This is a genomic window from Streptomyces sp. NPDC002403, assembly GCF_053593015.1.
Genome location: NZ_JBSFBQ010000023.1, coordinates 1 through 113,317, shown reverse-complemented (window position 1 = coordinate 113,317; position 113,317 = coordinate 1). Strand labels below are relative to the sequence as shown.

Here is a 113,317-nt window from a genome sequence, read left to right as displayed (position 1 = left end):
GGACCGCGGGACCTCGGGGTGTCGGTTTTCGCCGTCCCGTATGAACGGCTGCTGCCAATTCTGCCAGGCTGGCAGGGTCCGGCATGACCACGTCCAAGGCCCCTGGCCGCGTCCCGGGCCGCTCAGCCGTTCAGATCCACCAGCAGCGGCGGCGCGTGCTCGCCCCGCACGGTCGTCAGGGACAGTACCGCGTGTCCGGCGGGCACCCGGTGGGCCAGTTCGGAGGCCGACCAGCGCTCCCGCTCGACCTGGCGCACGGTCACCGCGTCCGTGGTGACCGCCTTGCCGGTGACGAGCTTGCGCAGGGCGTGCACGGCGCGGGTCAGCGGCTGGTCGGCGAAGACCGTGTGCTTGGCGATCTCGGTGGTCTCCACCCATTCGGTGCCCCACGCCTGCGCGAAGAGCCGCCCGTCCCAGGTCGTGACGCCCGAGAAGGCCATGTGGCAGCCGACCGAACCGAGCAGGGCCGTGTGCAGGCTCTCCGGCACGTCGTCCAGCCCGCGCAGGGTGAGCAGGACTCCGGCGTTGCAGTTCCGCAGCCGCTGCACGGCCCTTACGGACTCGGCGGTGACGGTGTGCGTGGCGTCGTCCAGGGCGAGGAAGGCGAACAGCGAGCGGTCCGTGCGGGCGGCCGCCCCGGCGGTGAACTGGGCGAGCACCAGCCGGGCGATCAGCCGGGCGGCCTCGGGGTGGGCGCGTTCCGGCAGGTCGATGCGGACCCGCAGCGGGTGTTCGAGGGTGCGCAGCGAGAAGGGCCGGGTCGTGCCGGTGGTGTCGAAGAAGCCGGCGAAGGCGGGCCGGTCCAGGGCGGCGAGCCGGTCGGCGAGCCGGACCGCCGGGTCGCCGGGGGTGCCCGACTGCCGTGCCCGGGTGTCGAGTTCACGGAGGTAGGAGCGGTGCGCCTCGCTGTCGAGCCGCGCGCGGAGCTCGGCGAGGGCGCCGGGAGAGCCGTCGAGCAGCTCGCGCAGCACCGGGACGGACGGGAAGCGGTCGTGGACCGCCCGGTACGGGCCCAGCAGCTGGGCGAGGGCGGTGGTGGCCCGCCTCGCGTCGACGTCGGGGAGGTCGCCCGCGATCGCCTCGGCGAGCAGGGCTGCGGCCTCGTCGGCGTCGTCGGTCCCGCTGTACAGGTCGAGGTCGTGGGCGCAGGACGGGTCGCCCGGCCTGATCACCACGTCGTAGCCCCCGTCGGGGCCGAGCGGGGTGCCCGTCGCGCAGACGGCCACGACGACGGCCTTCCCGGCGAGGGCCTGGAGTGCGAGCGACTCCACGACCGGCCGCACCAGGTGCCGGGTCCTGCCCGATCCGAAGGGCCCGACGGCCAGCAGCGAGGAGCCCAGGGAAGCCGGGTCGACGGCGGCCCCCGCACCCCGCCGGGCCGCCGGGTTGCGCTCGGAGTCGGTGTACCGGCCGAGCCGCACCTGCGAGGTGAGCAGGTCGTGGGTGGCGGCACGGGCCGGCAGGTCCCGGTCGCCCGAGGGGTGCGGACAGGCCCCCGCGCCCTGGCCGAGCACGGCGTCGGTGAACGGCCCGATCCGCGAGGGGTCGGCCTCCACGGAGAGCCAGGCACGCCGGATCCGTACGCAGTCCACGTCGTTCATCCGCCCGGCCCGCTCGTCCGCAACCAGCCGGTCGGCGGCCGTGTGCCGGCCCGCGGCGCGCAGCTGGGGCCAGTCGGCAGGGCTCTCACCGGGTGCCTTCTCCGGCTCCGGCCCGGGCTTCGCACGGCCGCGCAGCTCCCGTACGAGGGTGAGCCAGCCGCCGGCCCGACCGACCGGCAGGAGGATCGCGGCCGCGCCCACCAGGTGGTACACGGTCTTGAAGGTCTCCACGCGATCCAGGGTCTCCTCGGCCGTGCCGCCGTACAGCCAGGAGTAGGGGGTCAGGCCCAGCACCAGGTCGTCGAAGGGCAGCAGCTCGTCGGCGTTGACGAAGCACCAGACCAGGACGGCCCCGGCCAGCGCGGTGCCCAGCGCCCGGCGCGGCTGGGGGTGGTCGGCGGCGTACCGGTGGAACACCTCGCGCCAGTTGCCCAGCCGTCCGAAGCCCCAGATCACCAGGGCGGCGACCAGGCTGTTGTAGACGGCGAGGGCGGTGAGGGCCGCCGCGGGGCGTTCGAGCCCCCACCAGTCCGACGGTGTGACCACTTCGAGGAGGATCCGGCTGTGCGGCACGTATCCGTTGCGCCACAGGGACCACACCAGCATGGCGGCGAGCAGCGCCACCACCGCGCCGCCGATCAGCGCCCGGTCGGGCACCCGGTCGGGGTCGGACTCGGGCCTGGGCCTGTGGCCGAACCGCCACAGGCCGGGCTCGGCCGCCGCGCGCGGCGTGCGCAGCCAGACCCCCAGCGGAGGACCGGAGGCGGGGGCGTGTCCCGGCCTCGGCGGCAGCTCGGGTGGTGGCGGGCCCGCCGGGCGCGGCACCGGGCTACCGGAGCGGGTGTCGCGCGAGCCGTACGTGCCCTCGGTGTCCATCTGCTGTCCCTCGTCCCCTGACCAGCGCCGACCGGTAACTCCGGGCGCGGGCGCCCGAAGCCATCAATCTAGTGCCCCGTATCACCCTGTCGGACGCGGTCCGGCGGGATGTCTTCGCCCGTCCCCCGGGGCCGCGCGCCCTCTCGCTATGTCCGTGACGGACAACGGCGCGCGGGCACCACTCCCGAACGGAACATGCCGTACCCCGGGCCCCGCCCATAGCCTGCACGAAGAAGCGTCCGAAACACCCCCCAGGAGCCCCTCATGACCGCAATCCCGCAGGAGCGCCGCGTCGTCACTGCCATTCCCGGCCCGAAGTCGGTGGAGCTGCAGGCCCGCCGTCTGGAGACGGTGGCCGCAGGTGTGGGCTCCACCCTGCCGGTGTTCACCGCCCGCGCCGGTGGCGGGATCATCGAGGACGTGGACGGCAACCGTCTGATCGACCTCGGCTCCGGCATCGCCGTGACGTCGGTCGGCGCCTCCGCCGAGGCCGTCGTGCGCCGCGCCTCCGCGCAGCTCGCCGACTTCACCCACACCTGTTTCATGGTCACGCCGTACGAGGGGTACGTCGAGGTCTGTGAGCAGCTCGCGGAGCTGACGCCGGGCGACCACCCGAAGAAGTCCGCGCTGTTCAACTCGGGCGCCGAGGCCGTCGAGAACGCGGTGAAGATCGCCCGCATCCACACCAAGCGCACCGCGGTCGTCGTCTTCGACCACGGCTACCACGGCCGCACCAACCTCACGATGGCGCTGACCGCCAAGAACATGCCGTACAAGCAGGGCTTCGGCCCGTTCGCGCCCGAGGTCTACCGGGTGCCGGTGGCGTACGGCTACCGCTGGCCGACCGGTGCCGAGAACGCCGGCGCCGAGGCGTCCGCGCAGGCCATCGACCAGATCAACAAGCAGATCGGCGCGGAGAACGTCGCCGCGATCATCATCGAGCCGGTGCTCGGCGAGGGCGGCTTCATCGAGCCGGCCAAGGGCTTCCTCCCGGCGATCGCCCAGTTCGCGAAGGACAACGGCATCGTCTTCGTCGCCGACGAGATCCAGTCCGGTTTCTGCCGCACCGGCCAGTGGTTCGCCTGTGAGGACGAGGGCATCGTCCCGGACCTGATCACCACCGCCAAGGGCATCGCGGGCGGCCTGCCGCTCTCCGCCGTGACCGGCCGCGCCGAGATCATGGACTCCGCCCACTCCGGCGGCCTGGGCGGCACCTACGGCGGCAACCCGGTCGCCTGCGCGGGTGCGCTCGGCGCCATCGAGACGATGCGCGAGCTGGACCTGAACGGGAAGGCGAAGCGCATCGAGGAGGTCATGAAGGGCCGCCTCGTCGAGATGCAGTCGAAGCTCGACAACGGCGACATCATCGGTGACATCCGCGGCCGCGGCGCGATGATCGCGATCGAGCTGGTGAAGTCCGGCACGAAGGACCCGAACCCGGAGGCCGCCGCGAAGCTCGCCAAGGCCTGCCACGCGGAGGGCGTGCTGGTCCTCACCTGCGGCACCTACGGCAACGTCCTGCGCTTCCTCCCGCCGCTGGTGATCGGCGAGGACCTGCTGAACGAGGCGCTCGACGTCATCGAGCAGGCTTTCGGCCGGATCTGACCTGTGCGAACCCCGGCGGCTTCGGAACGCGCTTTCGCAGGGGTTACGAGGGGCCCGCGTGAGGGCCTGTGAAGAACGTGTGGGGGGCCGATGGCGGGATCTGTTTCCCGCTGTCGGTCCCCCGTCGGCTGCCGTACGGTTTCTGCAGATGAGAGAAACACCCCGCCCGCAGGGGACTGCGGGCGATGCCGGGCCGGAGCTTCCCCAGCGCCGTCCTGGCCGTGCCTTCGAGCACACCGCTGGAGCCTCCGGCTCCGGAACTCCTCACCGATCGGATGGCCGCTCGCCCCAGACCCCCCGGGGCGTGCGGCAAACCGGTCCGACCGGCCGCCCCGGAACCACCCCCCCTGTTCCCGGGCGGCCGGCCCTTTTCCTTTTTCCGGTCCTGGCCCTCCCGGCACTGTTCGCGCTCACCGCCTGGCAGGTCGCGGCCGGCGGCCCGTTGCGCGCGCTCGACGAGCGGACCGGCCGGGCGGTCGTGGGAGACGGACCCGCCCGGCTGACCGAACTCCTCGCCGATCTGGGCAATACGCAGGTCGCGCTCCCGGTGCTGGGCTGCGCGATCGTCCTCGCCCTGGTGCGCGGCGCGCGCCGCCGGGCGCTGTACGCGGCGCTCACCATGGGCGCGGTGCCCGCACTCGTCGTTCCGCTGAAGGCCTGGATCGCCCGTCCCGGACCGCTGACGGACGCCACCGGCTACTTCCCGTCCGGCCATGCCGCGACGGCCGCGGTGGCGTACGGGGCGGCGGCGCTGCTGATCGCGCCGCACCTGCGGCGGCCGTGGTCGTGGATGATGCCCGTCGCCGCTGTCCTGCTGACCACGGCGACGGGCATCGGTCTGGTGCTGCGCGGCTACCACTGGCCGCTGGATGTGCTGGGCAGCTGGTTCCTGTGCGGGACGCTGCTCCTGCCGCTGGGACTCAGCCGCCGAAGTAGACGTCGAAGTTCTTCGAGAACTCCCCGTTGTTGAACCGGTCCCAGTTGATCGACCACGTCATCAGCCCGCGCAGCGCGGGCCACGTCCCGTGGGTGGCGTAGGAGCCGCAGTCGGTCTTCTTCGTCAGGCAGTTCAGCGTCTTGGTGACCTCGGCGGGCGAGGTGTGGCCGTTGCCCGCCTGGGTCGAGGCCGGCATGCCGATGGCGACCTGCTCGGGGCGGAGCGGGGGGAAGACCTTGGTCTGGTCGCCCGCCACCGGGAAGCCGGTGAGCAGCATGTCGGTCATGGCGATGTGGAAGTCCGCGCCGCCCATCGAGTGGTACTGGTTGTCCAGGCCCATGATGGAGCCCGAGTTGTAGTCCTGGACGTGCAGCAGGGTCAGGTCGTCGCGCAGCGCGTGGATGACCGGGAGGTAGGCGCCCGCCCGGGGGTCCTGGCCGCCCCAGGGGCCGGAGCCGTAGTACTGGTAACCGAGCTGGACGAAGAAGGTCTCGGGGGCCATCGTCAGGACGAACTTGTCGCCGTACTTGGCCTTGAGGGTCTTCACCGCGGAGATCAGGTTGACCACGACCGGGGTGGTGGGGTTCCGGAAGTCGGTGTCCCCGGTGTTCAGCGAGAGCGAGTGGCCCTCGAAGTCGATGTCGAGGCCGTCCAGGCCGTACTCGTCGATGATCTTGCCGACCGAGGAGACGAAGGTGTCGCGGGCGGCGGTGGTGGTGAGCTGCACCTGGCCGTTCTGGCCGCCGATGGAGATGAGCACCTTCTTGCCGGCGGCCTGCTTGGCCTTGATCGCGGCCTTGAACTCGGCGGCCGACTCGACGTTCGGGCACTCGGCGACCGGGCAGAGCGAGAAGCGGATGTCGCCGGAGGTGACCGAGGTCGGCTCGCCGAAGGCCAGGTCGATGACGTCCCAGGAGTCGGGCACGTCCGCCATCCGCGTGTAGCCGGAGCCGTTGGCGAAGCTGGAGTGCAGATAGCCGACGAGCGCGTGGGCGGGCAGGCCGCCGCCCCCGCCCGTGCCGCCGCCCGCCGTGGTGGTGGCCGTGACCGCGGCGGATCGGGCGGACTCCCCGGCGGAGTTGGTCGCGGCGACCTGGAAGCTGTACGCGGTCGACGCGGTGAGGCCGGTGACGGTGGCGGAGGTGCCGGTGACCGAGGCGACCTTCGTGTCGCCCCGGTAGACGTTGTAGCCGGTGGCTCCGGCGGATCCGGTCCAGGAGAGGTCGACCGAGGAGGCGGTGGCCGTGCCGGCCCTGAGTCCGGTGGGGGCGGCCGGGAGTTCGGCCGGGGCGCCGCCCGGTCCGATCAGGCTGAGGTCGTCGGCGTAGTAGGCGGGGGTGCCGAACCAGCCGTGGGTGTAGACGGTCACCCGGGTGGTGGACGGGCCCGTCCTGAACGTGGTGGTGAGCTGCTTCCAGCCGGTGGACGACGGGGTCCAGGTGGACACGTCCGTGGTGCCGGTGCCCTCCGCGCCGAGGTAGACGTAGGAGCCCTGCACCCAGGCGCTCAGCGTGTAGGTGGAGTCCGGCTGGACCGTCACCGCCTGGGAGCACTTGGCGTTGTCGGCGCCGGCCGGGGTGGCCTTCAGCGCCGAGGTCCCGCTGTGGGCCGGTGTGCCGACGGCGGCTCCGCTGCCTGCGGTACAGCTCCAGCCGTCCAGGCCGGACTCGAATCCGCCGTTGCGCGCCAGGTCGGTGTCGGCGGCTGCGGCGGACGGAGCGAGGGCGGTCAGACCGCCGGCGGCGAGCAGGGCCGCCGCGAAGGCGGCCACGACTCCGGTATATCGGGCGGGGGGTCCCGTGCGTTCCACAACGGCCTCCGTGCATGGGGGAATTGAGTGCGGCCGCCACAACATGGTCCAGACCAATCAGGTTGTCAAGACCTCTGACAGTCCGGGGCCGCCCGCCCGGTCGGCTGCGCACACCGTTCCCCCCGCCCGCCGGGTCGCCTCAGCCCCTGCCGTTCTCGGCCCGCCCGGCCGCCGCCTCGTGCATCGCGAGCTCCAGAAGTGTCGCGTCGGTGAGGGTGCCCGAGCCGTCGGGCGGGATCAGCCAGCGCACTCCACCGTTGGTCGCCCGGCCCGGATGGGGCACGACGATCCAGGTTCCCCGGCCCACGCCCCGTACGCCGGTGCCGACCCAGCCGGCGACGGTGCCCGGCGCCACGAAGAAGCCCATGCGGGCGTCGCCGAAGTCGGAGAGAACGGGACCGGGCCTGTCGATGAGGCGGGTCAGTACGTCGAGGGTGGGATAGCCCAGCTCCCCCGGAAGAATCAGCACGTCCCAGCGCCGGCCGGCGGGCAGGAGCGCGACCCCGCGGGGATTGCGCTCCCATTCCCACCGGCAGGCGTCCGGGTCCGGCGCCACCGATACGAGCCACTCGACCGCTGCTTTGACCCCCGCGCCAGCCATGACCGGCCTCCATTTCCGTGTGCACCGGCCATGCGTTGCCGGTGTGTTCACACGGGAGAGAGCGGTGGCGCCGATCGATTACGCGGGTTCGGGCAACGAATCGGGAAACGAAGAGGCCGGTCACCCGCGGGGGTGACCGGCCCGTTCGGACTCAGCTGTCGAAACCCAGCCCCAGCCGGTCCATCGTCCGCAGCCACAGATTGCGGTGCCCGCCATTGCTGTCCGCCCTGGCCAGGGACCTCTTGGTGAGCTCGATCCCGGCCCAGGCGAAGGGCTCCGGCGGGAACGGCATCGGCTTGCTGCGGACCATTTCCAGCGCGGTCCGTTCGTTCTGTTCGCCCGCCAGCAGATCGAGCATCACATCGGCCCCGAAACGGGTGGCGCCGACGCCGAGTCCGGTGAATCCGGCGGCATAGGCGACCCGGCCCTGATGGGCCGTGCCGAAGAATGCGGAAAAGCGCGAACAGGTGTCGATCGCCCCTCCCCAGGCATGGCTGAAACGGACCCCCGTCAATTGCGGGAAACAGTCGAAGAACTGGCCCGCGAGTTTGAGGAAGGTCTCCGGACGCTGATCGAGATCGGCGCTCAGCCGGCCGCCGAACGGATAGATCGCGTCATAGCCGCCCCACAGGATCCGGTTGTCGGCCGACAGCCGGAAGTAGTGGAACTGATTGGCGCTGTCGCCCAGCCCCTGGCGGTTCTTCCAGCCGATGGAGGCCAGCTGGTCGGCGGTGAGCGGCTCGGTCATCAGCGCGTAGTCGTAGACCGGCACGGTGTACGGGCGCACCCGCTTGACCAGCGACGGGAAGATGTTCGTACCGAGTGCGACCCGGCGTGCGAAGACCCTTCCGTACGGGGTGCGGACCGCCATTCCCGTGGTGGACCTGGCGAGTTCGAGGCCCCGGGTGTGCTCGTAGATCCGCACGCCCAGGTCGGCGCAGGCCCGCTTCAGGCCCCAGGCCAGCTTGGCGGGGTGCAGCATGGCGACGCCCCTGCGGTCCCAGAGACCGCCCAGGAATGTCGGTGAGTCGACCTCGGCACGCAGCGCGTCCCGGTCCAGGAATTCCGACCCGGTGAAGCCGAGCTTCTCGGCCTCCTGGTGCCATTCGTGGAGCTCTTCGAGCTGGTGGGGCTCGGTGGCTACATCGATCTCGCCGGTGCGCTCGAATTCGCAGTCGATCGCATAGCGGGCGACGGCGGCCTCGATGGCGTCGAGGTTGTGCTCGCCGAGCTCCTCCAGCTTGTGGATCTCCTCCGGCCAGCGCTCCAGGCCGTTGGGCAGGCCGTGGGTGAGGGAGGCGGCGCAGAATCCGCCGTTGCGGCCCGAGGCGGCCCAGCCCACCTCGTGCCCCTCGATCAGTACGACATCGCGTTGCGGGTCGCGTTCCTTGGCGATCAGAGCGGTCCACAGTCCGCTGTAGCCGCCGCCGACGACGAGCAGATCGCAGTGCTCGTCACCGGTGAGCGCGGGCAGCGCCTCGGGCCTGCCCGGGTCGTCCAGCCAGAACGAGACGGGCTTCGCGTCGGCGAGTGATTGTGCAGCAGTACGCATGGCAGCTGGGGCCATGGTTTCCAACTCCTTCAGGGCTTTCTATCGTGCGCTGTTCTTGCGCCGGTTAGCGATGAGCTGACCGACGACAACCACCAGTACCGCAATGATGAACATCGCCGTACCGATGACGTTGATCTGCACGGGCGTGCCGCGCTGTGCCGATCCCCAGACGAACATGGGGAAGGTCACGGTGGAGCCCGCGTTGAAATTGGTGATGATGAAATCGTCGAAGGAGAGCGCGAAGGCCAGCAGCGCTCCCGCCGCGATTCCGGGGGCGGCGATCGGCAGCGTCACCCGCAGGAAGGTCTGCACGGGGCCGGCGTACAGATCGCGGGCCGCCTCCTCCAGTCTCGGGTCCATCGACATCACGCGCGCCTTCACGGCCGTCACGACGAAGCTCAGGCAGAACATGATGTGGGCGATCAGGATCGTCCAGAAGCCCAGCTGTGCGCCCATGTTCAGGAAGAGCGTGAGCAGCGAGGCTGCCATGACGACCTCGGGCATCGCCATCGGCAGGAAGATCAGCGAGTTGATCGCGCCGCGTGCCCGGAAGCGGTAGCGGACCAGCGCGAAGGAGATCATCGTGCCGAGCACGGTCGCGCCGACGGTGGCCCAGACGGCGATCTGCAGGGACAGCGAGAGCGAGCCGCACATGTCGGCGACGCCGCAGGGGTCCTTCCAGGCGTCCAGGGAGAAGCGCTGCCAGGCGTAGTTGAAGCGCCCGTTCGGCTTGTTGAACGAGAACACCATGACGACGACGTTCGGCAGGATCATGTACGCGAGGGTCAGCAGACCCGCGATGACGATCAGATTCCGGCGAATCCAGCGCAGTACGGGCATCAGACCAGGTCCTCCGTCCCGGAGCGGCGGATGTAGACGGTGACCATGATCAGGACGACCGCCATGAGGATGAAGGAGAGCGCGGCCGCCGTCGGATAGTCCAGGACCCGCAGGAACTGGGTCTGGATGACGCTGCCGACCATCTTGGTGTCGGTGGATCCCAGCAGTTCCGCGTTGACGTAGTCACCGCTGGCCGGGATGAAGGTGAGCAGCGTTCCGGAGACGACACCCGGCATGGAGAGCGGGAAGGTCACCTTGCGGAAGGTGGTGGCGGGCGTGGCGTACAGATCGCCGGCCGCTTCGTGCAGCCTTCCGTCGATCCGCTCCAGCGAGGTGTAGAGCGGCAGGATCATGAACGGCAGGAAGTTGTACGTGAGACCGCAGACCACCGCCATCGGCGTGGCCAGTACCCGGTTGGACTCGGTCCAGCCGAGCCAGCTGGTGACGTCCAGGATGTGCAGGGTGTTCAGTACGTCGACGACCGCGCCGCCGTCCGCGAGGATCGTCTTCCAGGCGAGCGTGCGGATCAGGAAGCTGGTGAAGAACGGCGCGATGACCAGCACCAGGACGACGTTGCGCCAGCGCCCGGCCTTGAACGCGATCAGGTAGGCGAGCGGGTAGCCGAGCAGCAGGCACAGGAGGGTGGCGGTGCCCGCGTACAGCAGCGACCGGATGAACTGCGGGTAGTAGTCGCTCAGCGCGTCCCAGTAGGTCTGGAAGTGCCAGGTGACCTCGAATCCCTTCTCCAGGGATCCGGTCTGCACGGAGGTCGACGCCTGGTAGACCAGTGGCAGCGCGAAGAAGACCAGCAGCCACAGGATGCCCGGGAGCAGCAGCCAGTAAGGGACGAGACGCTTGCGGGTGGAGGGCTTGCGTATCTCGAGCTCCGCCGTGACGGGCGCCGGTGGTGCCTCCTTGGTGACGGTCACGCCGCGTCCTCCACCGTCTCCACACCGGCGTCGATGTCCTGGGCGGCGTCCAGCCCGAAGGTGTGCGCCGGGTTCCAGTGCAGCACGACCTCGGCGCCGGGGGTGAGCCGGGCGTCGCGCTCGATGTTCTGCTCGTAGACCTGGAGCGCCTTGCCGGCCGGGCTCTCCACCACGTACTGCGTGGACACCCCGATGAAACTGGAGTCGACGATCCGGCCGGTGACCCGGTTGCGTCCGTCGGCGATCGCGTCCGCGTCGTCGGCGTGCGCGAGCGAGATCTTCTCCGGGCGGACGCCGAGGAGCAGCTTGCCGCCCTTGCTGGTCGGGGCCGTACATCGGTCGGTGGGCAGCCGCAGCTTCCCGCCGCCCGCGGCCACGACGATGTCCGTGTCCGAGGAGACGACCTCGCCCTCGATGAGGTTGGAGGTGCCGAGGAAGTTGGCGACGAAGGTCGTCCTGGGGTTCTCGTACAGATCGGCGGGGGCACCGAGCTGCTCGACGCGGCCCCCGTTCATCACCGCGACGGTGTCGGCCATGGTCATGGCCTCCTCCTGGTCGTGGGTGACGTGGATGAAGGTGATGCCGACCTCGGTCTGGATGCGCTTGAGCTCCAGCTGCATCTGGCGGCGCAGCTTGAGGTCGAGGGCGCCGAGCGGTTCGTCGAGCAGCAGCACCTGCGGGTGGTTGATCAGGGCGCGGGCGACGGCGACGCGCTGCTGCTGGCCGCCGGAGAGCTGGTGCGGCTTGCGCTTGGCGAAGTCGCCGAGCTGGACGAGCTCCAGCATCTCGTCGACCTGCTTCTTCACCGACTTGATGCCGCGCCGGCGCAGACCGAAGGCGACGTTCTCCGAGATGTCGAGGTGCGGGAAGAGCGCGTAGCTCTGGAAGACCGTGTTGACGGGCCGCTTGTACGGGGGAAGCCCGGTGATGTCCTGGCCGCCGAGCGAGACCGTGCCGGTGGTCGCCTCTTCCAGGCCGGCGATCATCCGCAGGGTGGTGGTCTTGCCGCAGCCGGACGCGCCGAGCAGCGCGAAGAAGGAGCCCTGCGGGACGGTCAGATCGAGCGGCTTGACGGCTGCGAAGGAGCCGTACGTCTTGCTGATCCCGGTGAGGCGGACGTCGCCGCCGGTCTGCTGCTGTGTCATGGATCGCGGTCCCAGTGGTGTCAGAGGGAGATCAGGGGAGATCGGGGGATCGGGTGGGGCGGGAGGGCGCGGCGGTCAGGCGCCGATGAGCTTGGCGAACTTCTCTTCGTACGCCGTCTCTTCCTCGCTGGTCAGGGAGCGGAAGGCGTGCGACCGGGACGCCATCTCCCGGTCCGGGAGGATCAGGACGTTGTCGGCCATCGCCTGGTCGATCTTCGCCAGCTCGTCGCGGACCCCGTCGACCGGGCAGACGAAGTTGATGTACGCGGCGAGCTTCGCGGCGACCGGCGGCTCGTAGTAGTAGTCGATCAGCTTCTCGGCGTTGGTCTTGTGCCGGGCCTTCACCGGGACGAGCAGGTTGTCGCTGGATATGACGTAACCCGCGGCCGGAATCGCGTACTTGATGTCCGGGTTCCCGGCCTGGAGCTGGATGACGTCGCCGGCCCAGCCGACGCAGGCGGCGATGTCGCCCTTGTCGAGGTCCGCCGTGTAGTCGTTTCCGGTGAAGCGGCGGATCTGGTTCTTGTCGACGCCCTTCTGGAGCCGGCCGATCGCGGCGTCGTAGTCGGCGTCGGTGAAGTTGCCGGGGTCCTTGCCCATGTCGAGCAGGGTCATGCCGATGGTGTCGCGCATCTCCGAGAGGAAACTGACCCGGCCCTTGAGTTTCGGGTCGTCGAGCAGCTGGCTGACGGAGTCGACCTTGCGTCCGCCGGTCGCCTTGGAGTTGTAGGCGATGATGGTGGGGATGCCCGCCCAGGGGTACGAGTAGGCACGGCCGGGGTCCCAGTCCGGGGAGCGGAACTGGGCCGAGAGGTTGGCGTAGGCGTGCGGCAGGTGCGAGGCGTCGAGCTTCTGCGCCCAGCCGAGGCGGACGATGCGGGCGGCCAGCCAGTCGGTGACGCAGATGATGTCGCGACCGGTGTCCTGGCCGGCCGCGAGCTGCGGCTTGATCTTGCCGAAGAACTCGACGTTGTCGTTGATGTCCTCGGTGTACTTGACCTTGATCCCGGTGCGCTCGCTGAACGCCTCCAGGGTGGGCCGGTGCTTGCCGTCGTCGGTGACGTCCATGTACTCGGTCCAGTTGGAGAAGTTGACCTGCTTCTCCTCGGCCGAGTGGTCGTCGGAGGCCGCCGCGGCGTCCCCCTCCCGCTTGGCGGGCGGGATGCCGCACGCGCTCAGCGTGCCCAGCCCGCCGATCGCCAGCGCCCCCAAGCCGGAGGCGCGGATCAGCGATCGGCGGGTCAGAGCGCCCCGGCCGCTGGTGAGACTGCGTCGCATCGCGGCCATCTGGGCCGCGGAGAGACGCTCCGGCTCGTACTGCTCCATGCGCGTTGCCCTTCCGGGTGTGTGTGGCCGGGGTCGGCCGGGTTATCGGTCCCCGAAGATCGTGCGGTGCCAGTCCTTGCGGGCGACCGCGGTGTTGTCGTACATGACGTGCTTGACCTGCGTGTACTCCTCGAAGGAGTACGAGGACATGTCCTTGCCGAAGCCGCTGGCCTTGTATCCGCCGTGCGGCATCTCGCTGATGATCGGGATGTGGTCGTTGACCCAGACACAGCCCGCCTCGATCTCGCGGGTGGCGCGGTTGGCGCGGTACAGGTCGCGGCTCCAGGCGGAGGCGGCGAGGCCGTACGGGGTGTCGTTGGCGAGGCGGATGCCCTCGTCGTCGGTGTCGAAGGGCAGCACGACCAGGACCGGGCCGAAGATCTCCGACTGGACGATCTCGCTGTCCTGGGCGGCTCCGGCGACCAGCGTCGGCCGGTAGTAGGCGCCGGCTTCCAGTTCGCCGCCGGGGGCCTCGCCGCCGGTGACGACGGTGGCGTAGGCGCGGGCCCGCTCGACGAATCCGGCGACCCGGTCCCGCTGGGCGTGGCTGATCAGCGGGCCGAGGTCGGTCGACGGGTCGAAGGGGTCGCCGAGCCGGACGGTCTCCATGAGCGCGGCGACGCCCTGGACGAAGGCGTCGTACAGCGGGCGCTGGACGTAGGCGCGGGTGGCCGCGGTGCAGTCCTGGCCGGTGTTGATGAGCGCTCCGGCGACCGCGCCGTTGACCGCGGCTTCGAGGTCGGCGTCGTCGAAGACGACGAAGGGGGCCTTGCCGCCGAGTTCGAGGTGGAGGCGCTTGACGGTGGAGGTGGCGATCTCCGCGACCCGCTTGCCGACGGCGGTGGAGCCGGTGAAGGAGGTCATCACCACGTCCGGGTGGCCGACCAGGTGCTCCCCGGCGTCCTTGCCCGCGCCGGTGACGATGTTGATCACACCGTCGGGGATGCCCGCCTCGGTGGCCGCCTGGGCGAACATCAGCGAGGTCAGCGGGGTGATCTCGGCGGGCTTGAGGACGATGGTGTTGCCCGCGGCGACGGCCGGGAGGACCTTCCAGGCGGCCATCTGGAGCGGATAGTTCCAGGGCGCGATGGAGCCGACGACCCCGATCGCCTCACGGCGTACGTACGAGGTGTGGTCGCCGTCGTACTCGGCGGCCGACTTGCCTTCCAGGTGGCGGGCGGCGCCGGCGAAGAAGGAGGTGTTGTCCACGGTGCCGGGCACGTCGAACTCGGTGGAGAGCTTGATCGGCTTGCCGCACTGGAGGGACTCCACGTACGCGAAGTCCTCCGCCTGCTCGGCGAGTACGGCGGCGAAGCGGTGCATCGCCTCGGACCGCTCGGCGGGCGTAGCGCCCGACCAGCCGGGGAACGCCTCGCGTGCGGCCGCCACGGCGGCGTCCACGTCGGCGGTGCCCGCGAGCTCGTAGCTGTAGACGGTCTCGCCCGTCGCCGGGTTCACCACGTCGTGGTGACGTCCCGATGTTCCGGACCGCAGCTTTCCGCCGATGTACTGTGCGCCGTCCGCGAAGCGGTCCCGCACCTGGATGCCGTTGCCCATGACGATCTCCTCCGCCGAGTGCCCCGGAGTGCGGGGACGGCGTAGCCTCTGCTCGATTTGAGTGCCGATCCTGGCAGAGGGGATCAACCCCAACAAGTGATTCCGTTGTTGCCTTTTGGTTACGCGACGAAATCTGTCGACCATGTGTCGTGTCGGTACGGAATTCCCCGTACGGAGTGTCAGTGGCGAATGCCAGAATCGCATGTCATGGAACACATGGACGGTCTCCTCGCACGGACCGCGCGCGGCGAGAAGGTGAAGTACCTGCACTTCTGGGGGCACCGTCCCCGGCCCGACGGCCGCGTGAGCGCGAGCTGTCTCAGCCAGTGGTGGCCGTCGCCCTTCACGGTCGACGGCGTGCGGTACGCCTCGGCCGAGCACTGGATGATGGCCGCCAAGGCCCGGCTTTTCGGCGATGCGGAGTCGGAGGCCGCGGCGGTGGCGGCGAAGAGCCCGGCGGCGGCGAAGAAGGTGGGCCGGCTGGTCCGCGGTTTCGACGACGCGACATGGGAGCGCGAGCGGTTCGCGCTGGTGGTGGCCGGCAGCGTGCACAAGTTCGGTGGCGATCCGGAGCTGCGGGAGTTCCTGCTGAACACCGGGGACCGGGTGCTGGTCGAGGCGAGCCCGATGGACCGGATCTGGGGCATCGGCCTGGCGGCGGACGACCCGCGGGCAGCGGCTCCGGCGAGCTGGCGGGGGCTGAATCTGCTGGGGTTCGCGCTGATGGACGCGCGGGCGGAGCTGCGCGCGTCATGAGGCGTCCCGGACGCCCGATGGCCCGGCGGGGCCGGGACACGGCCCCGCCGGGCCATCGGCGGATATCGCGCGGCGCCGGTACCGCGGGGGTCCGGCACCGGCGCCCTGACGCTGCTACCGGCTGACGTCGACGACCAGCGACGTGGAGTACGGGTCGTCGTTGTAGCCGCTGTCCTCGAATTCCTCGATGTGGGTGGTGAACATCCAGATGAAGAAGCTGATGATCGCCACGCCGAGGACGATGCCGATGGATCCCATGATGATCCCGGCGAGCGCCTGACCGCTGTTGTTCGCCTCGCCGCGCTGCACCCTCTTGCGGCCGAGGATGCCGAAGATCAGGGCCAGTGCGCCCAGGATCAGGCTGGGTATCCCGTAGACGCAGAACATGCAGACGGCCAGGATGCCGAGCACCATGGCCGCGGTTCCCATGCCGTTGGCGGGCGGCGGACCGCCCCAGGGCGCCTGGTTGTATCCGGGGTATCCCGGGTAGCCGCCGTACTGCGGAGGGGGCGCGGCCGGGTAGCCGTACTGTCCGGCCGGCGGGACCTGCTGGCCCGGTCCGTTCGGTCCGACCGGCGGCGGCGGTACCTCCCCGGGTCCGGGGCCGAATCCGGCTCCGGGCACCGGCCCGGTCTGTGCCGGCGAACCGAATGCCGGCGGCGGTGCGTCGGCCGGTGCGGGGTCGTCCCCGGCGCCCGGCATCGAGGTGACCGTGGGCTGATGCTGCACAGCGGGCGGGCGAGGATCACCGGCCGGCTTCTCCAGCGGCACCTTGCTCTCCGGCGGAGCCCACGGATCGCGCGGCGCGGCCCCGCCCTCGGGCTGCTCTGTGTTGTCTGACATGGGCCTCCCCCATCGTGGTCCCGTCATGCTACGGCCCCGCCGCCCACCGGTGGCCCCGGCCTACGATGATCCCCGTCCCCTGCCCGGCCGACCGTGCCCGGCACCCGAACCGTCCCACGCCCCGGAGAGTCCGATGACCGATCTGCGCCCCTTCGTCGCGGGGCTGCCCAAGGCCGAACTGCATGTCCACCATGTCGGCTCCGCCTCGCCCCGCATCGTCGCCGAGCTGGCAGCGCACCACCCCGACTCCAAGGTCCCCACCGACCCCGAGGCGCTCGCCGACTACTTCACCTTCACGGACTTCGCGCACTTCATCGACGTGTATCTCTCCGTCGTGGACCTGATCCGCACCCCGGAGGACGTCCGCCTGCTGACCTTCGAGGTCGCCCGGGACATGGCGCGGCAGAACATCCGCTACGCGGAGCTGACGGTGACCCCGTTCTCCTCGACCCGGCGCGGCATCCCCGAGCAGGCGTTCATGGAGGCCATAGAGGACGCCCGCAAGGCCGCCGAGGCCGAGCTGGGTGTCGTGCTGCGCTGGTGCTTCGACATTCCGGGCGAGGCCGGGCTCGAAGCCGCCGAGGAGACCACCCGGCTCGCCGTGGACCTGCGGCCCGAGGGGCTCGTCTCCTTCGGTCTCGGCGGTCCGGAGATCGGTGTGGAGCGCCCGCAGTTCAAGCCCTACTTCGACCGGGCGATCGCCGCGGGCCTGCACTCCGTGCCGCACGCCGGGGAGACCACCGGACCGCAGACCGTCTGGGACGCCCTGACCCATCTGCGTGCCGAGCGCATCGGCCACGGCACCAGCTCCGTCCAGGACCCGAAGCTGCTGGCCCATCTCGCCGAGCACCGCATCGCGCTGGAGGTCTGCCCGACGTCGAACATCGCGACCCGCGCGGTGGCGGACATCGAGCAGCACCCCGTCAAGGAGATGGTGGACGCGGGCGTCCTGGTCACCATCAACAGCGACGACCCGCCGATGTTCGGCACGGACCTCAACAACGAGTACGGGGTGGCCGCCCGGCTGCTCGGTCTGGACGAGCGGGGTCTCGCCTCGCTGGCGAAGAACGCGGTGGATGCCTCGTACCTCGACGCGGCCGGCAAGCGGAGGCTGGCCGCCGAGATCGACACGTACACGGCCAACTGGCTGGAGCGCGCCGACCGGTGACCCGGTGGTCACAATGACCCCATGGTCACCTCAGTCACCGCCGTGGCCCACCGCGGCGATCCCTACCGTGTCCGCGAGAACACACTCCCCTCGATCCGCTCCGCCCTCGGACGGGGGGCGGACGCGGTCGAGATCGATGTACGGGTCACACGTGACGGTGTGCCGGTCCTGCTGCACGACGCCACGCTGAAGCGGCTGTGGGGCCACGACGTGCGGCTCGACCGGCTGACCCGCCAGGAGCTCACGGAGCTGACCCGGGGCGGTGTGCCCACACTGCGCGAGGCGCTGCTCGCCGCCGGGGCGCACCGGTTCATGATCGACCTGCCGGGCTCCACCGACGACTCGGTGCCGAGGATCGTCGCCGTGGTGCGCGAGTGCGGGGCCGGCGAGCGGGTGTACTACTGCGCCGGCCCCGACGCCATGCTCCGGGTGCGGGCAGCCGACCCGGACGCCGAGATCGCCATGACCTGGACGACCCTCGCGCCGCCGCGCGCCACGCTGCTCGACGCGGTGCGGCCGCGCTGGCTGAACTACCGGTTCGGGCTGGTGGACCGGGACCTGACGGACCGTCTGCACCGGGACGGGCTGCTGGTCTCCGTCTGGACGGCCGACACCAGGCGGACCATGCGCCGCCTGGTGCGCCGCGGCGTCGACTCGATCACCACCAACCGGGTCGACGTCCTGCGGGACGTCCTCGCCGACTCCCCGGCCCACGGCCCCTCCTGACCGGTCCGGCATCATGGGCCTGCCCCATCGTCCGTGATGCCGGGCCCGGAGCAGGAGGAGCAGCGCCGTGACCGACCCCCGCACCACCCCCGTTCCCGACGACCGCGTCCGTTCCGACGTCGCCCACAACGCGCGGGTCTGGAACCACTGGCTCGGCGGCACGGACAACTACCCGGTGGACCGTGCGGTCGGCGACCGGGTCACCGCCATGTACCCGAGCATCGGCGAAGTGGCGCGCGCCGACCGGGCGTTCCTGGGGCGGGCGGTCCGGTATCTGGCAGGTGAGGCGGGGATCGGACAGTTCCTGGACATCGGCACCGGTCTGCCGACCGCCGGGAACACGCACGAGGTCGCCCTGCGTACCTCCCCCGACTGCCGTGTCGTGTATGTCGACAACGACCCCTCCGTGCTGACGCACGCCCGCGCGCTGCTGGCCGGCTCACCGCGGGGCGCGACCGTGTACGTCGAAGCGGACGCCCGCGACCCGGAGCGGATCCTGCGGGCCGCGCAGCCGACGCTCGACCTGGAGCGGCCGGTCGCGGTCCTGCTCCTGGGCATCCTCAATTTCGTCCTCGACACGGACGAGGCACGGCGCATCGTGCGCACACTCATGGACGCGCTGCCCTCCGGCAGCCATCTGGTGCTCACCCATCCCACCCTGGAGCTGGGCGGCGAGGGCAACGAGGCGGCGATGCGGTTCTGGAACGAGAACGCCACCCCGCCGATCACCGCCCGCGGCCGCGCCGAGTTCGCCGGGTTCCTGGCGGGGCTCGACCTGGTGGAGCCGGGCATCGTCTCGTGCGCGCGGTGGCGGGCCGAGCCCGGTGCGGCACAGGTGGCGCAGTTCGGCGCGGTGGCGCGGAAGCCCTGACGGCACCGCTCCGATGCGCATACGAGACATCGCGGCGGGAGTGCGCGGACGCGCCCTGGGGGCCGGCCCCCTCGGCACGGACCTGCTCGTCGCCCTGCTGGTCCAGGCCGCCATGACCATGCCGTTCGTCGTACCGCGCGCCCCGGAGCTGCCGGAGGCGACGTGGACGTCGTACGGGCTGACCACCCTGACGGTGCTGCCGCTGGTGGCCCGCCGCCGGGCGCCGGTCGCGGTCCTCCTCGCGGTGCTGGCGGCGGGCGCCCTGTACACGTTCACCGTCGACGGGCCGGGCCAGCCGCTCCCGTACACCGGTCTGGTGGCGTTCTGCACGGTGGCCGAGCTCTCCTCGCCGCCGAAGCGGATCGGGATCGCGCTGCTCACGGCGGCGGCCGTGCTGGTCTCGGTCGGACTCGCCAGGGACGACCTGCGGGAGCTGTTCTTCTCCCTGTTCGTCTTCGCGGCGGCCTACGCCTTCGGCCGGTTCACGGTGACGCGCAGGGCCTATCTGCGCGCGGTGGAGGACCGGGCCCGTCAGCTGGAGCTGACGCACCGGATCGAGGCCGAACAGGCGGCGGCCCGCGAACGGGCCCGGATCGCCCGGGAGATGCACGACATCCTGTCCCATGCGGTGAGCCTGATGATCGTGCAGGCGGAGGCCGGCCCCGTGGCGGTCCGCACGGCGCCGGAGCGTGCCGAGGCGGCCTTCGACGCGATCTCGGAGGCGGGCCGGGACGCGATGGCGCAGCTGCGCCGGATGCTCGGCGTGCTGCGCGAGAACGAGGGTTCACCGGATGCGCCCAGGGAACCCCAGCCCGCGCTGGCCGGGCTTCCGGGTCTCGCGGCGCGGGTGAGCGACAGCGGCCCGGCGGTCTCGTACGAGGTCACGGGCAGCCCCGGCGCACCAGGCCTGGCGGTCGAGGCGACCGTCTACCGGATCGTGCAGGAGGCCCTGACGAACGTGGTCAAGCACGCCGGGGCGGACTCGGTCCGGGTTCTGCTGGAACACGGACCCGAGGTGCTGGCCCTCACCGTCACCGACGACGGACGGGGGCCCGGAGGCGGCTCCGGGCTGGGGCTGGTCGGCATCCGGGAGCGCGCCGCCGCGCACGGCGGGACGGCCAGTGCCGGCCCCGGTCCTGACGGGCGGGGGTTCCGGGTCCGGGTGACGATTCCGCGGGTCCGGCCGGAGACGGAGCAGAGGGCAGAGGTGGGAAGTTGACGATCCGTGTGGTGGTGGCCGACGACCAGGAGCTGGTGCGCAGCGGTTTCGCGATGATCCTGGACGCGCAGCCGGACATCGAGGTGGTGGCCGAGGCGGGCGACGGCCGGGCGGCGGTCGAGGCGGTGCGGCGGCTGGCGCCCGAGGTGGCGCTGCTCGACATCCGGATGCCCGGCACGGACGGCATCGAGGCCTGCCGCGCGATCAGCGCCGGGACCGGCTGCCGTACGGTCATGCTGACCACCTTCGATTCCGACGAGTACGTCTTCGAGGCGCTGCACGCGGGCGCCAGCGGTTTCCTGCTCAAGGACGTCCGCCGCGACGACCTGGTGCACGCGGTACGGGTGGTGGCGGCCGGGGACTCGTTGCTCGCTCCTTCGGTGGCGCGCCGGCTGATCGCCGAGTACACCTCGCGCCCGCCCGCCACGGCCGCGGCGCCGTCGGCGCGCCTGGACGTACTGACCGCCCGGGAGTACGAGACCCTGCTGCACCTGGCCCGCGGGCTGTCGAACGCGGAGATCGCGGCGGCGCTGGTCGTCAGCGAGCACACGGTGAAGACCCATGTCGGCAATGTGCTGTCCAAGCTGGGGCTGCGCGACCGGATCCAGGCGGTGATCTGCGCGTACGAGTGCGGTGTCGTGACTCCCTCTCCGGAGGGAGGTCCGGCCTTCGGCTCCCCCGCGCAGGGGAGCCTGCCTCCCTCCCGCAAACCCCCGGCCGGGGGATCCGCCCGGGCGGGCTGATCAACAGGATGGAGTCCGTGAGCGGTTGAGGATTCCACGCCCAGGAGGCACCTGACATGAACACCCGTACGTTGCGCACCGCCGTCGCGGCCGCGCTGGTCCTCGGTATCGCCGCGGGCCCTGTCCCACCGGCCCTGGCGGCGGCCGGTACCCCGGCGGCCCCGGGCCGCTCCGCGCTCGGGGAAGCCACCGGACAGGCCCCGGACGCCGCGGCACTGCGCGCCGCCGTCGCCGGGCTCCCGACGGACGACGCCACGGCCGCGCTGGTGCGGGTCTCGGGCACCGGGGGCGACTGGCGCGGCAGTGCCGGCGTCCACGACCTGGTCTCCGGGCGGCCGGCGGACCCGGACGGCCGCTTCCGTGCCGGTTCGGTGACCAAGGTCTTCACGGCGGCCGTCGTGCTGCAGCTGGCCGGGGAGGGCAGGCTCGGCCTGGACCGCCCGGTCCGGCGCTATCTGCCGGATCTGATCCCGGCGGCGTACGAGGACGTCACGGTGCGCCAGTTGCTGAACCACACGAGCGGCATCCCGTCCACCGGCTCCGGCGGCGACCTGGACGACTGGTACGCGCACCGCTTCGACCTGCACGACCCGGTGCAGACCGTGCGTGAGGCCACCGCCCGGGAGCCGGACTTCGTGCCCGGCGCCCAGCAGCACTACGCCAACATCGGCTACACCGTGGCGGGACTGCTGATCGAGCGGGTCACGGGTGACTCGTACGCCTCGCAGGTCTCCCGCCGTGTCCTGGAGCCCCTGCGGTTGAAGGACACGTATTTCCCCGGTGCCGACCCGGCGATCCGCGGGCCGCACAACCGCGGCTACCAGCTCTTCGGCACGGCCGGCGAGCTGCGCGATGTGACCGTGTGGGGGGCGACGGACGCCTGGGCGGCGGGGGACCTGATCTCGACCACCGAAGACCTGGAGCGTTTCACCCGGGCGCTGTTCAGCGGTCAGGTGGTGCGCGGGCCGCTGCTCCAGGAGATGTTCACGCTGCCCGACGCCTCGGTCCGCGAGTACGGCACCGGCAAGCCCGCCGCGTACAGCGCGGGGCTCTCGGTGATGCGACTGGGCGGACGCGAGGTCTGGGGCAAGACGGGCGGCCGGTGGGGCTACAACACGGCCGTCGCCGCCACCCGTGATCTCTCCCGGACCCTCGTCTACAGCGTCAACTCGACGGACGCGAAGGGGGAAGGCATGAACCCCACGGCGATGAACATAGTGGTGGCCGCCTTCGGCGCCCCGTCGGCCGGGTGACTCAGGCCGCCGGCCCGGTCGGGGCAGTGGCCGTCGGCGCGGGCTCCGGGCTCGGTGTCCGCTCCAGGGCCTCCAGCTGCTTGATCATGCGGCGCACCACGAGCAGCGGGATGACCCCGAAGACACCGAACGACATGTCGATGACGGACCACCAGAAGGGGATGGAGCGGATGGGCCCGCAGACCAGCGCGAGCGGGATGATCCCGGCGCAGGCGATCATGCCGAATTCGATGACCCAGATATTGCGGACCGGGTCGCGGTAGGGGCCGTAGAAGGCGACCGCGATGACCAGATGCGCGAAGGCCAGCCAGTCGGTGCCGTACAGCACGAAGGGGTACTTCGCACCGGCCTCGTCGAGGCCGGTGCGGACCTTGGTGATCCACTCCATCAGTGCCGGGAAGTGCTCCGGCACGGGAGAGGCCGAGGACCTCAGCAGATCCTCGGCCCAATGGAGTTCATGGACGAGCGGAAAGGCGGTCAGCCCGCTGAGAACCAGACAGACGACAAAGACGGCCAACCACACGCGTATGCGCCTCAGCAGGGCTCTTCGCTCGCTCATGTCCGCAGCGTACGCCCGTGTTTACCGGTCCCCTACGCCACCCCTGGTACGGCTCACAGCCCGACGATGGAGTTCCATTTCTTCGCGAACTCGGTGCGCTCCTCGGACGTGACGTCGCGGGCGATCGCGAGCCGCTTGCGCATCGCGTCGTCGGGGAAGATCAGCGGGTCCTCGGCGAGTGCGGCGGTCTCCTCGTCCTTGGCGGAAGCCAGCACCTCACGCGCGGCCGGCACGGGACAGACATAGTTGACCCAGGTCGCCAGCTCAGCGGCGACCTCCGGCTCGTAGTAGTAGTCGATGAGCCGCTCCGCGTTGCGCTTGTGGCGCGCGAGGTTGGGGATCATGAGCGATTCCGACCAGAGCTCGGCCCCCTCCTCGGGGACGACGAACTCGATCTCCGGGTTGTCGGCCTGGAGCTGGATGACGTCGCCGGAGTAGGCCTGGCAGGCGAGCACATCGCCGGTCGACAGGTCCTTGATGTAGTCGTTGCCGGTGAAGCGGCGGATGTGCCGCTTCCTCACCAGCTTCTCGACCTGGTCGCACACCCGGTAGAAGTCGTCCCGCTGCCAGCGGGTGATGTCGACGCCGTTGCCCTGCATCAGCAGGGCGAAGGACTCGTCGAGCCCGGACATCAGCGTCACCTTGCCGCGCAGGTCGTCCGCCCACAGATCGCTCAGGTGCTTGATCTCGCGGCCGAGCTTCTTGCGGTTGTACGCGATGCCGGTGATCCCGGACTGCCAGGGGACGCTGTGCATCCGGCCCTTGTCGAAGGCGGGTGAACGCAGCTGCGGGTCCAGGTACTTGGCGACGTTCGGCTGCTTCGCCCGGTCCATCTCCTGCACCCAGCCCAGCCTCACGAACCGGGCGGACATCCAGTCGCTGATGACGATCAGGTCGCGGCCGGTCTCCTGGTGGTTCATCAGTGCCGGGCTGATCTTCCCGAAGAACTCGTCGTTGTCGTTGATCTCCTCGGTGTACGTGACGGAGATCCCGGTCCGCCTGCCGAAGGCGTCCAGGGTGGGCCGCTTCGACTCGTTCTTGTCGTCGGTGTCGATGTAGAGGGGCCAGTTCGCGAAGTGCAGCGTGTGGTCGCTCGCCGAGGTGTCGCGTCCGGCGCGGTCGCCGGGCTCCACGTAGGCGGCGGGCACTCCGCAGCCGGCCAGCGTGACACCGGCGGCCGTGGCTCCGAGGGCGCGCAGCAGGGACCGGCGGGACATGGGGTTCTTCGGGGTTGCTCGCACCTGCGCAGGATGCCGGTCGGCCGGCGGGGCGGGCAATGGACCAACCGTCCAGCGGCACACGCTCCGTCCGCACACCCTGTCGATGCCGGGGCGCGGATCGGTGCCGGGGAACGGAGACGGCCCCGGGCGTGCGCCCGGGGCCGCGACCTGCCTGCTGACGAGGTATCAGTCGTCGAGCGAGGTCATGACGTGCTTGATGCGGGTGTAGTCCTCGAAGCCGTACGCGGAGAGGTCCTTGCCGTAGCCGGACTTCTTGAAGCCGCCGTGCGGCATCTCGGCGACGAGCGGGATGTGGGTGTTGATCCACACGCAGCCGAAGTCGAGGTTCTTGGACATCCGCATGGCGCGGGCGTGGTCCTTGGTCCACACCGAGGAGGCCAGGGCGTACTCGACGCCGTTGGCGTACTCCACGGCCTGGGCCTCGTCCGTGAACTTCTGGACGGTGATGACCGGGCCGAAGACCTCGTTCTGGACGATCTCGTCGTCCTGCTTGAGGCCGGAGACGACGGTCGGGGCGTAGAAGTAGCCCTTGTCGCCGACCCGGTGGCCGCCCGCCTCGACCTTGGCGTGCGCGGGGAGCCGCTCGATGAAGCCGCTGACCTGCTTGAGCTGGTTGGCGTTGTTGAGCGGGCCGTACAGCACGTCCTCGTCGTCCGGCTGCCCCGTCTTGGTGTCGGCGGCGGCCTTGGCGAGCGCGGTGACGAACTCGTCGTGGATGGACTCGTGGACCAGGACGCGGGTGGCGGCCGTACAGTCCTGACCGGCGTTGAAGTAGCCCGCGACGGAGATGCCCTCGACGGCCTTGGCGATGTCGGTGTCCTCGAACACGACGACCGGGGCCTTGCCGCCGAGCTCCAGGTGGACCCGCTTGACGTCCTTGGAGGCGGACTCGGCGACCTGCATGCCGGCCCGCACCGAGCCGGTGATGGAGGCCATCGCCGGGGTCGGGTGCTCGACCATCGCGCGGCCGGTGTCCCGGTCGCCGCAGATGACGTTGAAGACGCCCTTGGGCAGGATCTGGCCGATGATCTCGGCGATCAGCACGGTCGACGCCGGGGTGGTGTCGGACGGCTTGATGACGACGGTGTTGCCCGCGGCGAGCGCCGGGGCGAACTTCCAGACGGCCATCATCATCGGGTAGTTCCACGGCGCGACCTGCGCGCAGACACCGACCGGCTCACGCCGGATGATGGAGGTCAGGCCCTCCATGTACTCGCCGGCCGAGCGGCCCTCGAGCAGCCGCGCCGCACCCGCGAAGAAGCGGATCTGGTCCACCATCGGGGGGACCTCTTCGGTGCGGGTGAGTTCGAGCGGCTTGCCGGTGTTCTCCGACTCGGCGGCGATGAGGTCCTCGGCGCGCTCCTCGAAGGCGTCGGCGATCTTCAGCAGTGCCTTCTGACGCTCGGCGGGCGTGGCGTCGCGCCAGGCGGGGAAAGCGGCCGCGGCGGCGTCCATCGCGGCATCGACATCGGCCTGCCCGGAGAGCGGCGAGGTCGCGTAGACCTCTTCCGTCACCGGGTTGATCACATCGATGGTCCGCCCGTCAGCGGCGTCCCGGAATTCTCCGTTGATGTAGTTGCGCAGACGGCGCACCTCGGTGGTCACAACCACCCCTCCTGTCGACACGTCCAATGGGTGAGATGCCCAGGGTAGTCGCTCGGGTGTCGCTTTCGACATGCCCAACCGCCGTGAACTTCGGATTCAGTGAGATCTGGACCCTCAGACAACGAATTTCATCGATCTGGGGTTGCCAGACCGACGAGTCCCGGTGCACAGTGGATGCGTGGCCAGTCGCAGCGCAGACTCCAGGACCGGGAACGGATCGTCACCAGCGGTCGATGCCGTCTCCCTCGCAATCATCGAGCAGCTCCAGGAGGACGGACGCCGTCCGTACGCCGCGATAGGCAAGGCCGTCGGCCTCTCCGAGGCGGCCGTGCGACAGCGCGTCCAGAAGCTGCTCGATCAGGGCGTGATGCAGATCGTCGCCGTCACCGATCCCCTCACCGTGGGGTTCCGGCGGCAGGCGATGGTCGGCATCAATGTCGAGGGCGACCTCGATCCCGTCGCGGAAGCGCTGTCGGCCATGGCCGAGTGCGAGTACGTGGTGATGACCGCGGGCTCCTTCGACCTGATGGTGGAGATCGTCTGCGAGGACGACGACCACCTGCTGGAAACGATCAACAAACGCATCCGGGCCCTCCCCGGTGTGCGCTCCACCGAGAGCTTCGTGTACCTGAAGCTCAAGAAGCAGACCTATATGTGGGGAACCCGATAGCCGTGAGCAAGGACCTCAGCCGAACCGCGTACGACCACCTGTGGATGCACTTCACCCGCATGTCGGACTACGAGAACGCGCCCGTTCCCACCATCGTGCGTGGCGAGGGCACCTACATCTTCGACGACCAGGGCAAGCGTTACCTGGACGGCCTCTCCGGCCTGTTCGTGGTCAACGCCGGTCACGGCCGTCACGAGCTCGCCGAGGCGGCCTACAAGCAGGGCCAGGAGCTGGGCTTCTTCCCGGTGTGGTCCTACGCCCACCCGAAGGCCGTCGAGCTGGCCGAGCGCCTGGCCGACTACGCTCCGGGCGACCTCAACAAGGTCTTCTTCACCACCGGTGGCGGCGAGGCCGTGGAGACCGCCTGGAAGCTGGCCAAGCAGTACTTCAAGCTCCAGGGCAAGCCGACCAAGTACAAGGTCATCTCGCGCGCGGTCGCCTACCACGGCACCCCGCAGGGCGCCCTGTCCATCACCGGCCTGCCGGCCCTGAAGGCCCCCTTCGAGCCGCTGGTCCCCGGCGCGCACAAGGTGCCGAACACCAACATCTACCGCGCCCCGATCCACGGCGACGACCCCGAGGCGTTCGGCCGCTGGGCCGCCGACCAGATCGAGCAGGAGATCCTCTTCGAGGGCCCGGAGACCGTCGCCGCGGTCTTCCTGGAGCCGGTGCAGAACGCCGGTGGCTGCTTCCCGCCGCCGCCCGGATACTTCCAGCGCGTCCGCGAGATCTGCGACAAGTACGACGTGCTGCTCGTCTCCGACGAGGTCATCTGCGCCTTCGGCCGCCTCGGCACGATGTTCGCCTGCGACAAGTTCGGCTACGTGCCGGACATGATCACCTGCGCCAAGGGCATGACCTCGGGCTACTCCCCGATCGGTGCCTGCATCGTCTCGGACCGCATCGCCGCACCGTTCTACGAGGGTGACAACACCTTCCTGCACGGCTACACCTTCGGTGGCCACCCGGTCTCCGCGGCGGTCGGCCTCGCCAACCTCGACATCTTCGAGCGCGAGGGCCTCAACCAGCACGTCCTGGACAACGAGAACGCCTTCTTCACGACGCTGCAGAAGCTGCTCGACCTGCCGATCGTCGGCGACGTCCGCGGCAACGGCTTCTTCTACGGCATCGAGCTGGTGAAGGACAAGGCCACCAAGGAGACCTTCACCGACGAGGAGACCGAGCGCGTACTGTACGGCTTCCTCTCCAAGGCGCTGTACGACAACGGCCTGTACTGCCGGGCCGACGACCGCGGCGACCCGGTCGTCCAGCTCGCGCCGCCGCTGGTCTCCGACCAGTCGACGTTCGACGAGATCGAGGGCATCCTGCGCACCGTCCTCACGGAGGCATGGACCAAGCTCTGACCGGCACCACGACCGGCCGGCCGACCACGGATCGGCCGCCGGTCGGACGGCCTTTCGGCTTGACCATCGCTTGACCACTGCTTGACCGGCTTCCAGCCGTCATCCTCATACGGTCCACACGGCCCGGATGCGCCCATTCGAGTGGGAAGGGGCGCATCCGGGCCGTGTGCTGTGCGCTCACCGCGGTTCGAATCCTTACGGTGCCGAGTGACCGATCGGCCTTCTCTTCGTTCCCCCGTACGGGGGACGGGAATTACGATCTGAACCGAGGTGTACGCCATGGTGGCCCCGCCGGACAACGACGTGATCTGGGCGCGTTCCCTGCACCATTCCCACAACGGCTCACCCGCGCTCGGCGGCGTCTCCCTGGGCGTCCGTGACGGCGAGATCCTCGCCGTGACCGGCCCCCGGGGCTGCGGCAAGACGACCCTGCTGCACTGCCTGTCCGGTCAGCTGGTGCCCGAGCAGGGCGAGGTGTGGTTCAACAGCGTCCCCGTCCACACCATGGGGCCCCGGCTGCGTGAACGGCTGCGCCGCGACAGGTTCGGCTGGATCGCCCCCGAGCCCCAGCTGGTGCCCGAGCTGAACACCTGGGAGAACACGGCCCTTCCGCTGCTGCTGCGCGGCGCCCCGCGCCGGGAGGCGAAGAAGGCCGCCCTGGAGTGGCTGGAGCGGCTCGACATCGGCGGCTGCGCCAGGCAGCGGCCGCACACCCTGCTCCAGGGACAGCGCCAGCGGATCGCCGTGGCCCGTGCCCTGGCCGCCGCCCCCACGGTGATCTTCGCCGACGAGCCGACCGCGACCCTGCACCGCAGTGACCGGACGCACGTGCTGCGCACCCTCACCAGCGCGGCCCGTTCGCACCGCATCACGATCGTGCTCGCCACCCATGACCCGGAGATCGCCGCCCTCGCCGACCGCACGGTCCCGCTGCTGGACGGCCGCCGCGTCGCCACCGTCGCCCTGCCCGCCGTATCCGATACGGAGGGCCGCGCGGCGTGCTCGCTCTCCGTCTAGCCCGGGGTTCCCATCCGCTGGTCCTGCTGCGGCGGCTGCTGGTCGCCGCCGCCTCCGCCGGAGTCGGCTTCCTCCTGCTGTGCACCCTGAGCTACGCGTCGGGGCACCCGGCCCACTCCGCCGCGGCCGTGCTGCGCCTGCTGTGGTGCTTCGTGCCGCTCGCCGCCACCGTGCAGTTCGCGGTCGCGGTGGCCCGTACGGACCCGAGCACCCGGCCGCGTTCCGGGCTGTCCGCCGTGGGACTCGGGCCGGTCCGGCTCGCGGTGCTCGCCGCGGTCTCCACCGCCGTCTCCTGCACCCTCGGGTCGATGGTGGCTCTGCTGTTCTTCCTGCATCTGCGCGGTGACCTGACCGGGCTGCCGTTCGACGGCGCCGCGGCCGGGCCGCTCGACGCCGAGGCCCCGCTGCCGCTCGCCGCCGTGCTCGTGCTGCTGGCCCTGGTCCCGGTGACCGCGGCGGGTGCGAGCGCGCTCGCGCTGCGCGCCGGACCGGTCTCGACGGCGGCCCCGGACGACACCTCCTCGGACGTCCTGACCGAGCCGGAGGCGCCCGATCCGGCGGCTCCCCCGACGGGGCTGCCGTGGGGCGTGGCGCTGACCGCGGCCGGTCTCGCCGTCGAGGCGTACATGAGCCGGGGCGACGTTCACAGGCTGCTCCCGCTGCCCGGCAGGCTCGACGCCACCCCGGCCGGGGTGCTGGTGGGCTGGACGCTGACGGCGGTCGGGCTGGCCGTGGCGGGTCCGGGCCTGGCCCATCTGTGCGGACGACTGCTGCAGTCGGTGCGCCCCGGCGCCGTACGTCTGCTGGCGGGCCGGGTGCTGATGGACGAGTCGCGCCGGATCGGCCGACCGCTCGGCGTGGTCTGCGCGGTGCTCTCCGCGGCCGTCGCCGGCTACGCGCTGTACGGGACGGACGCACACCCCCTCGGCCCGCTCACGGAGCTGGGCGCGGTGCTCGTTCTCGGCTGCACGACGGCGACGCTGCTGACCTCGGCCCTGGAGGCGAGACAGGCGCGCGAGCAGACCTCGCAGGCGCTGCTGCGGCTCGGCGCCCCGGCCTCGGCCCTGCGTGCCGCGACTGCCCTGCGCGCCGTCGCGCTGCTGCTCGTCTTCGCCCCGCTGACCTGGCTGATCGCGGAGCTGGCCGCACTGCCGCTGACGGCCTGAGGACGCACGCCGCCGGACCGGGGCCGGTCCGGCGGCAGCTACCTGGCACGACGACGTGGACAATCCGGACAGCACCGGTCCCCCGCCCGTCCCCGAGACCGAGTCGCTCGCCGCATTCGACGCGGCGGTCGCCCCGGGGACGCTCGGCGGCCACCGGGTCCAGTCCGCCGACCTGACCGACCGCGGCGCCGCCCTGCCGGCCGCCGACACGGCCGGCGCCGTCTTCTCGCCGGGCGGTTCGGATCCGGTGGAGTCCCGGATCGCGCTCGTGGACACGGCGGACGAGGCCCAGGGGCACTCGCCCGGCGGTCGGCGGCGCAGGGCCGCCCGGTCAGAAGGACGCGAGCCGGGCCACCAGCGCGTCGAAGAAGGCCTCCCAGCCGTCCTCGGCCGCCGCGTACTGCTCGGGCGTGAGGTTGCCGCCGCGCTGCCGGAAGACCAGCTCGGTGGTCCTGTCGCCGCGGTCGGTGAAGGTGGCGGTGATGATCTCGCCGTCGCTGCCGGCGGGCGCGGAGGCGTCCTTCATCGTGAGCACCAGCCGCTCGGGTGCCACCACCTCCCGGTAGACCCCGTGGAACGGCATCTCGGTGCCCGGCACCACCATGACCAGGCTCCAGTCGCCACCGGGCCTGACGTCCATCGACACCCGGTCGAGCGGCACCTCGGCGTCGCCGCCGAACCAGGCCGCGAAGTGCTCGGGCGTCGTCCAGGCCTCGAAGACCCGTTCCCGCGGGGCGTCGAGGATGCGGGTGATGTCGATGCCCTCGCGTGCTGACTCGGTCATTGTCCCTGTCCTTCCCGGAGTCGTTCCGGATCTGCCGCACACCCCCCGGGGGCTGCCCGCGAAGACGTGCCGAAGGACCCCGGGGGCGGCCGGAACCGCGCTCCGGGGCATCAGGCAATCGTCCGGCCGGCGGCCGGTTCCCGCGACCGGGGCCGTCCCCTGATGATCCGGTGCGGTGAACGCGCCCGGTCAGAAGCGGGCGGGCAGCACGACGGTCTCCGCCGCGTCGAAGCCCGCCCCGACCGCCGCGCCCTCCTCGGGCGCGTCCCGCAACGCGCACTCCGCCTCCAGGACCGGACCGCGCTCCGGCATCAGCCGTACGGCGACGTGATTGCCCCGGAACGTACGTGTCCCGACCACGCAGCGCAGCCCCTCGTCCGGGGCGCCGATCCGGACCCCGGCCGGACGCACCAGCAGGTCGCACGCCCCCTGCGGCGAGCCCGCGGGCACCGGCACCCCGCCCCACACCGTGTCGGCGACAGCACCGGTCACCGTCGCCTCGACCACGTTGTCGAAGCCGAGGAACCGGGCGACGAACGCGGAGGCGGGCCGCTGCCAGACCTCCAGCGGGGTGCCCGCCTGGGCGATCCGTCCGTCGCGCATCACCACCACCCGGTCGGCGAGGGCGAACGCCTCGCCCTGGTCGTGCGTGACCGCGAGCACTGTCGTGCCCAACTGCCCGAAGAGCGTACGCAGTTCGACGACGAGCCGTTCACGCAGACCGCGGTCGAGCTGGCCGAGCGGCTCGTCCAGCATCAGCAGCTTGGGGCGCGGGGCAAGGGCCCGCGCGAGGGCGACGCGCTGCTGCTCGCCGCCGGACAGCGCGGCGACGGCACGCCGTTCGGCGCCGGGCAGGCCCACCAGGTCGAGGAGTTCGCCGACCCTGCGCTCCTGGTCGCGGCGCGACACCCCGTGCATCCGCAGCCCGAACGCGACATTGGCGCCCACGTCCCGGTGCGGGAAGAGCTGGTGGTCCTGGAACATCAGGCCCAGACCGCGCCGGTGCACCGGCACCCCGGCCTGGTCGGTGCCGTCCAGCAGCACCCGTCCGCTGTCCGGCGGGTGCAGTCCGGCGACCACCCGCAGCAGAGTGGACTTGCCGCTTCCGCTCGGCCCGAGCACACACACGGTCTCGTGCTCGGCGACTTCCAGGTCCACCGCGTCGAGCGCCGCCCGCTCGCCGAAGCGGACCGTGGCCGATTCCAGTGTCAGCATCTCTAGAACTCCCCGGACCGGTCCGTGCGGATACGTTCGAGCAGCAGCAGCGAGACGGCGCAGACCACCATCAGGATGGTGCTGAGGGCCATCGCCTGGCCGTAGTTGAGCTCCCCGGCCCGCCCCAGCAGCCGGGCCACGGCGACCGGCAGCGTCGGGCGGTCGGGCCGCGCGATGAAGACCGTCGCGCCGAACTCGCCGAGCGAGACGGCGAACGCGAAACCGGCCGCTACCAGCAACGCCCGCCGCACCAGCGGCAGATCGACCTCGCGCCAGGCCCGCAGCGGCGACGCCCCGAGCACCGCCGCCGCCTCCCTCAGCCGCCCGTCCACCGCGCGCAGCACGGGCAGCATGGTCCGTACGACGAAGGGCACACCGACCAGCGCCTGGGCGAGCGGCACCAGGATCCAGGAGGTCCGCAGATCCAGCGGGGGCTTGTCCAGCGTGATCAGGAAGCCGAAGCCGACGGTGACCGCGGACACTCCGAGCGGCAGCATCAGCAGCGCGTCGAAGCCGCGCACGAGGCGCCCGGCACGCCGGGTCAGCGCCGCGGTGGCCAGCCCGCCGATGACGAGCGCGATGGCCGTCGCGACCAGCGCGTACTGCAAGGAGTTCCAGATCGCTTCGAGCGGCGCGACCAGGAACGTACCGCCGCCCGCGTCCACGGACGCCAGGGCGCGGTAGAAGTCGAGACCGTGCCCGCCGCCGGTGTCGAAGGAGCGCTCGACGAGCACCCCGAGCGGCAGCAGGATCAGCAGCAGTACGGTCAGCAGAACCCCGCAGAGCAGTGCCCATTGCCCGGCGCCGCGCGGCCTGCGCGCGGTCTGCGCCGGGTCGACCAGCTTCAGCGCGGTCTCCCGGCGCCGTGCGGTCCACGCGTGCACGGCGAGGATCGCGCCGACCGCGGCGAACTGCACCAGCGTCAGCACGGCGGCCGTCGGCAGGGCGAGCAGCTGCGCGGTCTGCCGGTAGATCTCCACCTCCAGCGTGGAGAAACCGGGACCGCCGAGGATCTGCACGACACCGAAGGAGGTGAAGGTGAAGAGGAAGACCATCAGCGCGGCCGCGGCCACGGCGGGCGCGAGGGCCGGCAGGGTGACCCGCCGCCAGGCGGCGAACCGTCCCGCACCCAGCACCCTTGCGGCCTCCTCCTGCCGGGGGTCGAGCTGGGCCCACAGCCCGCCGACCGTCCGCACGACCACCGCGTAGTTGAAGAAGACATGGGCGAGCAGAATCGCCCAGACGGTGGTGTCGAGCCGTACGCCCCAGAGCTCGTCGAGGAATCCGCCGCGCCCCAGCAGTGCCAGGAAGGCCGTGCCGACGACCACGGTCGGCAGGACGAACGGCACCGTGACGACCGCCCGCAGCAGTTGTTTGCCGGGGAAGTCGAAACGGGCGAAGACATAGGCGCCGGGCAGCGCGATCAACAGGGTCAGCGCGGTCGAGGCGAGCGCCTGCCAGCTGGTGAACCAGAGGACCTCGCGGATGTCCGGCCGGGTCAGCACCTCGCCGATCCGGCCGAACTGCCAGACGCCGTCCGCCTTCAGGCCCCGGCCGACGATCGCGGCGACCGGGTAGGCGAAGAACAGCGCGAAGAACGTGAGGGGCACGGCCATCAGGCCGAGCCGCACCGCGCTCCCGCGCCGGGCCTTCGCACGAGCACCCCGCGCCCGCGAAGGCCGGACCGACCGGTCGCGGGCAGCCTTCCCGCCCGCGTCCGGTCCGCGTACGGGGGTCTTCGTTACTTCACTACGAGCGAGGACCACGACTGGACCCACTGCTCACGGTTCTTGGCGATGAGGTCCGGGGCCACGGTCGTCGGCCTGTCCACCGTCGCGCCGAACTTCGTGAAGAGCTCAGGCAGCTTCGCGTCCTTGGTGACCGGGTTCACGAACATGTTGAGCGGCATGTCCTCCTGGAACTTCTTGCTGATCAGGAAGTCCAGCAGGGCCTTGCCGCCCGCCTCGTTCTTCGCACCGTCCAGCAGGCCGGCGAACTCGATCTGCCGGAAGCAGGTCCCGGTGGCGACACCGGTGGGTGCCTCGGCCGGCTGCGGCTTCGCGTACAGCACCTCGACGGGCGGGCTGGAGGCGTACGAGACGACGAGTGGCCGGTCGGCCTTGGCCTTCTTGCCGCCCGCGGAACCGGAGAACTCCTCGTTGTACGCCTGTTCCCAGCCGTCGACGACCTTGACGCCGTTGCTCTTCAGCTTCTTCCAGTAGTCCTGGTAGCCCTTCTCGCCGTAGGCGGCGACGGTGCCGAGGAGGAAACCGAGGCCGGGCGAGGACGTTCCGGCGTTCTCGGTGACGAGGAGGTTCTTGTACGCGGGCTTCGCCAGGTCGTCGAAGGACCGCGGCGGCGCGAGCTTCTTGTCGGCGAAGTACTTCTTGTCGTAGTTGACGCAGATGTCGCCGGTGTCGATCGGAGTGACCCGGTGCTTGTCCGCGTCGAGCCGGGTGTCCGCCGCGACCCGGTCGATGCCCTTCGCCTCGTACGGCGTGAAGAGGCCGCTGTCGAGGGCGCGGGAGAGCAGCGTGTTGTCGACGCCGAAGAACACGTCGCCGCGCGGGGAGCCCTTGGTCAGGATCTCCTGGTTGAGCGCGACACCCGCGTCGCCGCTCTTCAGCACCTTGACGGTGTAACCGGTCTCCGCGGTGAACTCCTTCAGTACGTCCTCGGAGGCGTTGAAGGAGTCGTGGCTGACGAGGGTCACGGTCTTGGAGCCCGAGCCCTTCGTGGAGCCGTCTCCGGCGGACCGGTCGCCGGAACCGCCGCACCCGGCGAGTGCGGTGACGCCGAGCGCGGCGACGGCGGCCGATGCCGCGAGCTGCCTGGTCCTGCGCGTGGTGCTCATTGTGGATTCCTCCTGGGTTTTGGCCAGGAAGAGACGCGGCCCCGCCCGCGGAGAAGCGGGCAGGGCGCAACAGCATGAGTTGATGACCGAACTTCCTACCCGGAATGACCCGGGCGAGGTTCAGAGGGTCTGCGGCCGACCTGTCCTCGGTGCCGCACTCTCAGCGCTGTGGCGCTCCCCTGTCGGAATATGAAGTTGATTTCGGGCCCAGGCTACACGGGCTCCCGGGCCCGTCCGGGAGTGGCCTCAGCGCTCGGCCGCCGCCAGCTGCCCGCAGGCTCCGTCGATCTCCTGGCCGCGGGTGTCCCGCACCGTCACCGGCACCCCGTGGGCCGCGATCGCCTCGACGAACGCCTTCTCGTCCTCGGGCCGCGAGGCGGTCCACTTGGAACCGGGCGTGGGGTTCAGCGGGATCAGGTTGACGTGCACCCGCTTGCCCTTGAGGAGCCGGCCGAGCCGGTCACCGCGCCATGCCTGGTCGTTGATGTCACGGATCAGCGCGTACTCGATGGAGATGCGGCGACCGGACTTCTCCGCGTACTCCCACGCGGCGTCCAGCACCTCGCCCACCTTCCAGCGCGTGTTCACGGGAACGAGGGTGTCGCGCAGCTCGTCGTCCGGCGCGTGCAGCGAGACGGCGAGACGGCACTTGAAGCCCTCGTCGGCGAAGCGGAGCATCGCAGGCACCAGGCCCACCGTGGAGACGGTGATCCCGCGCTGCGAGAGCCCCAGCCCGTCCGGCTCGGGGTCGGTCAGCCGGCGGATCGCGCCGACCACCCGGTTGTAGTTGGCCAGCGGCTCGCCCATGCCCATGAAGACGATGTTGGAGAGTCGCGCCGGCCCGCCGGGGACCTCGCCGTCGCGCAGCGCCCGCATCCCGTCCACGATCTGGTGGACGATCTCGGCGGTCGACAGATTGCGGTCGAGACCGGCCTGCCCCGTCGCACAGAACGGGCAGTTCATCCCGCATCCCGCCTGGGAGGAGATGCACATCGTCACCCGCTCCGGGTAGCGCATCAGGACGGACTCGACGAGCGTCCCGTCGTGCAGCTTCCAGAGCGTCTTGCGGGTGGTGTCGTCGTCGCAGCTGATGTGGCGGACCACGGACATCAGATCGGGGAACATCGCCTCGGCGAGCTTGTCCCGCGACGCGGCCGGGATGTTGGTCCACTCGGCCGGGTCGTGCGCGTACCGCGCGAAGTAGTGCTGCGAGAGCTGCTGGGCGCGGAACGGCTTCTCGCCGATCGCGGCGACGGCTTCCTTGCGCTCGGCGGGCGTGAGGTCAGCGAGGTGCCGCGGCGGCTTCTTGGCTCCGCGGGGCGCGACGAAAGTGAGTTCTCCGGGCTTAGGCATGGTTCATCCAGTGTCGCAGACGGAACAGTGAGGGCCCGCCGTCCTGTGGACAGCGGGCCCTCACTCAAAGAAACGCAGGTCAGCGCCGTGATCTCAGCCGGAGCCGACGAACAGCACCAGCAGCAGCCAGACCACCGGGGCGGTCGGCAGCAGCGAGTCGAGCCGGTCCATGATGCCGCCGTGCCCCGGCAGCAGCGTGCCCATGTCCTTGATCCCGAGGTCCCGTTTGATCATCGACTCGCCGAGGTCGCCGAGCGTGGCGCTGGCCGCGACGGCGAGCCCGAGCAGCAGCCCCTGCCACCAGGAACCGCCGTCGATCAGGAACTGCATGCACAGCGCACCGGCCACCATCGCGAAGGCGATGGCCCCGAACAGACCCTCCCGGGTCTTTCCGGGGCTGATGCGCGGTGCGAGCTTGTGCTTCCCGAAGCGCCAGCCGACGGCGTACGCACCCGTGTCGCTGACCACGGTCAGCAGCAGGAAGGTGAGCACCCGCTGCGGCCCGTCGTCGGCGGCCAGGAGCATGGCGACGAACGTGGCGAGGAACGGCACGTAGAACGCCGCGAACACACCGGCCGTGACGTCCTTGAGGTAGCCCTCGGGCGGCTCGGTCATGCGCCAGACGAGGACCGCGAGCGCGGTCAGCGCCATCGCCACCCAGGCGCCTTCGGCGCCCTTCGCGTAGCCGGCGACCACCATCGCCGCGCCGCCCACCGCCAGCGGCACGAGCGGCGCCTTGATGCCCTTGCGCTCCTGGAGCCGGGAGGTCAGCTCCCACAGGCCCACGACGACGGCGACGGCGACGACACCGACGAAGACGTCCTTGACGATGAACAGCGAGGCGACGATGACGGCGCCGAGCCCCACACCGACCCCTATGGCGGCTCGCAGGTCACGGCCCGCACGTTTCTTCTGCGGGGGCGGCGGCGCGGTGGACATGGGCTCCTGCGGCTTCTCGTCACGGAACAGGGGGCCGCCGCTCAGGCGTCCGGCCCCCTGGTCCCGGTCATCACGGTCGTCAGCGTCTCTACCTGCGTCGGGATCGTCCGGCACGATGGGCATGGGCCGAGTCTGCTGGGCGTCATGCACATCGTAAGCAGGACCCGCCGGGGCAGCCCGCATCTCGGGCGCACCCCAGCGACCGGCTCCCTGCGGGGCGCCCCAGGAAGAGTCGTTCATCAGACTTCGAGCAGCTCGGCTTCCTTGTGCTTGAGCAGCTCGTCGACCTGCGCGACGTACTTCGCGGTGGTGTCGTCGAGCTCCTTCTCGGCGCGACGTACCTCGTCCTCGCCCGACTCCTTGTCCTTGACCAGCTTGTCGAGGGTCTCCTTGGCCTTGCGGCGCACGGCGCGGATGGAGATCTTGGAGTCCTCGGCCTTGCCCTTGGCGACCTTGATGTAGTCGCGGCGGCGCTCCTCGGTGAGCTCCGGGAAGGTCACCCGGATGATGTTGCCGTCGTTGCTCGGGTTGACGCCGAGGTCCGAGTCACGGATCGCCTGCTCGATGTTGCGCAGCGCGGTCTTGTCGAACGGCGTCACGACGGCCATACGCGGCTCGGGCACCGAGAACGAGGCGAGCTGGTTGATCGGGGTCAGCGCGCCGTAGTAGTCGGCGACGATCTTGTTGAACATCGCGGGGTGCGCACGGCCGGTACGGATCGCGGCGAAGTCCTCTTTCGCGACGACGACGGCCTTCTCCATCTTCTCCTCGGCCTCGAGGAGGGTTTCTTCGATCACCACGTGCTCCTGCGTGTCTTGAGTGGGCCCGTCGTGCCCGGGCCCGGCGGATCCTGCGTCGCGTCCTCACCTGCACGGTGTCCGACCGGCAGGCCGTTGTCCATCCTTCGGGGCCGGTCCCGGGGATGACCCCGGGGGCCCGGACCTTCCCGTGGTACTCCGGGAAGGTCCCCCGGTCCTCAGACCCGGGTGCTCCGGTCACTCACGAGCGTGCCGATCTTCTCACCCTTGACCGCGCGGGCGATATTGCCGGTGGCGGTGAGCTCGAAGACGAGGATCGGCAGGTCGTTGTCGCGGCAGAGCGTGATGGCGGTGGCGTCGGCGACCTTGAGATCGCGGGCGAGAACCTCGCTGTACTCGAGCGCGTCGAACTTCACCGCGTCGGGGTTGCTCTTCGGGTCGGAGTCGTAGACCCCGTCCACCCCGTTCTTGCCCATCAGAAGGGCCTCTGCGTCGATCTCCAGGGCGCGCTGGGCTGCGGTGGTGTCGGTGGAGAAGTAGGGCATCCCCATGCCGGCGCCGAAGATGACGACGCGGCCCTTCTCCAGATGGCGCACGGCGCGCAGCGGGATGTACGGCTCCGCGACCTGCCCCATGGTGATGGCGGTCTGGACGCGGGAGTCGATGCCTTCCTTCTCCAGGAAGTCCTGGAGCGCCAGGCAGTTCATGACCGTGCCGAGCATGCCCATGTAGTCGGACCGGGCCCGGTCCATGCCGCGCTGCTGGAGCTCGGCGCCGCGGAAGAAGTTGCCGCCGCCGATGACGACCGCGATTTCCGCGCCGTCACGGACGACCGCCGCGATTTCCCGGGCGATGGCGTGTACGACGTCGGGGTCGACACCGAGACCCCCGCCGCCGGCGAACGCCTCTCCGGACAGCTTCAGCATGAAGCGTCCGGGCACCTTGCCGTCGTCGCGCTTGTGGTCACCTTTTGCGGCGTCCGCGCCCTTGTTCATGGAGATTCTCCTCGTGCACATACGAAGAAGGCCATTGCCGGTGGGTCTGGTGTCCCTCAGCGGCAATGGCCTCCTCGTCAGATCTGCGGTCGTACGGCGTGAGTGCGGCCGACGACTGCACTAGACCCTATCGGGGCCCACCGTTGTTCGCGGACGGACTCAGATGCCGACCTTGATGCGCGAGAAGCGCTTCAGGGTGACACCGGCCTCGTCCAGGACCTTCTGGACGGACTTCTTGTTGTCCAGCGCGTACGGCTGGCCGAGGAGGGTGGCCTCCTTGAAGAAGCCGTTGACGCGACCCTCGACGATCTTCGGGAGCGCGGCCTCGGGCTTGCCCTCGGCGCGCGTGGTCTCCTCGGCGACGCGGCGCTCGGCCTCGACGACCTCGGCCGGGACGTCATCACGGGACAGGTACTTCGGGGCGAACGCGGCGATGTGCTGCGCGATGCCCTTGGCCAGCTCGGCGTCGGCCTTGTCCAGCTCGACCAGAACACCGATCTGCGGCGGCAGGTCGGGCATGGTGCGGTGCATGTACGCGGAGACGAACGCGCCGGAGAACTGCGCGAAGCGGTCCAGGACGATCTTCTCGCCGAGGTTGGCGTTGGCCTCGTCGACGTACGCCTGGACGGTCTTGCCGGCCTCGATCTCGGAGGCGAGCAGCGCCTGGATGTCGGCCGGGGAGGTGGCGGCGACGTGCGCGGCGAGGGTGTTCGCGACGTTCTGGAACTTCTCACCCTTGGCGACGAAGTCCGTCTCGCACTTCAGCTCCAGCAGAACACCGGACGTCTGGTCCTCGGAGATGAGGGAGACGACGGCACCGTTCTCGGCAGAACGGCCTTCGCGCTTGGCGACGCCCTTCTGACCCTTGATACGGAGCGCCTCGACGGCCTTGTCGACGTTGCCGTCGGCCTCGTCGAGCGCCTTCTTGCAGTCCATCATGCCGGCGCCGGTCAGCTCGCGGAGCTTCTTGACGTCAGCGGCGGTGTAGTTCGCCATGAGTCTGTGTTTCTCTCTCGAAGTCTGAAAGATCTACGGGTGAACGGCGGGGGCGGTGCTTGTGGCACCTACCCCCGCCGTCTTCAGCCGTGACGGGTGTCAGGCCTGCTCGGCGTCCGCGGCCGGAGCCTCGGCAGCAGCCTCGGCGGCGGGGGCCTCGGTGGCCTCGGCGTCCGCGACCTTCTCGGTCTCGGCGGAGGTCTGCACCTCGGCGTCGGCCTTCTTGTCGCCCTCGAGCAGGTCGCGCTCCCACTCGGCGAGCGGCTCGCCGGCGGCCTTCTCGCCCGGCTTCGAGTCACCGGTGGCGGCACCGGAACGGGCGATGAGGCCCTCGGCGACGGCGTCGGCGATCACGCGGGTGAGCAGGGTGACGGAGCGGATCGCGTCGTCGTTGCCCGGAATCTTGTAGTCGACCTCGTCGGGGTCACAGTTGGTGTCGAGGATCGCGACGACCGGGATGTGGAGCTTGCGCGCCTCACCGACGGCGATGTGCTCCTTCTTGGTGTCGACGATCCAGACGGCGCTCGGCACCTTCTGCATCTCGCGGATACCACCGAGGGTCTTCTCCAGCTTGGCCTTCTCGCGGGAGAGGACCAGGAGCTCCTTCTTGGTGAGGCCGGAGGCGGCCACGTCCTCGAAGTCGATGAGCTCGAGCTCCTTCAGACGCTGAAGGCGCTTGTAGACGGTGGAGAAGTTGGTGAGCATGCCACCGAGCCAACGCTGGTTGACGTACGGCATGCCGACGCGCGTCGCCTGCTCGGCGATGGCCTCCTGGGCCTGCTTCTTCGTACCCACGAACATGATGGAGCCGCCGTGGGCGACGGTCTCCTTGACGAACTCGTAGGCGCGGTCGATGTACGACAGCGACTGGAGCAGGTCGATGATGTAGATGCCGTTGCGCTCGGTGAAGATGAAGCGCTTCATCTTCGGGTTCCAGCGACGGGTCTGGTGACCGAAGTGGACGCCGCTTTCCAGCAGCTCCCGCATCGTGACGACGGCCATGGCCGTACTCCTTGAGGTGCTCGGTTGTCGCGACCGCAGGATTGCTGTCGCGCCTGACGCCCCGACGCGCCGTGCCACTGGGGACCGAGGAGCGCGGCCACCGTCCGCAGAGAGGGAGGTGGCGGGGCGTGCGAAGTCGACCCGGTGACCCGGATCGCCATAGGAAGTGTACGGGACGGCCCGGGTGCCGGGTGACGGCGCTGTCCACAACCGGCCGGTTGTCCACAGATCCGGTTCGTGATCCCCGCGGATCGTGGGGCTGCGGGACGGTTCTGCCATGCGATGCACGACTGATCCGAGCTCAACCGATCCGGCCGCTTCACCGGAGCCCGCCTCCCTTCGTCTGCGGGAGGTGCTCGTGGTGGCGGTGGTGGCCCTGCTGGCGGCCGTGTGCGGCCCGTCGGCCGCCACCGCACGGGCACCGGCCCCCGCCCCCGTTCCGGCACCGGCCCTCGCACCGGCGCCGGACGGCGACCGGGCCTGGCCGCTGGCGGGGCGGCCTGCGGTCGTACGGGGATGGGAGCCCCCGGCCGGCCCCTACGGACGGGGGCACCGCGGCGTCGACCTCACCGCGGAGCCGGGGGCTGCGGTGCTCGCCGCCGCACCGGGACGGGTGTCGTTCGCGGGGCGGGTGGCGGGGCGCGGAGTGCTGGCGATCGAAGTGGCCGGCAGCGGCGATCCGCCGCTTCGGACCACGTACGAACCGGTGCGCACTCTCGTCGCGAAGGGCGAGAAGGTGACGGCGGGGCAGGTGGTGGCCGTCGTGGAGGCGGGACCCTTCCACTGCACGTCGGGCTGTCTGCACTGGGGGCTGCGGCGCGGTGACACCTATCTGGATCCGCTGTCGCTGCTGCCGCCCTCGCTGCTGCGGCGGGGCCCGTCCCGGCTGCTTCCGGTGTTCGGGGTGCCCGAGCCCGAGTCCGGGCGAACGGCGACGGGGACCGGGGACGGGCTCGCCGCCCCCGGCGTTCTGCTCGCGCTCACCGCGACGCGGCGGCCGCGTCAGCCCTGTGCGCCCTGCACGCCTCGGAGAATCATGGCGACGGCGGTGTCCGCGATCACGGACGGCTCCTCGGCCACGGCCAGTTCGATACGTCGCACCGCGGCGTCCACGGAACCCTGGAGCAGCATCGCCGCCAGTCTCGGCTGGGCGTGGCCCAGGTCGCCGAGTGCCTCGACGATCATGGCGATCAGCCCGCCGTGCGCGGCCCTGATCTTCTCGCGCGCCCCGGCGTCCAGCTCGCTGGCCGAGATGGCGACGACCGCCCGGTGGCGGCGGTCCCCGACGAGATCGAGCTGTCGGCGCACATAGGCCTCGATCTTGCCCTCGGGTGTGGTGGCCTGCTCCATCGCGTTCTCGACCTCGGCCGCCCAGACGGGGAAGTCGACGGCGCAGAGCTCTTCGACCACGGCCGCGCGGGAACGGAAGTACTCATACACGGAGGACCGGGCGAGGCCCGTGCGTTCGGCGAGTGCGGGGAAGGTCAACGCCTCCGTACCGCCCTCGGACAACAGGGAGCGTGCGGCGTCCAGGAGGGCGCCGCGCTGCATGGTCCGGTGCTCGGCCACCGAGGCCGCTCGAATCCTGGGCACGTGTCCACTCTACGGCGACCGGTGTTCGAGAGGACGGGGACGGCCCCGATCCGTGGCCGAAGCGGCCGGGACCGGCACCGGCCGTGAGCGGCTCTCAGCGCCCGGCGTCGGCCAGTTTCGCACGCAGCTGGAGCACCGATTTGGTGTGGATCTGGCTGACCCGGCTCTCGGTGACGCCGAGCACGTTGCCGATCTCGGCGAGAGTGAGGCCCTCGTAGTAGTAGAGCGTCACGACCGTCTTCTCGCGCTCCGGGAGCGTGTTGATGGCCCGGGCGAGCAGCCGTCTGAGCTCGCGGTCCTCGGCGACCTCCACCGGATCGTCGGCGGCGGTGTCCTCCAGCGTGTCCATCAGGCTGAGCCGGTCGCCGCCCTCGCCGCCGACATGCAGCAGTTCCTCCAGCGCGACCACGTTCGCCAGCGACAACTGGCTGAAAACCGCGTGCAGTTCCTCCAGCGCGATACCCATCTCCGCGGCGACCTCCGCCTCGGAAGGGGTGCGCCGCAGCTGCGCCTCCAGCGTGGCGTAGGCGCGCTCCACGGCCCGCGCCTTCTGGCGCACCGAGCGCGGGATCCAGTCCAGCGCCCGCAGTTCGTCGATCATCGCGCCGCGGATGCGGGTGATCGCGTACGTCTCGAACTTGATCGCGCGCTCGATGTCGAACTTCTCGATCGCGTCGATCAGTCCGAAGACCCCCGAGGAGACGAAGTCCGCCTGTTCGACGTTGGAAGGCAGGCCCACGCTCACCCGGCCCGCGACGTACTTCACCAGGGGTGAGTAGTGCAGGATCAGCTGCTCCCGCAGCCGCTCGTCGCCCGTGGACTTGTACGAACGCCACAACTCGTCGAGCGAGGAGGGCGCAGGGGGGCGCACAGTGCCACGCGCAGCCGGTGGTACTGCCGCGCGGTCAGACCCGGAGGTGTGCTGGGGCATGTGGTGCCTTGAGCCGTTCTGCCGTGAAGTGCTGGGACGTATGTCTGAGTCGGAATCCTTGTGAGCGTAGCGTGACTGTGATGTCGCGGTCCGCGCAGGATAGGGGATCGACGCCGTGCGATTCCGGCCGGTCCGGCATGGCTGGGATCCGGAGCCGTCGCCGCGTGCGCCGGCCCCGGAGGCGTCACTGAAGGATCCGCCGAGGTCATCTGCATCACCTTTTCACCCGAATGCTCCAGGTCAAGTACCGCCTCGCCGCGCGTCGCCGTTGCAAGTCGACCGCGGCGTCAACTGCCATCCATCGCCATCCCGTTCGACGAACCCCAGTGAGTGCAGTTCGTACAGCCTGCCGAGCGCCTCGTCGGTGCCGGTTCCGGCCGTGCGGGCCACATCCCGCCCGCTGACGGAGCCCCGGTACGGCAGTGCGTCGAGGACTCTGGCGGAGACCGCGTCCAGCAGGTCCCGGGGGTGCACGGGGCCTCGTCTGACCGGAGCCAGTTCGCCGATGTCCCCCACCAGTTCGGCGACTTCCGAGGCGTCGGTCACCAGGACGGCCTCTCCGCGCAGGAGTTCATGGACCCCTGCTGACAGCCCGCTGGTGGCGGGGCCCGGCACGCCCATGGTGAAGCGGCCCAGCCGCTGTGCGCAGCGCGCGGTGACCAGTGAACCGCTGCGGTATTCGGCCTCGACCACGACCGTCCCGCGCGTCAACGCGGCGATGACCCGGTTCCGTAGGATGAATCTGCTGCGGGTGGGATGATCGGACGGCGGCAATTCGCCGATGACGAGCCCCTGTTCCGCGATTCGCCCGATCAGTTCGGCGTGTCCCCGGGGGTAGGGGACGTCCACCCCGCAGGCCAGTACCGCCGCCGTCGCCCCGCCGACGGCGAGCGCGCCCCGGTGCGCCGCCCCGTCGACCCCGAACGCGGCTCCCGACACGACCACCCACCCCAGCTCCGCGAGTCCCGCGCCGAGGCCGGCCGCCATGTGCGATCCGTAGGGCGTGCAGGCGCGGGCGCCCACCACGGCGACCGAGCGCAGCGCCCAGAGCCGCAGATCGCGGGGACCCCGCACCCACAGGCCGGTCGGTCTGGCGTCCGCGAGGTCGTCGAGCTGGGTGGGCCATTCCCGGTCCCCGGGACAGATGAACCGCCCGCCGAGCGCGCCGACCGCCGAGAGGTCCTGCCCGGGGTCGGCGCCTTCGGCCCGCAGCCGGTATCCGGCGAGCCGTTTCGGGGTCATTCCGCTCAGCTGCTCCGCCGTGCCGTCCCGAGTGGTGATCCGCCGCATGAGCTCGACGGCACCGCACTCGCGCAGCCAACGGCCGCCGCGCTCGTCCCCCGGCTCGAAGATGCGGGTCAGGGCGGCCCGCGCCAGCCGCTCCTGACCGCTCACCATCATGACGCCCCCGTGCTCGTCAGGGCGCCCCGCGGGATCCCGGTCCGCAGTTCCAGCGCCACCGCGACGTCGGAGGCGTCCGGGCAGTCGGCGCCGCGCAGATCGGCGACCGTCCACGCCACCCTGAGCACCCGGTCCAGGCCCCGTGCGGTGAGCAGGCCCCGCTCCATGTCCCGTTCGGCTTCCATGAGCGCGCCCGGTGCCGCAACCAGTCTGGTCCGCAGCTCATGGCCGGGCACCTCGCTGTTGGAGGACCACGCGGTACCCGCCAGCCGGTCCGCAGCCCGGGCCCTGGCCTCCCGGACCCGGGCCGCGACGCAAGCGGTCGGCTCACCCCGGCCGCCCTCCCCCATCAGGTCCTGGCGCCTGACCGGATCGACGACCACCCGCAGATCCACCCGGTCGAGCAGTGGCCCGGAGAGTCGTGCCTGGTAGCGCCTGACCGCCGACGGCGGGCATTCGCAGCCGGCCCCGCCGAGGCCGTGCCGGCCGCACGGGCAGGGATTGGCAGCCAGCACCATCAGGAATCTGGCGGGCAGCCGCACCACCCCGGCGCTGCGTGCCACCACCACGTGCCCCGATTCCAGCGGCTGGCGCAGCGCGTCCAGTGCCCGCACGGAGAATTCGGGCGCCTCGTCCAGAAAGAGAATTCCCCGGTGGGCCAGCGAGACCGCACCAGGCCTCGGCAGCCCGTTGCCCCCGCCGACCAGCGACTGCATCGTCGCCGAGTGATGGGGCGCGCAGTAGGGCGGCCGGGCGACCAGTGGCTCCCCCGGCGGCAGGATGCCCGCCACCGAGTGCACCGCGGTCACCTCCAGGGACTCCTTCCTGGTCAGCGCCGGAAGGATCGCCGGCAACCGCTCGGCCAGCATGGTCTTGCCTGCGCCCGGCGGACCCGAGAGCAGCAGATGGTGACCGCCGGCCGCGGCGACCTCCAGAGCCTTGCGGGGCCGCTCCTGCCCCGCCACGTCCGCCAGATCGGGTGGATTGCCCTCACCCTGACCGGCCCCGCGGGCGAGCCCGGCCCCGATGCCCGCACCGGGCACCATCAGCCCGGCCAGCATGGTGTCGGGGCGCCCCTCGTCGTGGGCCTCCCGCTCGTCGGGCACCGGCTCCTCGCAGAGCACGGCGATCAGCTGCCGCAGGCTCCGTACGCCGAGGACGGAGACGCCGGGCACCAGCGCCGCCTCCCCCGCGGTCTGTTCGGGCACGACCACCTGCCGGTATCCGGCCTCCGCCGCGGCGAGCACGGCGGGCAGCACTCCACGCACCGGCCGCACCCGGCCGTCCAGCCCGAGTTCACCGATCATCACCACATCGGCGATGGACGCCGGATCGATCCGCTCGGCCGCCCCCAGCACCGCGCAGGCGACGGCCAGGTCGAACCCGGAGCCGCCCTTCGGCACGGAGGCCGGTGACAGGCCCACCGTGAGCTTCTTCTGCGGCCACTCGGCCCCCGAGTTCGCCACCGCGGCCCTGACCCGGTCCCGGCTCTCCACCAGGCTCTTGTCCGGCAGCCCCACCAGGGTGAACGCGGCCACCCCCGCCTCCAGGTCCGCCTGGACCTCCACCACCACGCCCTCGACGCCGACGAGTGCCACCGAGCACGCCCGCGCGAACCCCATCAGGCCACCCCCCGCGCATGCTCGGCGACGGGCGCTCCGCGCCTGGGCAGCACCACTCCGACCAGGTCGATCCGGACCCCGCCGGGCGGCGGACCGCCGTGCCGGTCCAGCCAGATGCCGGCCAGCCTCCGCAGCCGCTCCGCCTTGACCGGCGTGACGGCCGCCATCGGGTGCTCGAAGGCACCCGCCCTGCGGGTCTTCACCTCGCAGACCACGAGTGCGTCGCCGTCCATCGCGACGATGTCGATCTCACCGGCGCGACAGCGCCAGTTCCGCTCCAGTACGGACATGCCGGACTCGGCCAGCAGCCGCACCGCCAGATCCTCGCCGTACCGCCCGAGTGCCCCCCGTGCGTTCATTTCGGCACCACCTCCGGGACCGACTCTGACGCGTCCGGTCCCGGCTTGTGGATCTTGGTGGACAACTCCGGGTTTGTGGATAACCCGGCCACCCGGAAGTGCGAATCACTCCCTTCCCGGAGTGGGCTCAGCCACCCGGAAGTTCGAGATCGCTCTTGTTGAGCTCCTCGATGTTGACGTCCTTGAACGTCAACACGCGTACCTGCTTGACGAACCGCGCGGGCCGGTACATGTCCCAGACCCAGGCGTCCGCCATCGATACTTCGAAGAACACCTCGCCCTGGACCGAGTGCACCTGCATCTCGTAGTCGTTGGTGAGGTAGAAGCGCCGTTCGGTCTCGATCACATATTTGAACAGACCGACGACATCTCGGTACTCCCGGTAGAGCTTCAGCTCCATCTCGGTCTCGTACTTTTCGAGGTCCTCGGCGCTCATTGGCATGTTCCCCTTCAGCCGTGCGTCCCCCCATTGTGCGCCAGGCCCCGGGCCCCCCGGGCGCTTAGGCGATTTCGGGGTCCAGAACCAGTGGCGTACGCGGAGGACCCTCGTCGAGCAGCGTGCGCAGCAACTCGGCGAGCCTGGTCGGGTACACCGTCTCACGGGCCGCCGACAGTTCGGCGGAGGTCCACCACCTCAGACCCGCGACACTGCGCTGCTCCAGCCCGGTCAGCCCACTGGTGTCGGTGGCGGTCTGCGTCGTACGTGCCAGGAAATACCACTCGTCCTGGTCCCAGCGGCGTCCGTCGAACGGGAACGAGCACATCCGCTGCCAGAGGAGGGGGCCCAGCTCGACACCGGTGATGCCGGTCTCCTCCGTCAGTTCGCGCAGCGCGGCCTGCTCCCGGGTCTCGTCGCCCTCCAGACCGCCGCCGGGCGTGAACCACCAGGTGCTCTGTGGATCCCCGGGCTCGAACCCGTGGATCAGGAGGATGCGGTCGTCGGGGTCCAGGAGCACCACACGGGCGACCTTCCGCTTCTCAACGCGCACCGGCAGGCTCCTTTCCGCGCCGCTTCCGGGCGGACCGTGCCGCGATGGGGCCGTATGCCGCGCCGCCCAGGATGAGCACCACGCCCACGAGCACGGCGCCGAGCTGAAGCCGCAGCGGCCCGGGCGACGACACCCCGCCGGGGAGGGAGGCGAAGGCCCGCGGACGCTCGACCATGCCGTTCATGGGCCAGGCGACGGCATCCACCCGGGCCTGAACCGCGTCGCGGGGGACCGAGCCCTGTCCCGCGTCGTCCAGGTGGACCCGGGAGTCCAGTGAGGAGGTGCGTTCGTCGCCCAGGAGGAAGAGCTTCCCCTTGGGTACCTCCGCCGTGAAGCGCTGGACCGAGGCGAGGCCCTTCGCGTGCAGATACGGTTCATCAATGGGCTTGCCGTTGACGGTGAGCCGACCGTCCTTCCCGCAGCAGGCGATCCTGTCGCCGCCTATCCCGACGACCCGCTTCACCATCGGCAGGTTGGCGTCCCACACGGGATCGGTGAAGACGACCACGTCGCCGCGGTGCACCTCGCTCCCGTCGATCCGCTGCGCGAGTATCCGGTCCCCGGCGTGCACCGTCGGGGTCATCGACTGGGTCGGCACGGTGTACGGCTTGTACACCACCGCCCCCCAGGCGAACCCGCCGAGGAAGAGCACACAGCCGACGGCCACGGCCAGCCCCGACAGCATGCTGCCGAGCCGGCCGTGACCGTCGCCCGTACGTCCTTTTCCGCTCATCCCAGCGTCCCCCCACCTCGGAGATCGACAATCGCTGATCCGAGTCGGCACCCTACCCGGCAGTACGCCCGCTGGTCAGCCTTCTGCGGCGCAGCAGTACGAGGGGCAGCGCACCCGCCACGCCGAGTGCCCCCGGGGCCAGGGCCGCCGCCGCGCCGATCCCCGGCTGGTCGAAGGTGTCCGGGACCTGCAGGGTCGCCCAGCGGTTGATGGGCCATGCCACCACCACGGCCCGCCCCACGACATCGTCGACGGGCACGAAGCCCTTGGTCGCCTCGTCGGTGTGATAGCGCGAGTCCAAGGAGTTCTGCCGGTGGTCGCCCATCACCCAGATCTTGCCGTCGGGCACCTTGAACGGCCCGAAGGGCTTGTCGTCGCACGCCGAGTTGCCCGGGAAGATGTACGGCTCGTCGAGCGCCTTCCCGTTGACCTCGACCGGGCCGCCCTTCGCGCACTGCACGGTGTCGCCGCCGACCGCGATGACCCGCTTGATCAGGTCCTTCTCCTTGGACGACGGCATCAGGCCGATGAAGCTCAGGAAGTCCTGCACCACGTTCGTCTCGGGGGTCGGCTCCCCGGCCAGCCAGTTGTCCGGATCGTGGAAGACCACGACCTCGCCGCGCTCGGGCTCCGAGCCGAACCAGGGCGTCAGCTTGTCCACCATCACCCGGTCGCCCCGCTGGAGCGTGTTCTGCATCGAGTCCGAGGGGATCGAGAACGCCTGCACCAGGAACGTCTTGATCAGCAGCGCGAGAACCAGCGCGATGACGATCAGCAGCGGCAGCTCCTTCCAGAAGGGACGCTGCTTCCTGACCTTCGCGCCGCCCTCGTCCCTGTCTCCGTCCCCGTCCTGGCCCGGTGCCTCCACCGGCGGACCGGAGACGGACTCAGCGGACTGGTCGGGCCCCTTCGCGGGCTCTTCGTGTCCAGGTCGTGCACCGGCAGCCACGTCACTCACATCCAGTCCTCACTCTGCGCCCAGGCGTGCTCCAGGGCCCTGTCCGTTCAAAGGCCCACTGCCCCGAACAACGAGCGGGAGTTCCGCAGCGCTCCTGCGTCCCCGACCGCTTTGCCGGCGTGCCACTGGGCATCCCCGGCCTCCCACCGACAACCGCCCTCCGGTTGCTCGGCGTGCTCGCCGAGCAACCGGAGGGCGGTTCTTCCGTACCGTCCGGCTGGAGCCGATACCACCGATCCCACCGTGGACGGGGGGGCGGCCGGGGCCGGCCTGGACGGAGATCTTCACACTCTGCGCAGCTGTACTGGTCGGCCGTCAAGATCCTATGGAGAACACCCGGTGGGCATCCGCGCATTTACTCGATCTTGCCGATGCCTTGGTCGCAATGACATCAACGACATCACCCACCCCGGCGATCGCCGTGATCCAACGGATCATGGCGGACCATCAGTCACTGCTGCCGACCGGAAACCAGGCCGGCTCGCCTGCGTCGCAGGAGCACGATCGGAATGGCTCCGGCGATGCCGATCGCACCGGGCGCCGCGGCCATCGCCGCGTTCAGGCCCGGCTGGTCGAAGGTCTTCGGGACGGGCAGGGTCGCCCAGCGGTTGATCGGCCACGCGACGACGATGGCCCGGCCGACCACCTCGTCGTTGGAGACCGTCCCGTTGCCCGGCAGTTCCTGGTGGTAGCGGGAGTCGCGGGAGTCCTGTCGGTGGTCGCCCATCACCCAGATCCGGCCCTCGGGCACCTTGAGCGGGCCGAAGGGCGCGTCGTTGCAGGGGGTGTTGCCGGGGAAGATGAACGACTGCTCGTCCAGAGCCTTGCCGTTGACCACGACCGGGCCGTTCTCCTTGCACTCCACCGTGTCGCCGCCGATGGCGATGACCCGCTTGATCAGGTCCTTCTCCTCGACGGACGGCATCAGCCCGATGAAACTGAGGAACTTCTGGACCACATTCGGATGGACCTCCGGGGTCTCGTCCAGCCAGCCGCCCGGGTCGTGGAAGACCACGACCTCGCCGCGCTCGGGCTCCGAGCCGAACCAGGGCGTCAGCTTGTCCACCAGCACCCGGTCGCCCCGCTGGAGCGTGTTCTGCATCGAGTCCGAGGGGATCGAGAACGCCTGCACCAGGAACGTCTTGATCAGCAGCGCGAGAACCAGCGCGATGACGATCAGCAGCGGCAGCTCCTTCCAGAAGGAGCGTGGCTTCCCCGGCCGTCTGCCGCGGCCGTCCGGGGTGTCGCCGTCACTTCCCGCGTGGCCCGTCGCCCCGGCATTGCCCGAATGATCCGGCCGGTCCTCGGGTTCTTCGTGTCCGGATCGTGCGCCGACGGCCAAATCCCCCACATCCACTCCTTATTCCGTGCCACCGCCTGCGCCCTAGCCGGTGCAGGCCCACCATTCCCATAACGAGCGGAAGTTCCGCAGGGGTCGGGAGAGGACTCATTCCGTTCGGTTCCCGGGACGACACACTATTCGACGGGCCCCGCGCGGCGGCTGTCCCGGCGCGCGCGTCCGGGACCTGACCGAAGGTCGTCGGCTTCTCCAGTTTTCGCCAGTGGCCGAAGGGCCAGGCGATCACGACGGCCCGTCCCACGACCTCGTCCTCGGAGACCGTGCCGTGTTCCGGCTCGTCCAGGTGATAGCGGGAATCGGCGGAGTCGGACCGGTGGTCGCCCATCACGAAGATCCGGCCCCGCGGAACCTTTACCTCGAATTTGATGAGGGAGGGAGGGTTCCCCGGATAAAGATAGGGCTCGTCGAGCGGTACGCCGTTGACGCTGATCCGGCCGTCCTTGCCACAGCACTTCACCGTGTCGCCGCCGACCGCGACCACCCGCTTGATCAGGTCCTGTTCGTCGTCGGAGGGCAGCAGCCCGATGAAGGTCAGCACCTCCTTCGCCTGCTTGACGCCGACGGGGGACTCCTTCTTGCCGGCGTTCTCCTGCTTCAGCCAGCGCCCCGGGTCCTTGAAGACGACGACGTCGCCGCGCTCGGGCCTGGATCCGAACCAGGGCGTCAGTTTGTCCACGAGCACCCGGTCACCGATCCGGATGGTCTGCTCCATCGATCCCGAAGGGATCACGAAGGCCTGCACCAGGAAGGTCTTGAGCACGAGCGCGATGAGCAGCGCCACGAGGACGAGCAGCGGGATCTCCCGCGCGGCGGCCCCGCGCCGCCGTCGGCGGACCTTGCGGGCCAGTTTCCGACGCTCCGCCCTGGTGGGCAGCGAACGCGCGGCCGTCGGCCCGGTTCCGGACGCGGGCACCCCGGTACCGGACGGCGGTATTCCCGGGCCGGACGGCCCGCGCCGTCCGCGGCCGCGGTTACCCATGACCCCCGCCCGGCGCCCCCACGGCGGGGAAGGCGGCACTGTCCGGCAGCGAGCCCACCCGGCTGGGCGGCCAGCCGATCCAGTCCACCCTGCCGATCACCATGTCGACGGGGACCATGCCGCCGCCCGGCTCCCCCAGGTGGTCACGCGAGTCGCGGGACTTGCTCCGGTGGTCGCCCATCACCCACAGCGTGCCGTCGGGGACGACGATGTCGAAGCGGACCCCGGAGGCCGCGTCCCCCGGGTACAGATAGCCCTCGGCGACCGGCCGGCCGTTCACCTCGATCCGGCCCCGCCTGTCGCAGCAGACCACCCGGTCGCCGCCCACGCCCACCACCCGCTTCACGTAGTCGGTCTCGATGGGCTCCGCGAGGCCCAGGGACGCGGCCACCGAGTGCATCAGACCGGTGACGGGATTCGTCCGCGGGGGCTCCCGCACAAAGGATCCGGTGCCGTCGAAGACCACCACGTCGCCGCGTTGCGGCACGGAGCCGGAGCGGTAGGCCAGTTTGTTCACCAGCACCCGATCCCCCACCCGCAGCGTGGGCTCCATCGAGCCGCTGGGGATCAGGAAGGGCTGCACCACGTAGTTGCTCAGGAGCAGTACGAAGACCGCGCAGACGGCGCCGAGCGCCGCGGTCCGGCGCCAGGTCATCGGGGCGGCCGGCCGGTCCGGGATACGCGAGGAGCGCGACCCCTCCTCCGGCGCCGTTGCGGGTGCGGAGGAGCGATCGCGCTCCGTGGGCTTTGCTTCCGTGTCCATCGGGGCCAGAGCCTATCCGGCCGTCCTGTGGACCTGGGAGTCAGCTCAGTTGTCGCGCTTCTCCTTGATCTTCGCGGCCTTGCCGCGCAGCTCACGGAGGTAGTACAGCTTGGCGCGACGGACGTCACCGCGGGTGACGAGCTCGATCTTCTCGAAGATCGGGCTGTGCACCGGGAAGGTGCGCTCGACGCCGACGCTGAAGGAGACCTTGCGGACCGTGAAGGTCTCGCTGACGCCCGAACCCTGGCGACGGATGACTACGCCCTTGAACTGCTGGATACGGGAGCGGTTGCCCTCGATCACTCGGACGTGGACGTTGACGGTGTCACCGGGGCGGAACGACGGGATGTCGGTGCGCAGCGATGCGGCGTTGACGCCATCGAGCAGGGAAGCCATGTTGTCTGCTTTCTTCGCCGATGCCACAGGTCATCGACGGGAGATAGTGAGAAATGGGGGTGCTGATCGCGTCGGGCGGACGTCGTTCCCCCTGTGGCAGGGGCGTACGCCGGACGTACAGCAGCGGCCTATTCTTCCACGGCCTCGGGCCTGCGCCAAAATCGGCCACCGGGCTCGGGTGCCCAGCCGAGGATGGAGAGCATCTCTCGGTCCTTCTTGTCGAACCCCGCGGCGTCGCAGCGCTCGATCAGATCGGGCCGGTTGAGGGCGGTGCGACGGAACGCCTCGTCCCGGCGCCAGCGGGCGATCCGCCCGTGGTGACCGCTGAGCAGCACCTCGGGGATCTCCCGGCCGCGCCACTCGGGCGGCTTGGTGTAGACGGGCCCCTCCAGCAGATCGGCCATCGCGCCCGGGGCGAAGGAGTCGTCCCGGTGCGATTCGGCGTTGCCGAGCACCCCGGGCAGCAGCCGGGCGACCGCCTCCGTGATCACCAGTACCGCGGCTTCCCCGCCGGCCAGCACGTAGTCGCCGATGGACACCTCGATCACCGGCATCCGGGTGGCGTACTCGTCCATCACCCGCCGGTCGATGCCCTCGTAGCGGGCCGGCGTGAAGATCAGCCACGGCCGCTCGGAGAGCTCGACGGCGAGCTCCTGGGTGAACGGGCGGCCGCTCGGCGTGGGCACCACGAGCACCGGGGAGTGCGCCCCGGCCTCGTATCCGCCGGCCAGGGCGTCGTCCAGCGCCTCGCCCCACGGCTCGGTCTTCATGACCATGCCGGGACCGCCGCCGTACGGGGTGTCGTCGACGGTGTTGTGCCGGTCGTACGTCCAGTCGCGCAGGTCGTGCACATGGACGTCGAGGCGCCCGCGCGCGCGGGCCTTGCCGACGAGGGAGACGTTCAGCGGTTCCAGGTACTCGGGGAAGATCGTGACGACGTCGAGACGCATCAGGCGTCCTTCCCGGCCGCGGGGGCCCCGTCGTCGCCCTCGTCGTCCCGCGCGGAGGCGATCACGGCCTGGCTCGCGTCGATCAGGCCGGGCGGCGGGGTGATCACCGCGCGCTGCTCGGCCAGATCGATCTCGGTGACGATCTCCTCGACGAACGGGATCATCACCTCGCTGCCGTCCGGCCGCTCGACGATGAAGAGGTCCTGGGACGGCAGGTGCGTGATCTCGGTGATCCGGCCGACCTCGGTGCCGTCGGCGAGGACCACGTCGAGGTCCATGAGCTGATGGTCGTAGAACTCCTCGGGGTCCTCGGGGAGTTCCGCGGGGTCGACCTCGGCGATCAGGAGCGTGTTGCGCAGGGCCTCGGCAGCCGTACGGTCGCGTACGCCCTCGAAGCGCAGCAGCAGCCGTCCGCTGTGCACCCGGCCGGTCTCGATCGTCAGCGGTCCGGCGCCCGCCGGTTCGGTGGCGAGCACGGCCCCGGGCCCGAGCCGCAGCTCCGGCTCGTCCGTACGGACCTCGACGGTGACCTCGCCCTTGATGCCATGGGCACGGCCGATCCGCGCGACTACCAACTGCACCTTGTGTCTCTCCTGTCGTACGACGACGGGCCGGGGCGGGCGCATGGCCCTCCCCGGCCCGTGCCGGTGTTCAACTCTGTCAGCGAACCTGATCCACATCGACGAGGTCGACGCGGATGCCACGGCCGCCGATGGCGCCCACGACGGTACGCAGCGCGCGTGCGGTGCGACCGTTGCGGCCGATCACCTTGCCGAGGTCGTCGGGGTGGACCCGGACCTCCAGCACGCGACCACGGCGCAGGTTGCGCGAGGCGACCTGCACATCGTCAGGGTTGTCGACGATGCCCTTCACGAGGTGCTCGAGAGCCTCCTCGAGCATGCTCAGGCCTCGGTCGACTCGGCGGGCGCAGCCGCGTCAGCAGCCTCGTCCGCCTTCTTGTCGGCCTTCTTCGCCTTCTGCGTGATGGCCTCGCCCTTGGACTCGTCGCCGCCGTCCTTGGTCAGAGCCTCGAACAGGGCGCGCTTGTCGGCCTTGGGCTCCGGCTGCAGCAGCGGCGCGGGGGCCGGAAGACCCTTGTGGGCCTGCCAGTCACCGGTGAGCTTCAGGATCGCGAGAACCGGCTCGGTCGGCTGGGCGCCGACGGACAGCCAGTACTGCGCACGCTCCGAGTTGACCTCGATGCGCGAGGGGTTCTGCACCGGGTGGTACAGGCCGATCTCCTCGATGGCCCGGCCGTCACGGCGGGTACGGGAGTCGGCGACGACGATGCGGTAGTGAGGCGAACGGATCTTGCCCAGACGCTTCAGCTTGATCTTGACTGCCACGGAAGTGGTGTCTCCTGGTCTATGACGTGGTTGGGCACAACGAAGATGCCACGTGGGGTTGCGGTACTCGGGTGCCCGATGGACGCGTCAGCCGGAGGAGAGAGGGGTCCTGTGCGACTGTCGAGTACAGCTAGCCATTGTGCCACACCGCGTCGGGTCACCCCACCGCGACTGCGGCTTCCGGGATTCGGAAGGGCTTCCCGCAGCCTCCGCAGACGATCGGCGCCTGCGCCAGGACCGACGGGACGACCCGCACATTGCGTCCGCAGTCGCAGACGGCCTTGACGCGGACCCCTCCACCGGAGGAGCCGTGCCGGGCGGCCGGCCCGCGGAAGGAACGCTTGGTGTCGGCGGCGGTGGCGACGGTATGTGCCTTGAGGGCGCGCTGCAGCCGCTCGATCGTCGGGCGGTACCGGCGCTTGGCCTCGGGATTGAGGGTGACGAGCGAGAAGCCGCTGCTGGGGTGGGGCTCCTCGGCGTGGTCGAGGCCCAGCTCCTCGGCGATCGCGAGGAATCTGCGGTTGTGGTAGCGGCCGGCGCGCGAAGTGTCGCGGACGCCTCGCGCGGCGGCGATGCCATGGACTGCCTCGTGCAGCAGTCGCTCGAAGGAGAGCTCGGCGCCGCAGGCGGACGAGGACTCTCCGATCAGGGACTCGGGCGCGGCAAGATCAGGCAGCTCGGGGTGGTACCGCTGAATGTCGGCCCACGCCTGTGCCAGCTCTGCGGCAAGTACAGGTGGTGTCGTGCTCACGTCGTGACAACGAGCACGAGTGCCCCGGTGTTCCGATTCCGGGCCATCCCAAATATTTTGCACGTACCAGTCAGTTGCCCTTGATGCGTCCCGACGAGGGCGGGTGCGCAGAACTGCGGAGAAGCCTCACAGCTCGCACCAAGGTGGTACGTAGTGACGTGTACGCCGGGCGCGTAGGCAGCCACCGTACGCCGGGGCAGGGCATCAGTAGGCGCGTGCCACCAGGGCGACAGTACCGGGCTCGTCGTCCGAGTCGGGCACCGACCCGTCCCCGGCGACCAGGCACCGTACGGACACCCCGTGTTCCGCGAGCCGGGCCTCCCCCGCCGGGCCGAGCGCCGACCAGGCGATACGGGCCCAGCCGCCCGCGACCGCCGCCTCCACGGCCTCCTCCGCGGTCGCGACCTCGCTGGTGGCCGACTCGCGCCGGCTCCGGGACTCCCGCAGCAGCGCCGCCTGGTCCTCCTCCAGGACCGCCGGGAGCAACTCGGGCAGGGCCTCGGCCGGGACCGGCTCCTTCCCGCCGGGAACGCGCCGGGCCAGCATCGCGGTGCCGTCCGCCAGGTCGCGCGGGCCGATCTCGATCCGCACCGGTACGCCCTTCAGCTCCCAGTCGACCGCACGGCGGCCGAACGGGGTGTCGGTGCGGTCGTCGACCTCGGTGCGGATCCCCGCCGCGCGCAGCCGCCCCGCGAGGGACCGGACCGCGCCCAGCACGGCCTCGTCCTCCCTGACCGCGAGGACGACGGCCTGGACGGGCGCGAGCCGCGGCGGCACCCGGAGCCCGTGGTCGTCGCCGTGGGCCATGATCAGCCCGCCGACCATCCGGGTCGAGGAACCCCACGAGGTCTGCCGGACCAGCTCCTGCCTGCCCTCCCTGGAGAGGTAGCTGGTGTGGAAGGCCCTGGCGAAGTTGGTGCCGAGTTCGTGGCTCGTACCCATCTGCAGGGCCTTGCCGTCCCGCATCATCGCTTCGAGCGTGAGCGTGTTGACGGCCCCGGCGAACCGCTCGGCCGGGGTCTTGCGGCCGAGGACCACGTCGATGCCGAGCACATCGACCATGAAGTCGGCGTACACCTCGCGGTGGATGTACGCGGCGAATTCCCGGGCCTCCTCATCGGTGGCATGGGCGGTGTGGCCCTCCTGCCAGAGGAATTCCGTCGTACGGAGGAAGACCCGCGGGCGCATCTCCCAGCGCACGACGTTCGCCCACTGGTTGATCAGGAGCGGCAGATCGCGGTAGCTCTGCACCCATTTCGAGAAGTATTCGTTGATGATCGTTTCGGAGGTCGGCCGTACCACCACGGGCTCTTCGAGCTCCTTCCCGCCGGCGTGGGTGACCGTCGCGAGCTCCGGTGCGAAGCCCTCGACGTGCTCGGCCTCGCGTGTCAGGTAAGACTGGGGGATGAAGAGCGGGAAGTAGGCGTTGCGGGCGCCGGCCTTTTTGATCCGGGCATCCATCTCCTGCTGCATCCGCTCCCACAGGCTGTATCCGTACGGCCGGATAACCATGGTGCCGCGCACCGGGCCGTTGTCCGCGAGTTCGGCCTTGTTGATCAGATCCTGGTACCAGCGGGGAAAGTCCTCGGCCTGGGGCGTGAGAACGGGTGCCTTTGCCATGGCGCGCATCGTACGGCGACACGGCCCACCGCACGGGGCGACGGGCCCCGGGCCCACGGGCCTTGCCCACGGACGCACCACCGCCACACGCAACCATTGCCATCGGACCCCTGGACGCGGCAGCGGATGCGCAGTTCTCTGACATACGGGGGAAGCGGGGGCGGAACACGCGGGGGGAGCAACCACTCGGGCACTACCGACCGGACACGGCCGATCTTCGGCGGATTGGGGCGCTTTCCATGACACCAACGCTCGTCCGGCACCACAGCCACACGGAGACGTCCACCCGAACGGACCCCGGAGACCGCGCCCGGGACTGGGCAGAGATCCAGGAGCGGATGCTGGCACCGCTGTACGAGGCCGTGTACGAGCGGCTCGAAGTGGGAACCGGCACCAGGCTGCTCTCCCTCGGCTGCGGCTCCGGTCTCGCGCTGCTGATCGCAGCCGCCCGCGGGGCGCGCGTCACCGGAGTGGACACCGATCCCGAACGGCTGGCGCTCGCCCGGGCCCGGCTGCTGCCCGATGCCGGGAGCGATGCCGGGCCCCGGGCCGGGCACCCGAGGCTGCTGGCGGGCGATCCGTCGGCGGCCCGCCCGGCCGACGGAGCGCCGTACACCCTGATCACCGCGTTCACCCCGATCGGCTGCTCCTGCGACGACGGCGAGGAGCTGGTGGCCGCGCTGCGGTCCGCCATGCCGCTGGCCGCGCGGGGCAGCACCGTGGTGCTCACCGGCTGGGGTCCGCCGGAGCGCTGTGCGACGGCGCCCGTGCTGCGGGTGGCGGGGCGGCTGTCCGACCGGGACCGGGCCGCGCGCACCGGCGGCTGGCGGCCGTCGGGCCGGGACGACCTGGAGGAGCTGGCCTTCCGGGCCGGCCTGAATCCCGACGGCTCGGGCCGGGTGGCCTGTCCGTTCGGGTACGCGGACACGGACAGCGCGGTGCGGGGGCTGCTCTCCACCCGGCTCTTCGACGCGGCGGTGCTGGCGACGGACCGGGCCCGGGTGGAGAAGGAGGTCGCGCAGGCCCTACATCCGCACCGGCGCCGGGACGGCACGATCTGGATGCCGAACGTCTTCCGCTATCTCGTGTGCACCACCTGAGCGACCGCGGCGTCAGCTACTTGGACAGGCGGGTGATGCCGGCCGCCCGGTAGGCCTCGGCCTCGTCCAGCGTCTCGTTGGCCAGGAGCGCGGCGGACAACGAGTCCAGCCGGTCCCGGTTCTCGCGCAGGAGCCGGCAGGCCACCTCGTAGCACTCGTCGACGATCCGCCGCATCTCGCCGTCCACCGCGTCGAGCGTGGCGGGGGCCGCCGAGAGTCCGTACGCCTGCTGGGCGTCGCCCGGGATCGCCGTCAGCCTGCCCACCTTGTGGCTCATGCCCCAGCGGCCGACCATGCCCCGGGCCAGGTTGGTGACCTGTTCCAGATCGCTCTCGGCGCCGGTGGTGATCACGCCGAAGACCACCTGTTCGGCCGCCATGCCACCGAGCGCCCCGACGATCCGGCCGCGCAGGTACTCCTCGGTGTACGCGTACTTGTCGGCGTCCGGCGTCGAGAGCGTGACGCCCAGGGCGCGGCCGCGCGGCACGATGGTGACCTTGCGGACCGGGTCGGCACCGGGCTGGACCATGCCGAGCAGGGCGTGGCCGCTCTCGTGGTACGCGGTCCGGCGGCGTTCCTCGTCGGACATGACCAGTGAGCGTTCCGCCCCGAGCTGGACCTTCTCCAGCGCGTCCGAGAAGTCGGGCTGGGTGACCTCGGACTGCTGACGCTTGACGGCCAGGAGCGCGGCCTCGTTGGCCAGGTTGGCCAGATCCGCGCCGGTCATCCCGGGGGTCGTTCCGGCCACCTGGGCCAGGTTCACATCGTCGGCCAGCGGGATCTGCCGGGTGTGGATCTCCAGGATCGCCTCCCGGCCGCTCCGGTCCGGCGGGCTGACCTGGACGATCCGGTCGAAGCGGCCGGGCCGGGTGAGCGCGGGGTCGAGCACGTCGGCGCGGTTGGTGGCGGCGAGCACGACGACGCCCTCCGAACCGGAGAACCCGTCCATCTCGGTGAGGATCTGGTTGAGCGTCTGTTCGCGCTCGTCGTGGCCGCCCATGCCGGAGCCGCCGCCGCGGGCCCGGCCGATGGTGTCGATCTCGTCGATGAAGACGATGGCGGGGGCGACCTTGCGCGCCTCCGCGAAGAGTTCCCGGACCCGGCTCGCGCCGACGCCCACGATCATCTCGATGAACTCGGAGGCCGACGCAGAGAAGAACGGCACTCCGGCCTCCCCGGCGACGGCCCTCGCCAGCAGGGTCTTGCCGGTGCCGGGCGGTCCCGCGAGCAGCACCCCGCCGGGCATCCGGGCGCCCATCCTCCGGTACGCCTGCGGGTTCTTCAGGAAGTCCACGACGTCGTTGAGCTCGCCCTCGACCTCGTCGATCCCGGCCACGTCCTTGAAGGTGGTGCGCTTGGCGCCCTCCAGTTCGACGGGCTTGGGCGGGGCCTTGCGCCCGAAGCCGCCCATGCCGCCGCCCATGCCCCTGGACATCCGCCGGGCGATGAACACCCAGAGCACGACGAGGAGCAGCATGGGCGCGAGCGAGATCAGCAGGTTGGCGAGGAAGCTGCGCTGCTGGACGACCGGCTCGGCGGTGACCGTGACGTCGTCCTTGACCAGTTCGGCCCAGAGGTTGTCGTCCGCGAAGGCCGGCCGCTGGGTGACGAACTTGGTGTACTTCTCGTCGGTCCCCGGGACCTTCGCCTCCTTCTTGAGCTGCCCCTCGATGGCATCGCCCTTGGAGTAGATCTTGGAGACGTTGCCCGAGGTGACCTGCTTGCTGAACTCGGTGTACGCGATCGTCCGCTCCTGCTCCCCGTTGAAGAAGGAGAGCACCAGATTGGCGATCAGATAGACGGCAAGCGCGGTCAGCAGCAGTCCGCCCCAGCCTCCCGGCATCTTCCGGCCGGGCGTCGGGGGCGGCGGGGCGCCTTCGGAGCGCCAGGGCTGATCGGTCCGGTCGCGGGGAGGTACGGGGTTGGTCACGCGCGCTCCTCTGCCGACAGCCGTTGAAGCGACAGTAAGGGAGGAACGCGGACAAAGCCCTCCCAGAGTCTGCCGGATGGGCTCTTGGAGGGACGGCGTACGACAGCCGTGGCTGTGGCGGTCGTACGCCGAAGGGGGCGCCCGCCGGAAAGCGGGCGCCCCCTCGCGGAGGTCACCGGGCCGTCATGGCCCGTCGGGCATCGGGCCGGTTCAGCCCATGAACTTCTTGAACTCGTCCGGCAGCTCGAAGTTCTTGTCGTCCTGCGCCGGCAGGCCGAACGCGCCGCCCTGCGCCGCCTGCTCGCGACGGGCCGCCGCGGCCTGCTCCTCGGCCTTGCGCTTCATCGGGTTGCCGCTCTTGCGCTTGCCCTTGGCCTGCTTGACCTGCTTCTTCTGCCGACCGGGGCCACCGCCCATGCCCGGCATCCCGGGCATCCCCGGCATGCCGCCGCCCTGGGCCATCTTCGACATCATCTTGCGGGCTTCGAAGAACCGCTCCACCAGGTTCTTCACGGCGCTGACCTCGACGCCGGAGCCCTTGGCGATGCGGGCCCGGCGCGAGCCGTTGATGATCGTCGGCTCGGCGCGCTCCTTCGGGGTCATCGACTTGATGATCGCGGCGGTGCGGTCCACGTCGCGCTCGTCGATGTTGTTGATCTGGTCCTTGATCTGCCCCATGCCGGGCAGCATGCCGAGCAGCTTGGAGATGGAGCCCATCTTCCTGACCTGCTCCATCTGGGCCAGGAAGTCGTCGAGCGTGAAGTCCTTGCCCTTGCTGGACGCCAGCTTGGAGGCCATTTTGGCGGCCTCTTCCTGGCTGAAGGTCTTCTCCGCCTGCTCGATCAGGGTGAGCAGGTCACCCATGTCGAGGATGCGGGACGCCATGCGGTCGGGGTGGAAGGCGTCGAACTCGTCGAGCTTCTCACCGTTCGACGCGAACATGATCTGCTTGCCCGTGACATGGGCGATCGACAGGGCCGCACCACCGCGAGCGTCGCCGTCGAGCTTGGAGAGCACCACGCCGTCGAAGCCGACGCCGTCGCGGAAGGCCTCGGCGGTGTTGACCGCGTCCTGGCCGATCATCGCGTCGACGACGAAGAGGATCTCGTCGGGGCTGACGGCGTCGCGGATGTCCGCTGCCTGCTGCATCAGCTCCTGGTCGATACCGAGGCGGCCCGCGGTGTCGACGATCACGACGTCGAACTGCTTGGTACGGGCGTGCTCGATCGAGTCCTTGGCGACCTGGACCGGGTCACCGACCCCGTTGCCCGGCTCGGGCGCGTACACCGCGACACCGGCGCGGTCGGCGACGACGCTGAGCTGGTTGACGGCGTTGGGGCGCTGGAGGTCACAGGCGACGAGCAGCGGGGAGTGGCCCTGGCCCTTGAGCCAGAGGCCGAGCTTTCCGGCGAGGGTGGTCTTACCGGCACCCTGGAGACCGGCGAGCATGATCACGGTGGGCGGGTTCTTGGCGAACCGCAGCCGCCGGGTCTCGCCGCCGAGGATCCCGACGAGCTCCTCGTTGACGATCTTGACGACCTGCTGGGCCGGGTTCAGCGCCTGGGAGACCTCGGCGCCACGTGCCCGCTCCTTGACGTTGGCGATGAAGGCGCGGACGACGGGCAGCGCGACATCCGCTTCGAGCAGGGCGATACGGATCTCGCGAGCCGTGGCGTCGATGTCCGCCTCGGACAAGCGGCCCTTGCCCCTGAGGTTCTTGAAAGTCGCGGCAAGGCGGTCGGAGAGAGTATCGAACACGGCGCTCGTCGGTCCTCAGGGTCGGGGGCAAAGTGGATTCGGTACCCCAGGGTATCCGGCCCGGAAGAAACGATGGCCCCTGCCCGGGAAATCCCGGGCAGGGGCCACACGCCTCACGCCCGCAGCGCCGCCTCCACCGCGTCCGCCACGACGAGCGCCCGCTCCTCGGACAGCGGCTTCCCCTCCGTGTCCGTGACGTAGAAGGCGTCCACCGCGTTCGCGCCCAGGGTCGACACATGCGCGCTGCGCACCCGTACCCCGCTGTTCTCCAGTGCCCGGCCGATCCGGTGCAGCAGTCCCGGGGCATCCTGGGCCCGCACCTCGATCACGGTGGCCAGCCGGGAGCCGGCCGCCGCGACGGTCACCCTCGGCGGCGGGGCCTTCACTCCGCGGCGGCGCGGATAGGCGGCCTCGCGTTCGGCGAGCCGGGCCCGGATGTCCAGGGAGCCGTCCAGGGCGCGTACGAGGTCGGCGCGGAGCCGGGCGGCCTGCGGCAGCGAGCCGTACTCGGCGGCCACCCGCCAGCTGAGCAGCAGCAGGTCCGCGCTCTCGCCCAGCTCGGTGGGGAGCTCCACGGCGCGCAGGTCGGCGGCGCGCACGGTGAGGCGGTGCAGGGCGAGGACACCGGCCGCCGCGGGCAGCACGCCGGGCCGGTCGGGCAGGGCGATCCGGAGCTCCACGCCGACGGGTTCCGGCTCGCCGTCCTCGTTCGGGGCCTCGCTCCGGGTGTGCAGGGCGAGTACGGGTCCGCCGGTGCGCAGGGCCTCGACGGCGAGACGTTCCTGTTCGGCGCCGGGTGCGGCGGGTTCCGGTTCCTCCGGGGCCCGGCCGGCGAGCACGGCGGCGGCCCGCCCCACGAGGTCGGCGACGAGGGAGGCGCGCCAGGCCGACCAGGCGGCGGGCCCGGTGGCGAGGGCGTCGGCCTCGGTGAGTGCGTGCAGGAGCTCCAGGGTGGTGGTGCTCCGGACCGCGTCGGCGACCGAGCGGACGGTCGCCGGGTCGTCGAGGTCGCGCCGGGTGGCGGTCTCGACGAGCAGCAGGTGGTGGCGTACGAGGGTGGCGATGACGCCCACGTCGTGCTGGTCGAAGCCGATCCGGGCGGCCATGTCCCGGGCGATGACCTCACCGGCCGCGGAGTGGTCGCCGGGCCAGCCCTTGCCGATGTCGTGCAGGAGGGCGGCGACGAGGAGGAGGTCGGGGCGGTGGACGCGGCGGGTGAGGGCGGAGGCGCGGACGGCCGCTTCGACGAGGTGGCGGTCGACGGTCCAGGTGTGGACGGGGTTGCGCTGGGGACGGCAGTGGACGCGTTCCCAGTCCGGGAGCAGCCGGGTGATCAGCCCTTCGGCTTCGAGCGCCTCCCAGACGGGGACGGTGGCCTCGCCCGCGCCGAGGAGGGTGACGAGTTCCTCGCGGGCCTCGGCGGGCCAGGGCACCGGGAGCGGGCGCGCGGCGGTCGCGAGCCGGCGTACGACGTGGCGGGAGAGCGGGAGCTCGGCCTGGGCGGCCGCGGCGGCGGCGCGGAGCACGAGCACGGGGTCGCGTTCGGGGCGGGCGGTGCGGGCGAGGACCACTTCGCCGTCGGCCTCGACGACGCCCTCGGCGAGCGGGGTGCGTTCCGGCGCGGCCCCCCGGCCGCCTCCCAGCATGGCCCGCAGCCGGGGGCGCACGGAGCGGGCGCGCAGCACGCGGTCGACCTCGCGCCAGGTGACGTCGGTGGCGTACGAGATGGTGCGGGCGGCCTCGTAGACCTGGCGGAGCAGGGCGTCGGCGTCGAGCAGGCCGAGCTCGGTGGCGACCTGGTCCTGTTCCTGGAGGGCGAGGCGGTCGGTGGCGCGGCCGGTGGTCAGGTGGAGGGCGTCGCGGGCGTCGAGCAGGACACGGCGGGCTTCGGCGAGCCCTTCGCGGGGGGCGTCGGCGACCCAGGACGCGGCGACGGCGCGCAGGGCGGTGGCGTCCCGCAGTCCGCCGCGGGCCTCCTTGAGGTCGGGTTCGAGGAGGAACCTCAACTCGCCCTGGCGTTCGGCGCGTTCGCGGCAGAGCTCATGGAGTGCCGGCAGGCGCTTGGCGGCCTGGTTGCGCCAGTCGGCGAGGATCGCGGTGCGCATCGCGGCGACGAGTCCGAGGTCCCCGGCGACGGGCCGGGCGTCGAGCAGTCCGAGCTGGACCTTGAGGTCCTCGCCGGCCGTCCTGCGGGCCTCGGCGGGGGTGCGTACGGAGTGGTCGAGGGCGAGGCCGAGGTCCCAGACCGGGTACCAGACGCGGTCGGCGAGGGCGGCGACGGCCGCGGGGTCGGCGTTCCCGTCGTGCAGGAGCAGCAGGTCGAGGTCGCTGCGCGGGGAGAGTTCGCCGCGTCCGTAGCCGCCGACGGCGACGAGGGCGGCGCCGTGGACGCCCGTCCGTCCGCCGGCGGCGGTGAACAGCGCGGTGAGCCAGTCGTCGGTGAGTGCCGCGAGGGCCGCGCGGCGCGGCGGCCCGGACCGCGCCTTCTCCTGGAGGAGGCGCAGCCGGGCCGCCGCGTAGCCGCCGGGTTGCGAGTCTGCGGATTCGGTGGTCGTTCCGGTGCTCGTCACCCGGCTGCCTTTCGTCTCGGGAGCGTCGGTCAGAGTGCGTCCGGGCCGCGTTCGCCGGTCCGTACCCGGACCGCGGTGTCGACCGGCACGCTCCAGACCTTGCCGTCACCGATCTTGCCGGTGCGGGCGGCCTTCACGACGACATCGATGAGCTGTTCGGAGTCCTCGTCCTCGACCAGGACCTCGATACGGATCTTGGGTACGAGGTCGACGGTGTACTCGGCACCCCGGTAGACCTCGGTGTGGCCGCGCTGGCGTCCGTATCCGCTGGCTTCCGTGACCGTGAGGCCCTGGACGCCGAAGGTCTGGAGGGCTTCCTTGATCTCGTCCAGCCGGTGCGGCTTCACGACTGCGGTGATGAGCTTCATGCGTCCACCTTCTTCGTCTTCGCTGCTGCCGTGCTGCCCGGGGTCGTGTTGCGCGGGGCCGCGCCGCCGCCCGCTCCGCTGAAGTCGTACGCGGTCTCGGCGTGCTGGACCTGGTCGATGCCGGAGATCTCGTCGTCCTCGGGGACCCGCATCCCGATCGTCCGGTCCAGCAGGAAGGCCAGGACCGCGGAGACGACCAGAGAGTACGCGAGCACGGCGAAGACGCCGACGGCCTGCTTGCCGAGCTGTTCGAGACCGCCGCCGTAGAGGAGTCCCTTGGCGTCGGACTGGACGCCGCCGGTGGCGAAGAGGCCGACGAGGAGGGAGCCGGCGATGCCGCCGACGAGGTGGACGCCGACCACGTCCAGCGAGTCGTCGTAGCCGAACCGGTACTTCAGGCCGACGGCCATGGCGCAGAGCACACCGGCGATCGCGCCGACCGCGATGGCGCCGAGCGGGCTGACCGCGCCGCCGGACGGGGTGATGGCGACGAGTCCCGCGACCGCGCCGGAGGCCGCGCCGAGGGTGGTGAAGGAGCCGTGGCGGAGCTTCTCGTAGCCGAGCCAGGCGAGCATCGCGGCGGCGGTGGCGACCTGGGTGTTGACGAACATCACCGCGCCGACGCCGTCGTCGTTGCCGAGCCACGAGCCGGCGTTGAAGCCGAACCAGCCGAACCAGAGCAGACCGGCGCCGAGCATGACGAGCGGCAGGCTGTGCGGCCTCATCGGGTCCTTCTTGAAGCCGACGCGCTTGCCGATGACGAGGATCACGCCGAGCGCCGCCGCACCGGCGTTGATGTGGACGGCGGTACCGCCCGCGAAGTCGATGACCCCCATCTCGTACAGCCAGCCGCCCGCGCCCCAGACCCAGTGGGCGACGGGGAAGTAGACGACGGTGACCCAGAGCGTGATGAACAGGGCCCAGGAGGTGAACTTGACCCGGTCGGCGAGGGCGCCGCTGATCAGGGCCGGGGTGAGCACGGCGAACATCAGCTGGAAGACGGCGAAGACGTAGACCGGGATGGTGTAGCCGTCCCAGAGCTGGGTGACGCCGATCCCGCTGAGGCCGAGGTAGTCCGAGCTCCAGCCGAAGACGGAGCCGATGTCGGTGCCGAAGGCGAGGCTGAATCCGTAGAGCACCCACAGGACCGTGACGATCCCGAGGCTGATGAAGCTCATCATCAGCATGTTGAGGGTGCTCTTGACGCGGACCATGCCTCCGTAGAAGAAGGCCAGGGCGGGGGTCATGAGCATCACCAGGGCGGAGCAGATGAGCATGAACCCGGTGTTGGCGGCAGACAGGGTCGGGGTGTCTGCGGCAAGCGTCGTGATGCCTGGGGGCATCGGCGTCTCCTCGTCGTCGGTGCGGCCGCGTGCGGGCGATTGGGAGCGGCACCACGTGCGGGACCACTGGGGAAAAGGTGCGGGCCGGTTATGGCCACGAGATTCACCCAGCGCGGTTTCCGCCGATGCCGCACGGTGTTTCACGGCGGTGACGAAGAGGTCGGGTGTGTTACGCCGCCATGAACCGCCGGTGGCGCGACCGGTGCCGGGCCCACCCCGCGGCCGGGGCCGCATACGGTGCGGTTACGACTCTTGCGTACGGGCACGGCAACGCGAACCGGCCACGCCGACCACCCGCTGACCTGGCAGTTGGGGGAGCCGAAGTCGGTCTGTGCGGGGTGGTCGCCGTGGCCGGGGGCCGGGGGCTGCTCAGATCGCTTCCGCGGTCTCCGGCAGCTGCTCGGTGAGGAGATCGGTGAGCCTGGCGACTTCGGCGATGTCCCCGAAGTCCCTGGCAGCGGTGTCGACGGTCTTGCGGAGCCGGGTGTTGACGCGCTCGGAGCGGACCCTCCTGGCGACGCGCAGGGCCTGCTCGGCCAGGATCGTGGACTGTTCGGGCTCGCGCTTGAGGAGGTGGACGGTGGCGAGGCCGATCAGATTGAGCGCGTACGACCGCTGGTGCTCGTCGTCCTCGCCGAACAGCTGGACGGCCTTCTCCATCAGGGGCTCGGCGAGCGTGGCGTACGTGGGGCTGCGGCCCGCCACATAGGCGAGGTCGCGGAAGGAGTGGGAGTTCTCGCCGTTGAGCTCGGCCTCCGAGAAGAAGCGGATCCAGTCGGGCTCGGGCTCCCCGTCGATCCCCACGTCGAGGAAGGTGTCCTCGGCCATCCGGACGGCTCGCTTGCACTTGCTGGGCTGGCCCATGTTGGCGTACGCGCGGGCCTCCATCGCATACAGCATGGCCTGGGTGCGGGCGGTGGCGCAGTCCCGGCTGCCGTACTGCGCGAGATGGATCAGTTCGAGGGCGTCGTCGGGCCGTCCGAGGTGGATCATCTGGCGGCTCATGCTGGACAGGATGTACGAGCCCAGCGGTTTGTCGCCGGCCTCCTTGGCGGCGTGGAGCGCGAGGACGAAGTACTTCTGGGCGGTGGGCTGGAGGCCGACGTCGTAACTCATCCAGCCCGCCAGCTCGGCCAGCTCGGCGGCGCACCGGAAGAGCCGCTTGGCGGTGCCCTCCGGCTGCGGCTCCTGCAGCAGGTCGGTGACCTCGTGGAGCTGTCCGACGACGGCCTTGCGGCGCAGCCCGCCGCCGCACTGCGCGTCCCACTGGCGGAACATCGCGGTGGTGGACTCCAGCAGATCGAGCTCGGGGCCGGAGAGCCGGGAGGGGCGGCGGGCCGCCGCCGCGGGTTCCGGTTCCGCCGGGCCGGCGGTGGAGACGGGCACCAGCCAGCGCTGCATGGGCTCGATGAGCGCGGGTCCGGCGGCCAGGGCGAGCGAGGAGCCGAGGAATCCCCGGCGGGCGAGCATCAGGTCGCTGCGGGAGAACTCACTGAGCAGGGCGACGGTCTGCGGGCCGGCCCAGGGCAGGTCGACACCGGCCACGGACGGCGACTGGTGCGCGGAGCGCAGTCCGAGGTCCTCCACGGCGACGACGGCACCGAAGCGCTCCGAGAAGAGCTCGGAGAGGATGCGCGGGATCGGCTCGCGCGGCTGCTCGCCGTCGAGCCAGCGCCGCACCCGGGAGGTGTCGGTGCTGATGTGGTGGGCGCCCATCTGGCGCGCCCGGCGGTTCACCTGGCGGGCGAGCTCGCCCTTCGACCAGCCGCTTCGCACGAACCATGAGCTCAATTGCCCGTTGGGGCGCTTGCCGGCATTCGAATCGCCTGCGCCGCTGCCACTCACTGGAACGCCCCCATCCCGCTGAATACCTGTCGCGCGAACCATTACCAGAATGCCCTGAGCCGATGCCGCCCATGCGGCGGGTGCGCACCATCGAACAGGAAATCGGGTTGCCTCCGGCATACCCACGGGCGCACATACTTCCATGGTTCGTGTACCGACGGTAATCCTACGATCACCACCCGGGCGAGGGCGATTGCAGAAACGCCACCATTCGCCACCCCTTCGAATGAACGCCACCTCTGTCGGGCGCGATTCACTTGACACACGGAGATCAGCAGGGGGCGCAGCGATGCGAAACGGGGTGCGCGAACAATGGCGCACGACCCCGATTGTCACCGGCGCACTCCGGATCGCCTGCGACGACGGAGCGTCACGACTCAAGCCCTCGTCGTAACCACCGGCACGTCGGACCCGTTGGAGGGGGCATGGGCTTCACGATCGGCGGCATCCGCGAGATGCGCACCGGCTCACGGCGCCGCGGCCGTGCGGCCGAGTGCACGGCAGTGGCCGAGTACACGGGACTGTGGGGCTGGGCCGTCGCGCCGGGGGCGCGGGCCGCGGCCGGCCGCTGCTCGTGCGGCCGGGCGGACTGCCCCTCCCCCGGCGCCCATCCGCTGGACTTCGCCCCCGAGGTCCCCGCGGGCGCCACGCTCGACACGGCGGCCGGCACATGGGCCCGGGTGCCGGGCGCCTCGATGCTGCTGCCGGTGGGCCGCACCTTCGACGTCCTCGATGTCCCCGAGGCGGCAGGGCGCCGGGCCCTGGTGCGGATGGAGCGGATGGGGCTGCCGCTCGGCCCGGTCGCGGTGACCCCGGCCGGGCGGGCGCAGTTCTTCGTCGCCCCGGGGGCCGCCGCCGAGCTCCCGCAACTGCTGTACCGGATGGGCTGGGACGACGCGGGGCTGGACCTGCGGGCACTGGGGCCCGGCTGCCACATCACCGCCCCGCCGTCCGACGAGGGCGGCCTGGGACCGGTCCGCTGGCTGCGTCCGCCGGTGCTGGACACGGCGGCCGCGCCGCCGGAGGCCCGGCTGCTGCTCGGCACGCTGGCGTACAGCTGCCACCGCGCACCGCTGTGCGGCTGAGCGCGCCGACGCCCGAGCCCGTCCCGTAACGCCGAAGAGCCCGACCGCTGCTTGCGTCATGCGGTCGGGCTCCTCAGGTGCGGCGCGGAGTGTCAGTCGCCGATCAGGGCGTCCACGAACGCCTCCGGCTCGAAGGGGGCCAGGTCGTCCGGGCCCTCGCCGAGTCCGACCAGCTTCACCGGCACGCCCAGTTCACGCTGGACGGCGACGACGATGCCGCCCTTGGCGGTGCCGTCCAGCTTGGTGAGCACGATGCCGGTGATGTCCACGACCTCGGCGAACACCCGGGCCTGCACCAGACCGTTCTGCCCGGTCGTGGCGTCGAGGACCAGCAGGACCTCGTCGAGTGGTCCGTGCTTCTCGACGACCCGCTTGACCTTGCCGAGCTCGTCCATCAGCCCGGTCTTGGTGTGCAGCCGTCCGGCGGTGTCGATGAGGACCACGTCGGCGCCCTCGGCGATGCCTTCCTTCACCGCGTCGAAGGCGATCGACGCGGGGTCGCCGCCCTCGGGGCCGCGCACGGTGCGGGCACCGACCCGCTCGCCCCAGGTCTGGAGCTGGTCGGCGGCGGCCGCCCGGAAGGTGTCGGCCGCGCCGAGCACGACGCTGCGGCCGTCGGCGACGAGCACCCGGGCCAGCTTGCCGGTGGTGGTGGTCTTTCCGGTGCCGTTGACGCCGACGACCATCACGACGCCGGGGGTGTCGAGGCCGCTCTCCGTCTTGACCGCGCGGTCGAAGTCGGTGCCGAGCAGGGTGAGGAGCTCCTCGCGCAGCAGCGCGCGCAGCCCTTCGGGGGTACGGGTGCCGAGCACGCGGACGCGCTCGCGGAGCCGCTCCACCAGTTCCTGGGTGGGCGCGACGCCGACATCGGCGGTGAGGAGGGTGTCCTCGATCTCCTCCCAGGTGTCCTCGTCGAGGTTGTCACGGGACAGGAGGGTGAGCAGCCCCTTGCCGAGGGAGTTCTGCGAGCGGGCGAGCCGGGCGCGCAGCCGCACCAGACGGCCGGCGGTGGGCTCGGGCACCTCCAGGGCGGGGGCGGCGGCCTCCTCCGGCTCGACGGCCTCGGGGGCCTCCTCGGCGGGAGCCTCGGCCTCGGGCGGGCCGGCCTCCTCGATGGTGCGGCGCGGTTCCTCGCGCGGCGTCTCGGCTTCCTCGCCGACATGGGGCTCGGCGGGAGGAGTGATGGTCGGCGTGCTCGACGGTGCCGGGGGCAGCTGCTTCTTCTTGCGGCTGCTGACCACGAGCCCGCTGATCACGCCGACCGCGACCAGGGCGATGACTACAGCAAGGATGACGAATTCCATAACCCACCCAGTATCAGTCACGTCCGCCCGGGGGGACCGCCCCGAAGGATCCCCCGAACATCCCCATGAGCGTTATGCACCCTTTGGGGGTAAAGGTACGATCCTGCCCGTGGAGACTCGCGGCCTGGAGCCCGTCCCCGACAACGAGCGCACCGGCCGGGTCCGGACCCTCTTCCCCACCTGGGTCGGTGCGAACCTGACCGTGCTCCTCCTCACCATCGGCGCCGGGCTCGTCGTCTTCAACGGGCTGAATCTCTGGCAGGTGCTGGCGGTCGCGGTCCTCGCCTCGGTCATCGGATTCGGGCTGGTCGGACTGGTCTCGATCGCGGGCAGCCGGGGCGGGGCACCCGGTATGGCACTCTCCCGGGCCGTCTTCGGACAGCGCGGCAATCTGCTGCCGGGCGCGCTGACCTGGGTCGCCCGCTGGGGCTGGGAGACCGTGAACGCGGTCACCGGCACCTACGCGGTGCTCGCCGTGCTGAATCTGCTCTTCGGCGTCACGGCCGGCCTCCGCCCGACCCTGGTGACCCTGCTCGCCTTCGTGGGATGCAGCTGGCTGCTGTCGGGGCTGGGCGCGGGGGCACTGCGGGTGTGCGGCACCTGGTCGGCGTACCTCTTCGGCGGTGTCAGCGTGCTGGTGCTGGTCCATCTGATCGGGGCGACCGACTGGCGGTCCGTGCTGAGCAGGCCCGCCGGACCTCCGGCGCTGATGATCGCCGGGGTGGGTACGCTCGCGGCGGGCGGCATCAGCTGGGCCCCGTCGGGCCCCGACTTCGCCCGCTATCTGCCGCGCGACGCGTCCGGCCGGGCGATGGCCGGGGCGATCGTGGGCGGCGCCGGGGTCGCGTACGTACCGATGGTGCTGATGGGGGCCGTGATGGCGGTCGCCGAACCGGGTCTGGCCGTCACCCGCGACCCGGTCGCGTTCATCGGCCCCCTGCTGCCCGACTGGCTCCTGGTGCCGTATCTGCTGCTCGTCGTGGCCGGCATGGTGCTGATCAACGCGATGTCGATGTACTCGGCCGGCTTTACCGCGCAGACGCTGGGATTCTCGATCCCCCGCACCTGGGCGGTCGGCGTGAATGCCGTCATCAGCCTGTTCCTGGCGGCGTCGCTGATGCTCACGGCCACGGGTTTCCTGGATTCCTTCATCTCCTTCCTGACCCTTCTCGCCGTGACGTTCTCCGCCTGGATCGGGGTCTTCGCGGTGGATCTGCTGCGCGGCCGCACCTACGATCCGGCGGCGCTCCTGGACACCACACCGGCCAGTGCCTACTGGTACACGGGGGGCTTCGCCGTGCCGGCCGTGGCCGCGTGGGCCGCGGGCCTGGCGACGGGTCTGCTCTTCACCGGGGTGCGGTGGTTCGCCGGGCCGCTCGCCACCACCTGGACCGGGCGCCACGGGCTGGGCTGGGCGGCCACGATCGCGGTCTCCGCCACCCTGTACGCGGTCCTGCCACGTCCCGCCGGACGGGCCCGGGGCGACGGCGGCCAGCCCGGCGCGGACGCACCCCTACACTTCTGACGCCGCGTCAGCTAATGTCCCGCCCGCCGAGTCCGCCCGACGAAGGGGACAAGTCTCATGGCCTTCACAGTGGTCCGGTTCAACCTCGTCGATCCCGACGCCACCCCCGAGCCGCTCTCGGCCCGCTACCGTGCCGCGCTGGAGATGGCCGCGTACGCCGACGGGCACGGCATCGACACCGTGCAGACCGAGGAGCACCACGGCGCCGCCAACTCCTGGCTGCCCTCCCCCTTCGTCTTCGCCGGCTCGGTCTTCGGCGCCACCCGCCGGATCGCGGTCACCGTCTCGGCGATCATCGGCCCGCTGCACGACCCGCTGCGGCTGGCCGAGGACATCGCGGTCCTGGACCTGCTGAGCGCGGGCCGGCTGGTGACGGTGGCGGGGATCGGCTACCGGCCCGAGGAGTACGAGCAGGCGGGCGTCGAGTGGGGCCGGCGCGGCAGGCTCCAGGACGAGCTCCTGGAGACGCTGCTGCAGGCGTGGACCGGCGAGCCGTTCCCGTACCGGGGCCGTACGGTGCGCATCACGCCGCGCCCGTACACCCGGCCCCACCCGCTGCTGCTGGTGGGCGGCAGTTCGCGGGCGGCGGCGCGGCGGGCGGCCCGGTTCGGGCTGCCGTTCTTCCCGAGCGCGCATCTGCCGGAGCTGGAGGCGTACTACCAGGAGCGGCGTGCCGAGTTCGGGACGGACGGCTTCTGCATGATGCCCGCGGCCGAGACACCGCTGCTGCACGTGTCGCAGGACCCGGACCGCACCTGGGCGGAGTACGGCGAGTACTTCCTGCACGAGGCGCGCACCTACGCGTCCTGGCAGTCCAAGGACATCCGCTCCGCGGTGCGTTCGGCGGCGACGACGGTGCCGGAACTGCGGGCCGAGGGGGTCTACCGGGTCGTCACCCCCGAGGAGTGCGCGGCGGCGGCCTCGGAGCTGGACAGCCTGGTGCTGCATCCGCTGTGCGGCGGGATGCCGGTCGAGGAGGGGTGGCGCAGTCTGCGGCTGTTCTGCGAGGCGGTCGCACCGGATGCGCCCCCGGGCGGGCCCTAACCCATCTCCTCCAGCGCCTTGCCCTTGGTCTCCTTCACGAACTTGAGCACGAAGGGGATCGAGAGCGTGGCGAAGCACGCGTAGATGATGTACGTGCCCGACAGGTTCCAGTCGGACAGGCTCGGGAAGCTCGCGGTGATCGCCCAGTTGGCGAGCCACTGCGCGGACGCGGCGACGCCGAGCGCGGCGGCGCGGATCTTGTTGGGGAACATCTCACCGAGGAAGACCCAGACGACGACACCCCACGACAGCGCGAAGAAGAGCACGAACACATGGGCCGCGACGAGCGCCACGACGCCCTGGGCGCTGGGGAGTTTGCCGTCCACCAGATCGGCGGAGAAGGCCCAGGCCTCGAAGGCGAGGGCGATGGCCATACCGGTGGAGCCCGCCAGGGCGAGCGGCTTGCGGCCCACCCGGTCCACCAGGACCATCGCGATGACGGTGCCGATGATGTTGATGATGGACGTGGTGAACGACCAGAAGAACGAGGCGGTCGGGTCGATGCCGACGGACTGCCAGAGCGTCGCCGAGTAGTAGAACGCCACGTTGATGCCGACGAGTTGCTGGAAGACGGACAGCCCGATACCGACCCAGACGATCGGCAGGAAACCGACGCGGCCGCCGAGCAGGTCCGTGAACCTGGACTTGTGCTCGCGGTGCATCGCGGTCTCGATCTCGGTCACCCGGGCATCGAGGTCGACGCTTCTGCCCTCGACCTCCTCCAGGATCTTCCGCGCCCGGTCCTTCTTGCCGACCGAGATCAGGAACCGCGGCGACTCGGGGATGGCGAAGGACAGGAGCCCGTAGAGGACGGCGGGGACGACCATCACGCCGAGCATCCACTGCCAGGCTTCGAGGCCGCCGACCTTTCCGCGCTGGTCGCCGTCGGCGAGCTGCAGGATGCCGTAGTTGACCAGCTGGGAGATGGCGATGCCGACGACGATCGCCGCCTGCTGGAAGGAGCCGAGCCGGCCGCGGTAGGCGGGCGGCGAGACCTCCGCGATGTACGCCGGGCCGATCACCGAGGCCATGCCGATGGCGAAGCCGCCGATGATGCGCCACATCGCCAGGTCCCAGAGCGCGAACGGGAGCGCGGAGCCGACGGCGCTGATGGTGAAGAGCACGGAGGCGATCTGCATGCAGCGGATACGGCCGATGCGGTCGGCGATGCGCCCCGCGGTGGCCGCGCCGATGGCACAGCCGATCAGGGCGATGGCGATCACCTGGGCGAGCGTTCCCGAGCCGATGTCGTAGCGGCTGCGGATCGCCTCAACGGCGCCGTTGATGACGGAGCTGTCGTAGCCGAAAAGGAAGCCGCCCATGGCGGCGGCCGCGGTGATGAAGATGACATGGCCGAGGTGGTCCGGGTGCGCCGCTCGGGCTCCGGATGCCGGTCCCTGCGATGTGCTGGTCACATGAGCTCCTGATGCCTGGCCGCGTCGTCAGGTGTGGGGCGAACTCTTCCAAGTGGCGCATAACTTCCCCACGGCCACCACTTGAAGGTAAAACCGACGCCGAAGAGATCATTCACCCTTGTTCCGAAGCGGATATTCGAAACCATGTACAGACCTGTCGAGGGATATCCGGAGAGCGCGTCGAAGCCTTGCAAGTGGCGCAAAGGCTTCAGCGCAGGCGCTGGCTGATGACCTTCGAGACTCCGTCGCCCTGCATCGATACGCCGTAGAGCGCGTCGGCGACCTCCATCGTCCGCTTCTGATGTGTGATCACGATCAGCTGGGAGCTCTCCTGGAGCTCCTCCATGATCCGGATCAGCCGCTGCAGATTGGTGTCGTCGAGCGCCGCCTCGACCTCGTCCATCACATAGAAGGGGCTCGGCCGGGCCTTGAAGATGGAGACCAGCAACGCCACCGCCGTGAGCGAGCGTTCGCCGCCGGACAGCAGCGAGAGCCGCTTGACCTTCTTGCCCGGCGGCCTCGCCTCCACGTCCACACCGGTCGCGAGCATGTTGTCCGGGTCGGTCAGGACGAGCCGGCCCTCGCCGCCCGGGAAGAGCCGCGAGAAGACGCCCTCGAACTCACGGGCCGTGTCCCGGTACGCCTCCGTGAACACCTGCTCGACCCGCTCGTCGACCTCCTTGATGACCTGTATCAGGTGGGCCCGGGTCTTCTTCAGGTCCTCCAGCTGCTCGGAGAGGAACTTGTGCCGCTCCTCCAGCGCCGAGAACTCCTCCAGGGCGAGCGGATTCACCTTCCCGAGTTGCTGATACGCCCGTTCGGCCGACTTCAGCCGCTTCTCCTGCTCGGCCCTGACGAACGGCTTCGGCCGGTTGCGCGGATGGTCCGGGTCCTGCGGCAGCTCCTCGCCCTCCGCGGCGGGCGACGGCGGTACGAGCTGGTCGGGGCCGTACTCGGCGGCCAGCCCGGCCGGCTCGACACCCAGCTCCTCCAGGGCCTTCGCCTCCAGCTGCTCTATCCGCAGCCGCTTCTCGGCACCGAGCACCTCGCCGCGGTGGACGGAGTCGGTGAGCTTGTCCAGCTCGCCCTTGAGCTCGCGGCCCCGGCCGCGCTCGGCCGCCAGCCCCCGCTCCCGCTCCGCCTTCGCCGCCTCGGCCGCCCCCCGCTCCCGCTCGGCCCGTACGACGGACACCTCGACGTGCGCGAGCAGCTGACGGGCCCCGGACGCGACGGCGGAGGCCACCGCCACCTCGTGGCGCAGCCGGGCCCGGCGCCGCTCGGCGCGGGCGCGGGCCTCCCGTTCGGCGCGGGCGCCCCGGTCGAGGGAGTCGGCCCGGCCCGCCAGCGCCTTGACCCGCTCCTCGTGGGTACGCGCCTGGAGCCGGGCCTCCATCTCGGTCTGGCGGGCGTTGGCACCGTCGGCGGCGAGCCGGTCGCGCACGGAGGTGTCCGGCTCCTCCTCGACCGGCGTCTCCTCGGCGACCAGCAGCCGCTCGGCCAGCTCCTCGGCCTCCTCGGTCGCGCGTTCGAGGGCCTCCTGGGCGCGGGCGGCCGACGCCGCCATCCGCTCGGCCTCACCGGCCGCGCCACGGGCCTGCCCGGCCAGCCGCCCCAGCTGCTGGGACACCCCGGACTTCTCCCGCTCGGCCGCCCGGCGCCGCTCCCCCAGCTCCTCGACCAGCCCGGCCGCGGCCCGGCGCCGCTCCCCCGCGAGCCGTTGCTCCTCGGTCAACCCGGCGCACCGCACGGCCAGTTCCTCCAACTGGGCGGCGGCCTCGTCGACGGAGGCCTGCACTTCGAGGAGGCTCGGCGCCCCGGCGGAACCGCCGTGCGCGAAGTGGGCCGAGAGGATGTCCCCCTCGGCGGTCACGGCCGTCAGCTCCGGGTGTACGGCGACGAGGTCCTCGGCGTCCTCCAGCGTGCCGACGACCACCATGTCCCGCACCAGCCTGCGTACGGCGTCCATCAGTTCGACGGGCCCGCGGACGAGATCGGCCACGGCGCGCGGCCCCCCGGCACCGGCACCGCCAACGGCATCATCGGCCCCCTCCTGCCCGGGGACCTCGGCACGCCGCACCGCGCCCAGCAGCAGCGCCGCCCGCCCCGCGTCCTGCTTGCGCAGCAGCCGGATCGCCTCCGCCGCCGTGGCCGGGTCCGTCACCGCGACCGCGTCCGCCGCCGCGCCCAGTGCCGCCGCCACCGCCACCTCGTGCCCGGGCGCCACCGTCAGGAGTTCCGCGGCCGGGCCGACCAGGCCGGACAGCCGGTCCCCCGCCCCCAGCAGCGCGCCCGTGCCGTCCTTGCGGCGCAGACCGAGGGCCAGCGCCTCGTGGCGGGCCGCGACCGCCGCCCGCTTCCGTTCCGCGGCGGTGGCCGCCTCCCGGGCCGCGGAGAGCGCCGCCTCCGCCTCCGCGAGCTCCGCCCTGGCGGCCTCGTGCCGCTCGCCGAGCTCCTGATCCCCGGCATCCAGACCCTCGACCTCGGCCTTGAGCTGCTCGTACTCCTCCTGGGCGGCGACCGCCCGCTCCCGCGCCTCGTCCCGGGAAGCGGCCAGCCGGTCGATCTCGGCCTGCGCCGAACCGGCCCGGCTGCGGGCCGCGTTGACCTGCCCGCTGAGCCGGGCGAGCCCTTCGCGGCGGTCCGCGATGGCGCGGGCGGCATCCTTGAGCCTGCGTTCCTCGGCCGCCAACTCCCTTTCCAGGTCGCTGCGGTGGGCGGCGGTGTCCTCCAGGGCGTGCTCCGCGGCCGTCAGCGCGGCGGCCAGCTCCGCCTCCTGCTCACGGATCCGGGCCGCCTCCCGCTCCATGCTTTCGGGGTCCCGGAATCCCGTGCCGCGCCGCTCCTCCTCCGGAGCGGCGGAGGCGCTCTTCACCCGGGCGTCGGCCAGCGAGATCGTGCCGCGCACCCGCTCGGCCAGCTGGGACAGCTCGTACCAGGTCTGCTGGGCCCGCTGGAGCCGCGGTGCCAGCCGCCGTACCACGTCCTCCAGCTCCGTCTCGCGGGCCAGGGCCGCCTTGAGTTCCGCCTCCGCGGCCTCCCGGCGCCGCTTGAGCGCCGCTTCGTCGGCGATCTCGCTGCGCAGCGCCGTGCGCAGCCGCACCAGGTCGTCGGCGAGCAGCCGCAGCCTGGCGTCGCGCAGATCGGCCTGGATCACGGCGGCCCGGCGCGCCACGGCCGCCTGCCGGCCGAGCGGCTTCAGCTGCCGCCGCAGCTCGTCGGTGAGGTCCTGGACGCGGGCGAGGTTGGCCCCCATCGCGTCCAGCTTCCGCAGCGCCTTCTCCTTCCGCTTGCGGTGCTTGAGCACGCCGGCGGCTTCCTCGATGAACGCGCGCCGGCCCATCGGATCGGCATGGAGGACGGAGTCCAGCTGGCCCTGACCGACGATGACATGCATCTCGCGGCCGATGCCGGAGTCCGAGAGGAGTTCCTGGATGTCCAGGAGCCGGCAGGTGTCGCCATTGATCTGGTACTCGCTGCCGCCATTGCGGAACATGATCCGAGTGATCGTCACTTCGGCGTACTCGATGGGCAGTGCGCCGTCGGAATTGTCGATGGTCAGCGATACTTCGGCCCGTCCGAGCGGGGGCCTGCCGGTGGTGCCGGCGAAGATCACGTCTTCCATCTTGCCGCCGCGCAGGGATTTGGCGCCCTGTTCCCCCATGACCCAGGAGAGCGCATCCACCACATTGGACTTGCCTGACCCATTGGGGCCGACGACACAGGTGATGCCGGGTTCGAACCGCAGCGTCGTGGCGGAGGCGAACGATTTGAAACCACGCAGGGTCAGGGCCTTGAGGTGCACGCCGCCGGACTCTACCTTTCGCTCTCGGTTTCACTGATGAAGGTGCAGGGCACATCAGACGTTAAGGGAAGGGGTGCACGCCGGGGGCGGCTGCCGCACAGGTCCGGGCGGAAATGGACCGGAGGGGAAAAGAAAGAAGGGACGCCGAAGCGCCCCTTGTAAATCTTGTGCGGTGTTACGTGCGGTGGTGCTGGTGCAACTGGGCATGACGGATCAAGGACATGTCACGAAGGTGACAGATCAAGAGCAGTGATCTTCAATGATCCGGCGACGATCCGGGTGATGAACTCGGACGGCTGACGCGTACGGCCCGACCGGCCCCTGGGGGCCCTCGGTCAGGTCAGCGCCGGCTCCGCCTGAGGTACGTCGATGTCGATGCTGTCGAGCAGCGACTCTTGGTGCTGGGCGGCGGCATTCAGCGCGTCGTTCTCGTCCTGGATCCGTACGAGCTCGGATTCGAGGTCCTGGACGCGCTGCTGGAGCCGTCGCATCTCGGCGAGGAGTCGCGGGTCGGAACCGCCGACGTAACCGAGAAGCGCCTTTGCCATGATGGATGGTCCTCCACACTGAGTGACCGACCGATGCGGTGTGGGTCGTGAGGGATTCGCACCCGCGGTGCTCGGCAGTGCTCTGTCGTCACTGCTGTTCTGCTGCCAAACAGCTCTGCCAAACAGCTAAGGTGCGCGGGGATTTCAGCGTCTCACCAAAAACTTTGACGGTCAACACGATCACACCCTGTAGAGGCGGGCGGCCCGGGGGCGCGCGGCTTCGTCGATCATGCGGCGCGACTCTCCTGCGGGGCCCTGCGGGGCGTGGAGATCATCCTTACTGCCGCAGCCTGGCACGCCAACCGAATCTTGGCAACCACCCGGTCATTCCGCAGGTCATTTCATGTGTACGCGGATGAGCGCCCGGCCCGGCAACCCCCAGCAGCGCTTCGAACACGGTCCGAACACGGCCCGCTCCGCACCCCCGGACCGGGCCCGGCTCAGCGGATCGCGAAGCCCTCGTAACCGCCGCGCGGGGTGTCCCATATCTCAGTGACTCCGTCCACGCGTCCGGGTGTGTCGTCCGAGCGCAGCCAGTCCAGCAGGCGGTGGCAATTCTCACGTCGCCCCTCGGCGACGACCTGCACCCTGCCGTCGTCGAGGTTCAGGGCGAAACCGGTGAGACCACCGATCTCCAGGGCGTTCGCCCTGGTGAACCAGCGGAACCCCACTTGCTGCACTCGGCCGCGTACCCATGCGGTGAGTCGTACGTCTTCGTTCATGCCCGAACGCTAACCGGCCCATTGCTCTCGGAGCACGTCCCTCCCTTGGGGCATGGCGTACAGTCCCGACCCAATGAACTCACTCGAACGGGTGAGGCGTGTTGACGCCGGGTGCGGCGTCCAGACCTCCGAAGGGCTCAGCAGATGGGACGCCATCGACGCTCCGCCGCGGCTCCGGCCGCTGAGGACCACGCGGCGGAGGGCGCGGGCCGCGACCGGCGCGGGCACCGCGGGAAGCGCTCCGGGGCACCTGTCCGTACGGGACTGATCGGCGTCTCCGCGGCCCTTGCCGTGGGTGCCGTGGCGGTGGCCTCCGGCCTGGTGCCCGGTGGCGACGGCTACGGCCTGGGCGGCGGCGCCGACCGGGTGCGGTCCGAGGGCGCCCCCGATCCGCTGACCCAGGGCGGCGCGGGCACCGCCGCGGCCGACCGCTCCACCGCGTCCGCCGCGGCCGGCCGCGGCACCGGCCGGGCCGAGGGCCCGGCGAAGGCGGGGTCCCCCGCCGGATCCGCCGCGTCCCCTTCGAAGAAGTCCGGGCCGTCCGAGCGGGCGGAGCCGTCCTCGTCGGCGCCGTCGCAGTCCGCCGATGCCGGGAGCGGGAAGACCACCGCCCCCGCCGCAGAGCGGTCGTCGGCCGCGCCGAGGACCTCCGCGCCCGCCACCCGCAGTGCCGCGGCCCCGTCCCCGACCGCGGCCTCCGCCCAGTCCGCCGTACTGGCACTGGTCAACCAGGAGCGCGCCAAGGTCGGCTGCAGCCCGCTGACCGCCAGGGCCTCGCTCGCCTCGCTCGCCCAGGACTTCAGCGAGGACATGGCCGCCCGCGGCTTCTTCGACCACACCGACCCCGACGGCCGGACCCCCTGGGACCGCGCTTCGAAGGCCGGTGTGCGGGGCCTCGCCGCCGAGAACATAGCGCGCGGCCAGGCCGACGCACGGGCCGTGATGGATTCCTGGATGAACAGCGACGGCCACCGGGCGAACATTCTCAACTGCGACTACAAGACGCTCGGCGTCGGTGTCCACTACGGCTCCGGCGGCCCCTGGTGGACCCAGGACTTCGGCTTCTGATCCACACCCCGCACAGCGCTCACCCGGAGAAAGCGCGTTCCGGCGGTGAGCGCTGTGCGGGCGTACGCTGCCGGGTATGGACGAGAACACCCGTCTGGACGAACTCGCCTTCGATGTGTTCTCCAGACGGTGCCCCTCACGCGGCACGCTGGAGCATGTCACCGGACGCTGGGGCAGCCTGACGCCGGGCGCGCTGTACGAAGGCGGTTTCCGCTTCAACGAGTTCCGCCGCCGGGTCGACGGGGTGAGCGAGAAGATGCTCTCCCAGACACTCCACGCCCTGGAACGGGACGGCCTGGTCCTCCGCGAGGCACAGCCCACCAATCCACCGCGCGTCGACTACGAGCCGACGCCCCTGGGCCGGCAGGTGGCCGAGCGGCTGCTCGCGCTGATCCAGCTCGTCGAGGGCCGGATGCCCGAGGTGCTCCGGGCCCGCGAACACTACGACGGGACGCACCCCACGTCCTAGGCGGTCACGCGCGGCGGCCGCTGGCAGCGCGGGCAGAAGTAGCTGGAGCGGTTCATCCAGGGGCGGCGGCGCATCGGCGTACCGCAGCGGTGGCAGGGCTCGTCCTCGCGTCCGTAGGCGTCGAGCGAGCGGTCGAAGTAGCCGGACTCGCCGTTCACATTGACGTAGAGGCTGTCGAAGCTGGTGCCGCCCTGGTCGAGCGCCGCGCTCATCACGTCGCGGACGTGGCCGAGCAGTTCGGCCGACCTGGGGCGGGTGAGGGTCGCGGTCGGCCGGTCGTAGTGCAGTCTGCTGCGCCAGAGCGCCTCGTCCGCGTAGATGTTGCCGACGCCGCTGATCAGCGACTGGTCGAGCAGGGCCCGCTTGACGGTCGTACGGCGCAGGCGCAGGGCCGCGTGGAACGCGTCGTCGTCGAACGCCGGGTCCAGGGGGTCGCGGGCGATGTGCGCGATGGTGTCGGGCAGCCCGTCGGGGGTGTTCTCGTGGAGCGAGAGCCCGCCGAAGGTCCGCTGGTCGACGAAGCGCAGCTCGGTGCCCAGGGAGTCGTCGAAGCGGATCCGGATGCGCAGATGCTTCTCGTCGGGTGCGTCCTGCGGCTGCACGAGCAGCTGGCCGCTCATGCCGAGATGGCCCAGGAGCGAGCTGGCCGCGTCGTCCAGCGGCACCCAGAGGTACTTGCCCCGGCGCATCGCCGTACCGAAGCGGGCGCCGCCGAGCCGGGCCGCGAAGTCCACGCCACCGGCGAGATGGCGGCGGACGGCACGCGGGTGCAGGACCTGGACATCGCCGACCGTCCGGCCGGTGACCCAGCGTTCCAGACCACGTCGTACGACTTCGACCTCGGGCAGCTCGGGCACGGTGTCGCTCCTGAAGGGACGATCTGAGAAAAGGGTACGTTTTCGGGCAGGACGAACCCCCCGGCGCGCGGGGGCGCCGGGGGGTTCGAGGGGTCAGGCCGGAGTCGCGTCCGTGGACGGCGACGGGCCTGCAGGGGTGTCGGCGACCCCTCCATCGGCAGCGGCCTTCGCCGCCGCCGCCCGTTCCTCCGCGGCGGCGCTGATCTCGCGCCAGGCGGACTCCGCCGCCTGCTGCTCCGCTTCCTTCTTGCTACGACCGGTGCCGGTGCCGTACGAGACACCACCGACGCGAGCAGCAGCAGTAAAGGTCTTCTCGTGGTCCGGGCCGGTCTCCGTGACGATGTACTCGGGGACGCCGAGGCTCTCGCCGGCGGTGAGTTCCTGGAGGCTGGTCTTCCAGTCCAGGCCGGCACCGAGGTTCGAGGACCTGTCGATCAGCGGGTCGAAGAGCCGGTGGACCAGCTCCGAGGCCGCGCCGAGGCCCTGGTCGAGATAGACCGCGCCGATCACCGCTTCAAGGGTGTCGGCGAGGATGGACGCCTTGTCCCGGCCTCCCGTGCCCTCTTCACCCCGGCCGAGCCGGATGAAGGAGCCGAGTTCGAGGCCGCGGCCCACTTCCGCAAGCGCACGCGAGTTGACCACCGCGGCCCGCAACTTGGCCAGCTGGCCTTCGGGCAGGTCGGGGTGGGTGCGGTACAGCGTGTCCGTGACCACCAGGCCGAGCACCGAGTCCCCGAGGAATTCGAGCCGCTCGTTGGTGGGCAGACCGCCGTTCTCGTACGCGTACGAACGGTGGGTCAGCGCGCGCACCAGAAGGGCGGTCTCGAGTTGATACCCGAGCCGCCCTTCCAGAAGCGTGTGGGACGAGGCTGTGTTGACGTTGTCTGCCTTCTTCTTGGCGTTGGACAACTCAGACATCGGGCCTCTCACCAGCCGCTCAGACCTCGAGGACCTGGCGCTTGTTGTACGTGCCGCAGCTGGGGCACGCGATGTGCTGCAGCTTCGGCTCCTGGCAACGCTCGCACGAAACCAGGGTGGGGACCGCAGCCTTCCACTGCGACCGGCGGTGGCGCGTGTTGCTGCGCGACATCTTCCGCTTCGGAACAGCCACGGCTACTTCTCCTGCTTCTCGTCGACGCCCGCTTCGGCGCCGCCCATGTTGTCCTTCTCGCCGTCCTGAACGGTGTCGGCGAGTCCTTGCAATGCCGCCCAACGGATGTCGACGGCATCGTGGTGATGACCGGGGTTCTCGTCCAGCCTGATTCCGCATTCGGAACACAGACCGGCACAGGACTCCCGGCACACCGGCTGCATCGGCAGTGCGAGCACCACCGCATCACGCAGCACTGGTTCGAGGTCGAACAGGCCGTCCTCGATGAAGAGCCTGTCCTCGTCGTCCTCAACGTCGTCGGCCGGCTCCGCCTTGCTGCTGCGGCCCCGGTCATCGGCGTCAGGGTACGAGAACATCTCCTGGAAGTCCGCCGCAACCTCTAGGCGCAGCGGCTCCAGACACCTTACGCACTCCCCCTCGGCCGACGCACGGGCGGTGCCTGTGACAAGCACCCCTTCCATGACCGACTCGAGACGGAGGTCCAGCTCCACGGGTGCGCCTTCCGGCACACCGATGACCCCTTCGATGCCGAGGACAGCCGGCGGACCAGGTGCGTCCACCGTGCGGGAGAGCCGCTGGAGGGCACCGGGACGCCGGCCCAGCTCGTGCGTATCGAACACGAGGGGGTTTCGGTGGTCGAGGTGGCCGTTCAGGGCTTTTCCTGCTTTCGAAATCATGTGCAACGCACATCGCGGGGAGGGCCGACCGGATTCGGATTCGAAACGGGCAGCCGGGATCGCGGACATACGCGCGACCGAGGAGCCAGGATACTGGACGCGCCGCCCAGCTCCCAATCCGGGCGATCGGGGCCGCCCGGACCCGGGCCCGGCCCCGTCCGGTCAGTGTTCCTGTTCGTACCGGCGGAGCTGGTCCAGGTCGATCATGCTGGTGTCGAACAGGCTGGTCTCGTCGAGGGCGCTCTCGCCCTGCTGCTGGAGGGCCTGCTGCGGCTGCTGCTGGTGCCAGCCGTCGTACCCCTGTACCGGGACCTGGGCCTGGGCCTGGCCCTGGTCGTAGCCCTGCTGCTGATAGGCCGCGGCGTACGGGTCAGGCTGCTGCTGGTATCCGTAGACGTCCTGCTGCGGCTGGTCCTGGTAGGCGTAGGTCTCCGCGTAGCCGGGCTGCGTCTGGGCGGGGAACTGCGGCTGGACCTGCTGGTGCACCGGCTGCGGCGCCGGGGTGGCGAGCTCGGCCAGGCCGGCCCAGTGGTCCTCGTCGCTGATGCGCCCCTGGTCGCCCGCCGCGTCCTGGGCGGCCACGTGCGCGCCGAGGTCGTCGGTGGGGATCCGACCGTGCAGCTTCTGCCGGCCGCGGCCGACCGCCTCCAGGGTCTTGGCGAGCACGGCCTCGAAGGCGCCCAGCTTGGTGTCGACGTACTCGTCCGCCCGGCGCTGGAGGGTGGCCGGGTCGGTGCTGCGCTCGGGGGCCTCGGCGAAGTCGGGGTCCTCGTAACCCTGCTCGTCGAAGGGCTGACCGCGGCCGAGGAGCTTCTCGCGGCCCCGATCGACGGAACCGATCGTCTTGGTGAGGACGACCTCGAAGTTGGCCAGCTTGCTGTCCACGTACTCGTCGGCCTCGGCGCGGACCTCGGCGGCCTCGCGGCGGGCCTCGTCGAGGATGCGGTCGGCCTCGCTGCGGGACTGCCGGGCGATCTCGGTGTCGGCGATCAGCGAGGTGCGTTCGGCGCGGGCGGCCCCGATGATCCGCTCGGCCTCCTGGCGGGCCTGTTCGGCCAGCTGCTCCTGGCCGCCGATGAGCTCCTGGGCGTGGGCGAGCGAGCCGGGCAGGGCCTCACGCACCTCTTCGAGCAGCGCGAGCAGCTCGGCGCGGTTGACCACGCACGAAGCCGACATGGGCATCGACCGGGCGTTCCCGACCGCTTCGACGATCTCGTCGAGCTTCTTCTGCACGTCCACCGTGTGCTCGCCACTCTCTACAGCCGATTGGAGACGGACGGGACGACTGTAAGGCCAGTCGGCGCCCGTCCGACACCTGGTGACGGTCCGTCAGTGGCTCAGCGCCCGGAGAGACGCTCGTTGAGGGCCTCGTGGACCACCGGGGGGAGCAGGTGGGAGACGTCGCCGCCCCAGGTGGCGACCTCCTTGACCAGGGAGGACGACAGGAAGCTGTAGGTGGGATTGGTCGGCACGAAGAGCGTCTCGACGCCGGAGAGGCCGTTGTTCATCTGGGCCATCTGGAGCTCGTAGTCGAAGTCGCTGACGGCCCGCAGGCCCTTGACGATCGCCGGGATGTCGCGCTGCTTGCAGAAGTCGACCAGAAGGCCGTGGAAGGACTCGACCTGGACGTTGCCGAAGTCCGCGGTGACCTGGCGGATCAGGTCGATCCGCTCGTCGACCGTGAACAGGCCCTTCTTGGACTGGTTGATCATCACCGCGACGTGTACGACGTCGTACAGCTTCGAGGCGCGGCCAATGATGTCGAGGTGTCCATTGGTGATGGGGTCGAACGACCCCGGACAGACGGCGCGGCGCAACTTGGTTCCCTCGCTCTCCGGTGCGGTCATCGTGCGTCTTCGCACGTAGAGGCGGCGCGACCGTACCAAAGCGTTCCTTCGCCGTATCGACGGGCCCGCAATGCTTCGAATCCCTCGGGCCAGTCGAAATCTCCGCCTCTGGTGCTCCGTTCCACGGTGACGAGGGCATCGTCCGTGAGCCACCCCTGGGCACGGAGTGTGAGCAGTATCTCGCCAAGATCGTCGTCGGTGACGGCGTACGGCGGGTCCAGGAACACCACGTCGTACGGCTGGGCCGGCGCCGGTCCCGTCACGATCTGCTCGGCCTTGCCGGTGCGGACCTCGGCGCCGGGCAGGCCGAGCGTGCGGACGTTGTCCCGGACGGTGCGGACGGCTTTGGGGTCGGCCTCGACGAGCAGGGCGTGCACCGCGCCCCGGGAGAGCGCCTCCAGGCCGACGGCCCCGGAACCCGCGTACAGATCGGCGATACGGGTGCCCTCCAGGCTGCCGAGGAGGGCTTCCCAGGTGGAGAAGAGGCCCTCGCGCGCACGGTCGGAGGTGGGGCGGGTGCCGGTGCCGGGCGGAACGGCCAGGCGGCGTCCGCCGGCCGAGCCGGCGATCACGCGGGTCATGGGTGTCTGGTCCTCGGTTCGTGGGCGGCCCGCGGGGTGCCCCGGCGCCGTGCCACCCACGATATGGCGTCGTGGCCGGTCGGGCCCGCGCACCCGGTCAGCCCTTGTCGAGGTACTGCTCGCGATCCTTGTCGAGCAGCGCGTCCAGCGCGGTCCGCAGCTCCGGCAGGTGTTCCAGCTCCGGGTCGGCGGCGACGATCGCGACGGCCTCCTCCCGTGCGGCGGCGATGACCTCCTCATCGTCGATGACGGTGAGCATCCGCAGCGAGGAGCGGACCCCGGACTGGGCCTGGCCGAGGACATCGCCCTCGCGGCGCTGTTCGAGGTCGATCCGGGAGAGCTCGAAGCCGTCGAGGGTGGCGGCGACGGCGGAGAGCCGGGCGCGGGCGGGACTGGCCTCGTGGGCCTCGCTGACCAGCAGGCAGAGTCCGGGGGCGGAGCCCCGGCCGACCCGGCCGCGCAGCTGGTGCAGCTGGGAGACCCCGAAGCGGTCGGCGTCCATGATCACCATGGCGGTGGCGTTGGGGACGTTGACGCCGACCTCGATGACGGTGGTGGCGACCAGGACATCGGCCTCGCCCGCGGCGAAGCGGCGCATCACGTCGTCCTTGTCGTCCGGATTCATCCTGCCGTGCAGCACTTCGACGCGCAGACCGGCCAGGGGGCCCTTGGCGAGCTGTTCGGCGATCTCCAGCACGGCGAGCGGCGGGCGCTTGTCGCCCTCTTCCTCGGGCGCCTTCTTCTTCGCCTTCTTCCCCGCCTCGTCGTCGGCGTCGTCGCCGATGCGGGGGCAGACCACGTACGCCTGGTGTCCGTTCTCCACTTCCTCCCGCACCCTTTCCCAGGCGCGGCTGAGGAAGTGCGGCTTGTCCTTGGCGGGGACGACATGGCTGGCGATCGGCGAGCGGCCGGCCGGGAGCTGGTCGAGTACGGAGGTCTCCAGGTCGCCGAAGACGGTCATGGCGACCGTACGGGGAATGGGGGTGGCCGTCATGACCAGCAGATGCGGCGGCTGCTTCCCCTTGGAGCGCAGGGCGTCGCGCTGTTCCACGCCGAAGCGGTGCTGTTCGTCGACGACGACCAGGCCCAGGTCGTGGAACTGCACCTTGTCCTCGATCAGGGCATGGGTGCCGATCACGATCCCGGCCTCGCCGGTGACGAGGTCGAGGAGGGCCTGGCGGCGGGCCGCGACGCCCATCGAACCGGTGAGCAGCACCACCTTCGTCCCCTGCTCGGAGCCGCCCAGCATTCCGCCCTCAGCCAGATCGCCCATCATCTCGGTGATGGAACGGTGGTGCTGCTGGGCGAGCACCTCGGTGGGCGCGAGCATGGCGGCCTGCCCGCCCGCGTCGACGACCCCGAGCATGGCCCGCAGCGCGACCATGGTCTTGCCGGATCCGACCTCGCCCTGGAGCAGCCGGTGCATCGGGTGTTCGGTGGCGAGGTCGTCGAAGATCTCCTTGGAGACCTTCTGCTGTCCGTCGGTGAGGGTGAAGGGCAGCCTGGCGTCGAAGGCGTCGAGCAGTCCGCCGGGCACGGCTCTGCGGGCGACGGCCGGGAGCTGGGTGTCGGCGTACCTGCGGCGGGCCAGCGCGACCTGGAGGACGAAGGCCTCGTCCCACTTCAGCCGGTCCCTGGCCTGGGCGATGTCCGCCTTGGTCTGCGGGCGGTGGACCTTCAGCAGGGCCTCGGGGAGCGCGGTGAAGCCGCGCCCCTCGCGCAGGCTCGGCGGCAGTGGGTCGACGGCCTCCTGGGCGCTGGGCAGCACCGTGTCGACGGCCTTGGCGATCCGCCACGAGTCCAGCTGCTTGCAGGCCGGGTAGATCGGCAGCAGCCGCCCGGCGAAGGCGTCCACCGCCTCCGTGGCCTCGGCCCCGTCGATGGACTCGGCGTCCAGCAGCTGGTACGTGGGGTGGGCGAGCTGCATCTTCCGGTTGAAGACGGAGACCTTGCCCGCGAACATCGCCCGCCGGCCGGGCAGCAACTCCTTGTGCGGCTTGTGGACGCCGTGGCCGAAGAAGACCAGCTGGAGGCGGCCGCTGCCGTCGGTGAGGGTCACTTCCAGGCGCTTGCCGCGGCCGTTGTTGAACGTCAGGACACGGGCGTCGGCGACCTGGGCGACCACCGTCACGTGCTCGTCCAGCGGGAGGTCCGTCAGCGCCGTGAGCCGGCCGCGCTCCTCGTAGCGGCGCGGGTAGTGGTGGAGCAGATCACCGACCGTGTGCAGGTCGAGGTGTTCGGCCATCACCTTCGCGGTGGCTCCGCCGAGCAGCTTCTTGAGGGGTTCATCGAACGCAGACACGCGATCCATTGCACACCACACCACTGACAGATGTCCGGCGGGCACCACCGGGAACCCGGGAATCCCTGGTCGGAAGAGTTCGGCTGCCGGGTTACGCGGACCGGCGCCCGGGGCGTCCTGGCTACTCCACCCCGATGAGCAGCGGAGCACTCTGGGGGCCGCCCCGGTAGACCACCGTGTCCACCGCCAGATAGCCCTCGCGCACGTGCTCCTCCAGCGCGTCCGCGAGGCTGTCGGGGACGTCCTCGCCCAGGACCAGGGTGACCAGTTCGCCGCCTGCCGCCAGCATCCGGTCCAGCACGTCGCGGGCGGTCTGCGGTACGTCCTCGCCGATGACCGCGACATCGCCGTCGATCAGGCCCAGGATGTCGCCGGCCTGGCAGATGCCCGCCATGGTCCAGGACTGCCGTTCGGCGACGGCGAGTTCGGCGTAGCGGGTGGCACCGGCGGCGGCGGTCATCGCCACCACGTCCTCGTCGAAGCTGCGGTCGGGTTCGTGGACGGCGAGGGCGGCGATGCCCTGGACGGCGGCCCTGGTCGGGATCAGGGCGACCCGGACTCCCTCCGCGCGGGCCTGTTCGGCGGCGGCAGCGGCGGTGTGGCGCAGCTCCGCGTCATTGGGCAGCAGGACCACCTCGCGGGCGTGCGCCCGCCGGATCGCGTCGACCAGTTCGCCGCTGGCCGGCGGCTCCCCGGGGCGGGCCAGGACCGTCGTGGCCCCGGCCTCCTTGCACAGGCCGCGGAGCCCGTCGCCGGGGACCACGACGACGACCGCGCGCTGCACGGGCTCGGTGTGGGGGTGCACCCGGTCCGCGCCGAAGTGGGTGATCCGGATGCGGTACGGCCGCCCCGCCTCGACCCCGGCCTCCACGGCCGCACCCGCGTCGTCGACATGTACATGGACGTTCCACAGCCCGTCGCCGCCCACCACCACGAGCGAGTCGCCGAGCCGGTCGAGCCGGGTCCGCAGCCGGTCCACCGCCTCGTCCGTGGCCTCCAGCAGGTAGATGACCTCGAAGGCCGGCCCGCCTTCCGCCTCGTCCGCCGCGCAGTCGCCCGGCATCGGAAGGGCGGGCACGGCCACCCCGGTGCGCTCGGGGGCCCGCCCGCAGACCGCTTCGACGAGTGCTGCGAGCACCGTCACCAGTCCCTGTCCCCCGGCGTCCACGACGCCCGCCCGGCCGAGGACGGCGAGCTGTCCGGGGGTCGCTTCCAGGGCCGTCCTCGCCCCCTCGTACGCCGCCCGTGCGACCGTCCCGGTGCCGGCGTCGTGCGCGGTGCGCGCGGCGGCCTGGGCGGCCGCGGTGGCCACCGTCAGCACGGTGCCCTCGACGGGGTGGGCGACGGCCTGCCGGGCCGCTTCGGCGGCGACGGCGAGCGCCCGGCGCAGATGGTCCGCGTCATGGCCGACGGCGAGCACGCCCGCCATCCCGCGCAGCAACTGGGCCAGGATCGTGCCGGAGTTGCCGCGGGCGCCGATCAGGGCGCCGTGCGCCATGGCCCGTACCGCGTCGGCCGCGACGGGTGCGGTCGCTCCGGTCTCGTGGGCGGCGAAGACCGCTTCGACGGCCTGGGCCGCCGATTCCACGGTCAGGTAGAGGTTCGTACCGGTGTCCCCGTCGGCGACCGGGTACACATTGATCGCGTCGATCGCCTCGCGCTCCCGGCCCAGCGCCTCCAGGGCCAGTGAGCACCAGGTACGCACCGCGACGGCGTCCATGTCGTCGTCGGTCTGCGGCACCTGTCGGCCCTCCTCGGATTCGGCCGTGGGCGGCCGGCTGCATCGCAGGGTAGCCCCCGCGCGCCGGGTCCGGCGGGGACAGGGGGCGGGACGAGGTCGGTGGAACCCATGGTAGTTTCGTTCTACCGACGCAGCCGTTGTATGCTGCTTCGGTTGCCCGATGAGAGTCGGGCCATCCCTCCGGCACCGCCACTTCAGTCATATGAATCCGGCGCGCCGGATTTCACTGTAAGTGCATCTGAAGTCTTTGGAGTGACCCGTGGCTGCCAACTGCGACGTCTGCGGCAAGGGGCCGGGCTTCGGCAATAACATTTCGCACTCGCACCGCCGTACGTCCCGTCGCTGGAATCCCAACATCCAGCGCGTGCGTGCCGTGGTCGGTCGGACGCCGAAGCGGCTCAACGTCTGCACCTCGTGCATCAAGGCCGGCAAGGTCGCGCGCTGACGTTCCCGTCGTAGCGCAGCCTTCCGGTTGCCCAAAAAGCCGGTCCACCTCGGTGGACCGGCTTTTTGCTGTGCTCCGGGGCGCCCTCACGCGGTGCGCGTGCGCCAGCCGTGGTCGACCGGGCCGATCCCCGCGCCCAGCGGGAAGCCCGCCGCGATCGCCCCGGTGACGTAGCCCTTCGCGTCCCGAACCGCCGCGGGTACGTCCTGGCCCAGGGCCAGTCGGCAGGCGATGGCCGAGGCGAGGGTGCAGCCGGTGCCGTGGGTGTGGCGGTTGTCGTGCCGGGGAGCGCGCAGCCAGTGCTCCTCACTGCCGTCGGTCAGCAGGTCGACGGGGTCGCCCGGCAGATGGCCGCCCTTGACCACCACCCAGCGCGGCCCGAAGTCCAGCACCGCGGCGGCGGCCCGCCGCATTCCCGCCTCGTCCTCGACGTGGATGCCGGTGAGCTGTGCCACCTCGTCCAGGTTCGGGGTGGCGACCGTGGCGGCCGGCAGCAGTTTCGTCCGTACGGAATCGAGCGCCTCGGCGGCCAGCAGCGGGTCGCCGTGCTTGGAGACGCCGACCGGGTCGACGACGGCCGGGGCGCCGGTGGCGGCAAGGAGTTCGGCCACGGTCTCCACGAGGACGGCCGACGACAGCATTCCGGTCTTCACCGCCTGGACCCCGATGTCGTCCACCACGCTGCGGTACTGGGCGCGCACGGCGTCGGCGGGCAGTTCCCAGGCACCCTGCACCCCCAGCGAGTTCTGGGCAGTGACGGCGGTCAGCACGCTCATCCCGTGCACACCGTGCGCCAGCATCGTCTTCAGGTCGGCCTGGATGCCCGCACCGCCGCCGGAGTCGGATCCGGCGACGGTGAGCACACGGGCGGGTACAGCAGCAGATAGGGGCATACGCCGAAATCTACTGGGCGTCCTCGATGTCCCCGAAGTGGTCCCAGCCGCCCTTGACGGTCCACGGCGCCCCGTCGACGGTCACCTGCGGGAGCGCGGAGGGGTTGAGGACCTCGCCGATCACCTTCCAGCGGGCGGGCAGCTTCACGTCCGGCGGGAAGGTGGCGACGATCGCGTGGTCCTCGCCCCCGGTCAGCACCCACTGGAGCGGGTCGACGCCGACGGCCTGCCCGATGTCGGACATCTGCGAGGGGATGTCGATGAGCCCGGACCGCAGATCGATCCGGACCTTGCTGGCCTCGGCGATGTGCCCGAGGTCGGCGACGAGCCCGTCGCTCACGTCCGTCATCGCGGTGGCGCCGAGCCCGGCGGCCGCGGGGCCCGCGTGGTAGGGCGGTTCGGGGCGCCGGTGGGCCTCGACGAAGGCGCGGGGCGAGCGGAAGCCGCGGGAGAGCACCGCGTACCCGGCGGCGGACCAGCCGAGCCAGCCGGTGACGGCGACGACGTCGCCGGGCTGGGCGCCGGAACGGGTGACCGGCTCGTGGTTGCGCAGATCGCCCAGCGCGGTGATCGAGACGGTGATCGTCTCGCCGCGCACGACGTCCCCGCCGACCACGGCCGCGCCCGCGACCTGGCACTCGTCACGGATACCGTCCATCAGCTCGCCGGCCCAGGTGACCGGGAGTTCGGCGGGGACGACCAGGCCGAGCAGCAGCGCGGTGGGCACCGCGCCCATGGCGGCGATGTCGGCGAGGTTCTGGGCGGCGGCCTTGCGGCCGACGTCGTACGCCGTCGACCAGTCGCGGCGGAAGTGCCGTCCCTCCAACAGGATGTCCGTACTGGCCACGACCCTGCGGTCGGGAGCGGTCACGACCGCGGCGTCGTCGCCGGGGCCGAGCCGTACCGCCGGAGTGGTGGTGAGCCGGGAAGTGAGCTCCCTGATGAGCCCGAACTCCCCCAACTCGCCCACGGTTCCCTTCACCGAGTCTCACCTCTCATCTATCGCGCCGGACGGTCGTCCGGGCTGCTTCGGCGGCCGGGGGTCCGGACCCTGGACCGGCCGCCGCCGCAGGGAGCAGTCTGCCCGGCCCGTCACCGCCACCCCCGTCCCCCTTCCGGACCGCTGCGCTTGCGGTCGCGGGCCGTCACTGCTGTCGGTACTGTCAAGAGTTACGTCAACTTGTGTCTTGCGTACGCCACGCTGTGGGCGTCAACGGTCCACAGGTCTCCCCGCGGCACGCGGCAACGCGATACCGTGGCGTCCCTTCTCCCCCACATGATCCTCGTGGCCGCCCTGGAGGTTCCGTGGTACAGGCGTACATCCTTATTCAGACCGAGGTGGGCAAGGCGTCGACCGTCGCCGAGACCATCGCACGAGTTCCGGGAGTGATCCAGGCAGAGGACGTCACCGGCCCCTACGACGTGATCGTGCGCGCACAGGCCGACACGGTCGATGAACTCGGCCGCATGGTGGTCGCCAAGGTCCAGCAAGTGGAAGGCATCACCCGAACCCTGACCTGCCCGGTCGTTCATCTGTAGCCCCCGTCTACGCTGGGCCGGTGAGATCTTCGCGCCGACTTCGCCATTCCGTGTTCCTCGGCCCGTCCGTCGCCGCACTGCTGCTGGCCGCGGCGGGCTGTTCCCCAACGGACGCCGCGGTGTCGATCACGGTTCCCACGCCGTCCCCGGAAGCCGCGGGCTACTGCCGTGCGCTGCACAAGGAGCTGCCGAGGACCGTTGCCGGTCTCGGCCTCGGTGATGCCGGGCCGAAGTCCGAACTGACCGCCGAGTGGGGGGACGGGGAGATCGTACTGCGCTGCGGTGTCCCCCGGCCCGCGAAGATGGACGACCCCATGGCGAAGGGGACCGAGGCGAACGGCGTCAACTGGCTGCTGGAGCAGCCCGACGACGCCGGCCCGCGCTTCACGACGACGTACCGCAAGGCGTACGTCGAGGTGTCGCTCTCGGAGGCGTACGCCCATGACGCGAGCCCGTTGGCCGCGTTCGGCCCGGCCGTCCGCAGGACGGTTCCCGGACTGTAGGGCGTGCGCTCCCGCCCGGGAGCGCACGCCGTGCGGCGCGGGGACGGCTCAGCGCAGGCCGGTCGGGCGGCGCAACGCGGCCTGGATCAGCCGGTCCACCAGTTCCTGGTAGCTCACACCGCTCTCCTGCCACATCCGCGGGTACATGGAGATCGGGGTGAAGCCCGGCAGGGTGTTGATCTCGTTGATCACGAAGGTGCCGTCCTCGGTGAGGAAGAAGTCGGCGCGGACCAGCCCCTCGCAGGACGTGGCGTCGAAGGCCTCGACCGCGAGCCGCTGGACCTCTGCCGTCTGCTCCTCGGTGAGCGGGGCGGGCACGATCCCGGAGGCCGAGTCGATGTACTTGGCCTCGAAGTCGTAGAAGTCGTGCGAGGTCACCGGGGGGATCTCGGCGGGCACGCTGGCGCGCGGCCCGTCCTCGAACTCCAGCACCCCGCACTCGATCTCGCGGCCCCGCAGCAGCGACTCGACCAGGAACTTGGGGTCGTGGCGGCGGGCCTCCTCGATCGCCTCGTCGAGTCCGGACAGGTCGTCGACCTTGGTGATGCCGATGGACGAGCCGGCCCGGGCGGGCTTGATGAAGAGCGGCCAGCCGTGGTCACCGGCGAAGTCCACGATGCGCTTGCGGGCACCGGAGGGGTCGTTGTCCCACTCACGGGGACGCACCACGAGGTACGGGCCGACCGGCAGCCCGTAGGAGATGAAGACCCGCTTCATGTACTCCTTGTCCTGGCCGACCGCCGAGGCGAGCACCCCGGCGCCGACGTAGGGCACACCGGAGAGCTCCAGGAGACCCTGCAGGGTGCCGTCCTCGCCGTACGGGCCGTGCAGCACGGGGAAGACGACATCGACCTCGCCGAGCGCCTTGGGGACCGAGCCGGGCTCGCTGTACACCACTTCGCGGCTGCCGGGGTCGACGGAGAGCACCACGGCGCCCTCGGTGGACTCGGCCAGCTGGGCCACTTCCGGCATCTTCCGGTCCGTGATGGCCATGCGTTCGGGTTCGTCGGCGGTGAGCGCCCAGCGGCCGTCCGTCGTGATGCCGATCGGCAGGACGTCGTACTTGGTCCGGTCGATGGCGTTCAGGACGGCGCCGGCCGTGACGACCGAGATGCCGTGTTCGGAGCTGCGGCCGCCGAACACGACGGCCACACGCGGCTTGCGGAGCTGCTGCTCCGGGCTCTGGGGGAGGTTCTCGCTGCTCATATCGCGTTGAGCGTACCTGCTGGTACCACTCGCGTCAGCGCGGCCGGGGGCGGCCGGAGCGGTGACCGTGAACGTTCACCGCTCTGGCCGCCCCCGCCCCGGCTTCAGCGCCGCTCGGGCTTCGCGCTGCGCGACATCAGCTCGCCCAGCGCGACCATCGGCGGCTTGCCCTCGTGGACGATGCCGACGACCGTCTCCGTGATCGGCATGTCGACGCCGTGCCTGCGTGCCAGATCGAGCACCGACTCACAGGACTTGACGCCCTCGGCGGTCTGCCTGGTGACGGCGATGGTCTCCTGGAGCGTCATGCCGCGGCCGAGGTTGGTGCCGAAGGTGTGGTTGCGCGAGAGCGGTGAGGAGCAGGTCGCCACCAGGTCGCCCAGGCCCGCGAGTCCGGAGAAGGTCAGCGGGTCGGCGCCCATGGCCAGACCGAGGCGGGTCGTCTCGGCGAGTCCCCGGGTGATCAGCGAACCCTTGGCGTTGTCGCCGAGACCCATGCCGTCGGCGATGCCGACCGCCAGGCCGATGACGTTCTTGACCGCGCCGCCGAGTTCGCAGCCGACCACATCGGTGTTGGTGTACGGGCGGAAGTACGGGGTGTGGCAGGCGCTCTGGAGGCGCTGGGCCACGGACTCGTCCTGGCAGGCGACGACGGCCGCCGCGGGACGGCGCTCGGCGATCTCCTTGGCGAGGTTGGGGCCGGTGATGACGGCGACCCGGTCCGCGGAGACCTTGGTGACGTCCTCGATGACCTCGCTCATCCGCTTCGCGGTGCCGAGTTCGACACCCTTCATCATCGAGACGAGAACGGTGTCGGAGCCGAGGTGCGGGGTCCATTCGGCGAGGTTGGCGCGCAGGGTCTGCGAAGGCACCACGAGTACGGCGAAGTCGGCGCCGTCCAGCGCCTCGACGGCGTCGGTGGTGGCCCGGACCGAGGCGGGGAGCTCAATTCCCGGCAGGTAGTCCGGGTTGGTACGGGTCGTGTTGACGGCCTCGGCGATCTCGGCGCGACGGCCCCAGAGGGTGACCTCGCAGCCGGCGTCGGCGAGGACCATGCCGAAGGCCGTACCCCATGAGCCGGTTCCGAAGACGGCCGCCTTTGCGGGGTGCGTCACTTGGTTCCCTCTCCTTCGGCCTTGCGGCGCTGCTCCGCGCGGGCCTTGCGGTGGTCGTAGGGCTGTGCGGGGGCCTGCTCGCCCCGCACGATCTCCAGCTGAGCGGTCACCGCGGCCATGATGACCTCGGTCGCCTCGCGCAGGATGTCGGGCGTCGGTTCCCTGTCGTAGAACCGGGAGAGGTCCACGGGCGGTCCGGCCTGCACCTGGAGGGTCTTGCGGGGGAACAGCCGGAGCTTGTTCTCCTTGGCGTACGGCGGCATCGCGAAGTTGGCGCCCCACTGCGCGACGGGGATGACCGGGGCCTTCGTCATCAACGCGACGCGGGCGGCACCGGTCTTGCCGGCCATCGGCCACATGTCGGGGTCGCGGGTGAGCGTGCCCTCCGGGTAGAAAGCGACGCACTCGCCCCGCTCGATGGCGTCGACGGCGGCCCGGAACGCGTCCAGCGCGTTGGTCGTCTCGCGGTACACCGGGATCTGACCGGTGCCGCGCAGCATCATTCCCACAAAGGGGGTCTTGAACAGGCCCGCCTTGGCCAGAAGCCGCGGCACCCGTCCGGTGTTGTACTGGAAGTGGCCGTAGGAAAGCGGGTCCAGATAGGAGTTGTGATTGACCGCGGTGATAAATCCGCCGTCGGCCGGAATGTGTTCCATCCCCCGCCAGTCACGCTTGAACAGAACCACCAACGGCGGTTTTGCGATGACCGCCGCCAGGCGGTACCAGAAGCCGATTCTGCGGCGGGACACTCGGACACCTTCCTCTAAGGACCTGAACTCTGCCTGGCTACCGACGGTCAAGTCTCGCCCCAGGCCCCTGCTCTGTCGAGAACACCGTACGCCCCGCTTTCGGGACCGACCCTCCGGGTTCTCGCACCGGCAGGCGAGAATAGGCGGCGATGCGCACCGAGGGGGAGATCGCCACGAACACCGACCCGACCGCTCCTTGGTCCCTGGTCGTCCCGTTGAAGCCCCTGGCGCGGGCCAAGAGCAGGCTGGCGCCCGTGACGGGCCCCGAACTGCGCCCCCGGCTCGCCCTCGCCTTCGCCCGGGACACCGTGGCCGCCGCCCTGTCCTGCCCGGCGGTGCTGGATGTGGTGGTAGTCACGGACGACCCGGAGGCCCGGGCGGCCCTCACCGCGATCGGGGCGCGCGTCGTCCCCGACGAGCCCGACCGCGGGCTCAACGCCGCGCTGGCACACGGCGAGCGGGCGGTACGGGCCCGGCGGCCCCGGGCCGCGGTCGCCGCGCTCAACGCGGATCTGCCCGCGCTGCGCCCGGCGGAATTGACCCGGGTACTCGAATATTCCGCAGAATTCCCTCGCGCATTTGTGACCGATGCGGCAGGAATCGGGACGACATTTCTCTCGGCTGCACCGGGGGTGGAATTGCGTCCGGCTTTCGGTGGACCTTCCCGGGCCCGGCACCTGGACTCCGGCGCGGTGGAAATCGACCTGACCGGCATCGATTCGGTCCGCCAGGACGTGGACACCGGCGAGGACCTGCTGGCGGCGCTGGCGCTGGGCGTGGGCGCCCACACCGCGGGACACTGGGACGTGGAGACCTCCAGGGCCGCCGCGGCTCCCGCCCGGACCTGCGGCGGTGAACCTTCGAGGACTGTCTCACCGGACCGATAGGCTTCCGCCCATGCAGGCGACCTCGTACACCTACGACCCCGAGACCCGCACCGGCAGCGTGCTGCTCGACGACGGCACCCCGGTGGATTTCGACGCCCGGGCCTTCGACGCGGGCGGTCTGCGGCTGCTGCGTCCGGGGCAGCGGGTGCGGATCGAGGGCAGCGGCGAGGGTGCGGAGCTGCGGATCACCCTGGTGACGCTCCAGACGTTCTGAACGCGGACGCGGACATGACGAGCGACGTGTACGGCGCCCATGACAGCCCGCGGGCCGGGCTCCCCGAGGGGAGCCCGGCCCGGCGCGTGTGAGTAGTAGCCCTGCGCGGCTCGGTCTCACTTCTTCCGTGCAGTGGCCTTCTTCGCCGTGGTCTTGCGCGCCGTGGTCTTCTTCGCGGGCGCCTTCTTCGCCGTGGCCTTCTTCGCGGGCGCGGTCTTGCTGGCGACGGCCTTCTTGGCGGCCGTCGTCTTCTTCGCCGCCGCGGTGGTCTTCTTCGCGGCCGCCGTGGTCTTCTTGGCCGCCGCGGTGGTCTTCTTCGCGGTGGTCTTCTTGGCCGCCGTGGTCTTCGCCGCGGTGGTCTTCTTGGCGGTGGCCTTCTTCGCCGTGGCCTTCTTCGCCGTGGCCTTCTTGGCGGCGGCCTTGGTCGTCGTACGGGTGGAGGGACCACCCGAGAGGCTGCCCTTGGGCGCCTTCTTCACGGCCACTTCGCCGCCCTTGGGGAGCTTCTTCGAGCCGCTCACCAGGTCCTTGAAGCCCTGGCCCGCGCGGAAGCGGGGAACCGAGGTCTTCTTGACCCGCACGCGCTCACCCGTCTGCGGGTTGCGGGCGTAACGGGCGGGGCGGTCGACCTTCTCGAACGAGCCGAAGCCGGTGACCGAGACACGGTCCCCTGCGACAACCGCACGGACGATCGCGTCGAGTACCGCGTCGACGGCGTCGGCGGCCTGCTGGCGGCCTCCGACCTTGTCGGCAATCGCTTCTACGAGCTGCGCCTTGTTCACGTCTTCCCCTTCGGAGACATTGCCAGAACGAATGTGTTCAAGCGTTTTCGCACGTTAGGCAGATATATACCGCAAATCAAACACGAAACGGGCTAATCACCCTAGTGCCGCAACGAAGTCGACCGCTGCACAGTTCCGCAGAGTCAGTCACCTTCGGGGAATCGGCCCTCATCGAGGTCCTTCATCAACCGGTCCAGACGCCTTGCCGCATCCGGGAGATCGTGCTTAGCCGCGGCCGTGATGACCAACAGCTTCCGGGACAGCGCCATCCTTACGCCCTCCGGGACTTGCAGTGCGCGCACTCTTGTGTGCGCTTCCTTCAATCGGTCGGCGACTTGGCCGTAAAGCTTGAGTTGGCTGTCGCGTTCCATGCACCGATTGTGCCATCTGGGGCGAGTTGTCGCCCGACGGGGTCTCAACAAGCGACTGCGCCCCCTACCAGATGGCAGGGGGCGCAGTCCTGGAAACGCGCTGCTCAGGCGTTAATTGTACGCGGCTTGAAGGTCGGCCTTGCCACCTCATAAGTCGCGATGTCCGCTTCGTTCTGAAGGGTGAGGCTGATGTCGTCCAGCCCGTTGAGCAGTCGCCAACGGGAGTTCTCGTCGAGCTCGAAGTCGGCGGTGATGCCCCCGGCCCGGACCTGGCGAGCCTCCAGGTCGACGGTGATCTCGGCCGTGGGGTCGGCCTCGGTCAGCTCCCAGAGCGCGTCGACCACCTTCTGGTCGAGCACCACGGTCAACAGCCCGTTCTTCAGCGAGTTGCCGCGGAAGATGTCGGCGAACCGGGAGGAGACGACGGCCTTGAAGCCGTAGTTCTGCAGCGCCCAGACGGCGTGTTCGCGGGACGACCCGGTGCCGAAGTCGGGTCCGGCGACCAGGACGGTGGCGCCCTTGCGCTCCGGACGGTTGAGGACGAAGTTCTCGTCCTTGCGCCAGGCCTCGAAGAGCCCGTCCTCGAAGCCGTCCCGGGTGACCTTCTTCAGCCAGTGGGCGGGGATGATCTGGTCGGTGTCGACGTTGCTGCGGCGCAGCGGGACGGCCCGGCCGGTGTGTGTGGTGAAAGCTTCCATGATTCTCAGACTCCGGCAGGCGTACGGGCGTCGGACAGGTCGGCCGGCGAGGCCAGGTGACCCAGCACGGCGGTGGCGGCGGCGACCTGCGGGGAGACCAGGTGCGTACGGCCGCCCTTGCCCTGCCGGCCCTCGAAGTTGCGGTTCGAGGTGGAGGCGGAGCGCTCGCCGGGGGCCAGCTGGTCGGGGTTCATGCCGAGACACATCGAGCAGCCGGCGTGCCGCCATTCGGCACCCGCGGCGGTGAAGACCTTGTCCAGGCCCTCCTCGACGGCCTGCAGGGCGACCCGGACGGAACCCGGGACGACCAGCATCCGTACCCCGTCGGCGACTTTGCGTCCGTCCAGGATCTCGGCCGCGTTGCGCAGGTCCTCGATCCGGCCGTTGGTGCAGGAGCCTACGAAGACGGTGTCCACGTTGATCTCGCGCAGCGGCTGGCCGGCGGTCAACCCCATGTACTCCAGAGCCTTTTCCGCGGCATTGCGCTCCGAGGCGTCCTCGTACGAAGCAGGGTCGGGGACGTTGGCCGACAGGGGCGCGCCCTGGCCGGGGTTGGTGCCCCAGGTGACGAACGGGGCCAGTTCGGCCGCGTCGATGACGACCTCGGCGTCGAAGACCGCGTCGTCGTCGGTGCGCAGCGTCTTCCAGTACGCGACGGCGGCGTCCCAGTCCTCGCCCTGCGGGGCGTGGTCGCGGCCCTTCAGGTAGTCGAAGGTGGTCTCGTCCGGGGCGATCATGCCCGCCCGGGCGCCGGCCTCGATCGACATGTTGCAGATGGTCATCCGGGCTTCCATCGAGAGCTTCTCGATGGCGGAGCCGCGGTACTCCAGGATGTAGCCCTGGCCGCCGCCGGTGCCGATCCGGGCGATGATCGCGAGGATCAGGTCCTTGGCCGTGACACCGTCGGGCAGTTCGCCGTCGATGGTGATCGCCATGGTCTTCGGGCGGGCCAGCGGCAGCGTCTGGGTGGCGAGCACGTGCTCGACCTGGCTGGTGCCGATGCCGAACGCCAGCGCGCCGAAGGCGCCGTGCGTGGACGTGTGGGAGTCGCCGCAGACCACGGTGGTGCCGGGCTGGGTCAGGCCCAGCTGCGGGCCGACCACGTGCACGACGCCCTGCTCGACGTCGCCCAGGGGGTGCAGCCGCACGCCGAACTCCGCGCAGTTCTTGCGCAGGGTCTCCAGCTGGGCGCGGGAGACCGGGTCGGCGATCGGCTTGTCGATGTCGAGGGTCGGGGTGTTGTGATCCTCGGTGGCGATGGTGAGATCGAGGCGCCGCACCCGGCGTCCGGCCTGCCGGAGGCCGTCGAAGGCCTGGGGGCTGGTCACCTCGTGCAGCAGGTGCAGATCGATGAAGAGGAGGTCGGGCTCACCTTCGGCGCGCCGGACGACATGGTCGTCCCAGACCTTCTCCGCGAGTGTCCTACCCATCGCTTTCCCTCCGGCCGGCGTCTTCGCCGGCCCAACTAGAGATTTGGTGCGCCGCCGTCCGGACCCCCGTGCGGGGCGGTGGCTGCGGGCCGTTGTGTGGCCGCCCCTACAGGTTCGCAACTTCCGCCGAATATTGAACTTGCGTTTCACAGAGTGAGACGGGAGTATCGTCGTATGGACAACTCTAGCGGCGTCGGCGTTCTCGACAAGGCAGCTCTGGTATTGAGCGCCCTGGAGTCCGGTCCGGCCACCCTCGCCGGGCTGGTCGCGGCGACCGGGCTCGCACGACCCACGGCCCACCGACTGGCCGTGGCACTGGAACACCACCGGATGGTGGCGAGGGACATGCAGGGCCGTTTCATTCTCGGCCCCCGGCTCGCGGAACTCGCGGCGGCGGCGGGCGAGGACCGTCTGCTGGCCACGGCGGGCCCGGTGCTCACGCACCTGCGCGACATCACCGGCGAGAGCGCGCAGCTCTACCGCCGCCAGGGCGACATGCGGATCTGCGTGGCGGCGGCGGAACGGCTGTCCGGCCTGCGGGACACCGTGCCGGTCGGCTCCACGCTCACCATGAAGGCCGGCTCCTCGGCCCAGATCCTGATGGCCTGGGAGGAGCCGGAGCGCCTGCACCGCGGCCTCCAGGGTGCCCGCTTCACGGCGACGGCGCTCTCGGGCGTACGGCGCAGGGGCTGGGCCCAGTCGATCGGCGAGCGCGAGCCGGGCGTGGCCTCGGTCTCGGCCCCGGTGCGCGGCCCCTCGAACCGGGTGGTCGCCGCCGTCTCGGTCTCCGGACCGATCGAGCGGCTGACCAGGCACCCGGGCCGGATGCACGCCCAGGCGGTCATCGACTCGGCGGCCAGGCTCAGCGAGGCCCTGCGCCGCAACGGCTGAGACATCCGGCAGATCCCGGCCGCCCCAGCGTCGCGGCGGCCCCCTCCCAGCACCTCATTCGCCAGGCCTCACTCCGCGGACGAGCGGTGTGCGAGACGGTCGGCCCCCCGACGTCCGCGCGCCTCCAGCGGCAGCACGCCGGTGGCCCCGGCCAGCCCGTAGGCCGGCATGTCGGCGTAGATCGATTCGTACCCGCCCTCGGGCACGATGTACGCCTCGTGCCACAGCCCCACGTGCCGCCGGGACTTCTTCTCCTTGCGGTTCATGATCGCCCAGGCCTTGCGGTGGAACATGTCGGGAGCGCTCGCGTACGCGTAGAGCTTCTCCTTCGACTCCCAGTACTGGACGACGTAGTACGTCCGCGGCGAGCCGGTCAACAGCGTGTGGCCCAGCAGGCCACGCCCCTTGTCCTTGCTCAACTCCCGCAGCATGCGCGGCATGGCCAGCAGCACGGGCAGCCAATGGTGCACGCCCCAGAAGTGGTTGATGCGCATCCCGATGAGCAGCACGACCACCTCCCCCTCGGCCGCGGCGGTGGTCCGTCCCTGATTCGGCCTCGCGAACATGCCTGCCCCTTCCTTCGTTGGAGAGTCGCACTATCCAATGATTGGATAGTGGCACTGCCCAAGAGGTGGCGCAAGGGAAGGCACGGAACATGCGGCTCTCGGAACTGAGCGGGACGAGCGGCGTCAAGACCGCGACGATCAAGTACTACCTGCGGGAGGGACTGCTGCACCCCGGCCGACGGATCACCGCGACGCAGGCCGATTACGACGAGAGCCATGTGCGCCGGCTGCGTCTGGTGCGGGCCCTGATCCAGGTGGGCCGCCTTCCCGTGGCCACGGCACGCGAGGTCCTCTCGCACATCGACGACGAATCCCTGGGCCGGACGATCCGGCTGGGTGCGGCGCTGTGGTCGCTCCCGCACGGCCCCGACCCCGACGAGGAGGCCCCGGAGACCGCGAGCGCCCGCGCGGAGGTCGAGCGGCTCCTGGACCGGATCGGCTGGGCGACGTCGCAGGAGATCGGCACCCTCTCCCCCACGTATCGCGCACTGGTTTCCTCGGTGGCCACCCTGATCCGCCTCGGCTACCCATGTGATGTCGACTACCTGGCCGAGCAGGCCGGCCTGATGCATCAAGTCGCCGTCCAGGAACTGGACATGATGGAGACTCATCCCACGGAGTCGGAGCAGGTGGAGATGGCGGTCGCGTCGGCCGTGCTCTACGAGCCGTTGCTGATGGCCCTGCGCAGGATGGCCCAGGAGGAGGAGTCGGCCCGGCGCTACGGCCTCTGAGCGGGCCCGCGGCCCGAACGGGCCTCGCGGGCCAACAGCAAAGGCCCTCCACCGAGGTGAAGGGCCTTTGTCCGTCCTGCTGTTGTACCCCCGACCGGATTCGAACCGGCGCTACTGCCGTGAGAGGGCAGCGTGCTAGGCCGCTACACAACGGGGGCTTGATACTGCTTGTTGCATTTCTGCGCTGGGCTACCAGGACTCGAACCTAGAATGACGGTACCAGAAACCGTAGTGTTGCCAATTACACCATAGCCCATGGTGTTACAAGTACCCCCGACCGGATTCGAACCGGCGCTACTGCCGTGAGAGGGCAGCGTGCTAGGCCGCTACACAACGGGGGCCCTAGCGATCCTGCATCGAGAGCGTGGGTGCGACCCAGATGATCTCGCGGGAAGGATCTGTACCCCCGACCGGATTCGAACCGGCGCTACTGCCGTGAGAGGGCAGCGTGCTAGGCCGCTACACAACGGGGGCTTGTTACTACTTTTGCATTTCTGCGCTGGGCTACCAGGACTCGAACCTAGAATGACGGTACCAGAAACCGTAGTGTTGCCAATTACACCATAGCCCACCAAAACTCAACCCCTGGCGAGGGGTTTTGTTCGGCTTGCGCTTCCCGTCCGGATCTTTCGTTCCGCTCGGGCGGCGCAGGAAGAACATTACCCGAAGGTGTCCGGCGCTCCAAAACGGGTATTGCCCGCCAGCAGTCCGGGCAGCTGATCGAGCCCGCTGATGCGGACGAGCCCGGGCCGTCCGCCGCGTCCGCCCCGGTCCAGCCAGATCCCCATCAGTCCGGCGGCGACCGCCCCGCCGGCGTCGATGTCCGGCTCGTCCCCCACGTACGCGACCTCCCCCGGCTCCAGCGCCAGCGCCTCGCAAGCGGCGTGGAAGGCGCCTGCCTCCGGCTTGGAGACGCCCAGCTCGACGGCGCACACCACGGCCTCGAAACGGTCCCGCACACCGAGCGCGCGCAGCTTGCGGTCCTGGTTGCGGATGCTGGAGTTCGACAGCACGGCGTGCCGGAACCGGTCGGCCAGCAGATCGAGGACCGGCAGCACGTCCGGGAAGAGCGCCCAGGCGGCCTCGTAGTGGGCCGCGTGCCGGGCGAACCAGTCGTCGGCCTGTTCGTCCTCCAGCGCCCGCGAGACGAACTCCCTGACCCGGTCCCGGCGCTGCCCCAGGAAGTCCGTCTCCCCGGCCGCGAATCGCGCCCAGTGCGCATCGGTGATCGCACGCCACGCGTCCAGTGCCTGCTCGGCGTCGCCGTATCCGTCGGGCAGGCCCTCCTGTTCGAGGTGCGCACGCATGCCGGCGCGGTCGGCGCCGCTGTAGTCGAAGATCGTGTCGTCGATGTCCCAGAGCACGGCTCGGATGACCATGCGGCCAGGCTAGCGGTCACGTGCCGGGCGCGGGAGGGCGTCGCGCGGGGTGCCGCAGGCGCCGTGAACGGCCGGAGGCCGGGGCTCCCCTGCGGGAACCCCGGCCTCCGGCGTACATACGGGCGTTACGCGGTCAGCTTCGCCAGGGCGGCGTCCACGCGGGCCAGCGTCTTCTCGCGGCCCAGGATCTCCAGGGACTCGAAGAGCGGCAGGCCGATCGTGCGGCCGGTGACGGCGACGCGGACCGGGGCCTGGGCCTTGCCGAGCTTCAGGCCGTGCTCCTCGCCCGCGGTGAGGATGGCGTTCTTCAGGGCGTCCGCGTTCCACTCGGCGTCGGCCAGCTTGGCGCGGGCCGTGGTGAGGAGGGCGTCGGAGCCCTCCTTCATCGCCTTGGTCCAGGACGCCTCGTCCGTCGCCGGCTCGTCGAGGAAGAGGAAGTCGACGTTGGCCGTGATGTCCGAGAGGACCGTGACGCGGGTCTGGGCGTGCGGGGCGATGGCCTCGAACTGCTCCGCGTCGAAGGCCTCCGGGGCCCACGGGGCGAACGGCGCCTTCAGCCAGGGGCCGCAGGCCTCGGTGAACGCCTTCACGTCCATCTTGCGGATGTGCTCGGCGTTGATGTGCTCGCACTTCTTCAGGTCGAAGCGCGCCGGGTTGGCGTTGACGTCCCCGATGTCGAACGCGGCCACCATCTCCTCGATCGAGAAGATGTCGCGGTCCTCGGCGATCGACCAGCCCAGCAGGGAGAGGTAGTTGAGCAGCCCCTCCGGCAGGAAGCCGCGCTCGCGGTAGAGGTTGAGCGAGGCCTGCGGGTCGCGCTTGGAGAGCTTCTTGTTGCCCTCGCCCATGACGTACGGCAGGTGGCCGAAGGCGGGGGTGTCCTTGGCGATGCCCAGCTCGATGAGCGCCTTGTAGAGGGCGAGCTGGCGGGGGGTGGAGGAGAGCAGGTCCTCGCCGCGCAGGACGTGGGTGATCTCCATCAGCGCGTCGTCGACCGGGTTGACCAGCGTGTAGAGCGGGGCGCCGTTGGCGCGGACGATGCCGTAGTCCGGCACGTTCTCCGGCTGGAAGGTCAGCTCGCCGCGGACCAGGTCGGTGAAGGTGAGCGCCTCGTCGGGCATCCGGAAGCGGACGATGGACGTCCGGCCCTCGGCCTCGTACGCGGCGATCTGCTCGGTGCTCAGCTCGCGGCAGTGGCCGTCGTAGCCGGACGGCTTGCCGGCGGCACGGGCGGCGTCGCGGCGGGCGTCGAGCTCCTCGGTGGTGCAGTAGCAGTGGTACGCGTACCCGCCCGCGAGGAGCCTGTCGGCGACATCCTTGTAGATGTCCATGCGCTGCGACTGGCGGTACGGGGCGTGCGGGCCGCCGACCTCGGGGCCCTCGTCCCAGTCGAAGCCGAGCCAGCGCATCGACTCCAGGAGCTGGTTGTAGGAGTCCTCGGAGTCACGGGCGGCGTCCGTGTCCTCGATGCGGAAGACCAGGGTGCCGCCGTGGTGCCGGGCGAAGGCCCAGTTGAACAGGGCGGTGCGGACCAGGCCCACGTGGGGGTTGCCGGTCGGCGAGGGACAGAAACGTACACGGACTGGTGCGTTAACCACGCTTGATCACCTTGTTGGTGAGAGTGCCGATGCCTTCGATGGTGACGGCGACCTCGTCGCCGACATGGAGGGGTCCGACCCCTGCGGGAGTGCCGGTGAGGATCACATCACCCGGGAGCAGCGTCATGGCTTCCGTGATGTGGACGACCAGATCCTCGATCGAGCGGATCATGTCGCTCGTACGGCCCAGTTGGCGTTGCTCGCCGTTGACCGTGGCCTGGATGGTCAGGTCGTGGGGGTCGAGGTCGGTCTCCACCCAGGGGCCGAGCGGGCAGGAGGTGTCGAAGCCCTTGGCCCGGGCCCACTGCTTCTCGCGCTTCTGGGCGTCGCGCGCGGTGACGTCATTGGCGCACGTGTAGCCGAAGATGACGTCCTTCACGCGCTCGCGCGGCACTTCCCGGCACATGCGGCCGATGACCACGGCCAGTTCGGCCTCGTGGTGGAGCTCGTTCGAGAAGGAGGGGTACTCGATCGCGTCGCCGGAGCCGATCACCGAGGTGGTGGGCTTGAAGAAGGCGACGGGGACGTCCGGTACCTCGTTGCCGAGTTCCGCGGCGTGCTCCGCGTAGTTGCGGCCGATGGCCACGACCTTGTTGGGGAGCACGGGCGGCAGGAGGCGGACCTTGTTCAGCGGGACCTTGGTGCCGGAGAGCTCGAACTCGGCGTACGGAATGCCCTTGATGATGTCGAGGACGAGACCATCGGGCCCCTCGCCCTCGACGGCGCCGAAGGCGACATTGCCGTCGATGGAGAACCTGGCGATGCGCACGGGATGCTGTCGCCCCTCACTTGCTGGCTGAAGACTGACGCTCCAGGCTAACGCGTTGCCCGGCGGGGATTGCCCCAATTGCCGGGCGGCGTGACGGGGCGGCCGCGTGGAGGCGGGGCGCCGGCGCGGCTGAGGGGGCAGGGCCCGTCCGGGGCCTCCCGCTACTCCGCGACCGCGGCGGTGACCGGGGCTTCCATGAGGATGGTGCGGCGGGGGTTGGCCGTCTGGGTGGGCAGGACCACGGCGTGCTCCGGCTGCTCCGGCGTCTGCAGCGCGTCGGCGTCCTTGAGGTGCGCCAGCGTGGTGCGCCGGGGGTTGGCAATGTTGCGGAACATCATCGTCGTCTTCATCTGCCGTTCGGACCCTGTCGGTTGCGGGCACCGCCCGAAGGGGCGCCGGTTGTCGGATTTGCCATCCCTGTAAAGCGTCAGGCTAAACATCCAATTCCCTCCCGGAGCCCGGAAGAGACGGCGATCATCATGTGAGTTTGCTCACGACCGCGTCGACAATTCCCTCATTTCAGGCACTCGGTCACGCTCACAGAAACGGACATTACGTCACTGAATCAGCCATTCCACTCCTGACCATGGCGACTGGGACACCGTTCACGCTTCGCCGATTCACCCGTAATCGTCCGGTTTACCCGTGATCACGCTCCACGGCTTGTTACTCGGTCGTCACAACGTGTCACTCAGGTCACGGCCCGGCACGGGGCCCTTGTTGGAGATCCGGCACTGTGCTGGAATTCCACGCACCGCCGCGGGTTTCAAGCCGGCGCGCAGGGGGCGCAACGGAGCGCCGAGTGGCGGCGGAAAGGGGAAGGACGCCGGTCACTCACGACCACCATGGGGCGGGTACCGACGCCCCACGACGCCGACACCGTTCCATCGCCTCGCGCGGAGGAACGCCTGGTCCAGAGGTTGCGACGCTAGTGCAGGGACGTTTCAAGAGGGATGGCAGCGCTGCGGCGGAGCAGGAGCCGCACGGCGGGACCGACCGCGGTCCCTCGGCCCAGCACGCCCAGAACCCCGGGCCTGCCGCGGGCGGCGACAGCGGCGACCGTGCTCAGCGCCCCGGTACCGCGGCGAACGGCGACGTCGATCCGGTCGCGTCGTCGAAGTCCCGTGGCCCCGTCAGCACCGGCTCGCGCGTCGCTCTTCGCAACTGGCGCATCAGCACGCGTCTGGTCTCCCTGCTCGCCCTTCCGGTGGTCGCCGCGACCACGCTGGGCGGACTGCGGATCAACGAGTCCATGAGCGACATCCAGCAGCTGGACCACATGCAGCTGCTGACCAAGATGACCAAGCAGGCGACGTCGCTCGCCCAGGCGCTCCAGGAGGAGCGCGACCGTTCGGCCGGTCCGCTGGCCAACGGGGTGAAGCCCGACGACTTCAAGGTCACCGAGCCCCGCAAGAAGACCGACCGGGCGAAGACGGCCTTCCTCGACGCGACGACCTCGATCGGCGACCCCACCGGCGACGAGGCGCTCGAAGGCATCTATTCGAGCGTCACCCAGATCGCGAGCCAGCTCGCCGACATCCGCAACATCCGCAAGACGGCGTACGCCGACGGCACGCCGAGTCTCCAGACCGTCGACCAGTACAGCCAGCTGATCACCTCGCTGCTGAGCCTCTCGCAGGACATGGCGCAGGCGACCAGCAACTCCGAGATGATCAAGCGGACCCGGGCACTGGCGGCCTTCTCCTCCGCCAAGGAGTACGCCTCGGTCCAGCGCGCGATCATCGCCGCGGCCCTGCCCGGCGGCAACGACAAGCAGCCGCATCTCGACGAGAACGACAAGCAGTTCGGCCGCGCCGCGCTGCGCAAGGAGAGCTCGGCCCTGCGCTCCTTCAAGGCCGTGTACGGGGCGACCGGCAACAACGCCGACGAGCTGACCGCCACGCTCGACGAGGGCAACCCGGAGATCAAGGCCGCCAACACCTACGCGAAGAAGGTGCTGGACAGCCCCTCGGGCATGACCGGCACCGCGCGCCGTTCCTACCTGGACTGGTACGACCAGAGCTCCACCAAGATCCAGGCGATGAAGACCATCGAGGAGACCCTCCTCAGCGACATGGAGGGCAAGGCCCGCGAGCTCCGCGACGAGTCCAAGCGCGAAGCGATCATCAGCGGTGCGCTGATCCTGCTGGTGCTCGGCGTCTCGCTGGTCGGTGCCTTCGTCGTCGCCCGGTCGATGATCCGTTCGCTGCGGCGGCTCCAGGACACGGCCACGCGCGTGGCCCAGGACCGGCTGCCCGAGCTCGTCAAGCAGCTCTCCGAGGCCGACCCGCAGGACGTGGACACCTCGGTCGAGTCGGTCGGTGTGCACTCCCGGGACGAGATCGGCAAGGTGGCCGCGGCCTTCGACGACGTGCACCGCGAGGCCGTCCGCCTCGCCGCCGAGCAGGCCCTGCTCCGGGGCAACGTCAACGCGATGTTCACCAACCTCTCGCGCCGCAGCCAGGGCCTCATCCAGCGTCAGCTCTCGCTCATCTCCGAACTGGAGTCGCGCGAGGCCGACCCGGACCAGCTCTCCTCGCTCTTCAAGCTCGACCACCTCGCGACCCGTATGCGCCGTAACGGCGAGAACCTCCTCGTCCTCGCGGGCGAGGAGCCGGGCCGCCGGTGGACCCGCCCCGTCCCGCTGGTCGACGTGCTCCGTGCCGCCGCCTCCGAGGTGGAGCAGTACGAGCGCATCGAACTGGCCGCGGTACCCGCCACCGAGGTCGCGGGCCGCGTGGTCAACGACCTCGTGCACCTGCTCGCCGAGCTGCTGGAGAACGCCACGTCGTTCTCCTCGCCGCAGACGAAGGTCCGGGTCACCGGTCACGCGCTGCCCGACGGGCGGGTGCTGGTCGAGATCCACGACACCGGCATCGGCCTCTCCCCCGAGGACCTCGCCGCGATCAACGAGCGGCTCGCCTCGCCGCCCACCGTGGACGTCTCCGTCTCCCGCCGCATGGGTCTGTTCGTGGTCGGCCGGCTGTCCCTGCGTCACGGCATCCGGATCCAGCTGCGGCCCTCCGACTCCGGTGGCACGACCGCGCTGGTCATGCTGCCCGTCGATGTCGCGCACGGCGGCAAGCAGCCGGCCCCCAAGCAGGCACCCGGGCAGCAGTCCGGCGCCCCGGGCGGTCTGCTCGCCGGTGGCCCGGCGGGTGCGGGCAACGGCTCCCGGCCCGGCCTCGGCGGCGCCCCGTCCGGCCCGGCCGGCCGTCTCGCCTCGGGTCCGGGCGCCTCGCGCGGTCAGGTCGGTGCGGGCTCCGCGCCGCGTGCCGCGCTGCCCTCCCGCGACGGCGGTCCCCGCCACCAGCAGAACCAGCCGAACCAGCAGGGCCAGCAGAACGCCGGATTCCAGTCCGCCGGGCTGTCCGGCACCGGCCCGCAGGACGGTTCCCGCCCGGAACCGCAGCGTCAGGGCGGCGGACTCGCCGGCGCCTTCGGCAACGGCGCCCGCCTCGGTGCCCGCGGCCAGGGCGACGGACCGGGCCGTCCGGAGTCGGGCCGTCCCGACCTGTTCGGCCAGAACCGCCAGGACCAGAACGGCCCGCAGGGTCCGAACGGCCCCGGCTCGCCGTGGCAGCCCTCGCAGCCGCAGCAGGCCCGGCAGAACCCCGCCGGCCAGGGCGGCTTCCAGCAGCCCGCCGGCCAGGGCGAGCCCGAGCGCCGGCTTCCCCCGGCCGGCGGCCCGCGTGCCGAGCTGCCCGGTGGCAACCCTCAGCCGCAGCGTCCGCAGACCACCAGCTGGGGTGCCCAGGACCCGTCCGCGCCGCGGCGTACTCCGCTGGACGCCCCGCGCGGTCACGAGGAGCCCGAGTCCACCGGCCAGTTCCAGCGGCCGATGAGCCCGCCGCTCAACCCGCGGGCACCCATGGACGACAGCCAGGGCCCCGGCTCCACCGCCGAGTTCGCCCGCCCGGACTTCTCGGCTCCGGCCCCGCAGGCCCACGCCCCGCAGGACCTGTCCCAGGACCCGGCGAGCACCGCGCAGTTCGCCCGTCCCGACTTCGGCGGGCCGCAGCCCGGCCGGGCGCAGGACCAGGGCCTGCCGGCCCCGCGTCAGCGCGGCCGGGACGACGAGAACTTCGGTGCCCCGCGTCCGCCCGCCGGCGACGCGCAGTACCGCCCGGTGCTGCCGCCGCAGCCGCAGCCCGAGGCGCTGCCTCCGGCGGCCGGGCCCGGGGACGGTCGTACACCGCTGTACGACACCCTGGAGACGAACTGGTTCCACGGCCCGCAGCAGGGCGGCCAGCAGCCGCCCGCCGAGCCGCAGGCTCCCGCGCCGCTCCACCAGCAGCAGGCCCCGGAGCCTTCCGCTCCCCCGGCGCCGCGCCGCGGCGGAGACGACACGGGCAGCCCCACAAGTTCCTGGCGCCCCTCGCCGAACGATGAACTCGTACGGCAGGCGGAGCGGGTCAAGAAGCCCGCGGCAGGCGGAGTCACCACTTCCGGACTGCCGCGCCGGGTACCTCGCGCCAACCTGGTGCCGGGTACCGCTCAGCAGCAGAACCATCAGTCCGGTCCGCAGGTGTCACGCGCCCCCGATGATGTACGCGGGCGGTTGACCAATCTCCGCCGGGGCATCCAGCAGGGGCGGCAGGCCAACAACAGCCAGTCGACCGGCAGTTTCCCACTCGGCCCCACTCACCAGCAGGAGCGTTAGTTGAGCCCGATGAGTCAGGCCGCGCAGAATCTGAACTGGTTGATCACCAACTTCGTGGACAACACCCCCGGGGTGTCGCACACGGTGGTGGTCTCCGCCGACGGACTCCTGCTGGCCATGTCCGAAGGATTCCCCCGTGACCGCGCCGACCAGCTGGCCGCCGTCGCCTCCGGGCTGACCTCGCTGACCGCGGGCGCGTCCCGGATCTTCGAGGGCGGCGCCGTCAGCCAGACCGTGGTGGAGATGGAACGCGGGTTCCTCTTCCTGATGTCCATCTCGGACGGTTCCTCGCTGGCCGTCCTCGCCCACCCGGACGCCGACATCGGTCTGGTGGGGTACGAGATGGCTCTGCTGGTCGACCGTGCGGGTACCGTCCTCACCCCCGATCTCCGTGCCGAGCTCCAGGGCAGCCTGCTCCATTAGGCGGCCATGGATCGATGACAGACTCGATTGCCCCAGGTAACGCCCTCAACCCTCGCCCGTCCGGCCGCTTAGAGCCCCCCACCGGCCCCTTCAGACGGCAAACCGACGCACTGCTGTCACGCCCGGAGGATTCATGACCCCGCCACCCGCCTCACCCGATCCGTACGGCGCACTGCACCACGCGTCGTACGACGGTGAAGGCGACCAGCCACTGGTCCGCCCGTATGCCATGACCGGTGGCCGGACCCGGCCGCGCTACCAGCTCGCCATAGAGGCACTGGTCTCCACGACGGCCGACCCCGCGCATCTGGGGACCCTGCTCCCCGAGCACCAGCGGATCTGCCACCTCTGCCGTGAGGTCAAGTCGGTGGCCGAGGTCTCGGCGCTGCTGTCGATGCCGCTCGGTGTGGCCCGGATTCTCGTCGCGGACCTGGCGGAAGCCGGCATGGTGGCCATCCACCAGCCGGGCAATGGAGAGGCCGGCGGCGCGCCGGATGTGACACTGCTCGAAAGGGTGCTCAGTGGACTTCGCAAGCTCTAGTGGCGGTGCGGCCCGGGCCACCACCTCGGCGAAGATCGTGGTGGCCGGGGGCTTCGGCGTGGGCAAGACCACGTTCGTCGGTGCCGTCTCGGAGATCAACCCGTTGCGTACGGAAGCCGTGATGACGTCCGCCTCCGCGGGCATCGACGACCTGACGCACACCGGGGGCAAGACGACGACGACCGTCGCCATGGACTTCGGTCGCATCACCCTGGACCAGGACCTGATCCTGTACCTCTTCGGTACGCCCGGACAGGACCGCTTCTGGTTCATGTGGGACGACCT

Annotated in this window: 106 protein-coding genes, 5 tRNA genes and 1 pseudogene; 31 read left to right on the top strand and 81 right to left on the bottom strand. The window is 70.8% G+C overall.

The features are described from left to right. Positions 1–122: 122 nt before the first annotated feature. The gene (locus tag ACWCPY_RS24325; protein WP_451268163.1) at positions 123–2,477 is read right to left on the bottom strand and encodes an ATP/GTP-binding protein; all 2,355 of its coding nucleotides are present in this window, start codon (positions 2,475–2,477) and stop codon (positions 123–125) included. A 264-nt stretch (positions 2,478–2,741) separates the two neighbouring features. On the opposite strand from ACWCPY_RS24325, the gene gabT reads away from it, so the two are divergent. Next, positions 2,742–4,082, top strand: a complete 1,341-nt coding sequence (gene gabT, locus ACWCPY_RS24320; protein WP_362453110.1) for a 4-aminobutyrate--2-oxoglutarate transaminase — start codon at positions 2,742–2,744, stop codon at positions 4,080–4,082. Positions 4,083–4,230: 148 nt separating this feature from the next. Beyond that, positions 4,231–5,052, top strand: coding sequence for a phosphatase PAP2 family protein (locus tag ACWCPY_RS24315; protein ID WP_451268161.1), 822 nt, complete (start codon positions 4,231–4,233; stop codon positions 5,050–5,052). Here ACWCPY_RS24315 and ACWCPY_RS24310 read toward each other — a convergent pair. From ACWCPY_RS24310 to ACWCPY_RS24275, 8 genes are all read right to left on the bottom strand, one after another. Beyond that, positions 5,003–6,829, bottom strand: a complete 1,827-nt coding sequence (locus ACWCPY_RS24310) for a chitinase (protein WP_451268159.1) — start codon at positions 6,827–6,829, stop codon at positions 5,003–5,005. The genes ACWCPY_RS24315 and ACWCPY_RS24310 overlap by 50 nt on opposite strands. A gap of 139 nt (positions 6,830–6,968) precedes the next feature. After that, positions 6,969–7,430 (bottom strand): hypothetical protein, encoded by a 462-nt coding sequence (locus ACWCPY_RS24305; RefSeq protein WP_451268157.1) that lies wholly within the window; start codon positions 7,428–7,430, stop codon positions 6,969–6,971. Between the two features lie 151 nt (positions 7,431–7,581). After that, positions 7,582–8,997, bottom strand: a complete 1,416-nt coding sequence (locus ACWCPY_RS24300) for an NAD(P)/FAD-dependent oxidoreductase (protein WP_451268155.1) — start codon at positions 8,995–8,997, stop codon at positions 7,582–7,584. 24 nt (positions 8,998–9,021) lie between these two features. After that, a complete protein-coding gene (locus tag ACWCPY_RS24295) occupies positions 9,022–9,822 on the bottom strand; it encodes an ABC transporter permease (protein WP_353793521.1) in 801 nt (266 codons plus the stop codon). Continuing rightward, positions 9,822–10,751 (bottom strand): ABC transporter permease, encoded by a 930-nt coding sequence (locus ACWCPY_RS24290; protein WP_451268153.1) that lies wholly within the window; start codon positions 10,749–10,751, stop codon positions 9,822–9,824. Before ACWCPY_RS24290 ends, ACWCPY_RS24295 begins: the two co-directional genes overlap by 1 nt. Further along, on the bottom strand, positions 10,748–11,896 hold the full coding sequence (locus tag ACWCPY_RS24285; RefSeq protein WP_451268151.1) for an ABC transporter ATP-binding protein: 1,149 nt from the start codon (positions 11,894–11,896) through the stop codon (positions 10,748–10,750). The genes ACWCPY_RS24290 and ACWCPY_RS24285 overlap by 4 nt, the downstream gene beginning before the upstream one ends. A gap of 75 nt (positions 11,897–11,971) precedes the next feature. Then, positions 11,972–13,222, bottom strand: a complete 1,251-nt coding sequence (locus ACWCPY_RS24280) for an ABC transporter substrate-binding protein (protein WP_451268149.1) — start codon at positions 13,220–13,222, stop codon at positions 11,972–11,974. Positions 13,223–13,264: 42 nt separating this feature from the next. Beyond that, the gene (locus ACWCPY_RS24275) at positions 13,265–14,779 is read right to left on the bottom strand and encodes a gamma-aminobutyraldehyde dehydrogenase (protein WP_451268147.1); all 1,515 of its coding nucleotides are present in this window, start codon (positions 14,777–14,779) and stop codon (positions 13,265–13,267) included. Positions 14,780–14,995: 216 nt separating this feature from the next. Here ACWCPY_RS24275 and ACWCPY_RS24270 point away from each other — a divergent pair, with 216 nt between their 5' ends. After that, a complete protein-coding gene (locus ACWCPY_RS24270; RefSeq protein WP_451268187.1) occupies positions 14,996–15,535 on the top strand; it encodes an NADAR family protein in 540 nt (179 codons plus the stop codon). Between the two features lie 114 nt (positions 15,536–15,649). On the opposite strand, the gene ACWCPY_RS24265 is transcribed toward ACWCPY_RS24270, so the two are convergent. Further along, the gene (locus ACWCPY_RS24265) at positions 15,650–16,378 is read right to left on the bottom strand and encodes a DUF4190 domain-containing protein (protein WP_451268145.1); all 729 of its coding nucleotides are present in this window, start codon (positions 16,376–16,378) and stop codon (positions 15,650–15,652) included. A 49-nt stretch (positions 16,379–16,427) separates the two neighbouring features. Here ACWCPY_RS24265 and ACWCPY_RS24260 point away from each other — a divergent pair, with 49 nt between their 5' ends. The 6 genes from ACWCPY_RS24260 to ACWCPY_RS24235 all read left to right on the top strand — a co-directional run bounded on the left by ACWCPY_RS24260 (position 16,428) and on the right by ACWCPY_RS24235 (position 22,358). Continuing rightward, positions 16,428–17,546 carry an adenosine deaminase gene (locus tag ACWCPY_RS24260; protein WP_451268185.1) on the top strand — a complete coding sequence of 373 codons (1,119 nt, stop codon included), beginning with the start codon at positions 16,428–16,430 and terminating at the stop codon, positions 17,544–17,546. Between the two features lie 21 nt (positions 17,547–17,567). After that, positions 17,568–18,272 (top strand): glycerophosphodiester phosphodiesterase, encoded by a 705-nt coding sequence (locus ACWCPY_RS24255; RefSeq protein ID WP_451268143.1) that lies wholly within the window; start codon positions 17,568–17,570, stop codon positions 18,270–18,272. A 67-nt stretch (positions 18,273–18,339) separates the two neighbouring features. After that, positions 18,340–19,143 carry an SAM-dependent methyltransferase gene (locus tag ACWCPY_RS24250; protein ID WP_451268141.1) on the top strand — a complete coding sequence of 268 codons (804 nt, stop codon included), beginning with the start codon at positions 18,340–18,342 and terminating at the stop codon, positions 19,141–19,143. Between the two features lie 13 nt (positions 19,144–19,156). Further along, entirely contained in the window at positions 19,157–20,362 is a 1,206-nt protein-coding gene (locus ACWCPY_RS24245) for a sensor histidine kinase (protein ID WP_451268139.1), read from the top strand. Then, the gene (locus tag ACWCPY_RS24240) at positions 20,359–21,105 is read left to right on the top strand and encodes a response regulator transcription factor (RefSeq protein ID WP_451268137.1); all 747 of its coding nucleotides are present in this window, start codon (positions 20,359–20,361) and stop codon (positions 21,103–21,105) included. The genes ACWCPY_RS24245 and ACWCPY_RS24240 overlap by 4 nt, the downstream gene beginning before the upstream one ends. Positions 21,106–21,161: 56 nt before the next feature. Continuing rightward, positions 21,162–22,358 (top strand): serine hydrolase domain-containing protein, encoded by a 1,197-nt coding sequence (locus ACWCPY_RS24235; protein WP_451268135.1) that lies wholly within the window; start codon positions 21,162–21,164, stop codon positions 22,356–22,358. A gap of 1 nt (position 22,359) precedes the next feature. On the opposite strand, the gene ACWCPY_RS24230 is transcribed toward ACWCPY_RS24235, so the two are convergent. The 3 genes from ACWCPY_RS24230 to ACWCPY_RS24220 all read right to left on the bottom strand — a co-directional run bounded on the left by ACWCPY_RS24230 (position 22,360) and on the right by ACWCPY_RS24220 (position 25,763). After that, on the bottom strand, positions 22,360–22,917 hold the full coding sequence (locus ACWCPY_RS24230; RefSeq protein ID WP_451268133.1) for a hypothetical protein: 558 nt from the start codon (positions 22,915–22,917) through the stop codon (positions 22,360–22,362). Positions 22,918–22,970: 53 nt separating this feature from the next. After that, entirely contained in the window at positions 22,971–24,134 is a 1,164-nt protein-coding gene (locus ACWCPY_RS24225; RefSeq protein WP_451268183.1) for an ABC transporter substrate-binding protein, read from the bottom strand. A 189-nt stretch (positions 24,135–24,323) separates the two neighbouring features. Beyond that, entirely contained in the window at positions 24,324–25,763 is a 1,440-nt protein-coding gene (locus ACWCPY_RS24220; protein WP_329814218.1) for a gamma-aminobutyraldehyde dehydrogenase, read from the bottom strand. Positions 25,764–25,941: 178 nt separating this feature from the next. Here ACWCPY_RS24220 and ACWCPY_RS24215 point away from each other — a divergent pair, with 178 nt between their 5' ends. From ACWCPY_RS24215 to ACWCPY_RS24200, 4 genes are all read left to right on the top strand, one after another. Then, complete coding sequence (locus tag ACWCPY_RS24215) at positions 25,942–26,433, top strand: Lrp/AsnC family transcriptional regulator (RefSeq protein WP_176729251.1); 492 nt, start codon at positions 25,942–25,944, stop codon at positions 26,431–26,433. After that, the gene (locus ACWCPY_RS24210; protein WP_072487209.1) at positions 26,418–27,797 is read left to right on the top strand and encodes an aspartate aminotransferase family protein; all 1,380 of its coding nucleotides are present in this window, start codon (positions 26,418–26,420) and stop codon (positions 27,795–27,797) included. Before ACWCPY_RS24215 ends, ACWCPY_RS24210 begins: the two co-directional genes overlap by 16 nt. A 279-nt stretch (positions 27,798–28,076) precedes the next feature. Beyond that, positions 28,077–28,814 carry an ABC transporter ATP-binding protein gene (locus ACWCPY_RS24205; protein ID WP_451268130.1) on the top strand — a complete coding sequence of 246 codons (738 nt, stop codon included), beginning with the start codon at positions 28,077–28,079 and terminating at the stop codon, positions 28,812–28,814. Next, positions 28,796–29,980 (top strand): hypothetical protein, encoded by a 1,185-nt coding sequence (locus ACWCPY_RS24200; RefSeq protein WP_451268129.1) that lies wholly within the window; start codon positions 28,796–28,798, stop codon positions 29,978–29,980. Before ACWCPY_RS24205 ends, ACWCPY_RS24200 begins: the two co-directional genes overlap by 19 nt. Before the next feature lie 331 nt (positions 29,981–30,311). Here ACWCPY_RS24200 and ACWCPY_RS24195 read toward each other — a convergent pair whose 3' ends face one another. From ACWCPY_RS24195 to rpsB, 10 genes are all read right to left on the bottom strand, one after another. After that, positions 30,312–30,764, bottom strand: a complete 453-nt coding sequence (locus ACWCPY_RS24195) for an SRPBCC family protein (protein ID WP_451268127.1) — start codon at positions 30,762–30,764, stop codon at positions 30,312–30,314. A 189-nt stretch (positions 30,765–30,953) separates the two neighbouring features. Continuing rightward, complete coding sequence (locus ACWCPY_RS24190) at positions 30,954–31,979, bottom strand: ABC transporter ATP-binding protein (protein ID WP_451268125.1); 1,026 nt, start codon at positions 31,977–31,979, stop codon at positions 30,954–30,956. Between the two features lie 2 nt (positions 31,980–31,981). Continuing rightward, the gene (locus ACWCPY_RS24185) at positions 31,982–33,595 is read right to left on the bottom strand and encodes an ABC transporter permease (protein WP_451268123.1); all 1,614 of its coding nucleotides are present in this window, start codon (positions 33,593–33,595) and stop codon (positions 31,982–31,984) included. Positions 33,596–33,720: 125 nt separating this feature from the next. Next, positions 33,721–34,833, bottom strand: a complete 1,113-nt coding sequence (locus ACWCPY_RS24180; RefSeq protein ID WP_451268121.1) for a thiamine ABC transporter substrate-binding protein — start codon at positions 34,831–34,833, stop codon at positions 33,721–33,723. Positions 34,834–35,079: 246 nt separating this feature from the next. Further along, complete coding sequence (gene rlmN / locus ACWCPY_RS24175; RefSeq protein ID WP_072487215.1) at positions 35,080–36,186, bottom strand: 23S rRNA (adenine(2503)-C(2))-methyltransferase RlmN; 1,107 nt, start codon at positions 36,184–36,186, stop codon at positions 35,080–35,082. Positions 36,187–36,279: 93 nt separating this feature from the next. After that, entirely contained in the window at positions 36,280–37,365 is a 1,086-nt protein-coding gene (locus ACWCPY_RS24170; protein ID WP_451268119.1) for a phosphatidate cytidylyltransferase, read from the bottom strand. After that, a complete protein-coding gene (frr, locus tag ACWCPY_RS24165; RefSeq protein ID WP_072487217.1) occupies positions 37,365–37,922 on the bottom strand; it encodes a ribosome recycling factor in 558 nt (185 codons plus the stop codon). Before frr ends, ACWCPY_RS24170 begins: the two co-directional genes overlap by 1 nt. Before the next feature lie 179 nt (positions 37,923–38,101). Beyond that, positions 38,102–38,878: a UMP kinase gene (gene pyrH, locus ACWCPY_RS24160; RefSeq protein ID WP_329815048.1), complete on the bottom strand. Its 777-nt coding sequence runs from the start codon at positions 38,876–38,878 to the stop codon at positions 38,102–38,104. A 159-nt stretch (positions 38,879–39,037) separates the two neighbouring features. Further along, a complete protein-coding gene (gene tsf / locus ACWCPY_RS24155; protein ID WP_451268116.1) occupies positions 39,038–39,874 on the bottom strand; it encodes a translation elongation factor Ts in 837 nt (278 codons plus the stop codon). A 99-nt stretch (positions 39,875–39,973) separates the two neighbouring features. Further along, positions 39,974–40,876 (bottom strand): 30S ribosomal protein S2, encoded by a 903-nt coding sequence (gene rpsB / locus ACWCPY_RS24150; protein ID WP_451268114.1) that lies wholly within the window; start codon positions 40,874–40,876, stop codon positions 39,974–39,976. 277 nt (positions 40,877–41,153) lie between these two features. On the opposite strand from rpsB, the pseudogene ACWCPY_RS24145 reads away from it, so the two are divergent. Then, a pseudogene (locus ACWCPY_RS24145) lies at positions 41,154–41,657 on the top strand (peptidoglycan DD-metalloendopeptidase family protein); the annotation flags it as partial. Between the two features lie 221 nt (positions 41,658–41,878). Here ACWCPY_RS24145 and ACWCPY_RS24140 read toward each other — a convergent pair. The 19 genes from ACWCPY_RS24140 to proS all read right to left on the bottom strand — a co-directional run bounded on the left by ACWCPY_RS24140 (position 41,879) and on the right by proS (position 57,627). Beyond that, positions 41,879–42,445 (bottom strand): TetR/AcrR family transcriptional regulator, encoded by a 567-nt coding sequence (locus ACWCPY_RS24140; RefSeq protein WP_451268181.1) that lies wholly within the window; start codon positions 42,443–42,445, stop codon positions 41,879–41,881. Between the two features lie 118 nt (positions 42,446–42,563). Continuing rightward, a complete protein-coding gene (gene whiG / locus ACWCPY_RS24135; protein WP_329815051.1) occupies positions 42,564–43,400 on the bottom strand; it encodes an RNA polymerase sigma factor WhiG in 837 nt (278 codons plus the stop codon). Between the two features lie 240 nt (positions 43,401–43,640). Next, entirely contained in the window at positions 43,641–44,801 is a 1,161-nt protein-coding gene (gene dprA, locus ACWCPY_RS24130; protein ID WP_451268112.1) for a DNA-processing protein DprA, read from the bottom strand. Continuing rightward, complete coding sequence (locus ACWCPY_RS24125) at positions 44,798–46,423, bottom strand: YifB family Mg chelatase-like AAA ATPase (protein WP_451268110.1); 1,626 nt, start codon at positions 46,421–46,423, stop codon at positions 44,798–44,800. Before ACWCPY_RS24125 ends, dprA begins: the two co-directional genes overlap by 4 nt. Further along, positions 46,423–46,782, bottom strand: a complete 360-nt coding sequence (locus tag ACWCPY_RS24120) for a YraN family protein (RefSeq protein WP_072487225.1) — start codon at positions 46,780–46,782, stop codon at positions 46,423–46,425. The genes ACWCPY_RS24125 and ACWCPY_RS24120 overlap by 1 nt, the downstream gene beginning before the upstream one ends. 127 nt (positions 46,783–46,909) lie before the next feature. After that, positions 46,910–47,218, bottom strand: a complete 309-nt coding sequence (locus ACWCPY_RS24115) for a DUF2469 domain-containing protein (RefSeq protein ID WP_003965949.1) — start codon at positions 47,216–47,218, stop codon at positions 46,910–46,912. Positions 47,219–47,282: 64 nt separating this feature from the next. Beyond that, the gene (locus ACWCPY_RS24110) at positions 47,283–47,771 is read right to left on the bottom strand and encodes an NUDIX hydrolase (protein ID WP_451268108.1); all 489 of its coding nucleotides are present in this window, start codon (positions 47,769–47,771) and stop codon (positions 47,283–47,285) included. Beyond that, positions 47,761–48,504: a signal peptidase I gene (gene lepB / locus ACWCPY_RS24105; RefSeq protein WP_451268106.1), complete on the bottom strand. Its 744-nt coding sequence runs from the start codon at positions 48,502–48,504 to the stop codon at positions 47,761–47,763. Before lepB (ACWCPY_RS24105) ends, ACWCPY_RS24110 begins: the two co-directional genes overlap by 11 nt. A 52-nt stretch (positions 48,505–48,556) precedes the next feature. After that, complete coding sequence (gene lepB / locus ACWCPY_RS24100) at positions 48,557–49,372, bottom strand: signal peptidase I (RefSeq protein ID WP_451268179.1); 816 nt, start codon at positions 49,370–49,372, stop codon at positions 48,557–48,559. Positions 49,373–49,913: 541 nt separating this feature from the next. After that, positions 49,914–50,804, bottom strand: coding sequence for a signal peptidase I (lepB, locus tag ACWCPY_RS24095; protein WP_451268177.1), 891 nt, complete (start codon positions 50,802–50,804; stop codon positions 49,914–49,916). Then, on the bottom strand, positions 50,713–51,801 hold the full coding sequence (lepB, locus tag ACWCPY_RS24090) for a signal peptidase I (protein ID WP_451268104.1): 1,089 nt from the start codon (positions 51,799–51,801) through the stop codon (positions 50,713–50,715). The genes lepB (ACWCPY_RS24095) and lepB (ACWCPY_RS24090) overlap by 92 nt, the downstream gene beginning before the upstream one ends. After that, positions 51,794–52,564 carry a signal peptidase I gene (lepB, locus tag ACWCPY_RS24085; protein ID WP_451268102.1) on the bottom strand — a complete coding sequence of 257 codons (771 nt, stop codon included), beginning with the start codon at positions 52,562–52,564 and terminating at the stop codon, positions 51,794–51,796. Before lepB (ACWCPY_RS24085) ends, lepB (ACWCPY_RS24090) begins: the two co-directional genes overlap by 8 nt. Positions 52,565–52,609: 45 nt before the next feature. Continuing rightward, positions 52,610–52,960, bottom strand: a complete 351-nt coding sequence (rplS, locus tag ACWCPY_RS24080) for a 50S ribosomal protein L19 (RefSeq protein WP_329815060.1) — start codon at positions 52,958–52,960, stop codon at positions 52,610–52,612. Between the two features lie 128 nt (positions 52,961–53,088). Further along, positions 53,089–53,910, bottom strand: a complete 822-nt coding sequence (gene trmD, locus ACWCPY_RS24075; protein ID WP_451268100.1) for a tRNA (guanosine(37)-N1)-methyltransferase TrmD — start codon at positions 53,908–53,910, stop codon at positions 53,089–53,091. After that, positions 53,910–54,491 carry a ribosome maturation factor RimM gene (rimM, locus tag ACWCPY_RS24070; RefSeq protein ID WP_451268098.1) on the bottom strand — a complete coding sequence of 194 codons (582 nt, stop codon included), beginning with the start codon at positions 54,489–54,491 and terminating at the stop codon, positions 53,910–53,912. The genes trmD and rimM overlap by 1 nt, the downstream gene beginning before the upstream one ends. A gap of 79 nt (positions 54,492–54,570) precedes the next feature. Beyond that, positions 54,571–54,810 (bottom strand): RNA-binding protein, encoded by a 240-nt coding sequence (locus ACWCPY_RS24065; protein WP_005311361.1) that lies wholly within the window; start codon positions 54,808–54,810, stop codon positions 54,571–54,573. Positions 54,811–54,812: 2 nt separating this feature from the next. Then, positions 54,813–55,256, bottom strand: coding sequence for a 30S ribosomal protein S16 (gene rpsP / locus ACWCPY_RS24060; RefSeq protein ID WP_093545055.1), 444 nt, complete (start codon positions 55,254–55,256; stop codon positions 54,813–54,815). A gap of 157 nt (positions 55,257–55,413) precedes the next feature. Then, on the bottom strand, positions 55,414–56,007 hold the full coding sequence (locus ACWCPY_RS24055) for a hypothetical protein (RefSeq protein ID WP_030928573.1): 594 nt from the start codon (positions 56,005–56,007) through the stop codon (positions 55,414–55,416). 204 nt (positions 56,008–56,211) lie between these two features. Continuing rightward, on the bottom strand, positions 56,212–57,627 hold the full coding sequence (proS, locus tag ACWCPY_RS24050) for a proline--tRNA ligase (RefSeq protein WP_451268095.1): 1,416 nt from the start codon (positions 57,625–57,627) through the stop codon (positions 56,212–56,214). Positions 57,628–57,866: 239 nt separating this feature from the next. Here proS and ACWCPY_RS24045 point away from each other — a divergent pair, with 239 nt between their 5' ends. After that, the gene (locus tag ACWCPY_RS24045; RefSeq protein ID WP_451268093.1) at positions 57,867–58,727 is read left to right on the top strand and encodes a class I SAM-dependent methyltransferase; all 861 of its coding nucleotides are present in this window, start codon (positions 57,867–57,869) and stop codon (positions 58,725–58,727) included. Between the two features lie 16 nt (positions 58,728–58,743). Here ACWCPY_RS24045 and ftsH read toward each other — a convergent pair whose 3' ends face one another. The 6 genes from ftsH to nsdA all read right to left on the bottom strand — a co-directional run bounded on the left by ftsH (position 58,744) and on the right by nsdA (position 68,541). Continuing rightward, entirely contained in the window at positions 58,744–60,657 is a 1,914-nt protein-coding gene (gene ftsH, locus ACWCPY_RS24040) for an ATP-dependent zinc metalloprotease FtsH (RefSeq protein WP_451268091.1), read from the bottom strand. A 210-nt stretch (positions 60,658–60,867) separates the two neighbouring features. Then, positions 60,868–62,415, bottom strand: coding sequence for a signal recognition particle protein (gene ffh / locus ACWCPY_RS24035; protein ID WP_403778469.1), 1,548 nt, complete (start codon positions 62,413–62,415; stop codon positions 60,868–60,870). A 113-nt stretch (positions 62,416–62,528) separates the two neighbouring features. Beyond that, the gene (locus ACWCPY_RS24030; protein ID WP_451268089.1) at positions 62,529–64,985 is read right to left on the bottom strand and encodes a [protein-PII] uridylyltransferase; all 2,457 of its coding nucleotides are present in this window, start codon (positions 64,983–64,985) and stop codon (positions 62,529–62,531) included. A gap of 29 nt (positions 64,986–65,014) precedes the next feature. Beyond that, the gene (locus ACWCPY_RS24025; RefSeq protein ID WP_451268087.1) at positions 65,015–65,353 is read right to left on the bottom strand and encodes a P-II family nitrogen regulator; all 339 of its coding nucleotides are present in this window, start codon (positions 65,351–65,353) and stop codon (positions 65,015–65,017) included. Further along, positions 65,350–66,696, bottom strand: coding sequence for an ammonium transporter (locus ACWCPY_RS24020; protein ID WP_451268085.1), 1,347 nt, complete (start codon positions 66,694–66,696; stop codon positions 65,350–65,352). Before ACWCPY_RS24020 ends, ACWCPY_RS24025 begins: the two co-directional genes overlap by 4 nt. A gap of 369 nt (positions 66,697–67,065) precedes the next feature. After that, complete coding sequence (nsdA, locus tag ACWCPY_RS24015) at positions 67,066–68,541, bottom strand: transcriptional repressor NsdA (RefSeq protein ID WP_451268083.1); 1,476 nt, start codon at positions 68,539–68,541, stop codon at positions 67,066–67,068. A gap of 425 nt (positions 68,542–68,966) precedes the next feature. Here nsdA and ACWCPY_RS24010 point away from each other — a divergent pair, with 425 nt between their 5' ends. After that, positions 68,967–69,626, top strand: a complete 660-nt coding sequence (locus tag ACWCPY_RS24010; RefSeq protein WP_451268081.1) for a bifunctional DNA primase/polymerase — start codon at positions 68,967–68,969, stop codon at positions 69,624–69,626. Positions 69,627–69,718: 92 nt separating this feature from the next. On the opposite strand, the gene ftsY is transcribed toward ACWCPY_RS24010, so the two are convergent. Beyond that, a complete protein-coding gene (gene ftsY, locus ACWCPY_RS24005) occupies positions 69,719–70,930 on the bottom strand; it encodes a signal recognition particle-docking protein FtsY (protein WP_451268079.1) in 1,212 nt (403 codons plus the stop codon). Positions 70,931–71,039: 109 nt separating this feature from the next. On the opposite strand from ftsY, the gene ACWCPY_RS24000 reads away from it, so the two are divergent. Together ACWCPY_RS24000 and ACWCPY_RS23995 are read left to right on the top strand one after the other, a co-directional pair. Then, positions 71,040–72,455: a purine-cytosine permease family protein gene (locus tag ACWCPY_RS24000; protein ID WP_451268077.1), complete on the top strand. Its 1,416-nt coding sequence runs from the start codon at positions 71,040–71,042 to the stop codon at positions 72,453–72,455. A gap of 57 nt (positions 72,456–72,512) precedes the next feature. After that, a complete protein-coding gene (locus tag ACWCPY_RS23995; protein WP_451268075.1) occupies positions 72,513–73,499 on the top strand; it encodes an LLM class flavin-dependent oxidoreductase in 987 nt (328 codons plus the stop codon). Here ACWCPY_RS23995 and ACWCPY_RS23990 read toward each other — a convergent pair. From ACWCPY_RS23990 to ACWCPY_RS23975, 4 genes are all read right to left on the bottom strand, one after another. Continuing rightward, complete coding sequence (locus ACWCPY_RS23990; protein ID WP_451268073.1) at positions 73,496–74,914, bottom strand: sugar porter family MFS transporter; 1,419 nt, start codon at positions 74,912–74,914, stop codon at positions 73,496–73,498. The genes ACWCPY_RS23995 and ACWCPY_RS23990 overlap by 4 nt on opposite strands. Before the next feature lie 208 nt (positions 74,915–75,122). Next, positions 75,123–78,716 (bottom strand): chromosome segregation protein SMC, encoded by a 3,594-nt coding sequence (gene smc / locus ACWCPY_RS23985; RefSeq protein WP_451268071.1) that lies wholly within the window; start codon positions 78,714–78,716, stop codon positions 75,123–75,125. Positions 78,717–79,051: 335 nt separating this feature from the next. Further along, positions 79,052–79,264, bottom strand: a complete 213-nt coding sequence (locus ACWCPY_RS23980; protein WP_018551753.1) for a hypothetical protein — start codon at positions 79,262–79,264, stop codon at positions 79,052–79,054. A 440-nt stretch (positions 79,265–79,704) separates the two neighbouring features. After that, on the bottom strand, positions 79,705–79,986 hold the full coding sequence (locus ACWCPY_RS23975; RefSeq protein ID WP_026242487.1) for an acylphosphatase: 282 nt from the start codon (positions 79,984–79,986) through the stop codon (positions 79,705–79,707). 144 nt (positions 79,987–80,130) lie between these two features. Between ACWCPY_RS23975 and ACWCPY_RS23970 the strand changes: the two genes are divergently transcribed. Together ACWCPY_RS23970 and ACWCPY_RS23965 are read left to right on the top strand one after the other, a co-directional pair. Beyond that, positions 80,131–81,054, top strand: a complete 924-nt coding sequence (locus ACWCPY_RS23970) for a CAP domain-containing protein (protein WP_451268069.1) — start codon at positions 80,131–80,133, stop codon at positions 81,052–81,054. Between the two features lie 76 nt (positions 81,055–81,130). After that, positions 81,131–81,523: a winged helix-turn-helix transcriptional regulator gene (locus tag ACWCPY_RS23965; protein WP_451268067.1), complete on the top strand. Its 393-nt coding sequence runs from the start codon at positions 81,131–81,133 to the stop codon at positions 81,521–81,523. Here the strand turns inward: ACWCPY_RS23965 and mutM are convergent. The 9 genes from mutM to ACWCPY_RS23920 all read right to left on the bottom strand — a co-directional run bounded on the left by mutM (position 81,520) and on the right by ACWCPY_RS23920 (position 90,639). After that, positions 81,520–82,380: a bifunctional DNA-formamidopyrimidine glycosylase/DNA-(apurinic or apyrimidinic site) lyase gene (gene mutM / locus ACWCPY_RS23960; RefSeq protein WP_451268065.1), complete on the bottom strand. Its 861-nt coding sequence runs from the start codon at positions 82,378–82,380 to the stop codon at positions 81,520–81,522. The two genes, ACWCPY_RS23965 and mutM, sit on opposite strands and share 4 nt — an antisense overlap. A 93-nt stretch (positions 82,381–82,473) precedes the next feature. Further along, complete coding sequence (gene rnc, locus ACWCPY_RS23955; protein WP_329815080.1) at positions 82,474–83,298, bottom strand: ribonuclease III; 825 nt, start codon at positions 83,296–83,298, stop codon at positions 82,474–82,476. A gap of 19 nt (positions 83,299–83,317) precedes the next feature. After that, on the bottom strand, positions 83,318–83,491 hold the full coding sequence (gene rpmF / locus ACWCPY_RS23950) for a 50S ribosomal protein L32 (protein WP_003965982.1): 174 nt from the start codon (positions 83,489–83,491) through the stop codon (positions 83,318–83,320). A 2-nt stretch (positions 83,492–83,493) separates the two neighbouring features. Beyond that, positions 83,494–84,168 (bottom strand): YceD family protein, encoded by a 675-nt coding sequence (locus ACWCPY_RS23945; protein ID WP_072487254.1) that lies wholly within the window; start codon positions 84,166–84,168, stop codon positions 83,494–83,496. 162 nt (positions 84,169–84,330) lie between these two features. Further along, positions 84,331–85,407 carry a cell division initiation protein gene (locus ACWCPY_RS23940; RefSeq protein ID WP_451268063.1) on the bottom strand — a complete coding sequence of 359 codons (1,077 nt, stop codon included), beginning with the start codon at positions 85,405–85,407 and terminating at the stop codon, positions 84,331–84,333. Positions 85,408–85,505: 98 nt separating this feature from the next. Next, on the bottom strand, positions 85,506–85,985 hold the full coding sequence (gene coaD / locus ACWCPY_RS23935; protein ID WP_451268175.1) for a pantetheine-phosphate adenylyltransferase: 480 nt from the start codon (positions 85,983–85,985) through the stop codon (positions 85,506–85,508). 26 nt (positions 85,986–86,011) lie between these two features. Further along, entirely contained in the window at positions 86,012–86,596 is a 585-nt protein-coding gene (gene rsmD / locus ACWCPY_RS23930; RefSeq protein ID WP_451268061.1) for a 16S rRNA (guanine(966)-N(2))-methyltransferase RsmD, read from the bottom strand. A 97-nt stretch (positions 86,597–86,693) separates the two neighbouring features. After that, the gene (recG, locus tag ACWCPY_RS23925) at positions 86,694–88,907 is read right to left on the bottom strand and encodes an ATP-dependent DNA helicase RecG (protein WP_451268059.1); all 2,214 of its coding nucleotides are present in this window, start codon (positions 88,905–88,907) and stop codon (positions 86,694–86,696) included. Between the two features lie 112 nt (positions 88,908–89,019). Then, positions 89,020–90,639 carry a DAK2 domain-containing protein gene (locus ACWCPY_RS23920; protein ID WP_451268057.1) on the bottom strand — a complete coding sequence of 540 codons (1,620 nt, stop codon included), beginning with the start codon at positions 90,637–90,639 and terminating at the stop codon, positions 89,020–89,022. A 259-nt stretch (positions 90,640–90,898) separates the two neighbouring features. Between ACWCPY_RS23920 and rpmB the strand changes: the two genes are divergently transcribed. Next, on the top strand, positions 90,899–91,084 hold the full coding sequence (gene rpmB / locus ACWCPY_RS23915; protein ID WP_030928661.1) for a 50S ribosomal protein L28: 186 nt from the start codon (positions 90,899–90,901) through the stop codon (positions 91,082–91,084). Positions 91,085–91,170: 86 nt separating this feature from the next. On the opposite strand, the gene thiD is transcribed toward rpmB, so the two are convergent. After that, a complete protein-coding gene (thiD, locus tag ACWCPY_RS23910; protein ID WP_451268055.1) occupies positions 91,171–91,977 on the bottom strand; it encodes a bifunctional hydroxymethylpyrimidine kinase/phosphomethylpyrimidine kinase in 807 nt (268 codons plus the stop codon). A gap of 10 nt (positions 91,978–91,987) precedes the next feature. After that, positions 91,988–92,959: a thiamine-phosphate kinase gene (locus tag ACWCPY_RS23905; protein WP_072487262.1), complete on the bottom strand. Its 972-nt coding sequence runs from the start codon at positions 92,957–92,959 to the stop codon at positions 91,988–91,990. 323 nt (positions 92,960–93,282) lie between these two features. Between ACWCPY_RS23905 and ACWCPY_RS23900 the strand changes: the two genes are divergently transcribed. Both ACWCPY_RS23900 and ACWCPY_RS23895 read left to right on the top strand, forming a co-directional pair. After that, entirely contained in the window at positions 93,283–93,516 is a 234-nt protein-coding gene (locus ACWCPY_RS23900; RefSeq protein ID WP_072487263.1) for an Lrp/AsnC family transcriptional regulator, read from the top strand. Positions 93,517–93,536: 20 nt separating this feature from the next. After that, positions 93,537–94,019: a DUF3515 domain-containing protein gene (locus ACWCPY_RS23895; RefSeq protein ID WP_451268052.1), complete on the top strand. Its 483-nt coding sequence runs from the start codon at positions 93,537–93,539 to the stop codon at positions 94,017–94,019. A gap of 48 nt (positions 94,020–94,067) precedes the next feature. Here the strand turns inward: ACWCPY_RS23895 and ACWCPY_RS23890 are convergent, their stop codons facing one another. From ACWCPY_RS23890 to ACWCPY_RS23880, 3 genes are all read right to left on the bottom strand, one after another. Further along, positions 94,068–95,225, bottom strand: coding sequence for a D-alanine--D-alanine ligase family protein (locus ACWCPY_RS23890; RefSeq protein ID WP_451268050.1), 1,158 nt, complete (start codon positions 95,223–95,225; stop codon positions 94,068–94,070). Between the two features lie 104 nt (positions 95,226–95,329). Next, positions 95,330–96,340, bottom strand: coding sequence for an NAD(P)H-dependent glycerol-3-phosphate dehydrogenase (locus ACWCPY_RS23885; RefSeq protein WP_451268049.1), 1,011 nt, complete (start codon positions 96,338–96,340; stop codon positions 95,330–95,332). Beyond that, positions 96,337–97,089 (bottom strand): lysophospholipid acyltransferase family protein, encoded by a 753-nt coding sequence (locus tag ACWCPY_RS23880; protein ID WP_451268048.1) that lies wholly within the window; start codon positions 97,087–97,089, stop codon positions 96,337–96,339. Before ACWCPY_RS23880 ends, ACWCPY_RS23885 begins: the two co-directional genes overlap by 4 nt. A 149-nt stretch (positions 97,090–97,238) precedes the next feature. On the opposite strand from ACWCPY_RS23880, the gene cofC reads away from it, so the two are divergent. Then, positions 97,239–97,976, top strand: a complete 738-nt coding sequence (gene cofC / locus ACWCPY_RS23875) for a 2-phospho-L-lactate guanylyltransferase (protein ID WP_451268046.1) — start codon at positions 97,239–97,241, stop codon at positions 97,974–97,976. A gap of 10 nt (positions 97,977–97,986) precedes the next feature. After that, complete coding sequence (locus ACWCPY_RS23870; RefSeq protein WP_403778400.1) at positions 97,987–98,190, top strand: hypothetical protein; 204 nt, start codon at positions 97,987–97,989, stop codon at positions 98,188–98,190. A 116-nt stretch (positions 98,191–98,306) separates the two neighbouring features. On the opposite strand, the gene ACWCPY_RS23865 is transcribed toward ACWCPY_RS23870, so the two are convergent. From ACWCPY_RS23865 to leuC, 4 genes are all read right to left on the bottom strand, one after another. Continuing rightward, positions 98,307–98,972, bottom strand: coding sequence for an HU family DNA-binding protein (locus tag ACWCPY_RS23865; RefSeq protein WP_451268044.1), 666 nt, complete (start codon positions 98,970–98,972; stop codon positions 98,307–98,309). 143 nt (positions 98,973–99,115) lie between these two features. Then, positions 99,116–99,343, bottom strand: a complete 228-nt coding sequence (locus tag ACWCPY_RS23860) for an SCO5555 family protein (protein WP_072487271.1) — start codon at positions 99,341–99,343, stop codon at positions 99,116–99,118. A 104-nt stretch (positions 99,344–99,447) separates the two neighbouring features. Further along, complete coding sequence (leuD, locus tag ACWCPY_RS23855; protein ID WP_451268042.1) at positions 99,448–100,041, bottom strand: 3-isopropylmalate dehydratase small subunit; 594 nt, start codon at positions 100,039–100,041, stop codon at positions 99,448–99,450. A gap of 5 nt (positions 100,042–100,046) precedes the next feature. Then, entirely contained in the window at positions 100,047–101,471 is a 1,425-nt protein-coding gene (gene leuC, locus ACWCPY_RS23850) for a 3-isopropylmalate dehydratase large subunit (RefSeq protein WP_451268040.1), read from the bottom strand. 174 nt (positions 101,472–101,645) lie between these two features. On the opposite strand from leuC, the gene ndgR reads away from it, so the two are divergent. After that, positions 101,646–102,362 carry an IclR family transcriptional regulator NdgR gene (ndgR, locus tag ACWCPY_RS23845; protein ID WP_030928691.1) on the top strand — a complete coding sequence of 239 codons (717 nt, stop codon included), beginning with the start codon at positions 101,646–101,648 and terminating at the stop codon, positions 102,360–102,362. A 68-nt stretch (positions 102,363–102,430) separates the two neighbouring features. Here ndgR and ACWCPY_RS23840 read toward each other — a convergent pair whose 3' ends face one another. After that, entirely contained in the window at positions 102,431–102,928 is a 498-nt protein-coding gene (locus ACWCPY_RS23840) for a DUF4188 domain-containing protein (RefSeq protein WP_451268038.1), read from the bottom strand. Positions 102,929–103,017: 89 nt separating this feature from the next. Here ACWCPY_RS23840 and ACWCPY_RS23835 point away from each other — a divergent pair, with 89 nt between their 5' ends. Then, positions 103,018–103,659 (top strand): MerR family transcriptional regulator, encoded by a 642-nt coding sequence (locus ACWCPY_RS23835; protein ID WP_451268036.1) that lies wholly within the window; start codon positions 103,018–103,020, stop codon positions 103,657–103,659. A gap of 85 nt (positions 103,660–103,744) precedes the next feature. Here the strand turns inward: ACWCPY_RS23835 and ACWCPY_RS23830 are convergent. From ACWCPY_RS23830 to ACWCPY_RS23790, 9 genes are all read right to left on the bottom strand, one after another. After that, positions 103,745–103,817 (bottom strand) — tRNA-Glu (locus ACWCPY_RS23830). 26 nt (positions 103,818–103,843) lie between these two features. Then, a tRNA-Gln gene (locus tag ACWCPY_RS23825) sits at positions 103,844–103,915 on the bottom strand. A 12-nt stretch (positions 103,916–103,927) separates the two neighbouring features. Further along, positions 103,928–104,000, bottom strand: a tRNA-Glu gene (locus ACWCPY_RS23820). Positions 104,001–104,060: 60 nt separating this feature from the next. Beyond that, positions 104,061–104,133: transfer RNA gene (locus ACWCPY_RS23815), tRNA-Glu, on the bottom strand. Positions 104,134–104,158: 25 nt separating this feature from the next. After that, positions 104,159–104,230: transfer RNA gene (locus ACWCPY_RS23810), tRNA-Gln, on the bottom strand. 88 nt (positions 104,231–104,318) lie between these two features. Beyond that, complete coding sequence (locus tag ACWCPY_RS23805) at positions 104,319–105,038, bottom strand: HAD family hydrolase (protein WP_451268034.1); 720 nt, start codon at positions 105,036–105,038, stop codon at positions 104,319–104,321. A 125-nt stretch (positions 105,039–105,163) separates the two neighbouring features. Next, positions 105,164–106,636, bottom strand: a complete 1,473-nt coding sequence (gene gltX / locus ACWCPY_RS23800; protein ID WP_451268032.1) for a glutamate--tRNA ligase — start codon at positions 106,634–106,636, stop codon at positions 105,164–105,166. Then, positions 106,629–107,405: a fumarylacetoacetate hydrolase family protein gene (locus ACWCPY_RS23795; protein ID WP_072487282.1), complete on the bottom strand. Its 777-nt coding sequence runs from the start codon at positions 107,403–107,405 to the stop codon at positions 106,629–106,631. The genes gltX and ACWCPY_RS23795 overlap by 8 nt, the downstream gene beginning before the upstream one ends. 161 nt (positions 107,406–107,566) lie before the next feature. Next, positions 107,567–107,755 (bottom strand): hypothetical protein, encoded by a 189-nt coding sequence (locus ACWCPY_RS23790; RefSeq protein ID WP_451268030.1) that lies wholly within the window; start codon positions 107,753–107,755, stop codon positions 107,567–107,569. 581 nt (positions 107,756–108,336) lie between these two features. Between ACWCPY_RS23790 and ACWCPY_RS23785 the strand changes: the two genes are divergently transcribed. From ACWCPY_RS23785 to ACWCPY_RS23770, 4 genes are all read left to right on the top strand, one after another. Next, on the top strand, positions 108,337–112,068 hold the full coding sequence (locus ACWCPY_RS23785; RefSeq protein WP_451268028.1) for a nitrate- and nitrite sensing domain-containing protein: 3,732 nt from the start codon (positions 108,337–108,339) through the stop codon (positions 112,066–112,068). Further along, a complete protein-coding gene (locus ACWCPY_RS23780; RefSeq protein ID WP_003966009.1) occupies positions 112,069–112,491 on the top strand; it encodes a roadblock/LC7 domain-containing protein in 423 nt (140 codons plus the stop codon). 133 nt (positions 112,492–112,624) lie between these two features. Continuing rightward, a complete protein-coding gene (locus ACWCPY_RS23775; protein ID WP_003966010.1) occupies positions 112,625–113,032 on the top strand; it encodes a DUF742 domain-containing protein in 408 nt (135 codons plus the stop codon). Next, on the top strand, positions 113,013–113,317 hold a 305-nt coding region (locus ACWCPY_RS23770; RefSeq protein WP_350985934.1), incomplete at its 3' end, for a GTP-binding protein. The genes ACWCPY_RS23775 and ACWCPY_RS23770, both read left to right, overlap by 20 nt.

Coding starts and splice junctions, on each gene's coding strand:
- ACWCPY_RS24325 (WP_451268163.1), bottom strand. CDS start 2,477: ATGGACACCGAGGGCACGTACGGCTCGCGCGACACCCGCTCCGGTAGC.
- gabT (WP_362453110.1), top strand. CDS start 2,742: ATGACCGCAATCCCGCAGGAGCGCCGCGTCGTCACTGCCATTCCCGGC.
- ACWCPY_RS24315 (WP_451268161.1), top strand. CDS start 4,231: ATGAGAGAAACACCCCGCCCGCAGGGGACTGCGGGCGATGCCGGGCCG.
- ACWCPY_RS24305 (WP_451268157.1), bottom strand. CDS start 7,430: ATGGCTGGCGCGGGGGTCAAAGCAGCGGTCGAGTGGCTCGTATCGGTG.
- ACWCPY_RS24300 (WP_451268155.1), bottom strand. CDS start 8,997: ATGGCCCCAGCTGCCATGCGTACTGCTGCACAATCACTCGCCGACGCG.
- ACWCPY_RS24295 (WP_353793521.1), bottom strand. CDS start 9,822: ATGCCCGTACTGCGCTGGATTCGCCGGAATCTGATCGTCATCGCGGGT.
- ACWCPY_RS24285 (WP_451268151.1), bottom strand. CDS start 11,896: ATGACACAGCAGCAGACCGGCGGCGACGTCCGCCTCACCGGGATCAGC.
- ACWCPY_RS24280 (WP_451268149.1), bottom strand. CDS start 13,222: ATGGAGCAGTACGAGCCGGAGCGTCTCTCCGCGGCCCAGATGGCCGCG.
- ACWCPY_RS24275 (WP_451268147.1), bottom strand. CDS start 14,779: ATGGGCAACGGCATCCAGGTGCGGGACCGCTTCGCGGACGGCGCACAG.
- ACWCPY_RS24270 (WP_451268187.1), top strand. CDS start 14,996: ATGGACGGTCTCCTCGCACGGACCGCGCGCGGCGAGAAGGTGAAGTAC.
- ACWCPY_RS24265 (WP_451268145.1), bottom strand. CDS start 16,378: ATGTCAGACAACACAGAGCAGCCCGAGGGCGGGGCCGCGCCGCGCGAT.
- ACWCPY_RS24255 (WP_451268143.1), top strand. CDS start 17,568: ATGGTCACCTCAGTCACCGCCGTGGCCCACCGCGGCGATCCCTACCGT.
- ACWCPY_RS24245 (WP_451268139.1), top strand. CDS start 19,157: ATGCGCATACGAGACATCGCGGCGGGAGTGCGCGGACGCGCCCTGGGG.
- ACWCPY_RS24235 (WP_451268135.1), top strand. CDS start 21,162: ATGAACACCCGTACGTTGCGCACCGCCGTCGCGGCCGCGCTGGTCCTC.
- ACWCPY_RS24230 (WP_451268133.1), bottom strand. CDS start 22,917: ATGAGCGAGCGAAGAGCCCTGCTGAGGCGCATACGCGTGTGGTTGGCC.
- ACWCPY_RS24225 (WP_451268183.1), bottom strand. CDS start 24,134: ATGTCCCGCCGGTCCCTGCTGCGCGCCCTCGGAGCCACGGCCGCCGGT.
- ACWCPY_RS24205 (WP_451268130.1), top strand. CDS start 28,077: ATGGTGGCCCCGCCGGACAACGACGTGATCTGGGCGCGTTCCCTGCAC.
- ACWCPY_RS24195 (WP_451268127.1), bottom strand. CDS start 30,764: ATGACCGAGTCAGCACGCGAGGGCATCGACATCACCCGCATCCTCGAC.
- ACWCPY_RS24190 (WP_451268125.1), bottom strand. CDS start 31,979: ATGCTGACACTGGAATCGGCCACGGTCCGCTTCGGCGAGCGGGCGGCG.
- ACWCPY_RS24185 (WP_451268123.1), bottom strand. CDS start 33,595: ATGGCCGTGCCCCTCACGTTCTTCGCGCTGTTCTTCGCCTACCCGGTC.
- ACWCPY_RS24180 (WP_451268121.1), bottom strand. CDS start 34,833: ATGAGCACCACGCGCAGGACCAGGCAGCTCGCGGCATCGGCCGCCGTC.
- rlmN (WP_072487215.1), bottom strand. CDS start 36,186: ATGCCTAAGCCCGGAGAACTCACTTTCGTCGCGCCCCGCGGAGCCAAG.
- ACWCPY_RS24170 (WP_451268119.1), bottom strand. CDS start 37,365: ATGAACGACTCTTCCTGGGGCGCCCCGCAGGGAGCCGGTCGCTGGGGT.
- pyrH (WP_329815048.1), bottom strand. CDS start 38,878: ATGAACAAGGGCGCGGACGCCGCAAAAGGTGACCACAAGCGCGACGAC.
- tsf (WP_451268116.1), bottom strand. CDS start 39,874: ATGGCGAACTACACCGCCGCTGACGTCAAGAAGCTCCGCGAGCTGACC.
- rpsB (WP_451268114.1), bottom strand. CDS start 40,876: ATGGCCGTCGTCACGATGCGGGAGCTGCTGGAAAGCGGCGTCCACTTC.
- whiG (WP_329815051.1), bottom strand. CDS start 43,400: ATGCCCCAGCACACCTCCGGGTCTGACCGCGCGGCAGTACCACCGGCT.
- dprA (WP_451268112.1), bottom strand. CDS start 44,801: ATGATGGTGAGCGGTCAGGAGCGGCTGGCGCGGGCCGCCCTGACCCGC.
- ACWCPY_RS24125 (WP_451268110.1), bottom strand. CDS start 46,423: ATGGGGTTCGCGCGGGCGTGCTCGGTGGCACTCGTCGGCGTCGAGGGC.
- ACWCPY_RS24120 (WP_072487225.1), bottom strand. CDS start 46,782: ATGAACGCACGGGGGGCACTCGGGCGGTACGGCGAGGATCTGGCGGTG.
- ACWCPY_RS24115 (WP_003965949.1), bottom strand. CDS start 47,218: ATGAGCGCCGAGGACCTCGAAAAGTACGAGACCGAGATGGAGCTGAAG.
- lepB (WP_451268106.1), bottom strand. CDS start 48,504: ATGAGCGGAAAAGGACGTACGGGCGACGGTCACGGCCGGCTCGGCAGC.
- lepB (WP_451268104.1), bottom strand. CDS start 51,801: ATGGGTAACCGCGGCCGCGGACGGCGCGGGCCGTCCGGCCCGGGAATA.
- lepB (WP_451268102.1), bottom strand. CDS start 52,564: ATGGACACGGAAGCAAAGCCCACGGAGCGCGATCGCTCCTCCGCACCC.
- rplS (WP_329815060.1), bottom strand. CDS start 52,960: ATGGCTTCCCTGCTCGATGGCGTCAACGCCGCATCGCTGCGCACCGAC.
- trmD (WP_451268100.1), bottom strand. CDS start 53,910: ATGCGTCTCGACGTCGTCACGATCTTCCCCGAGTACCTGGAACCGCTG.
- ACWCPY_RS24065 (WP_005311361.1), bottom strand. CDS start 54,810: ATGCTCGAGGAGGCTCTCGAGCACCTCGTGAAGGGCATCGTCGACAAC.
- proS (WP_451268095.1), bottom strand. CDS start 57,627: ATGGCAAAGGCACCCGTTCTCACGCCCCAGGCCGAGGACTTTCCCCGC.
- ACWCPY_RS24045 (WP_451268093.1), top strand. CDS start 57,867: ATGACACCAACGCTCGTCCGGCACCACAGCCACACGGAGACGTCCACC.
- ACWCPY_RS24025 (WP_451268087.1), bottom strand. CDS start 65,353: ATGAAGCTCATCACCGCAGTCGTGAAGCCGCACCGGCTGGACGAGATC.
- ACWCPY_RS24020 (WP_451268085.1), bottom strand. CDS start 66,696: ATGCCCCCAGGCATCACGACGCTTGCCGCAGACACCCCGACCCTGTCT.
- ACWCPY_RS24010 (WP_451268081.1), top strand. CDS start 68,967: ATGGGCTTCACGATCGGCGGCATCCGCGAGATGCGCACCGGCTCACGG.
- ftsY (WP_451268079.1), bottom strand. CDS start 70,930: ATGGAATTCGTCATCCTTGCTGTAGTCATCGCCCTGGTCGCGGTCGGC.
- ACWCPY_RS23995 (WP_451268075.1), top strand. CDS start 72,513: ATGGCCTTCACAGTGGTCCGGTTCAACCTCGTCGATCCCGACGCCACC.
- ACWCPY_RS23980 (WP_018551753.1), bottom strand. CDS start 79,264: ATGGCAAAGGCGCTTCTCGGTTACGTCGGCGGTTCCGACCCGCGACTC.
- ACWCPY_RS23975 (WP_026242487.1), bottom strand. CDS start 79,986: ATGAACGAAGACGTACGACTCACCGCATGGGTACGCGGCCGAGTGCAG.
- ACWCPY_RS23970 (WP_451268069.1), top strand. CDS start 80,131: ATGGGACGCCATCGACGCTCCGCCGCGGCTCCGGCCGCTGAGGACCAC.
- ACWCPY_RS23965 (WP_451268067.1), top strand. CDS start 81,131: ATGGACGAGAACACCCGTCTGGACGAACTCGCCTTCGATGTGTTCTCC.
- rnc (WP_329815080.1), bottom strand. CDS start 83,298: ATGTCTGAGTTGTCCAACGCCAAGAAGAAGGCAGACAACGTCAACACA.
- ACWCPY_RS23945 (WP_072487254.1), bottom strand. CDS start 84,168: ATGATTTCGAAAGCAGGAAAAGCCCTGAACGGCCACCTCGACCACCGA.
- rsmD (WP_451268061.1), bottom strand. CDS start 86,596: ATGACCCGCGTGATCGCCGGCTCGGCCGGCGGACGCCGCCTGGCCGTT.
- recG (WP_451268059.1), bottom strand. CDS start 88,907: ATGGATCGCGTGTCTGCGTTCGATGAACCCCTCAAGAAGCTGCTCGGC.
- thiD (WP_451268055.1), bottom strand. CDS start 91,977: ATGCCCCTATCTGCTGCTGTACCCGCCCGTGTGCTCACCGTCGCCGGA.
- ACWCPY_RS23890 (WP_451268050.1), bottom strand. CDS start 95,225: ATGAGCAGCGAGAACCTCCCCCAGAGCCCGGAGCAGCAGCTCCGCAAG.
- cofC (WP_451268046.1), top strand. CDS start 97,239: ATGCGCACCGAGGGGGAGATCGCCACGAACACCGACCCGACCGCTCCT.
- ACWCPY_RS23870 (WP_403778400.1), top strand. CDS start 97,987: ATGCAGGCGACCTCGTACACCTACGACCCCGAGACCCGCACCGGCAGC.
- ACWCPY_RS23860 (WP_072487271.1), bottom strand. CDS start 99,343: ATGGAACGCGACAGCCAACTCAAGCTTTACGGCCAAGTCGCCGACCGA.
- leuD (WP_451268042.1), bottom strand. CDS start 100,041: ATGGAAGCTTTCACCACACACACCGGCCGGGCCGTCCCGCTGCGCCGC.
- leuC (WP_451268040.1), bottom strand. CDS start 101,471: ATGGGTAGGACACTCGCGGAGAAGGTCTGGGACGACCATGTCGTCCGG.
- ndgR (WP_030928691.1), top strand. CDS start 101,646: ATGGACAACTCTAGCGGCGTCGGCGTTCTCGACAAGGCAGCTCTGGTA.
- ACWCPY_RS23840 (WP_451268038.1), bottom strand. CDS start 102,928: ATGTTCGCGAGGCCGAATCAGGGACGGACCACCGCCGCGGCCGAGGGG.
- ACWCPY_RS23835 (WP_451268036.1), top strand. CDS start 103,018: ATGCGGCTCTCGGAACTGAGCGGGACGAGCGGCGTCAAGACCGCGACG.
- ACWCPY_RS23805 (WP_451268034.1), bottom strand. CDS start 105,038: ATGGTCATCCGAGCCGTGCTCTGGGACATCGACGACACGATCTTCGAC.
- ACWCPY_RS23790 (WP_451268030.1), bottom strand. CDS start 107,755: ATGAAGACGACGATGATGTTCCGCAACATTGCCAACCCCCGGCGCACC.
- ACWCPY_RS23775 (WP_003966010.1), top strand. CDS start 112,625: ATGACCCCGCCACCCGCCTCACCCGATCCGTACGGCGCACTGCACCAC.